Origin of the sequence: Nocardioides xinjiangensis, assembly GCF_017916385.1 — a bacterium.
GTDB lineage: Bacteria > Actinomycetota > Actinomycetes > Propionibacteriales > Nocardioidaceae > Nocardioides > Nocardioides xinjiangensis.
On sequence record NZ_JAFMSW010000001.1, the window covers coordinates 679,566 to 790,861 of the forward strand.

At 72.6% G+C, this 111,296-nt stretch carries 112 protein-coding genes, 1 tRNA gene, 1 other RNA gene, 1 pseudogene and 1 riboswitch (2 of these 116 cut by a window edge); of the genes and pseudogenes, 29 read left to right on the forward strand and 86 right to left on the reverse strand.

The window, feature by feature from the left end; genetic code table 11:
* The 4 genes in view from J3P32_RS03260 to J3P32_RS03275 are tightly spaced (at most 11 nt apart) and all read right to left on the reverse strand, a layout consistent with a single transcriptional unit that may run on beyond the window.
* Nucleotides 1-350, reverse strand: partial view of an energy-coupling factor ABC transporter ATP-binding protein gene (locus tag J3P32_RS03260; RefSeq protein WP_210438415.1) — the 5' portion only. It extends 406 nt beyond the left edge of the window; only the first 350 of its 756 coding nucleotides appear in the window; it begins with the start codon at nt 348-350; the stop codon falls past the left edge of the window.
* Nucleotides 347-1,030, reverse strand: a complete 684-nt coding sequence (gene cbiQ / locus J3P32_RS03265) for a cobalt ECF transporter T component CbiQ (RefSeq protein ID WP_210438416.1) — start codon at nt 1,028-1,030, stop codon at nt 347-349. The genes J3P32_RS03260 and cbiQ overlap by 4 nt, the downstream gene beginning before the upstream one ends.
* Nucleotides 1,031-1,339, reverse strand: a complete 309-nt coding sequence (locus J3P32_RS03270; protein WP_307861571.1) for a PDGLE domain-containing protein — start codon at nt 1,337-1,339, stop codon at nt 1,031-1,033.
* Nucleotides 1,340-1,350: 11 nt separating this feature from the next.
* On the reverse strand, nt 1,351-2,040 hold the full coding sequence (locus J3P32_RS03275; RefSeq protein ID WP_210438417.1) for an energy-coupling factor ABC transporter permease: 690 nt from the start codon (nt 2,038-2,040) through the stop codon (nt 1,351-1,353).
* A gap of 174 nt (nt 2,041-2,214) precedes the next feature.
* Here J3P32_RS03275 and bcp point away from each other — a divergent pair, with 174 nt between their 5' ends.
* The 3 genes from bcp (at nt 2,215) to J3P32_RS03290 (ending at nt 3,735) form a co-directional block, all read left to right on the forward strand.
* The gene (bcp, locus tag J3P32_RS03280; RefSeq protein ID WP_210438418.1) at nt 2,215-2,694 is read left to right on the forward strand and encodes a thioredoxin-dependent thiol peroxidase; all 480 of its coding nucleotides are present in this window, start codon (nt 2,215-2,217) and stop codon (nt 2,692-2,694) included.
* Nucleotides 2,695-2,716: 22 nt separating this feature from the next.
* Nucleotides 2,717-2,790 (forward strand) — tRNA-Leu (locus J3P32_RS03285).
* Between the two features lie 72 nt (nt 2,791-2,862).
* Nucleotides 2,863-3,735, forward strand: a complete 873-nt coding sequence (locus J3P32_RS03290; RefSeq protein ID WP_210438419.1) for a bile acid:sodium symporter family protein — start codon at nt 2,863-2,865, stop codon at nt 3,733-3,735.
* A gap of 13 nt (nt 3,736-3,748) precedes the next feature.
* On the opposite strand, the gene rdgB is transcribed toward J3P32_RS03290, so the two are convergent.
* Together rdgB and rph are read right to left on the reverse strand one after the other, a co-directional pair.
* Nucleotides 3,749-4,372: an RdgB/HAM1 family non-canonical purine NTP pyrophosphatase gene (gene rdgB, locus J3P32_RS03295; RefSeq protein WP_210438420.1), complete on the reverse strand. Its 624-nt coding sequence runs from the start codon at nt 4,370-4,372 to the stop codon at nt 3,749-3,751.
* On the reverse strand, nt 4,369-5,118 hold the full coding sequence (gene rph / locus J3P32_RS03300) for a ribonuclease PH (RefSeq protein WP_210438421.1): 750 nt from the start codon (nt 5,116-5,118) through the stop codon (nt 4,369-4,371). The genes rdgB and rph overlap by 4 nt, the downstream gene beginning before the upstream one ends.
* A gap of 232 nt (nt 5,119-5,350) precedes the next feature.
* Between rph and J3P32_RS03305 the strand changes: the two genes are divergently transcribed.
* Together J3P32_RS03305 and J3P32_RS03310 are read left to right on the forward strand one after the other, a co-directional pair.
* The gene (locus tag J3P32_RS03305) at nt 5,351-6,523 is read left to right on the forward strand and encodes a sensor histidine kinase (protein ID WP_210438422.1); all 1,173 of its coding nucleotides are present in this window, start codon (nt 5,351-5,353) and stop codon (nt 6,521-6,523) included.
* The gene (locus tag J3P32_RS03310; RefSeq protein WP_210438423.1) at nt 6,520-7,170 is read left to right on the forward strand and encodes a response regulator; all 651 of its coding nucleotides are present in this window, start codon (nt 6,520-6,522) and stop codon (nt 7,168-7,170) included. Before J3P32_RS03305 ends, J3P32_RS03310 begins: the two co-directional genes overlap by 4 nt.
* On the opposite strand, the gene J3P32_RS03315 is transcribed toward J3P32_RS03310, so the two are convergent.
* Together J3P32_RS03315 and murI are read right to left on the reverse strand one after the other, a co-directional pair.
* Nucleotides 7,167-7,922: an MBL fold metallo-hydrolase gene (locus tag J3P32_RS03315; RefSeq protein ID WP_210438424.1), complete on the reverse strand. Its 756-nt coding sequence runs from the start codon at nt 7,920-7,922 to the stop codon at nt 7,167-7,169. The genes J3P32_RS03310 and J3P32_RS03315 overlap by 4 nt on opposite strands.
* Complete coding sequence (gene murI, locus J3P32_RS03320) at nt 7,919-8,743, reverse strand: glutamate racemase (RefSeq protein WP_210438425.1); 825 nt, start codon at nt 8,741-8,743, stop codon at nt 7,919-7,921. The genes J3P32_RS03315 and murI overlap by 4 nt, the downstream gene beginning before the upstream one ends.
* A 91-nt stretch (nt 8,744-8,834) precedes the next feature.
* On the opposite strand from murI, the gene J3P32_RS03325 reads away from it, so the two are divergent.
* A complete protein-coding gene (locus J3P32_RS03325; protein WP_210438426.1) occupies nt 8,835-9,893 on the forward strand; it encodes an alkaline phosphatase family protein in 1,059 nt (352 codons plus the stop codon).
* Here the strand turns inward: J3P32_RS03325 and J3P32_RS17640 are convergent.
* The 4 genes from J3P32_RS17640 to J3P32_RS03345 all read right to left on the reverse strand — a co-directional run bounded on the left by J3P32_RS17640 (nt 9,880) and on the right by J3P32_RS03345 (nt 12,486).
* Nucleotides 9,880-10,578, reverse strand: coding sequence for a DUF3152 domain-containing protein (locus tag J3P32_RS17640; protein ID WP_210438427.1), 699 nt, complete (start codon nt 10,576-10,578; stop codon nt 9,880-9,882). The genes J3P32_RS03325 and J3P32_RS17640 overlap by 14 nt on opposite strands.
* Before the next feature lie 63 nt (nt 10,579-10,641).
* Nucleotides 10,642-11,589, reverse strand: a complete 948-nt coding sequence (locus tag J3P32_RS03335) for a PLP-dependent cysteine synthase family protein (protein ID WP_210438428.1) — start codon at nt 11,587-11,589, stop codon at nt 10,642-10,644.
* A 133-nt stretch (nt 11,590-11,722) separates the two neighbouring features.
* On the reverse strand, nt 11,723-12,010 hold the full coding sequence (locus J3P32_RS03340) for a MoaD/ThiS family protein (protein WP_210438429.1): 288 nt from the start codon (nt 12,008-12,010) through the stop codon (nt 11,723-11,725).
* Nucleotides 12,010-12,486: a Mov34/MPN/PAD-1 family protein gene (locus tag J3P32_RS03345; RefSeq protein ID WP_210438430.1), complete on the reverse strand. Its 477-nt coding sequence runs from the start codon at nt 12,484-12,486 to the stop codon at nt 12,010-12,012. The genes J3P32_RS03340 and J3P32_RS03345 overlap by 1 nt, the downstream gene beginning before the upstream one ends.
* A gap of 93 nt (nt 12,487-12,579) precedes the next feature.
* On the opposite strand from J3P32_RS03345, the gene J3P32_RS03350 reads away from it, so the two are divergent.
* Complete coding sequence (locus tag J3P32_RS03350; protein ID WP_210438431.1) at nt 12,580-13,833, forward strand: MFS transporter; 1,254 nt, start codon at nt 12,580-12,582, stop codon at nt 13,831-13,833.
* Nucleotides 13,834-13,835: 2 nt separating this feature from the next.
* Here the strand turns inward: J3P32_RS03350 and J3P32_RS03355 are convergent, their stop codons facing one another.
* From J3P32_RS03355 to clpS, 3 genes are read right to left on the reverse strand one after another with little or no spacing between them, the layout of a single operon-like run.
* The gene (locus tag J3P32_RS03355; RefSeq protein ID WP_210438432.1) at nt 13,836-15,059 is read right to left on the reverse strand and encodes a DUF429 domain-containing protein; all 1,224 of its coding nucleotides are present in this window, start codon (nt 15,057-15,059) and stop codon (nt 13,836-13,838) included.
* Between the two features lie 18 nt (nt 15,060-15,077).
* A complete protein-coding gene (locus tag J3P32_RS03360) occupies nt 15,078-15,668 on the reverse strand; it encodes a DUF2017 domain-containing protein (RefSeq protein ID WP_210438433.1) in 591 nt (196 codons plus the stop codon).
* A 1-nt stretch (nt 15,669) separates the two neighbouring features.
* Nucleotides 15,670-15,972: an ATP-dependent Clp protease adapter ClpS gene (gene clpS, locus J3P32_RS03365; RefSeq protein WP_210438434.1), complete on the reverse strand. Its 303-nt coding sequence runs from the start codon at nt 15,970-15,972 to the stop codon at nt 15,670-15,672.
* An 18-nt stretch (nt 15,973-15,990) separates the two neighbouring features.
* On the opposite strand from clpS, the gene J3P32_RS03370 reads away from it, so the two are divergent.
* From J3P32_RS03370 to J3P32_RS03385, 4 genes are all read left to right on the forward strand, one after another.
* On the forward strand, nt 15,991-17,280 hold the full coding sequence (locus J3P32_RS03370) for a nicotinate phosphoribosyltransferase (protein ID WP_210438435.1): 1,290 nt from the start codon (nt 15,991-15,993) through the stop codon (nt 17,278-17,280).
* Between the two features lie 86 nt (nt 17,281-17,366).
* Nucleotides 17,367-20,099, forward strand: coding sequence for a helix-turn-helix transcriptional regulator (locus J3P32_RS18080; protein WP_210438436.1), 2,733 nt, complete (start codon nt 17,367-17,369; stop codon nt 20,097-20,099).
* Nucleotides 20,100-20,217: 118 nt separating this feature from the next.
* Entirely contained in the window at nt 20,218-21,396 is a 1,179-nt protein-coding gene (locus tag J3P32_RS03380) for a methyltransferase domain-containing protein (protein ID WP_210438437.1), read from the forward strand.
* 156 nt (nt 21,397-21,552) lie between these two features.
* A complete protein-coding gene (locus tag J3P32_RS03385) occupies nt 21,553-22,128 on the forward strand; it encodes an isochorismatase family protein (protein WP_210438438.1) in 576 nt (191 codons plus the stop codon).
* 10 nt (nt 22,129-22,138) lie between these two features.
* On the opposite strand, the gene J3P32_RS03390 is transcribed toward J3P32_RS03385, so the two are convergent.
* The 3 genes from J3P32_RS03390 to J3P32_RS03400 all read right to left on the reverse strand — a co-directional run bounded on the left by J3P32_RS03390 (nt 22,139) and on the right by J3P32_RS03400 (nt 24,519).
* A complete protein-coding gene (locus tag J3P32_RS03390) occupies nt 22,139-22,675 on the reverse strand; it encodes a DUF1697 domain-containing protein (protein ID WP_210438439.1) in 537 nt (178 codons plus the stop codon).
* Nucleotides 22,676-22,695: 20 nt separating this feature from the next.
* A complete protein-coding gene (locus J3P32_RS03395; protein WP_210438440.1) occupies nt 22,696-23,502 on the reverse strand; it encodes a hypothetical protein in 807 nt (268 codons plus the stop codon).
* A gap of 105 nt (nt 23,503-23,607) precedes the next feature.
* A complete protein-coding gene (locus J3P32_RS03400) occupies nt 23,608-24,519 on the reverse strand; it encodes a LysR family transcriptional regulator ArgP (RefSeq protein WP_210438441.1) in 912 nt (303 codons plus the stop codon).
* 72 nt (nt 24,520-24,591) lie between these two features.
* Here J3P32_RS03400 and J3P32_RS03405 point away from each other — a divergent pair, with 72 nt between their 5' ends.
* The gene (locus J3P32_RS03405) at nt 24,592-25,191 is read left to right on the forward strand and encodes a LysE/ArgO family amino acid transporter (RefSeq protein ID WP_210438442.1); all 600 of its coding nucleotides are present in this window, start codon (nt 24,592-24,594) and stop codon (nt 25,189-25,191) included.
* Here J3P32_RS03405 and J3P32_RS03410 read toward each other — a convergent pair.
* Nucleotides 25,077-26,003, reverse strand: coding sequence for an ASCH domain-containing protein (locus J3P32_RS03410; protein ID WP_210438443.1), 927 nt, complete (start codon nt 26,001-26,003; stop codon nt 25,077-25,079). The two genes, J3P32_RS03405 and J3P32_RS03410, sit on opposite strands and share 115 nt — an antisense overlap.
* Before the next feature lie 230 nt (nt 26,004-26,233).
* Nucleotides 26,234-27,466, reverse strand: a complete 1,233-nt coding sequence (gene hppD / locus J3P32_RS03415) for a 4-hydroxyphenylpyruvate dioxygenase (RefSeq protein ID WP_246849865.1) — start codon at nt 27,464-27,466, stop codon at nt 26,234-26,236.
* Between the two features lie 83 nt (nt 27,467-27,549).
* Here hppD and J3P32_RS03420 point away from each other — a divergent pair, with 83 nt between their 5' ends.
* The gene (locus tag J3P32_RS03420; protein WP_210438444.1) at nt 27,550-28,047 is read left to right on the forward strand and encodes an Lrp/AsnC family transcriptional regulator; all 498 of its coding nucleotides are present in this window, start codon (nt 27,550-27,552) and stop codon (nt 28,045-28,047) included.
* Here the strand turns inward: J3P32_RS03420 and J3P32_RS03425 are convergent.
* The 6 genes from J3P32_RS03425 to J3P32_RS03450 all read right to left on the reverse strand — a co-directional run bounded on the left by J3P32_RS03425 (nt 28,035) and on the right by J3P32_RS03450 (nt 32,927).
* Entirely contained in the window at nt 28,035-28,988 is a 954-nt protein-coding gene (locus J3P32_RS03425; RefSeq protein WP_210438445.1) for a trypsin-like serine protease, read from the reverse strand. The two genes, J3P32_RS03420 and J3P32_RS03425, sit on opposite strands and share 13 nt — an antisense overlap.
* Nucleotides 28,989-29,080: 92 nt before the next feature.
* Complete coding sequence (locus tag J3P32_RS03430; protein WP_210438446.1) at nt 29,081-29,716, reverse strand: IclR family transcriptional regulator; 636 nt, start codon at nt 29,714-29,716, stop codon at nt 29,081-29,083.
* Between the two features lie 18 nt (nt 29,717-29,734).
* On the reverse strand, nt 29,735-31,513 hold the full coding sequence (locus J3P32_RS03435; RefSeq protein WP_210438447.1) for a DEAD/DEAH box helicase: 1,779 nt from the start codon (nt 31,511-31,513) through the stop codon (nt 29,735-29,737).
* Nucleotides 31,510-31,791: a DUF3039 domain-containing protein gene (locus J3P32_RS03440; RefSeq protein ID WP_210438448.1), complete on the reverse strand. Its 282-nt coding sequence runs from the start codon at nt 31,789-31,791 to the stop codon at nt 31,510-31,512. Before J3P32_RS03440 ends, J3P32_RS03435 begins: the two co-directional genes overlap by 4 nt.
* Before the next feature lie 23 nt (nt 31,792-31,814).
* Nucleotides 31,815-32,369: a YqgE/AlgH family protein gene (locus J3P32_RS03445; RefSeq protein ID WP_210438449.1), complete on the reverse strand. Its 555-nt coding sequence runs from the start codon at nt 32,367-32,369 to the stop codon at nt 31,815-31,817.
* A gap of 33 nt (nt 32,370-32,402) precedes the next feature.
* Nucleotides 32,403-32,927 (reverse strand): hypothetical protein, encoded by a 525-nt coding sequence (locus J3P32_RS03450; protein ID WP_210438450.1) that lies wholly within the window; start codon nt 32,925-32,927, stop codon nt 32,403-32,405.
* Between the two features lie 133 nt (nt 32,928-33,060).
* Here J3P32_RS03450 and J3P32_RS03455 point away from each other — a divergent pair, with 133 nt between their 5' ends.
* Nucleotides 33,061-33,702, forward strand: coding sequence for a TetR/AcrR family transcriptional regulator (locus tag J3P32_RS03455; RefSeq protein ID WP_210438451.1), 642 nt, complete (start codon nt 33,061-33,063; stop codon nt 33,700-33,702).
* On the opposite strand, the gene J3P32_RS03460 is transcribed toward J3P32_RS03455, so the two are convergent.
* The 3 genes from J3P32_RS03460 to fabG form a co-directional block, all read right to left on the reverse strand.
* Nucleotides 33,686-34,705 carry a DUF3048 domain-containing protein gene (locus J3P32_RS03460; RefSeq protein WP_210438452.1) on the reverse strand — a complete coding sequence of 340 codons (1,020 nt, stop codon included), beginning with the start codon at nt 34,703-34,705 and terminating at the stop codon, nt 33,686-33,688. The two genes, J3P32_RS03455 and J3P32_RS03460, sit on opposite strands and share 17 nt — an antisense overlap.
* Before the next feature lie 123 nt (nt 34,706-34,828).
* On the reverse strand, nt 34,829-35,389 hold the full coding sequence (locus J3P32_RS03465) for a C40 family peptidase (RefSeq protein ID WP_210438453.1): 561 nt from the start codon (nt 35,387-35,389) through the stop codon (nt 34,829-34,831).
* Between the two features lie 5 nt (nt 35,390-35,394).
* A riboswitch (cyclic di-AMP (ydaO/yuaA leader) is annotated at nt 35,395-35,592 on the reverse strand.
* A 60-nt stretch (nt 35,593-35,652) separates the two neighbouring features.
* Nucleotides 35,653-36,420: a 3-oxoacyl-ACP reductase FabG gene (fabG, locus tag J3P32_RS03470; protein WP_210438454.1), complete on the reverse strand. Its 768-nt coding sequence runs from the start codon at nt 36,418-36,420 to the stop codon at nt 35,653-35,655.
* A 158-nt stretch (nt 36,421-36,578) separates the two neighbouring features.
* On the opposite strand from fabG, the gene J3P32_RS03475 reads away from it, so the two are divergent.
* Nucleotides 36,579-37,631 carry a phosphatase PAP2 family protein gene (locus tag J3P32_RS03475; RefSeq protein WP_210438455.1) on the forward strand — a complete coding sequence of 351 codons (1,053 nt, stop codon included), beginning with the start codon at nt 36,579-36,581 and terminating at the stop codon, nt 37,629-37,631.
* Here the strand turns inward: J3P32_RS03475 and J3P32_RS03480 are convergent.
* A pseudogene (locus J3P32_RS03480) lies at nt 37,628-38,053 on the reverse strand (HIT family protein); the annotation flags it as partial. The gene J3P32_RS03475 and the pseudogene J3P32_RS03480 overlap by 4 nt on opposite strands.
* A gap of 74 nt (nt 38,054-38,127) precedes the next feature.
* Between J3P32_RS03480 and J3P32_RS03485 the strand changes: the two are divergent.
* Entirely contained in the window at nt 38,128-38,748 is a 621-nt protein-coding gene (locus J3P32_RS03485; RefSeq protein ID WP_210438457.1) for an MSMEG_6728 family protein, read from the forward strand.
* A gap of 7 nt (nt 38,749-38,755) precedes the next feature.
* Here J3P32_RS03485 and J3P32_RS03490 read toward each other — a convergent pair whose 3' ends face one another.
* Nucleotides 38,756-39,130 carry a PH domain-containing protein gene (locus J3P32_RS03490; protein WP_210438458.1) on the reverse strand — a complete coding sequence of 125 codons (375 nt, stop codon included), beginning with the start codon at nt 39,128-39,130 and terminating at the stop codon, nt 38,756-38,758.
* 176 nt (nt 39,131-39,306) lie between these two features.
* On the opposite strand from J3P32_RS03490, the gene J3P32_RS03495 reads away from it, so the two are divergent.
* Entirely contained in the window at nt 39,307-40,179 is an 873-nt protein-coding gene (locus J3P32_RS03495; RefSeq protein WP_210438459.1) for a cobalamin-binding protein, read from the forward strand.
* A 7-nt stretch (nt 40,180-40,186) separates the two neighbouring features.
* On the opposite strand, the gene J3P32_RS03500 is transcribed toward J3P32_RS03495, so the two are convergent.
* The 5 genes from J3P32_RS03500 to J3P32_RS03520 form a co-directional block, all read right to left on the reverse strand.
* Nucleotides 40,187-40,678 carry a GNAT family N-acetyltransferase gene (locus J3P32_RS03500; RefSeq protein ID WP_210438460.1) on the reverse strand — a complete coding sequence of 164 codons (492 nt, stop codon included), beginning with the start codon at nt 40,676-40,678 and terminating at the stop codon, nt 40,187-40,189.
* Nucleotides 40,679-41,267: 589 nt separating this feature from the next.
* Nucleotides 41,268-41,675, reverse strand: a complete 408-nt coding sequence (locus J3P32_RS03505; RefSeq protein ID WP_210438461.1) for a nuclear transport factor 2 family protein — start codon at nt 41,673-41,675, stop codon at nt 41,268-41,270.
* Between the two features lie 33 nt (nt 41,676-41,708).
* On the reverse strand, nt 41,709-42,605 hold the full coding sequence (locus J3P32_RS03510; RefSeq protein WP_210438462.1) for an SIR2 family NAD-dependent protein deacylase: 897 nt from the start codon (nt 42,603-42,605) through the stop codon (nt 41,709-41,711).
* The gene (locus J3P32_RS03515; protein ID WP_210438463.1) at nt 42,602-43,426 is read right to left on the reverse strand and encodes a protein-ADP-ribose hydrolase; all 825 of its coding nucleotides are present in this window, start codon (nt 43,424-43,426) and stop codon (nt 42,602-42,604) included. Before J3P32_RS03515 ends, J3P32_RS03510 begins: the two co-directional genes overlap by 4 nt.
* Nucleotides 43,423-43,809: a winged helix-turn-helix transcriptional regulator gene (locus J3P32_RS03520; protein ID WP_210438464.1), complete on the reverse strand. Its 387-nt coding sequence runs from the start codon at nt 43,807-43,809 to the stop codon at nt 43,423-43,425. The genes J3P32_RS03515 and J3P32_RS03520 overlap by 4 nt, the downstream gene beginning before the upstream one ends.
* A 155-nt stretch (nt 43,810-43,964) precedes the next feature.
* Here J3P32_RS03520 and J3P32_RS03525 point away from each other — a divergent pair, with 155 nt between their 5' ends.
* Nucleotides 43,965-44,546 carry a nuclear transport factor 2 family protein gene (locus tag J3P32_RS03525; RefSeq protein WP_210438465.1) on the forward strand — a complete coding sequence of 194 codons (582 nt, stop codon included), beginning with the start codon at nt 43,965-43,967 and terminating at the stop codon, nt 44,544-44,546.
* Nucleotides 44,547-45,236: 690 nt separating this feature from the next.
* Here J3P32_RS03525 and J3P32_RS03530 read toward each other — a convergent pair.
* Nucleotides 45,237-45,644 carry a hypothetical protein gene (locus J3P32_RS03530; RefSeq protein WP_210438466.1) on the reverse strand — a complete coding sequence of 136 codons (408 nt, stop codon included), beginning with the start codon at nt 45,642-45,644 and terminating at the stop codon, nt 45,237-45,239.
* Nucleotides 45,645-45,800: 156 nt separating this feature from the next.
* Between J3P32_RS03530 and J3P32_RS03535 the strand changes: the two genes are divergently transcribed.
* On the forward strand, nt 45,801-46,676 hold the full coding sequence (locus tag J3P32_RS03535) for an abortive infection family protein (RefSeq protein ID WP_210438467.1): 876 nt from the start codon (nt 45,801-45,803) through the stop codon (nt 46,674-46,676).
* A 21-nt stretch (nt 46,677-46,697) separates the two neighbouring features.
* Here J3P32_RS03535 and J3P32_RS03540 read toward each other — a convergent pair whose 3' ends face one another.
* The 20 genes from J3P32_RS03540 to J3P32_RS03635 form a co-directional block, all read right to left on the reverse strand.
* Nucleotides 46,698-47,123 (reverse strand): hypothetical protein, encoded by a 426-nt coding sequence (locus tag J3P32_RS03540; protein ID WP_210438468.1) that lies wholly within the window; start codon nt 47,121-47,123, stop codon nt 46,698-46,700.
* A complete protein-coding gene (locus tag J3P32_RS03545) occupies nt 47,116-49,197 on the reverse strand; it encodes a hypothetical protein (RefSeq protein ID WP_210438469.1) in 2,082 nt (693 codons plus the stop codon). Before J3P32_RS03545 ends, J3P32_RS03540 begins: the two co-directional genes overlap by 8 nt.
* 11 nt (nt 49,198-49,208) lie before the next feature.
* On the reverse strand, nt 49,209-50,816 hold the full coding sequence (locus J3P32_RS03550) for a hypothetical protein (protein ID WP_210438470.1): 1,608 nt from the start codon (nt 50,814-50,816) through the stop codon (nt 49,209-49,211).
* Nucleotides 50,817-50,902: 86 nt separating this feature from the next.
* Nucleotides 50,903-51,496 (reverse strand): site-specific integrase, encoded by a 594-nt coding sequence (locus J3P32_RS03555; RefSeq protein ID WP_210438471.1) that lies wholly within the window; start codon nt 51,494-51,496, stop codon nt 50,903-50,905.
* On the reverse strand, nt 51,424-52,401 hold the full coding sequence (locus J3P32_RS03560; protein WP_210438472.1) for a hypothetical protein: 978 nt from the start codon (nt 52,399-52,401) through the stop codon (nt 51,424-51,426). The genes J3P32_RS03555 and J3P32_RS03560 overlap by 73 nt, the downstream gene beginning before the upstream one ends.
* Before the next feature lie 97 nt (nt 52,402-52,498).
* Nucleotides 52,499-52,868: a transfer-messenger RNA gene (gene ssrA / locus J3P32_RS03565) on the reverse strand.
* 69 nt (nt 52,869-52,937) lie between these two features.
* Nucleotides 52,938-54,773 (reverse strand): hemolysin family protein, encoded by a 1,836-nt coding sequence (locus tag J3P32_RS03570; RefSeq protein WP_210438473.1) that lies wholly within the window; start codon nt 54,771-54,773, stop codon nt 52,938-52,940.
* 9 nt (nt 54,774-54,782) lie between these two features.
* Complete coding sequence (locus J3P32_RS03575) at nt 54,783-55,700, reverse strand: ROK family protein (protein ID WP_374222505.1); 918 nt, start codon at nt 55,698-55,700, stop codon at nt 54,783-54,785.
* Nucleotides 55,697-57,199: a glycoside hydrolase family 3 N-terminal domain-containing protein gene (locus J3P32_RS03580; RefSeq protein WP_210438475.1), complete on the reverse strand. Its 1,503-nt coding sequence runs from the start codon at nt 57,197-57,199 to the stop codon at nt 55,697-55,699. Before J3P32_RS03580 ends, J3P32_RS03575 begins: the two co-directional genes overlap by 4 nt.
* Nucleotides 57,196-58,035 (reverse strand): carbohydrate ABC transporter permease, encoded by an 840-nt coding sequence (locus J3P32_RS03585; protein WP_210438476.1) that lies wholly within the window; start codon nt 58,033-58,035, stop codon nt 57,196-57,198. The genes J3P32_RS03580 and J3P32_RS03585 overlap by 4 nt, the downstream gene beginning before the upstream one ends.
* Nucleotides 58,035-58,958, reverse strand: a complete 924-nt coding sequence (locus J3P32_RS03590; RefSeq protein WP_210438477.1) for a carbohydrate ABC transporter permease — start codon at nt 58,956-58,958, stop codon at nt 58,035-58,037. Before J3P32_RS03590 ends, J3P32_RS03585 begins: the two co-directional genes overlap by 1 nt.
* A gap of 245 nt (nt 58,959-59,203) precedes the next feature.
* A complete protein-coding gene (locus J3P32_RS03595; RefSeq protein WP_210438478.1) occupies nt 59,204-60,493 on the reverse strand; it encodes an extracellular solute-binding protein in 1,290 nt (429 codons plus the stop codon).
* Between the two features lie 65 nt (nt 60,494-60,558).
* On the reverse strand, nt 60,559-61,692 hold the full coding sequence (locus J3P32_RS03600) for an ROK family transcriptional regulator (RefSeq protein ID WP_210438479.1): 1,134 nt from the start codon (nt 61,690-61,692) through the stop codon (nt 60,559-60,561).
* A 300-nt stretch (nt 61,693-61,992) separates the two neighbouring features.
* On the reverse strand, nt 61,993-62,472 hold the full coding sequence (smpB, locus tag J3P32_RS03605; RefSeq protein ID WP_210438480.1) for an SsrA-binding protein SmpB: 480 nt from the start codon (nt 62,470-62,472) through the stop codon (nt 61,993-61,995).
* Nucleotides 62,473-62,533: 61 nt separating this feature from the next.
* The gene (locus tag J3P32_RS18375; protein ID WP_210438481.1) at nt 62,534-63,799 is read right to left on the reverse strand and encodes a M23 family metallopeptidase; all 1,266 of its coding nucleotides are present in this window, start codon (nt 63,797-63,799) and stop codon (nt 62,534-62,536) included.
* Nucleotides 63,800-63,886: 87 nt separating this feature from the next.
* Nucleotides 63,887-64,795, reverse strand: a complete 909-nt coding sequence (gene ftsX / locus J3P32_RS03615) for a permease-like cell division protein FtsX (RefSeq protein WP_210438482.1) — start codon at nt 64,793-64,795, stop codon at nt 63,887-63,889.
* 66 nt (nt 64,796-64,861) lie between these two features.
* On the reverse strand, nt 64,862-65,551 hold the full coding sequence (gene ftsE / locus J3P32_RS03620) for a cell division ATP-binding protein FtsE (protein ID WP_210438483.1): 690 nt from the start codon (nt 65,549-65,551) through the stop codon (nt 64,862-64,864).
* Between the two features lie 200 nt (nt 65,552-65,751).
* Nucleotides 65,752-66,867 (reverse strand): peptide chain release factor 2, encoded by a 1,116-nt coding sequence (prfB, locus tag J3P32_RS03625; protein ID WP_210438484.1) that lies wholly within the window; start codon nt 66,865-66,867, stop codon nt 65,752-65,754.
* Nucleotides 66,868-66,899: 32 nt separating this feature from the next.
* Nucleotides 66,900-67,157: a hypothetical protein gene (locus J3P32_RS03630; protein ID WP_210438485.1), complete on the reverse strand. Its 258-nt coding sequence runs from the start codon at nt 67,155-67,157 to the stop codon at nt 66,900-66,902.
* A gap of 917 nt (nt 67,158-68,074) precedes the next feature.
* Nucleotides 68,075-68,857 carry an NPCBM/NEW2 domain-containing protein gene (locus J3P32_RS03635; protein WP_210438486.1) on the reverse strand — a complete coding sequence of 261 codons (783 nt, stop codon included), beginning with the start codon at nt 68,855-68,857 and terminating at the stop codon, nt 68,075-68,077.
* 95 nt (nt 68,858-68,952) lie between these two features.
* Between J3P32_RS03635 and J3P32_RS03640 the strand changes: the two genes are divergently transcribed.
* Nucleotides 68,953-71,523 carry an ATP-binding protein gene (locus J3P32_RS03640; RefSeq protein ID WP_210438487.1) on the forward strand — a complete coding sequence of 857 codons (2,571 nt, stop codon included), beginning with the start codon at nt 68,953-68,955 and terminating at the stop codon, nt 71,521-71,523.
* Nucleotides 71,524-71,602: 79 nt separating this feature from the next.
* Nucleotides 71,603-71,854 (forward strand): DUF4242 domain-containing protein, encoded by a 252-nt coding sequence (locus J3P32_RS03645; RefSeq protein WP_210438488.1) that lies wholly within the window; start codon nt 71,603-71,605, stop codon nt 71,852-71,854.
* A 6-nt stretch (nt 71,855-71,860) separates the two neighbouring features.
* Here J3P32_RS03645 and treZ read toward each other — a convergent pair whose 3' ends face one another.
* From treZ to J3P32_RS03710, 13 genes are all read right to left on the reverse strand, one after another.
* Nucleotides 71,861-73,600, reverse strand: coding sequence for a malto-oligosyltrehalose trehalohydrolase (gene treZ, locus J3P32_RS03650; protein ID WP_210438489.1), 1,740 nt, complete (start codon nt 73,598-73,600; stop codon nt 71,861-71,863).
* 1 nt (nt 73,601) lies between these two features.
* On the reverse strand, nt 73,602-75,890 hold the full coding sequence (gene treY / locus J3P32_RS03655) for a malto-oligosyltrehalose synthase (RefSeq protein ID WP_210438490.1): 2,289 nt from the start codon (nt 75,888-75,890) through the stop codon (nt 73,602-73,604).
* Nucleotides 75,887-78,064, reverse strand: coding sequence for a glycogen debranching protein GlgX (gene glgX / locus J3P32_RS03660; protein WP_210438491.1), 2,178 nt, complete (start codon nt 78,062-78,064; stop codon nt 75,887-75,889). Before glgX ends, treY begins: the two co-directional genes overlap by 4 nt.
* 244 nt (nt 78,065-78,308) lie before the next feature.
* Complete coding sequence (locus tag J3P32_RS03665; RefSeq protein ID WP_246849866.1) at nt 78,309-78,770, reverse strand: TadE/TadG family type IV pilus assembly protein; 462 nt, start codon at nt 78,768-78,770, stop codon at nt 78,309-78,311.
* Nucleotides 78,767-79,237, reverse strand: coding sequence for a hypothetical protein (locus tag J3P32_RS03670; protein WP_210438492.1), 471 nt, complete (start codon nt 79,235-79,237; stop codon nt 78,767-78,769). The genes J3P32_RS03665 and J3P32_RS03670 overlap by 4 nt, the downstream gene beginning before the upstream one ends.
* Nucleotides 79,234-79,632 carry a TadE/TadG family type IV pilus assembly protein gene (locus tag J3P32_RS03675; RefSeq protein WP_210438493.1) on the reverse strand — a complete coding sequence of 133 codons (399 nt, stop codon included), beginning with the start codon at nt 79,630-79,632 and terminating at the stop codon, nt 79,234-79,236. Before J3P32_RS03675 ends, J3P32_RS03670 begins: the two co-directional genes overlap by 4 nt.
* Nucleotides 79,633-79,815, reverse strand: a complete 183-nt coding sequence (locus tag J3P32_RS03680) for a hypothetical protein (protein ID WP_210438494.1) — start codon at nt 79,813-79,815, stop codon at nt 79,633-79,635.
* A 54-nt stretch (nt 79,816-79,869) separates the two neighbouring features.
* Nucleotides 79,870-80,811, reverse strand: coding sequence for a type II secretion system F family protein (locus J3P32_RS03685; protein WP_210438495.1), 942 nt, complete (start codon nt 80,809-80,811; stop codon nt 79,870-79,872).
* Nucleotides 80,808-81,659 (reverse strand): type II secretion system F family protein, encoded by an 852-nt coding sequence (locus J3P32_RS03690; protein ID WP_210438496.1) that lies wholly within the window; start codon nt 81,657-81,659, stop codon nt 80,808-80,810. Before J3P32_RS03690 ends, J3P32_RS03685 begins: the two co-directional genes overlap by 4 nt.
* Complete coding sequence (locus J3P32_RS03695; RefSeq protein ID WP_210438497.1) at nt 81,659-82,924, reverse strand: CpaF family protein; 1,266 nt, start codon at nt 82,922-82,924, stop codon at nt 81,659-81,661. Before J3P32_RS03695 ends, J3P32_RS03690 begins: the two co-directional genes overlap by 1 nt.
* Before the next feature lie 83 nt (nt 82,925-83,007).
* Nucleotides 83,008-83,856: an alpha/beta fold hydrolase gene (locus J3P32_RS03700; RefSeq protein WP_210438498.1), complete on the reverse strand. Its 849-nt coding sequence runs from the start codon at nt 83,854-83,856 to the stop codon at nt 83,008-83,010.
* 5 nt (nt 83,857-83,861) lie between these two features.
* Nucleotides 83,862-84,545 carry an NUDIX domain-containing protein gene (locus tag J3P32_RS03705; RefSeq protein ID WP_210438499.1) on the reverse strand — a complete coding sequence of 228 codons (684 nt, stop codon included), beginning with the start codon at nt 84,543-84,545 and terminating at the stop codon, nt 83,862-83,864.
* A complete protein-coding gene (locus J3P32_RS03710) occupies nt 84,542-84,937 on the reverse strand; it encodes a DUF4406 domain-containing protein (protein WP_210438500.1) in 396 nt (131 codons plus the stop codon). The genes J3P32_RS03705 and J3P32_RS03710 overlap by 4 nt, the downstream gene beginning before the upstream one ends.
* 69 nt (nt 84,938-85,006) lie before the next feature.
* Here J3P32_RS03710 and J3P32_RS03715 point away from each other — a divergent pair, with 69 nt between their 5' ends.
* The gene (locus tag J3P32_RS03715) at nt 85,007-85,774 is read left to right on the forward strand and encodes a DeoR/GlpR family DNA-binding transcription regulator (protein ID WP_210438501.1); all 768 of its coding nucleotides are present in this window, start codon (nt 85,007-85,009) and stop codon (nt 85,772-85,774) included.
* A 19-nt stretch (nt 85,775-85,793) separates the two neighbouring features.
* Here J3P32_RS03715 and J3P32_RS03720 read toward each other — a convergent pair whose 3' ends face one another.
* From J3P32_RS03720 to ligD (J3P32_RS03745), 6 genes are all read right to left on the reverse strand, one after another.
* Complete coding sequence (locus tag J3P32_RS03720) at nt 85,794-86,993, reverse strand: NAD(P)/FAD-dependent oxidoreductase (RefSeq protein WP_210438502.1); 1,200 nt, start codon at nt 86,991-86,993, stop codon at nt 85,794-85,796.
* Nucleotides 86,994-87,046: 53 nt separating this feature from the next.
* A complete protein-coding gene (locus tag J3P32_RS03725; RefSeq protein ID WP_210438503.1) occupies nt 87,047-88,216 on the reverse strand; it encodes a HAMP domain-containing protein in 1,170 nt (389 codons plus the stop codon).
* Between the two features lie 28 nt (nt 88,217-88,244).
* Entirely contained in the window at nt 88,245-88,949 is a 705-nt protein-coding gene (locus tag J3P32_RS03730) for a response regulator transcription factor (RefSeq protein ID WP_246849867.1), read from the reverse strand.
* A gap of 10 nt (nt 88,950-88,959) precedes the next feature.
* On the reverse strand, nt 88,960-89,106 hold the full coding sequence (locus J3P32_RS03735; protein WP_210438504.1) for a hypothetical protein: 147 nt from the start codon (nt 89,104-89,106) through the stop codon (nt 88,960-88,962).
* 139 nt (nt 89,107-89,245) lie between these two features.
* Nucleotides 89,246-90,166, reverse strand: coding sequence for a non-homologous end-joining DNA ligase (gene ligD, locus J3P32_RS03740; RefSeq protein ID WP_210438505.1), 921 nt, complete (start codon nt 90,164-90,166; stop codon nt 89,246-89,248).
* The gene (ligD, locus tag J3P32_RS03745) at nt 90,163-91,077 is read right to left on the reverse strand and encodes a non-homologous end-joining DNA ligase (protein WP_210440621.1); all 915 of its coding nucleotides are present in this window, start codon (nt 91,075-91,077) and stop codon (nt 90,163-90,165) included. Before ligD (J3P32_RS03745) ends, ligD (J3P32_RS03740) begins: the two co-directional genes overlap by 4 nt.
* 94 nt (nt 91,078-91,171) lie before the next feature.
* Here ligD (J3P32_RS03745) and ku point away from each other — a divergent pair, with 94 nt between their 5' ends.
* Nucleotides 91,172-92,200, forward strand: coding sequence for a non-homologous end joining protein Ku (gene ku / locus J3P32_RS03750; protein WP_210438506.1), 1,029 nt, complete (start codon nt 91,172-91,174; stop codon nt 92,198-92,200).
* A 317-nt stretch (nt 92,201-92,517) separates the two neighbouring features.
* On the opposite strand, the gene J3P32_RS03755 is transcribed toward ku, so the two are convergent.
* The 4 genes from J3P32_RS03755 to J3P32_RS03770 form a co-directional block, all read right to left on the reverse strand.
* Nucleotides 92,518-93,417, reverse strand: coding sequence for an alpha/beta fold hydrolase (locus J3P32_RS03755; RefSeq protein ID WP_210438507.1), 900 nt, complete (start codon nt 93,415-93,417; stop codon nt 92,518-92,520).
* 20 nt (nt 93,418-93,437) lie between these two features.
* A complete protein-coding gene (locus J3P32_RS03760) occupies nt 93,438-94,886 on the reverse strand; it encodes a carboxyl transferase domain-containing protein (RefSeq protein ID WP_210438508.1) in 1,449 nt (482 codons plus the stop codon).
* 61 nt (nt 94,887-94,947) lie between these two features.
* Nucleotides 94,948-96,132 (reverse strand): CaiB/BaiF CoA transferase family protein, encoded by a 1,185-nt coding sequence (locus J3P32_RS03765; RefSeq protein WP_210438509.1) that lies wholly within the window; start codon nt 96,130-96,132, stop codon nt 94,948-94,950.
* A gap of 4 nt (nt 96,133-96,136) precedes the next feature.
* Complete coding sequence (locus J3P32_RS03770; RefSeq protein ID WP_210438510.1) at nt 96,137-97,456, reverse strand: SLC13 family permease; 1,320 nt, start codon at nt 97,454-97,456, stop codon at nt 96,137-96,139.
* 113 nt (nt 97,457-97,569) lie between these two features.
* Between J3P32_RS03770 and J3P32_RS03775 the strand changes: the two genes are divergently transcribed.
* Complete coding sequence (locus J3P32_RS03775; RefSeq protein ID WP_210438511.1) at nt 97,570-98,274, forward strand: FadR/GntR family transcriptional regulator; 705 nt, start codon at nt 97,570-97,572, stop codon at nt 98,272-98,274.
* Nucleotides 98,271-99,041 (forward strand): sulfite exporter TauE/SafE family protein, encoded by a 771-nt coding sequence (locus J3P32_RS03780; protein ID WP_210438512.1) that lies wholly within the window; start codon nt 98,271-98,273, stop codon nt 99,039-99,041. The genes J3P32_RS03775 and J3P32_RS03780 overlap by 4 nt, the downstream gene beginning before the upstream one ends.
* A 16-nt stretch (nt 99,042-99,057) precedes the next feature.
* Here the strand turns inward: J3P32_RS03780 and J3P32_RS03785 are convergent, their stop codons facing one another.
* Nucleotides 99,058-103,911, reverse strand: a complete 4,854-nt coding sequence (locus J3P32_RS03785) for an NAD-glutamate dehydrogenase (RefSeq protein ID WP_210438513.1) — start codon at nt 103,909-103,911, stop codon at nt 99,058-99,060.
* A 178-nt stretch (nt 103,912-104,089) separates the two neighbouring features.
* Between J3P32_RS03785 and J3P32_RS03790 the strand changes: the two genes are divergently transcribed.
* Both J3P32_RS03790 and J3P32_RS03795 read left to right on the forward strand, forming a co-directional pair.
* Nucleotides 104,090-104,563, forward strand: coding sequence for a DUF2505 domain-containing protein (locus J3P32_RS03790; protein ID WP_210438514.1), 474 nt, complete (start codon nt 104,090-104,092; stop codon nt 104,561-104,563).
* A complete protein-coding gene (locus tag J3P32_RS03795) occupies nt 104,545-105,198 on the forward strand; it encodes a maleylpyruvate isomerase N-terminal domain-containing protein (RefSeq protein WP_210438515.1) in 654 nt (217 codons plus the stop codon). The genes J3P32_RS03790 and J3P32_RS03795 overlap by 19 nt, the downstream gene beginning before the upstream one ends.
* Here J3P32_RS03795 and J3P32_RS03800 read toward each other — a convergent pair.
* The 4 genes from J3P32_RS03800 to J3P32_RS03815 are packed head-to-tail and all read right to left on the reverse strand — an operon-like array spanning nt 105,191 to nt 108,910.
* Complete coding sequence (locus J3P32_RS03800; protein WP_210438516.1) at nt 105,191-105,412, reverse strand: hypothetical protein; 222 nt, start codon at nt 105,410-105,412, stop codon at nt 105,191-105,193. The two genes, J3P32_RS03795 and J3P32_RS03800, sit on opposite strands and share 8 nt — an antisense overlap.
* A 38-nt stretch (nt 105,413-105,450) precedes the next feature.
* Nucleotides 105,451-107,079, reverse strand: coding sequence for an L-glutamate gamma-semialdehyde dehydrogenase (gene pruA / locus J3P32_RS03805; protein ID WP_210438517.1), 1,629 nt, complete (start codon nt 107,077-107,079; stop codon nt 105,451-105,453).
* Between the two features lie 32 nt (nt 107,080-107,111).
* Nucleotides 107,112-107,456, reverse strand: a complete 345-nt coding sequence (locus tag J3P32_RS03810; protein WP_210438518.1) for a DUF6912 family protein — start codon at nt 107,454-107,456, stop codon at nt 107,112-107,114.
* The gene (locus J3P32_RS03815) at nt 107,453-108,910 is read right to left on the reverse strand and encodes a WS/DGAT/MGAT family O-acyltransferase (protein ID WP_210438519.1); all 1,458 of its coding nucleotides are present in this window, start codon (nt 108,908-108,910) and stop codon (nt 107,453-107,455) included. Before J3P32_RS03815 ends, J3P32_RS03810 begins: the two co-directional genes overlap by 4 nt.
* Nucleotides 108,911-109,012: 102 nt before the next feature.
* On the opposite strand from J3P32_RS03815, the gene J3P32_RS03820 reads away from it, so the two are divergent.
* Complete coding sequence (locus J3P32_RS03820) at nt 109,013-109,423, forward strand: hypothetical protein (protein ID WP_210438520.1); 411 nt, start codon at nt 109,013-109,015, stop codon at nt 109,421-109,423.
* A gap of 2 nt (nt 109,424-109,425) precedes the next feature.
* Nucleotides 109,426-110,763: a hypothetical protein gene (locus tag J3P32_RS03825; protein WP_307861572.1), complete on the forward strand. Its 1,338-nt coding sequence runs from the start codon at nt 109,426-109,428 to the stop codon at nt 110,761-110,763.
* Between the two features lie 19 nt (nt 110,764-110,782).
* Here J3P32_RS03825 and J3P32_RS03830 read toward each other — a convergent pair whose 3' ends face one another.
* Nucleotides 110,783-111,296 carry the 3' portion of a calcium-binding protein gene (locus tag J3P32_RS03830; protein ID WP_210438521.1) on the reverse strand. The gene runs 338 nt beyond the window's last position, so 514 of the gene's 852 nt are visible here — the last part of the coding sequence; the start codon falls outside the window, past its right edge; it ends in the stop codon at nt 110,783-110,785.

Consider the following 111,296-nt stretch of genomic DNA (forward strand, 5'->3'; position numbering starts at 1 on the left):
TCGAGCGCGGTGCCGCGCAGGCCGAGGTTCGCCGGCCCGAACGCGACGTCCTGGCGCACCGTGCCGAGGAAGAGCTGGTCGTCGGGGTCCTGGAAGACGATCCCGACGCGCCGCCGGATCTCCTGCAGGTGCCGCTTCGAGACGGGCAGCCCGCTGACGGCGACCGAGCCCTTGCCGGCGGTGAGGATGCCGTTGAGGTGGAGCACCAGCGTGGTCTTGCCCGCGCCGTTGGGCCCGAGGAGCGCGACGCGCTCGCCGCGGTGGACGTGCAGGTCGACCCCGAACAGGGCCTGGTGGCCGTCGGGATAGGCGAAGGCGAGGCCCCGGACGTCCAGGACTGGGGTGCTCACGTCGGCAACTTACCGTCGTACCCCCGCGACAGCATGGCCAGGTGGACCCGCTCGCCGCGCTCGTAGGAGCGGATGAACAGCGCACCGAGCGACCGCGCGAGCACCGGCCAGTGGCGGGGCGAGCGCGGGTCGCAGCCGCGTGAGCGGAGCGCGGTCATCATGCGGCCGAGCTCGGCCGTCACGACCTGCAGGTAGCGGATCATGAACCCCATGATCTGCACGAGCAGGTCAGGCGTGCGCAGCCGCTGCAGGCCGCGCAGCAGGTCCTGCGGGTCGGTGGTGGCGGCCAGCGTGAGCGAGGCCAGCACGCCGATGCTGCCCTTGACCAGCAGCGCGAGGCCGGCGACCAGCCCCGGCTCGGAGACGCTGACCCCGAGCACCTCGGTGCGCGGGCCGTGGGCGATGAACGGCATCAGCACCGCGAACACGACGAACGGGACCTCGACCACCATCCGCGGCAGCAGGTGCCGCAGCGGCACCCGGGACACGGCGACCACGCCCAGCAGGACGGCTGCCTCCAGCGCGAAGACCGGGTAGGCCTCGCGCGGCGTCGCCACCACGACGAGCATGAACCCCAGCAGCGCCAGGACCTTGAGGTGCGCGGGTGCGCGATGGACCGGGCTGTCACCGCGCGGGCGCTCGCCGGGGACGTGGGACCGGTGGGCGTGACCGGTGCCCACTCAGCCCTCGCTGTCGGCGGTCTCGCGGCGGCGGACCAGCCAGAACAACCCGGTGCTGAGGACGAGCATCACCACGACGCCGATCACGCCGGCGAGGCCGCCGCTCAGGCGCGCGTCGTCGACGCCGGAGGTCTGGTAGTCGGCGAGCGGGCTGTCGGCCGTGGCGGAGTCCTCGGCCGAGCCGAGGAACCCGGTCTGCTCGGCGACGTACTCCAGGCCGTCGGGGTGCGAGCTGGCGTAGTAGCTCGCCACGCCTGCCACGAGCAGGCTCACCACCAGGGCCATGACGAAGAACCCGCGAGTGCTCACGCGTGGGGTGCTCACGCGACCTCCACCGTGCGGGTCTCGAGCTCGCGCTCGGAGAGCAGCGGCCGGGCGCCGTGCACGAGGTCGGGGCGGGAGCCCACGACGCTGGCGACGACCAGGCCCGTGACCACGGCCTCGCCGATGCCGATGACGGTGTGCCACCCGAGCATGGCGGCCAGCACCGCGCCGAGGTCCACCGGCACGTTGCCGCCCAGCGCGAAGAGCCCGGTGAACACGAGGGCGGCGACGGGGACGCTGAGCAGCGCACCGACGGCCGCTGCGGGCGCGACCACGGCGAGCCGCGACGGCAGCACGCGGCGCAGCAGCGCGAACACGGCCCAGCCGACGGCCACGGTGACGATGCCGATCAGCGTGATGTTGGTCCCGAGGGCGGTGATGCCGCCGTCGGCCATCAGCAGCGCCTGCACCCCGAGCACGACCGAGAGGCAGAGCACCGCCGTCCACGGTCCCGCCAGGACCGCGGCGAGCGCCCCACCCATCAGGTGACCGCTCGTGCCGGCGCCCACGGGGAAGTTGATCATCTGTGCGGCGAACACGAACGTCGCGACGAGACCCGCCATCGGGGCCGTACGGTCGTCGAGCTCGCGTCGTGCGCCCCGGAGCGCGACCGCCACCGCGGCTGCGGCCACGACGCCGGTCGCCACCGAGGTGGGGGCGTCGAGGAAGCCGTCAGGCACGTGCACGCGGTCACTTCCCTGCTGTGGGCCGGCCCTCCAGGGGGCTGGTTGGATGTCAGGTGGCCGACGCGGATCCCCCGATGCCGCGCCGGCACACCCCCGACCTTATTGCAAAGATCTTGCAACAACCACATCGAGCCCGAATTCCAGCCCGAGATCCCGCCCAGGAGCCCGACCGACATGACCGAGAGCCCGCACCGCCTCGTCCCCGGCGACGCCGCCCCCGAATTCACCCTCACCAGTGACACCGGTGAGCAGGTCTCGCTGGCGGCCCTGCGCGGGCGGAATGTGATCGTCTACTTCTACCCCGCGGCGATGACCCCCGGCTGCACGAAGCAGGCGTGCGACTTCTCCGACTCGCTCGACTCGCTGCGCGCCTCGGGCTACGAGGTGCTCGGGGTGTCGAAGGACGAGCCGGCCAAGCTGGCGAAGTTCCGCGAGCGCGACGCCCTCACCCTCACGCTGCTCTCCGACGGGGACCTCGCGGTCCACAAGGCCTACGGCGCCCACGGCACGAAGAAGCTCTACGGCAAGGAGGTCGAGGGCGTGATCCGCTCGACCTTCGTGATCGACGAGGACGGCGCGGTCCAGCTCGCGCAGTACAACGTCAAGGCGACCGGTCACGTCGCCAAGCTGCGCCGGGACCTCGGCCTCGACTGACGCGTGTGAAGATGTGGCCCGCGCGCTCGTAGCCCAATTGGCAGAGGCACCAGGTTTAGGTCCTGGCCAGTGAGAGTTCGAGTCTCTCCGAGCGCACAGGCACGACCGGCGAGCCGAGTCCGGTCCGATCCCCCTGACGTTGACGCCGCTCACCACTAGGGTCCGCGCATGGATTCCGCGCTGACCACCGTCGGACTGCCCCTCGCCCTGGCGATCATCATGTTCGGCCTCGGGCTCGACCTCACCGTCGGCGACTTCAAGCGAGTCGCTCGCGCACCCCGGGCCGTGGCCGTCGCCCTGGCCTGCCAGGTCGTGCTCCTCCCGGTCGTCTGCTTCGGGCTGGTCGTGCTGTTCGACCTGCCGGCCCTGCTCGGCATCGGCATGCTCCTGCTCGCCGCCTCGCCGGGCGGCACCACGGCCAACCTGTTCAGCCACCTGTTCCGGGGCGACGTCGCGCTCAACATCACCCTGACCGCGATCAACACGGTCATCGCGGTCGTGACGCTGCCGGTGATCACCGGCCTCGCCATCGGGTACTTCGACCGGCAGGACGACGTCTCCATGCCGCTGGTGGAGATCGTCAAGGTCTTCGCGCTGATCCTGCTGCCCGTGGGCCTCGGCATGGTCGTCAACAGGCGGGCGCCCGGCTTCGCGCGACGGATGGACAAGCCGGTGCGCATCGGGTCGGCGGTGATCCTCGCGATCCTGGTGCTCGGGATCCTCATCGACCAGGTCGAGAACGTGGGCGACTACCTCGCGGACGTCGGCCTGATCACCGCGCTGTTCTGCGCGATCAGCCTCGTGGTGGGCTACGTCGTGCCGAAGGCCCTCGGGGTGACCGGCCCGCAGGCCATCGCCTCGTCGATGGAGGTCGGCGTGCACAACGCGACCCTGGCGATCTTCGTGGCGGTCGAGGTGCTCGACGAGGTCGAGATCTCGGTGCCGGCCGCGGTCTACTCGCTCTGGATGTTCCTCTTCGCGGCGCTCTGGGGCGCGTGGGTGAGCAAGCGGGTCGACACCCGGGAGTCGGTGACGGCCTGAGGAGCCGGCGGCCTCAGGACAGGTCGGCGGCGACGTAGGGCGCCAGCTCGCGCAGGGCCCGGCCGCGGTGGGAGATCCGGTCCTTCTCGCCGGGCTCGAGCTCGGCGGCGGTGAGACCCGCGGCGTCGTGCTCGACCGGGACGAAGACGACGTCGTAGCCGAAGCCGCCGCTCCCCCGCTGCTCCCGCACGATGCGTCCGTCCATGCGGCCCTCGACGACGCGCTCGCCGCCGTCCGGCATCACCCATGCGACCGCGCAGGCGAAGTGGGCGCCGCGGCGCTCGTCGGGCACGTCGTGCAGCTGCGCGAGGAGGAGCTCGTTGTTCCGCTCGTCGGCCGCCCGCTTGTCACCGTGCGGCGAGCCCGACCACCGTGCGGAGAGCACGCCCGGCATCCCGTTGAGGGCGTCGACGCACAGCCCGCTGTCGTCGGCCACGGAGGGCAGCCCGGTGGCCGCGACCCCCGCCCTGGCCTTGAGCAGCGCGTTGCCCGCGAAGGTCGGCTGGTCCTCGACCGGCTCGACGTAGCCGTCGACGTCGGCGATGCCGAGCACCTCCACGTCGGGGACGTGAGCGGCGAGGATGCGCTGCATCTCGGCGATCTTCTTCGCGTTGGCTGAGGCCAAGAAGATCCTCATCGCGCCAGCGCCTCCTGCTGCAGGCGCGTGAGGTCCGCGCACCCCTTCTCGGCCAGCACGAGCAGCGCGTCGAGCTCGGCCCGGTCGAAGGCGGCGCCCTCGGCGGTGCCCTGCACCTCGACGAACTTCCCCTCGCCGGTCATCACCACGTTCATGTCGGTCTCGGCGCGCACGTCCTCGACGTAGGGCAGGTCCAGCCGCGGCACGCCGTCGACGATGCCGACGCTCACGGCGGCGACCGACCCGGTGAGCGGCTCGCCCGCGAGCGCACCGGTGGCCCGCAGGTGGGCGACCGCGTCGACGAGGGCGACGTACGCCCCGGTGATGGCGGCGGTGCGGGTGCCGCCATCGGCCTGCAGGACGTCGCAGTCGAGGACGATCGTGTTCTCGCCCAGCGCCCGGTAGTCGATGACCGCGCGCAGCGAGCGGCCGATGAGGCGGGAGATCTCGTGCGTGCGGCCTCCGATACGGCCCTTGACCGACTCGCGGTCGGAGCGGGTGTTGGTCGCCGCGGGCAGCATCGCGTACTCGGCGGTGACCCAGCCGAGGCCGGATCCCTTGCGCCAGCGGGGCACGCCCTCCGAGGCCGAGGCGGCGCACAGCACCTTGGTGCCGCCGAACTCCACGAGCACCGACCCTGCGGCGTGGTCGAGCCAGTGGCGGGTGATCGTGATGGGTCGCAGCTCGTCGTCGGCACGGCCGTCTGCGCGCGGAGCCGGCGTGGGCTCGGAGGGTCCGGAGGTCATGGCACGACCCTAGACGCGGCTGAGCCGGGTCCGGTCACCCCCGTGTGTCACCGGACCCGGCTCGAGGCCCCGTCCCCTGCGGGACCGACCTGCTGCGCGCGGCCCCACGCCGCGCAGCTCCCTCCGCGCGGTGGTGACACCAGAGTGCGGTCCGCCGCCCGGTCGGGGCATCAACCCGTGGGCGCTGCCGGTGCAGACCAAAGTAGGAGTGGCGCTCGCTACCCTGAGCGCCGTGGACACGCGTCGGGCGCACCCGGAGGGCCACCCGGGCCAGCCCGAGCTGACCTGGGTGTCGCACGCGTGGCGCTACGCCGTGTGCCTCCTGTTCTCGGCGCTGGTGTGGTCGAACGTCGCGGCCGTCGAGTGGCGCGACGTCCGCGGCTTCTTCGTCGTCGAGCTCGCCCTCGGGGCCGCCTCGTTCGTGCTGGTGCACTTCCGCAGGCGGGCCCCGGTGCGCATCGCGCTCCTCGTCGCGGGAGTGAGCGCCTTCTCGGGGCTGGCCTCCGGGCCGGCGACGCTGGCGGCGGTGTCCGTGGCGACCCGCCGGCAGTTCCGCGAGGTCGTGCTCGTCGGGGTGGTGAACTTCCTCGCCGCGCAGACCTGGACCACGATCGCGCCGATCCAGGGCGACGACTACCTGATCACCACCCTGGTCAACCTCGCGGTGAACGCCGGGATCATGGGATGGGGGCTCTACATCGGCTCCCGCCGGGAGCTGCTCTGGAGCCTGCGCAGCCGCGCCGAGCGCGCCGAGCTCGAGCAGGAGCTGCGGCTGTCCCAGGCCCGCACCGTCGAGCGCACCCGGATCGCAGGCGAGATGCACGACGTGCTGGCGCACCGGATCACGCAGGTGTCGATGCAGGCCGGTGCGCTCGCCTTCCGCGACGACCTCGACGGCGACCGGTTGCGCGAGGGGCTCGGGCAGATCCAGCGGCAGGCCAACGACGCGCTCCACGAGCTGCGCGACGTCCTCGGCGTGCTCCGGGAGGACGACCCGAGCCCGCCGACCGCGCGGCCCCAGCCGACGTACGACGACATCGCGGCGCTCGTCGACGAGGCGAGGACGCTCGGCCTCGACGTCGACTACACCGACACCGTGGACACCGCCACGCCGGTGCCGGCGGCCACCGGCCGGACGGTCTACCGCATCGTGCAGGAGGGCATCACCAACGCCCGCAAGCACGCGCCGGGCGCGCGGGTCACCATCCGGTCCACGGGTGACCCGGGGTCCGGCATCACCGTCGTGGTGAGCAACCCGCTGGGCGAGCGGCGCAGCGCCGCACCGGGCGCCGGGCTCGGGCTGGTGGGCCTGCGCGAGCGGGCCGAGCTGCGGGGCGGCCGGCTGCACCAGCGCGCGGAGGGGTCGTCGTTCGTGCTCGAGGCTTGGTTACCGTGGTCGGCGTGATCCGCGTGCTGCTCGTAGACGACGACCCGCTGGTCCGCTCGGCGCTGTCCCTCATGCTCGGCGGACAGTCCGACATCGAGGTGGTGGGTGAGGCCCCCAACGGCGAGGCCGGCCTGGCGCTGGTGGACGACACGGAGCCCGACGTCGTGCTCATGGACATCCGGATGCCGGTGATGGACGGCCTCGAGGCGACCCGGCTGCTGCACTCGCGGCCCGCGCCGCCGGCCGTGGTCGTGCTCACCACCTTCGACGCCGACGACCACGTCCTGCGCGCCGTGGCGTCGGGTGCCGACGGCTTCCTGCTGAAGGACACCCCGCCCGGCGACATCGTGAGCGCCATCCGCACGGTGGCCGCCGGCGACGCGATGCTCTCCCCCTCCGCGACCCGGAGCCTGGTCTCCCGCCTGCGCGACACCGCGCCGACCGACCGCTCCACCACGGCCGCGGACCGGCTGGCCGTCCTGACCGAGCGCGAGCTCGAGGTCGCGGTGTGCGTCGGGCGAGGACTCAGCAACTCCGAGATCGCCTCGGAGCTCTACCTCTCGATCCCCACCGTGAAGTCACACGTCTCGAGGCTGCTCACCAAGCTCGAGAGCACCAACCGCGTGCAGGTCGCGATGATCGTCCACGACGCGGGCCTGGTCTAGATCTCGTACGTCGCCCCGGCGCGGGCGAGCTCGACCCGGCCCGCCCACTCGGCGCGCGCCTCGGCCTCGGCGTCGGCCGCGTCGTGCCACGGCGGCACGTGGGTCAGCACGAGCCGGTCCACCCCCGCCTTCGCGGCCGTGCGTCCGCAGTCGGCGCCGGTCATGTGGAGGTCGGGCGGGTTGTCGTCCGTGCTCCGGAAGGACGCCTCCGCGAGCAGGAGGTCCGCGCCGGACGCGACCTCGTCCAGGGTGGGGCAGGGGCCGGTGTCGCCGGAGTAGACGAGGGTGCGGCCGCCGGACGTGACCTTCAGCGCGTAGGCGGCGACGGGGTGCACCACCGCGTGCGCCTCGACCCGGAACGGGCCGAGGTCGACCGGGCCGGCGTGCTCGCGGAAGTCGAACTCCTCGGTCATCCCGGGCTCGGAGGGGAGGTCGTAGGCCCGCGCCATCCGCTCGGCGGTCCCGGCCGGTCCCCAGACCGGGATCGGCGGCTGGGCGCCGGTCGGGTGGTACTTGCGCATCACGTAGTAGCCGCAGAGGTCGAGGCAGTGGTCGGCGTGGAGGTGGCTCAGGAACACCGCGTCGATGGCGAGCGGGTCCGCGTGGCGGTGCAGCTGCCCGAGCGCGCCGTTGCCGAGGTCGAGCAGGATCCGCCAGGTCCGGCCCTCGTGCTCCTCCTCGAGCAGGTAGCAGCTCGCCGGCGACTCGGGCCCGGGGTAGGACCCCGAGCACCCGACGATGGTGAGCCTCATCGCAGGCCTCCCGCGAACTGGCTGGCGCCCAGGAGCTCCGAGCCCAGGAAGCGGCGGCCGATGGTGGCGAAGTCCTCCGGGCTGCCGGTGGTGGCGAAGGTGTAGTCGGCCTCGCCGCCGGCGCGCATCAGGCCGGTCCGGGCGAGCATCTTGTAGACATCCTTGGCGCACTCCTCCGCGGAGCTGACGAGCGTGACCTCGTCACCCATGACGTACGAGATGACGCCGGTCAGCAGCGGGTAGTGGGTGCAGCCGAGGATCAGGGTGTCCACGCCGGCGGCGGCCAGCGGGTCGAGGTACTCGTGGGCGGCGGCCAGCAGCTCGTCGCCGCCGGTGACGCCCTGCTCGACGAAGTCGACGAACCGGGGGCACGCCCGGATGTGCAGGTCGAGGTCCGGTGCGGCGGCGAAGGCGTCGTCGTAGGCCATCGAGCCGGCCGTGGCGCGCGTGCAGATCACGCCGACCCTGCGGTTGCGGGTGGCCGCGGCGGCGCGGCGCGCGGCCGGCAGGATCACCTCGACGACCGGGACGTCGTAGCGCTCGCGCGCGTCGCGCAGCATCGCGGCGCTGGCGGAGTTGCAGGCGATCACGAGCGCCTTGACCCCTTGCGCGTAGAGGTGGTCGAGGCACTCGAGGGCGTACTCGCGCACCTCGCCGATCGGCTTCTGGCCGTAGGGCTGGCGCGCGGTGTCGCCGAGGTAGACGACCGACTCGTGCGGCAGCTGGTCGATCACCGAGCGGGCGACGGTCAGCCCGCCGAACCCCGAGTCGAAGATGCCGATGGGGGCGTCGGCGGTCGGTGCGGGCTGGGCGGTCGGCACAGGAAGCAGGCTAGGCGCTCCCCGGTCGCCGGTCACGCCGTCGGGGGCGTCGGCCCGGTCACACCCGGGGTGCTCGGGTTATCGTCGGGCAGTGACCCTGCGCAACGTGCTCGTCTCGCTCCTGGTCGGCTCGGGCCTCGTCCTCGCCGGCACCCAGGCGCCCGCACTCGTCCCCGACAGCTCGGTGGAGGGAGCGGTCGACGGCCGCACCGCCCCGGGCACGGCCGCCAGGGCGGCAGCCGATGCCGAGTCCGTGCTCGCCATCTCCATCGACGGCATGAGCGTGCCCGCCGTCCGCCGGCTCGGCAGGAAGCAGCTGCCGCACCTCCACCGCTTCATGCGGGCCGGCGCCTCCACGCTCAACGCGCGCACCGAGCACGAGATGACGGTGACCCTGCCCAACCACACCGGCATGGTCACCGGTCGTCGCATCGAGGCCGCCACGGGCGGCCACGGGGTCACCTGGAACGACGACCGGCCCGTGCCGAGCACGGTGCAGGCCGCGGCCGGGCACGACGTGGCCTCGGTCTTCTCGGTCGTCGACGCCGCAGGCGGATCGGCTGCGCTGTTCGCCTCGAAGACGAAGTTCGGCCTGTGGCAGCGGTCGTGGCCCGACGCCATCGACCGCACCACGATCGACCTGGACAACGCCGCGCTGGTGACCGCGCTGGTCGACGACCTCGAGACGGACCGAGACTTCCGCTTCCTCCACCTCTCCCTGCCCGACAACGCCGGCCACAGGAGCGGCTGGATGTCGCGGCCCTACCTCGCCGCGGTGCGGAGGTCCGACGCGCTCGTCGGTCGTGTGGTGCGGGCCGTCAACGCCGACCCGGCCCGCCGGGCCGGCACCACGATCCTGCTGACGAGCGACCACGGCGGGCACGGGCCCTCGCACGACAAAGCCACGCTGCTCGACAACTACCGCGTCGTCTTCATGGCACGCGGCTCCGCCGTGGACCGCGGGGTCGACCTCTACGCCATCAATCCCAGCTACAAGGACCCCGGCACCCGGCGCACCCGCTACGGCATGCGCCGTCCCCCGGTCCGCAACGGCATGATCGCCAACCTCGCGCTCGACCTCCTCGACCTCCCCGCCGTGGAGGGCAGCGAGTTCGACGCCGAGATGGACCTGCGGCTCACCGCCCCCTGACGGCAGCCGCCTCGCGTTCCAGCGGCCACGGGTTGAACCGGCACCCGCCGGTGCCCTTCGACTGCTGCATCATCACCGGCGCCCGGCGGCCGCCGCGACACGACGCGTGCCCGAGGCCGAGCCAGTGCCCGGTCTCGTGGTTGACCACCATGTGGCGGTAGTCGCGCCGCGACCGACCCGCAGCGTTCCACGCCGGCGACGCGCGCAGCCACCGCAGCTGGTTGATGACCACGTGCCGGCCCACCCGGCACGACCACCGCGTCGAGCAGCCCGCCGAGAACGACGGCAGCGTCCCCGGCGCCGCGAGCACGAGCGTGAAGTGCCCGCCGCGGCGCACCCGACGGAGCTCCACGCCGCCCGACCTCCAGCCGCGCGGGTCGTCGAACGTCTCCTGCGCCTGCCGCCGGAACACCTTCATCGACGCGCCGATGCGTCCCCGCGTGGTGACGGAGTAGGTGACGCGGCGCCGGACCGGGACGACGTCCTCCCCGGCGACGGACCGGTCGCCCCTCGTCGTACGCCGGTGCTCGCTCGCGTCGAGGTGACCCGGTGCCGCGTGGTGCCCGTGGCCGGGGCGCTCCCCGCCGGCGTGGGCCGGGCCGGCGAGCAGGGTGAGGAGGAGCGAGGCGAGGAGGAGCGGCGCGAGGACGAGTGGGGCGAGGACGACGCGCACGACTGTGCTCACCCGTCGAGCGTAGACCGGAGGGGGCGCACGTGGGAGCCGGTTGCCCGACCGCCGACGGCTCGCTCAGGCCCAGAGCTGTCCGTCGAGACGGTCCTCGGCGTCGTCGACCGTGCCCTCGTAGGCGCCGGTCGAGAGGTACTTCCAGCCGCCGTCGCACACCACGAAGGCGATGTCGGCGCGCTCGCCGGCCTTCTGCGCCTTGGCGGCCTGGCCGAGCGCGGCGTGCAGGATCGCGCCGGTCGAGATGCCGGCGAAGATGCCCTCGAGCTCGAGCAGCTCGCGCACGCGGCGCACGGCGTCGCGCGGGCCCACGCTGAAGCGTGAGTCGATCAGCGAGGCGTCGTAGAGCTCGGGGACGAACCCCTCGTCGAGGTTGCGCAGGCCGTAGACGAGCTCGCCGTAGCGCGGCTCGGCGGCCACGATGCGGACGTCGGGCTTGGCGGCGCGGAAGAAGCGGGAGACGCCCATGAGGGTCCCGGTCGTGCCGAGCCCGGCGACGAAGTGGGTGATCTCGGGGAGGTCGGCGAGCAGCTCGGGACCGGTGCCCTCCTCGTGGGCGAGGGCGTTGGCGTCGTTGCCGTACTGGTAGAGCATCACCCAGTCGGGGTGCTCCCCCGCGATCTGCTTCGCGACGCGCACGGCCTCGTTCGAGCCGCCGGCGGCCGGGGAGGAGACGATCTCCGCGCCCCACATCCGCAGCAGTTGCCGCCGCTCCTCGGAGGTGTTCTCCGGCATCACGCAGACGATGCGGTAGCCCTTGAGCTTGGCGGCCATCGCCAGCGAGATGCCGGTGTTGCCGCTGGTGGGCTCGAGGATCGTGCAGCCGGGGCGGAGCGTGCCGTCCTTCTCTGCCTGCTCGATCATCCGCAGGGCCGGACGGTCCTTGATCGAGCCGGTGGGGTTGCGGTCCTCGAGCTTGGCCCAGATCCGGACGTCGGGGCTCGGCGAGAGCCGTGGCAGGCCGACGAGGGGCGTGCCGCCGACCGACTCCAGCAGGCTGTCGAAGCGCATGCCGCAAGCATGACATCCGCCCCTCGGTGGAGGCCGCCGGCCGCCGGTTGCCCGATGCGCGAGACGACGCGAGCCGGGGGTCGGAGGCGTGCTCATGCCCCCGGCTGACGCCGGGGGACCCGGACCGGCCGGCTCAGCAGCCGCCGGCGACGGCGGGGAGCACCACGACCTGGTCGCCGTCGGAGAGCTCGGCGTCGAGCCCGCCGATGAAGCGGACGTCCTCGTCGTTGATGTAGACGTTGACGAACCGCCGTAGGTCGACCGAGCCGGCCTTCTCCTCGACCAGGCGGTCCTTGATGCCGGGGTGGTTGCCCTCGAGGTCGTCGATGAGCTCGGCCAGCTTGCCGCCCGTGCCCTCGACGGCCTTGGCGCCGTCGGTGTACGTGCGGAGGATGGTGGGGATCCGGACCTCGATGGCCATCAGGTGGTGCTCGCTTCCTGGGATGTCTCTGGGGGTGTTCCTGCAGTGGGCGTGACCGTGATGTCCTCCTCGGTCACGACGCCGTCGATGATTCTGTAGGACCTGAACTCCACGGGGCCGTCACTATTCCCCTCCTCGTCGAAGCTGTTCCGGGTGCTCACCAGCACGTAGTGCGCGTTCGGCTCGCTGGCGAGGCCGATGTCGGTGCGGCTGGGGTAGGCCTCGGTCGCGGTGTGGGAGTGGTAGATCACCACCGGCTCCTCGTCGCGGGCGTCCATGTCCTTGTAGAGGGCGAGCAGCTCGCTGGAGTCGAACTCGTAGAAGGTCGGGCTGCCCGCCGCGTTGACCATGGGGATGAAGCGCTCGGGCCGGTCGCTGCCCTCGGGGCCGGCGACGACGCCGCACGCCTCGTCGGGGTGGTCGCGCTTGGCGTGCGCCACGATGGCGTCGTAGGTCTCCTGGGCGATGGTCAGCACGTCCCCGAGCGTAGGCGGCGCCCGGAGTTGACCTCGCCGCGTCTCACGACGTATATCTTGACGTCAAGATAGTCGGGTGCGCGAGGGGTTCGGATGACGGTCGGAGATGTCCAGGCACCCCTCACGCGCCGGGGGCTCCCCCTCGACCCGGACCTCCGGGTGCTGGCCCTGGGCTCCTTCGCCAACCGCTTCGGCTCCGGAGCCGTCATCACGACGAGCGCCATCTACTTCACCCGCCACGTGGGCTTCACCGCCGCGGAGGTCGGCCTGGCCTTCGCCCTCGCCGGCATCGTCGCGCTCGTGGTGCAGGTGCCGGCCGGCCAGCTCGGCGACACGCTCGGGCCGCGGCGGGTGCTGACCGCCGCCATGGTCGGGGCCGCGCTCGTCGCGCCCCTGCCCGCCTTCGCGCGGGCGCCCTGGTCGCTGGCGCTGCTCCTGGCGCTGCTGACCCTCTTCGAGCGATCCGCCGGCGCGGTGCAGCAGGGTGTGATCGCCCAGCTGGCCACCGGCGGCCGCGGCGTGCTGTTCAAGGCCTACCTGCGTGCGGTCACCAACTCCGCCATCGGCCTCGGCTCGGTGTTCGGCGGCGCCGCGCTCGTCGTCGACGAGGAGTGGGCCTACGTCTCGGTGTTCTTCCTCAACGCCGCGTTCACCGGCCTCGCGGCGTGGAACAGCACCCGCCTGCCCGACCTGCCGGCGTACGTCCGCACCGAGGGCGAGCCGCGCCTGGCCGTGCTCCGCGACGTGCCCTTCGTGGTGATCACCCTCATCACCGGCGTGTTCTCCCTGCACTTCACGATCATGGAGCTCGGCATGGCTCTCTACATCGTCGAGCGCACCGAAGCGCCCAAGGTGATGGTCGCGATCCTGCTGGTGGTCAACACCATCGCCGTCACCTTCTTCCAGGTCCGCCTCTCGCGTCGTGCCGACTCCGTGGCGACCGGGGCTCGCGCGCTGCTGACCGGCTCGCTGTTCATCGCCGCAGGCTTCGCCGTGGTGGCCTTCGCCGACCGCGGCGACGCCACCACCGCGGTGCTGCTGCTCGTCGTCGGCTCGCTGGTGCACGTCGTCGGGGAGATGATCGGCTCGGGCGGCCAGTGGGGGCTCCAGATGGGTCTGGCGCCGCACGAGCGGCAGGGGCAGTACCAGGGCTTCGCCGGACTCGGCTTCAGCCTCACCTCGGTCATCGGTCCACCGATGGTCGCCTACTTCTGCGTCGACCTCGGCGAGGTGGGCTGGCTGCTGCTGGCCGGGCTGATGGTGGTGACCGGCCTCGCCGCGATCCCGGCGTCACGCTGGGCGCTGGCCTCGCGGGCCCGCTACGGGGTGACCACCCACTCGGGCTGACCTCAGGCGCGGATCGCGGCCGGGATGCCGTCGGAGAAGACCTCCGGCTCGGCCGGGAAGGCCTCCGAGAGGCCACGGGCGTGCCGCACCGCCGTCCACGCCGCCGCGCACGCGTCGAGCAGGTCGTCCTCGCCGAACCCGGACCCGCGGAACCACGGGGGTGCCGCGATGCCGTGGGCGGCCAGCACCTCGCGTCGCGCCCGTACGCCGTCGGCGTCCTTCTTGCGCGCCTGCACGGGACCGCCGGCCATCCGGGCGAAGCTCACCTCCGGGTGCACCTCGATCACCTGGGTGCCGGGCTCCGAGCGGACCCACGCGTCGACCTCCAGCACCTTCCGGCGCAGCGCGTACGCCTGGGCGCTGACGCTGGTGCGGCCGTCGGTCGCGGCGAGGTTGGCCGTCCGCGCCTCCTCGTAGGTCGGCGCCTCGAGCGCAGCCCGCACCGGTGTGGAGAACACCGACGACGCCCGCCCGGCCAGGACCCGGCGCGCCTCGGCGTCGGCCCGCCGGCCCCCGGCGTCGGGCAGCCCGATCGGGATGTCGATCGCCACGACGGGCACGTCGTACCTCTCGCGCACGAGCTCGACGAGCTCGACGACGGTGGCGGCGACGAACACCGAGGCGCGGAGCCCGGTGTCGAGGACGACGCCCACCCATCCGGTGGCGCACGCGTCGACGCCGAGCACCGGTGCGGGGGGCGCGACGAGCGCCGGCGACCCGGCCCCGTCTGCGGCCCCCGCGGTCTCCTGTCCCGCCGGCGCGACGAACCGGGCCTCGCGCTCGTCGCTGGTGGCAGCCGCGATCCGGGCCAGCATCACCTCGGTCATGGGCGGCAGCGCGGCGAGCGGCCACCAGCGGACGTCGCTCGACTCGTCGTCCGCCACGTGCGCCTCCCCCTCGAGCCAGGTGCAGGCGAAGGTGAGGTCGAGGTAGCTCGCCCGGTCGCCGTTCACGTGGACGATCCCGCCGTGCGCGCCGGTCGAGGCCAGGCGGTCGACCCGGATCCGGACGCCGGTCTCCTCCATCGCCTCGCGGGCCGCCGCGACGGCCGGCTCCTCGCCGGGCTCGGGGATCCCGGTGACCGGCGTCCAGTGGCCGTTGTCGGCCCGCCGGACCAGCAGGACGTCGTCCCCGCGGCGCACGACCGCGGTGACCCCGGGCAGCCACAGCGGGTCGTGGCCGATCTTCTCGCGGATCGCGAGGACGAAGTCGGGGACCGGGCTCACGAGGGGCTCACGAGGGGCTCACGAGGACAGCGCCTCGACGAGCGTCTCCTGCAGGTAGCCGACCCACTCGTAGATGTCGTGCGCCTGCGCGCGCGGGTCGTCGTCGGGGAGCGAGTGCCAGTAGTGCTCGTCGCCGGCCTCCACGCCGAGCCGTGTCGCGAGGGCGAGCCGGATGTCGGTGAACGCCCTCATCCAGGACTCGGCGTCGTCACGGGTCAGCTCGACGTCGATCACCAGGCCGTCCTCGGTGAGCTCGGGCGGGAGGCCGGCGTCCTCGAGCGTGTCGATGATCAGCGCGGAGACCGCCGCCTTGCCGTCGCGCAGGGCTCCCTCGGTGAAGCGGCGGAAGTCGGCGGCCGCCTCCTCGTCGTCGAGGTACGCCGTCGGGAACAACCGCGCCAGCACCGGGTCCTCGGGGGCCGTGGTCGCGCCGGAGAACTCGGCGGTCATCGCCTCGAACGGGTCGCCGGACGGGGTCGCCGGCTCGGCCCGCTCGTTGCGGAGCAGCTCGACGAGCTGCGAGGCCAGGGAGCGCAGGAGGTCGGCCTCGAAGCCGGTGAACGTCGCGATGACGCGGTCCGACCTCCGGTGGTGCTCGAAACCGCTCACCTCAGGCCTTCTCCATCGTCGCCCAGAGGCCGTACTCGTGCATCGCCTGCACGTCGCGCTCCATCTCCTCGCGGGTGCCCGTCGAGACGACGGACCTGCCCTCGGTGTGCACCTCGAGCATCAGCTTCTCCGCCTTGGCCTTGTCGTAGCCGAAGTACTTCTGGAAGACGTAGGACACGTAGGACATGAGGTTCACCGGATCGTCCCAGACCAGGGTCACCCACGGCTTGGCCAGGTAGGTGATCTCGTCGGGAGTCACGGTCGGCTCGACCTCTACGGGACTGGCGGCTGACACGAGGCCCATCGTGGCACAGTACGGGTCGTGACGACTTCGGCGGCGCTGTTGACCGACCACTACGAGCTCACCATGGTCCAGGCCGCCCGGCAGTCCGGCACGGCTGACCGGCGCGCGGTCTTCGAGCTGTTCCCCAGGCGGCTGCCGGGCGGTCGCCGCTACGGCGTGGTGGCCGGCGTCGGGAGGGCCCTCGACGCCGTCGAGGACTTCCGCTTCGATGCCGCCTCGCTGGCCGTGCTCGAGGGCCTGGTGGACCCGGGCATGCTCGAGTGGCTGGCGTCCTACCGCTTCTCGGGGGACATCCACGGGTACGCCGAGGGCGAGGCCTTCTTCCCCCACTCCCCCCTGCTCGTGGTCGAGGGCACCTTCGCCGAGGCGGTGCTCCTCGAGACGGTGCTGCTGTCGATCTACAACCACGACTCCGCGATCGCCTCCGCCGCGTCGCGCATGACGCTCGCGGCGGGCGCCCGGCCCTGCATCGAGATGGGCTCGCGACGCACGCACGAGGAGGCCGCGGTCGCCGCGGCGCGGGCAGCGTACGTCGCCGGCTTCGAGGCCACCAGCAACCTCGCCGCACGCGCCCGCCACGGCGTCCCCTCGACGGGCACCTCCGCGCACTCCTTCACGCTGCTGCACGACGCCGAGGCCGACGCGTTCCGCGCCCAGGTGCAGACGCTGGGCGTCGGCACCACCCTGCTCGTGGACACCTACGACGTGACGGAGGCCGTGCGGCTCGCGGTCGAGGTGGCCGGCACCGGCCTCGGCGCCGTGCGGCTGGACTCCGGCGACCTCGGCGAGGTGGCGCGCGAGGTCCGCGCCCAGCTCGACTCCCTCGGCGCGACCGGCACCCGGATCGTGGTGACCAGCGACCTCGACGAGCACGCGATCGCCGCCCTGGCCGCCGCCCCGGTGGACGCCTACGGCGTCGGCACCCAGCTCGTCACCGGGTCCGGCCACCCCACCTGCGGCTTCGTCTACAAGCTGGTCGCGCGCGAGGGCGACGACGGCCGGATGGTGTCGGTGGCGAAGAAGTCGACGGACAAGCGCTCGATCGGCGGCCGCAAGTACGCCCTGCGCCGCCGCAGCGCGTCGGGCGTGGCCGAGGCGGAGGTCGTCGGCATCGGCGCGGACCCGGCCGACGACGGTGACGACCGCCCGCTGCTGATGCCGCTCGTGCGCGACGGCGAGGTCGTCGGCAGGACGACGCTGGAGCAGGCGCGCACCCGGCACCGCACCTCCCTCGCGGAGCTGCCGCGCGCGGTCACCCAGATGTCGGCCGGCGAGCCGGTGATCCCGACCGTCTTCGAGGGAGGCTGACCCGAGCGTCGGTCCGCACCGGCGGTCCGGATCGCCCGTCCGGGTCGGCGGGTGCTCCGCGGGCCGCCAGGTGCCATCATGCCGAGATGGGTCTCGTCGCGCGCGAGCCGGAGCTCGCGGTGATCGCCGACGTGCTCGACCGCGCGCCGGCCGACGTCCGCGCCCTCGTGCTCGTCGGCGAGCCGGGCGTCGGCAAGACCAGCCTGTGGGAGGTCGGCCTGGCCCACGGCAGCGCGCGCGGCATGCGGGTGCTCGTGGCGCGGGCCTCGGCGTCCGAGACCGGCCTGCCGTTCGCCGGGCTGATCGACCTCCTGGACGAGGTGTCCGGCGCGGACCTCGACGACGTGCCGCCGCCCCAGAGGCACGCGCTCGAGGTGGCTCTCTACCGCGCCGACCCCGGGGAGCACCCTCCGACCGACCAGGTGGTGTCGCTGGCCCTGCTGTCGACGCTCCGCTCGCTGGCGCGTCGCGAGCACGTGCTGGTCGCGGTGGACGACCTGCAGTGGCTGGACCCGCCCTCGCAGCTCGCCCTGGCGTACGCCTCGCGCCGCCTGCCGGACCACGCGACCCTGCTGCTCGCCCGGCGACCGGGCGCCGCGACGCCCGTCGAGCAGGCGCTGCCCGACGAGCGCCTCGGCAGCCTCACCGTCGGAGCGCTGAGCCTGGGCGGCACGAGGCAGCTGCTCGCCGCGAGGCTGGGCCTCCGGCTGCCGCACCACCTGCTCCGCCGCGTCTACGACACCACGCTCGGCAACCCGCTCTTCGCCCTCGAGGTCGGACGCCTGCTGTCGGGGCGGGACCCCGAGCTCGTCGGCGACGACCTGCCCGTCCCGGACGCCGTCGAGGACCTCCTCGGCCTGCGGGTCGCCGACCTGCACCCGGCCGCACGCCGGGTGCTGCTGGCGCTGGCCCTCGCCGCGGACCTCCGGACCGCCCAGGTGGCCGCCCTGGCGGGCGCCGACGCCGTCGAGGAGGCCGTGCGGGCGCACGTCGTCCAGGCGCAGGGCGACCGGATCCGTCCGACGCACCCCCTCCTCGCCGAGGCGGCGCGGCGCGCGGCCTCCGCGGACGACGTACGACGCCTGCACGCCGACCTGGCGGCCATCGTGTCCGACGACCAGCGACAGGTGCTGCACCTGGCCCTCGCCGCGACCGGGCCGGACCGCCGGCTGGCCGCACGGCTCGACGCGGCGGTCCGCGGGGCGACCGCCCGCGGGTCGATCCGCCTCGCCGCCGACCTCGCCGGGCACGCGCTGCGGCTCACGCCCGTCGGCGAGCCCGACGCCGCGCGCGTCATGGTGCTGGCCAAGCTCCTGCAGATGGCCGGGGACAAGCACCGGCTCACCGAGCTCCTCGCCCCCCGCGCCGCGTCGCTGCCCGACCGCGCCGACCGGGTGCGCGCGCACGTGCTGCTCACCGGCGGCGTGGTGCACGGCAACGACGACATCCTCCGCCACCTCCAGCAGGCGCTGGACGAGGCCGGCGACGACAGCGGCCTGCGGCTGCGCGTGCTGTGCCACCTCGCCGAGAACGAGGCCGTCATCGAGGTGCGCAACGTCGAGGTCGCCGACCGGAAGGCAGCCGAGGCCGTCGCGGCGTCCGCCGCCGGGTCGGCCGGCGACCAGCGGCTCGCCCTATACACCCGCGTGTGGACCTCCGCCCTCCGCGGCCGGCCGCTCGACGGGCTCCTCGAGCGCTACGAGGCGCTCGCCAGCGGCTCCACCTACCTCGCCCGCACCCCGGGCCGGGTGGCCGGCCAGCAGCACGTGTGGCGCGGCGAGCCCGGCCCGGCGCGCGCACGGTTCGAGGCCTTCCGGTCGCTCGCCGCCGAGCGCGGCGAGCCGTCCCCGTACGCACTCGCCCGGCTGCACCTGTGCGAGCTGGAGCTGCGCGTGGGCCGGCTCGACGCCGCCGAGGAGCTGCTCGACGAGTGGGCCGCCTCGCTCGACAGCAGCCTGCTCCACTGGCCCATGTACGAGCGGTGCCGCAGCCTGCTGGCCGCCGGGCGGGGCGACGCGGCCCGGGCCCGCGAGTGGGGCGGCCGCGCGGTCGCGCAGGCGGAGGAGATGGGGGTCCGGTGGGACTGGCTCGAGGCCACGCGCGCCCTCGGCGTCGCCGCCCTGCTCGACCACCGGCCCGAGGAGGCCGTCCGGCACCTGCGCACGGTCTGGGCGCACACCCGCCGCGAGGGCGTGCTCGACCCCGGCGCGTTCCCCGCGGCCCCCGACCTCGTCGAGGCGCTCGTCGAGGTCGGCGACCCTGCGGGCGCGCGCGAGGTCGTCGACGTGCTGGCCGAGGCGGCCGACGTGCAGGACCACCCGTGGGCGCGGCTGGCGAGCGGGCGCGGTCGAGCCGCGGTCGCGCTCGCCTCGGGCTGGTCCGACGACGTGGCCGCCGACCTCGCCGGCGTCGCCGCGTCGTACGCCCGGCTCGGGCTGGCGGCCGACGCCGCCCGCACCTGGCTCCTGCTCGGGCGCGCCCAGCGCCGGTCGCGCAAGTGGGGCGCGGCCCGGGAGTCCCTGGGGTGCGCCGTCGGGCTCTACGAGCAGATGGCCGCCCCGGGCTGGGCCGCGGCTGCGCGCGCCGAGCTCGAGCGGGTCGGAGCCCGTCGCCCCGGCGGCGGCCGGCTCACCGCGACCGAGCGACGCGTGGCCGACCTCGCCGCCGACGGCCTGTCGAACAAGGAGATCGCGCGCGTCCTGGTGGTGACGGTGAGCACCGTGGAGTTCCACCTGCGCAACACCTACAGCAAGCTCGGCATCCGGTCGCGGATGGAGCTCGCGCAGGGCCTGGCAGCGGTCGACGAACCGGCACCCTGACAGCCGCCCGACAGCCCCCGGGCCTCCGGCCGCCACCGTCAACTGGGGTTGTCCTCGGGCCAATTCCTCGGGTCCTCCGCGGTTTCGGCGGCCGGGGTGAGCGAGCACCGTGGTGGTCATGGCCGAGTACCTCGTCGAGCTGTACGTCGCTCAGGGAGACCACACCGCCGCCCGGCGCCAGGCCGCGTCCGCGGAGCGGGCCGGCACCGACCTCGCCCGCGAGGGTCGGGCGGTGCGCTACCTGCGGTCGATCTTCGTCCCCGAGGACGAGACGTGCTTCCTGCTCTACGAGGCGGACTCGGCCGACCTGGTCACCGAGGCGGTGGCCCGGGCCGGCTTGCGGCTCGAGCACGTCTCGGCGGCCACCACGTCCGTCGCCGGCGCACAGGAGTCGCCGGACGGCACCACGAAAGGAACCCGCATGACGAGCACCACCAGCACCACCACCAGCACCAGCACGACCAGCACCACCCCGACCGGCACGACCGGCGCCCCCGACCTCGCCGAGCTGCGCGACAAGCAGCAGAAGGTCTGGAGCAGCGGCGACTACAACAAGATCGCCGCCCTCACGGTGCCGGTCTCGGAGCACCTCGTCGACCACGTCGGGGTGTCACCCGGGGACCGCGTCCTCGACGTCGCCACCGGGACCGGTCACGTCGCCCTCGCCGCCGCCCGGCGCTCGGCGGAGGCGGTGGGGATCGACTACGTCCCCGCGCTGCTCGACATCGCCCGGCGCCGCGCCGCCGCCGAGGACCTGGCGGTCGAGCTCACCGAGGCCGACGCCGAGCACCTGCCCTACGACGACGCCTCCTTCGACGTCGTCCTGTCCGCCATCGGCGTCATGTTCGCCGCCGACCACGAGGCCGCAGGCCGCGAGCTGGTCCGCGTCACCCGCCCCGGTGGACGCATCGGCCTGGCGAGCTGGACACCGGAGGGCTTCGTCGGCGGCATGCTCCGCACGGTCGGCGCACACGTCTCACCGCCGCCCGGGGCGCAGCCCGCCACCAGGTGGGGGACCGAGGAGGTCGTCGGCGGCCTGCTGGGCGACGGCGTGACCGACGTGCGGTCGGTGACGGCCACGGTGCGCCAGCGCTTCGCCGACGCGGCGGCGTTCGCCGACCTGTTCCTCACCTACTACGGTCCGACGTTCTCCGCGGCCGGCCGGCTGGACGAGGAGGGGCGCGCCGCGCTCCGTGCCGACCTGGTCGCGCTGGCCGAGTCCCACGACCGCGGCGAGGGGAGCCGCGGCCTGGTGTGCGACTGGGAGTACCGCATCGTCACGGCGACCCGCCGCTGACGACGTGGACGGGGATGCCCCCGGCGTCGCACCGACCCGGCCCTCGGGGCCGCGGTCACGAGCAGCCCGCTCGCCGCGAGGCGGGAGGGCTGCTCCCACCGGGGTCCTCGCTCGGCGCCGGTGCGCCCCGCCGTCGCTCCCGGCTAGTCTCGGGACATGGCACGAGCGCTGATCGTGGTCGACGTCCAGAACGACTTCTGCGAGGGCGGGTCGCTCCCGGTCTCCGGCGGCGCCCGCGTCGCCGCCGACGTCAACGACCTCCTGCACCGCTGGCACTCCGGGGCGACCGACGCGCCCGCCTACGACGTCGTGGTCGCCACCAAGGACCACCACGTCGACCCGGGCGCCCACTGGTCGGCCAAGCCGGACTTCGCCGAGTCCTGGCCGGTGCACTGCAAGGTCGGCACGGAGGGCGCCGCGTTCCACCCGAACCTCGACCCGCAGCCCTTCGACGAGGTGTTCTACAAGGGTGAGCACCAGGCGGCGTACTCCGGCTTCGAGGGGCGTACGTCCGGCGGCGAGGCGCTGGCCGACTGGCTGCGTGCGCGCGGGGTGGAGGACGTCGACGTCTGCGGGATCGCCACCGACCACTGCGTCCGCGCGACGGCCCTCGACAGCGCCGGGGAGGGCTTCGTGACCCGCGTGCTCACCGCGCTCTGCGCGGGGGTCGCGGAGGAGACCACGGCCGCGGCGCTGACCGACCTCGCCGGCGCGGGCGTGGAGCTCGCCTGAGGACCCCGGCTCAGCACCACTTCCCGGTGACGGTGCGCAGCACCTTGACCGTGCGCGCGGTGCCCTTGCCCAGGGCCGCGAACTGCTTGGACGACAGCACCTTCGAGGTGTGGATGTCGCCGTCGAGCAGGACGTAGGCGGCCCGCCCGTCGACGACGACCGTCTCGCCCTCGTGCTCGAGCGCGTGGACGGCCTCGACGGCCGCCGCGCTCGGGGCCGCGGAGTAGAGGGTGACGTAGTGCTGGCCCGCCGGGTCGTGCTCGGCGTGCAGCTCCTCGGCCCGGGCGGTGACGGCGGCCAGCTCGTCGGTGGTGAGGACGACCGTGTCCACCTCGAACCCGGCGGCGTCGGCGTACGCCTCCTCCAGCGCCGCCTGGACCTCGGCGACCGAGCCGGCCGGGTGGGTCAGGCGCACGTTGCCGGTGTTGATGTAGGTCTCCACGTCGGTCCCGCCGGCCGCCTCGGTCGCCGCCTTGATGGCGTCCTTGGGGAACTTCCGCTTTGCGCCGAGGTTGATGGCGCGGAGGAAGGCGACGTAGGTGGGCATGGGGAGGAACGTAGGCGCGCTCAGCCCCGCTTGCACTGGCTGGGCGGCGTCACCGCGGGATCGAAGACGAACTTGGGCGGGACGATGGCCGCCTCGTTCTGCGACTCCTTCATCGTCATCGCCCACCAGCCCGCCTTGCGGGTCTGGATGGCGGCGAGCTCGGCCCGGGGAACCTGGGACCACATGGTGAGCACGTCGACGCCGACCTCGAGCAGGTGGCCGTGCGGGGTCACCACCGCCCTGGCCTCGACGCCGTTCAGCGCCGGAGGCACGGTCGGGAACAGGCCGCGCGGCATCCCGGTGAGCACGGCCTTGGCGGGCACGCCCACCGCCACGCCCTCGCCCGCGACGCGGACCGCCCGCGCCGCCGTCACCGGCCAGGTCGGGTCGAGGTCGGTCGGCAGCCCCCAGCTGCGAGCCGGGTCGTCGGTGATGTCGGCCCAGCACTCCGCGGCGTTGGGGCCCCACGCCTCGCTGTTGAAGTAGGTGCGCCCCGCGACGACGAGGTAGTCCACCTGCTGGAGGTTGCCGTCGATCGCGGAGTCCATCGAGAGCTCGCTGTACCCCGTGGAGGGGCTGAAGCGGCCGTCGAGGTCGAAGATGCGCTTGCCACCGTTGTCGGGGTTCTTGGTGAGCAGCTGGCCGTGCCACTCCACGAGGCCCATCTTCTCGACCTGGGCCACGAGGGCGTCGAGCCGCTCGTCCTCCATGACGACGTGCTCGTCCTGGGTGGAGGCGGCCGTGCCGGAGCCGCCGCAGCCGACGAGGGCGAGCAGGAGACCAGCGCTGAGGGCGGAGAACCAGGGTGCGTTGCGACGTCGTGCCACAGGTGCCTCGATAGGGTCGTGACGAGCTCCGTGCTCGATCTCGCGGGCAGCCTAGGGTCGGCCTCGGGCGCCTGTCCGGGGAATCGGGGATCTCGTCGGCACCCCTCAGCCCGCCATCCAGCGCCGCGCGGCGCCGACCACGGCGTCGGTGAGGTCCCCGACCAGCGACGACCCGAGCCGCCAGTGCTGCCAGTACAGCGGCACCTCCGGACGGCGCCCGGGGACCAGCTCGACGAGGTCGCCGCGCGCCAGCTCGTCGACGACGTCCGACTCCGGGAGCAGCCCCCACCCCATCCCCACGCGGATCGCGCGGTCGAACTCGCGCACCGACGGCACGTACGTCACCGGCGGCGTGAGGTGGCGCCGCGTGACGCGACGGACGAAGTCGTGCTGGAGGGAGTCGTTGCGGTCGAAGGCCACGAGCGGCGCCTCGGCTAGGGTGGCCGACCCGACCCCGTCGGCGAAGTGCTCGGCGTGGAAGTCGCGCGTGGCGACCGCGGCGTACCTCAGCCGGCCGAGCCGCACGACCCGGCAGCCGGGCACCGGCTTCGGCTCGCCGGTGATCGCGGCCACCACCTCGCCGCGCCGCAACCGCTCCGCCGTGCGGGTGTGGTCCTCGCGCACGACCTCGAAGACCACGCGGTGACGCGACTGCACCTCGGCCAGCGCGTCGACGAACCAGCCGTAGAGCGCGTCGGCATTGACCGCGATGGGCAGCGAGGCGTAGGACGTGCCGCCGCTGTCGTCCTCCTCGACGAGCTCGGCGACCGCCTCCCGCTCCAGCAGCTCGGTCTGCGTGGCGAGCCGGACCAGGACGAGGCCCGCCTCCGTGGGCTCGAGCGGCTTGACCCGGTGGAGCAGGACGCGTCCGACCCGCGTCTCGAGGGCCTTGATGCGCTGGCTCACGGCGGAGGGCGTGACGTGCAGCTCGCGGGCGGCCGCCTCGAAGGTGCCGAGCCGCACCGCGACCGCCAGTGTGCGCAGCGCCACGGGATCGAGCTGGGTGAGGTCTCTCATACTCAGAGATCCTAATGATTCCTCAGAATCCTTCGCTGGATTACAGATCGAACGCGATCTAGCGTGATCTGCATGATCCAGGTCGCACTCACCGGTCTCGTCACCGGGCTCGCCCTCATCGTCGCCATCGGCGCGCAGAACGCGTTCCTCCTGCGCCAGGGGATCCGCGGCGAGCAGGTGCTGCCCATCGTGCTGACGTGCCTGGTCTCCGACGTGGTCGCCATCACCGCCGGCGTCGCAGGACTCGGCGTCGTGCTCGAGCGGTGGCCCGCGGCGCTGCCCGTCGCCCAGCTGCTCGGCGGGCTGTACCTGATCGCCTTCGGCGTGCACGCCGCGATGCGGGCGTGGCGGCCGGGCGCGCTCGAGGCCGGCGAGGGCACGGCCCTCACCCCGGGCCGGGCCGTGCTCGTGACGCTGGCACTGACCTGGCTGAACCCGCACTTCTACCTCGACGCCGTGCTGATGCTCGGCACGGTCGCCAACAGCTTCGGCCCCGACCGCTGGTGGTTCCTCGCCGGCACGCTGGCCGCGAGCCTCGCGTGGTTCTTCGGCCTCGGCTACGGCGCCCGGCTGCTGCGCGGCCTGTTCGCCCGCCCGCACGCGTGGCGCGTGCTGGACTCGGCCATCGCCGTCGTGATGGGCACGCTCGGCGTGGGGCTCATCGCCCACTGAGCGCCCCGGCGGGCGCTACTCCCCCGCGTAGGCGAGGCCGCGCTCGGCCATCGCCTCGCCCAGCCGGGTGAGGGCGATCGGGCCGACGCCGTGCATGGCGGCGAATGGTCGGCGGAGTACGACGTCAGGTCCTCGAGGGTGCTCACCCCCGCCTCGCGGAGCGCGCGGGTGGCCGGCGCGCCGATGGTGCGCGGCAGCGGGGTCCCGTCCTGCCGCGGCGCCCGGTCGCGAGGCGCCGGCAGCCCGGCGTCGACGACGGCCTCGCCGCGCGGCGAGAGCAGGTAGCCGATGGCGAGGGACTCGGTGAGCCCCAGCTCCTTGAGCTTGCGGACGTCCTTCTTGAAGTCGGCCGTCTCCCGACCCGCACGCGCGGCCAGGTCGGGTGCGCGGACCGTCGGGTTCAGGTCGATCAGGTCGAGCGTCTCGCGCGTCCACGGTCCGTGCGGGGACGCCGCGTCGAGCCGGTCGAGGCGTGCGTTGATGGCCGCGATCTCGTCGGCGTCCGGCACGGACTCGCGCAGCGCCTCGCGCGGGTCGGGACCGGCGTACGTCAGCCCGATCCGCCACGCGGGCTCGGACGAGCGGGCCGCGAGCGCCTCCTTGAGCGCCGTGAGCGAGGGGGCGCCGGCCCGGCGGGCGTCCTCCGCGCGCAGGCCGGACACGCTGACCTGCTCGAGCGAGGTCACCTCGACGACGCCGACCGCGGTGCGCATCCGGGTGCCGACCACGACGCGCGGCCTGGCCCACCGGCGGAACGCGAGGTCGATGGTGCCGGCCTTGATCGCTGCGAGCTCGGCCGGGCGGATCATCATGGCCCCAGCCTGCCAGAGCGCGACCGAGCGGTGAGTGAGGCAGGTTCTGCGGCCGCAGAACGTGCCTCACGCACCGCTGGTGCCATGGACGCGGGGTGAGGTCCGGCAATCCCCCGCTCAAGCGGGGGATTGCGAACATCCAGGGGTCTGCACGCCACCGGAAGTTCGCAGAACCCTCGGCAAGTCGGCCCGACGGAGGCCGGGGAGCCGCCCCGGACACCCGGCGTACGTCAGAGGTTCCCGCGCTTCTCCTGCTCGCGCTCGATCGCCTCGAAGAGCGCCTTGAAGTTGCCCTTGCCGAAGCCGAGCGAGCCGTGGCGCTCGATCAGCTCGAAGAACACCGTCGGCCGGTCGCCCAGGGGCTTGGTGAAGATCTGGAGCAGGTAGCCGTCCTCGTCACGGTCGACGAGGATGCCGCGCTTCTGCAGCTCCTCGATGGGCACGCGCACCTCGCCGATGCGGGCGCGCAGCTCGGGGTCGGAGTAGTAGGAGTCCGGGGTGTTGAGGAACTCCACGCCGTTCGCGCGCAGCGCATCGACGGTGGCGATGATGTCGCCGGTGGCGAGCGCGAGGTGCTGGGCGCCGGGACCGCGGTAGAACTCCAGGTACTCGTCGATCTGCGACTTCTTCTTCGCCACCGCCGGCTCGTTGAGCGGGAACTTCACCCGGTGGTTGCCGTTGGCGACGACCTTCGACATGAGGGCGGAGTAGTCGGTGGCGATGTCGTCGCCGATGAACTCGGCCATGTTCACGAAGCCCATGACCCGGTTGTAGAAGCCGACCCACTCGTCCATCCGGCCCAGCTCGACGTTGCCGACGATGTGGTCGAGGGCCTGGAACAGCCGCTTGGGCTGACCCTCGCGCTTCTGCCAGCGCGGCTCGACGGCCACGTAGCCGGGCAGGTACGGGCCGGCGTACGTCACGCCGTCGACCGTGCGCTGCACGAGCGTGTGCCGGGTCTCGCCGTACGTCGCGATCGCGGCGATGCGGACCGAGCCGCGCTCGTCGCTGACGGTCTCCGGCTCGCGGAGCACCGTCGCGCCGGCCCTCCGGGCCTGGGCGATGCACTGGTCGACGTCGGGGACCTCGAGCGCGATGTCGACGACGCCGTCGCCGTGCCGGGCGTGGTGGGCGATCAGGTCGCTGTCGGGCGACACGGCGCCGCTGACGACGAACTTGATCGAGCCGGACTTCAGCACGAACGACTTGTGGTCGCGGTTGCCGTTCTCCGGACCCGAGTAGGCGATGAGGTCCATGCCCCACGCCGAGGCGTAGTAGTGGGCCGCCTGCGTCGCGTTGCCGACCACGAAGCAGATGGCGTCCCACCCCGTCACCGGGAACGGGTCGGCGTCGGCGTCGTACTCCACGAGCCCGACGAGCTGCCGCAGCTGCTCGAGGGACAGGTCGGCCTTCATCTCGTCCACGGTCAGGGCGCCACCGGTCGAGGCGATGTCAGTCGTCATGCGGCTCAGCCTCCCAACGCCCGGGCAAGGTGTGCAACAGTACGACGAAACGTTGGGCAGATTGCACAACAGGAGGGCTGGTCATGGACGAGATCGACGGCAAGGTGATCGACCTGTTCGCCAGCGAGCCCAGGCTCGGCGTGCTGGAGGCGAGCCGCCGGCTCGGCATCGCCCGCGGGACGGTGCAGGCCCGCCTCGACAAGCTCGCCGCGGCCGGGGTGATCACCGGCTGGGGTCCCGACCTCTCACCGGAGGCGATCGGCTTTCCGGTGACCGCCTTCCTCACCCTCGAGATCCGGCAGGGCTCGGCCCAGCGCGGCGGGCACGACGCCGTCGCCGCGCACCTCGAGGCGATCCCCGAGGTGCTCGAGGCCTACACGATCACCGGCGCGGGCGACATGTGGGCGAGGGTCGTCGCCCGTTCCAACGCCGACCTCCAGCGGGTGATCGACCTGGTGCTGACCGACCCGGGCATCGACCGCTCCACCACCGTCATCGCGCTGGCGACGCAGATCCCCTACCGGGTGGTGCCCCTGGCGCGGGCCGCCGTGCGGCCCGCGCCGGAGCGTCAGGACCCGTAGGCGCCCGCCGGGTCGGCGAGGAACGCGAGGTCGTCGGGCTGGTCGATGCGATAGCTGCCGCTGGCGTTGCAGTTGTAGTTCATCCCGAACGACGTCACGGCGACGATGATGTTCTCGTCGGCGATCTCCGGGGTGGTGATGTCGAACGTCGGTCCGCCGGAGTCACCGAAGCAGGTGCCGCCGGTCGTCCCGCCGCCGCGGTGGGAGAACATCACCGCGATGTCGCGGTAGCCGTAGGCCCCGCGGAGGCTGACCAGCTTGCGGTCGGCCTTGCGCCGGGTGTCCCCGCCGAACGAGAACTTCGGCCCGCTGTCCTCGAGCCCGTAGCCGACGCTCTCGAACAGCCCGCGCTGCCGGTCGCTGCCGGCATAGCGGTCGAGGTAGTCCTCCTCCGGGAGGGACCCGTACTCGGGCAGCACGATCGGCTCGCTGAGCTCCACGACGCCGAGGTCGTGCAGGAGGAACGCCGCGTCGACGTACTCCGGGTGGGTGTACGTCGCGCTCGCCTCGTGCCACGTGGGACTGGCGTCGAGCGCGGCCGACCAGTCGGCGTACCGCTCGGCGTTGCGGTCGGGCACGTAGCCCGCGCTCGGGTCGAGGATCGAGTAGTCGGGCGCCTCCTCCACCGAGAACCAGACGTCGGTGCCGCCCTGCAGCGGGTCCGCCGGGGCCTCGCCTTCCACGCCGACGGCGTACGTGCAGTGTCCTGCGGTCACGACCGTGTCGGCGTCGATGAGGGTGCCGGTGCAGTTGAACCAGCCGCCCGGGTCGTCGAACCGCGGGTCGACGGCGTCCGGGACGTAGAACAGCAGCTGGCCGACGTAGGGGTGCTCCCCTGCGTCGGGGGCGCCGCCGACGATGGCGGAGGCGGGCAGCGCGGGGGCCAGGAGTGCGGCGGTCGCGAGGCCGGCGACCGCGAGCCGACCGATACGGACAGTCATGCGGGTGCTCCTTGCTGACGGGGGGTTGGTCCTCCTCAGTCAGCGCGCCCGGGCACCGGCACGTCAATCCCCCGTGGGGGTGGACCGCCGACTCACCGGAGCCGGTCGGCGACGGCCGCCGCCGCGGCGATCACCTGCGGCGCGACCACCTCCTCGTCGATCGCCCCGTCGAGCGTCACGATCCCCACGCTCGCCCGCAGGCCGTCGACGCCGCGCACCGGGGCGGCCAGCCCGCGGGCACCGGACTGCAGCTCGCCGCTCGTGACGGCGTACGCCGTGTCCTCCACCTCGCGCAGGCCGATCGCCTTGCCGGCAGCGCCCTGCGTGAGCGGGTGACGCGCCCCGACCCGGTAGGACACGTGGAAGTCGGTCCACGTCGGCTCGACGACCGCCAGCGCCAGCGCCTCGTCGCCGTCGGCGACCGTGAGGTGCGCCGTCGAGCCGAGGGCCTCGGCCAGCTGGCGCAGCACCGGCATCGCGAGGTCGCGCAGCAGCGGCTGGACGCCGCTGGCCAGGTGCAGCACGCCGAGCCCGACGAAGAGCCGGGACCGGGCGTCGCGGCGGACCAGCCCGTGCTGCTCCAGCGTGCTGATCAACCGGTACACGACCGTGCGGTTCACCTCGAGGCGGTGCGACAGCTCGGTGACGGTCAGGCCCTCCGGGCTCTCCGCGAGCACCCGCAGCACCCGCAGGCCCCGGTCGAGCGTCTGCGAGGTCTCGGCGGGCACCGGACCAATCTAGGGCGCTCAGCCCGACTGGCGCACCGCCCACTCGCGGATCCGGTTGATCCGCTCGTGCAGCTGCTCGGCGCTGGCCACGGCGGCGGGCGGGCCGCCGCACTCCTTGCGCAGCGCGTTGTGGGTGACCCCGTGGGCCTGACCGGTGCGGTGGTGCCAGGCCGCGACCAGTCCGTTGAGCTCGCGGCGCAGGACGCCGAGCTGCTGGTGGGTGCTCAGCTGCTCCACGGAGTCGACGACGCGGTCGCCGCCCCCGTCGGAGCGCTGCTTGCGCGCCCGCTCGCTCTGGCGGGAGTGCAGCAGCTCGCGCACCTGGTCGGGCTCGAGCAGGCCCGGGATGCCGAGGAAGTCCATCTCCTCCTCCGACCCCACGTGCACCTCACCGGAGTGGCCGAACTGCGCGCCCTCGTAGAGCACGTGGTCGAACGACGCCGTCGAGCCGAGCGCCTCCCACGACATCTCGAGCTCGTCGGAGGCCGACTCCCCTTGCTGCGCCTGGGCGAGCAGCTCGTCCTCGGCGGCGAAGATGTCGTCCTCGTCCCTGACCCGGCGGCCCAGCACGTGGTCGCGCTGCGCCTCCATGTCGGAGGCGAACTCGAGCAGGTGCGGCACGGACGGCAGGAACACCGACGCGGTCTCGCCACGCGACCGCGCCCGGACGAAGCGGCCGACGGCCTGCGCGAAGAAGAGTGGCGTCGACACGGTCGTGGCCCACACGCCGACCGCGAGGCGTGGCACGTCGACGCCCTCGGAGACCATCCGCACGGCGACCATCCAGCGGTCGTCGGAGGCGGTGAACTTCTCGATCTTCTTCGAGGAGCCCTTCTCGTCGGAGAGCACGACCGTCGGCGCCTCGCCGGTGATCTTCCTGAGCAGCGCCGCGTAGGCACGCGCGGAGTCCTGGTCGCCGGCGATCACCAGCCCGCCGGCGTCGGGCACGTGACGGCGTACCTCCGACAGGCGCTTGTCCGCGGCCTCCAGCACCGCCGGGATCCACGACCCCCGCGGGTCGAGCGCCGTGCGCAGCGCCTGGGCGTGCATGTCCTTGGCGAGCGGCTCGCCCAGCCGGGCCACCACCTCGTCGCCCGCGCGGGTGCGCCACTGCATCTCGCCGGAGTAGGCCATGAAGAGCACCGGGCGCACGACGTGGTCGGCGAGGGCATGGGCGTACCCGTAGGTGTAGTCGGCGGCGGACACGGGGACGCCGTCCTCGCCCGGCGCGTAGCTGACGAACGGGATCGGGTTGATGTCGGAGCGGAACGGCGTGCCGGTGAGCGCGAGCCGCCGGGTCGCCGGGTCGAACGCCTCGCGCACGCCCTCGCCCCACGACAGCGCGTCGCCGGCGTGGTGGATCTCGTCGAGGATCACCAGCGTCTTGAACCGCTCGGTGCGGATCCGCATCGCCAGCGGGTTGACCGCGACGCCGGCGTAGGTCACCGCGATGCCGACGTAGTCGTCCGACGTCTTGCCCTTGCCGGCCGAGTAGGTGGGGTCGATCGGGATGCCCGCGCGGGCGGCGGCCTCGGCCCACTGCGTCTTGAGGTGCTCGGTCGGGGCGACGACGGTGATCCGGTCGACGACGCGGCGACCGAGCAGGTCGGCCGCGACCGTGAGGGCGAAGGTCGTCTTGCCTGCGCCCGGCGTGGCCACTGCCAGGAAGTCGCGGGGCTGGCGCGACCGGTAGAGGTCCACCGCCGCCTGCTGCCACGCGCGCAGGGAGGGCGCGGTGCCCCAGGCGGCCCGGTCGGGCCACGCGGGGGGCAGCGGCGCCTCGGGGCGCCCCGTCACGCGTCGGAGCCCGAGCCGTCGGAGCCGGAGCCCTCCCCCGGCTTCATCGACTCCCAGATCTCCTTGCACTCCGGGCACACCGGGTACTTCTCGGGCGCGCGCGAGGGCACCCACACCTTGCCGCACAGGGCGATGACGGGCGTGCCCATCACCATCGCCTCGGTCAGCTTGTCCTTCGGCACGTAGTGCGAGAACCGCTCGTGGTCACCCTCGTCGGTGGGCACCGTCTGACGCTCTTCGACGGTCTGCGTGCCGGGCGAGAATCCGATGGTGCTCATGATGGACAAGCCTAACGCTGGAGTCAGTTCAGGTCGGGATCGACGGGCCTGTTGACGTGCCAGGCGAGCATGCCGGGCTGGCGTCGCATGACATCGCGCCACAGGCTGTCGGGATCGCCGCGGAACGCGTCGGCGGCCTCGCTGCTGACGACGTACCAGCTGCCCTCCTCGACCTCCCCGGCGAGCTGGCCGGCGCCCCACCCGGCGTAGCCGGCGAAGACCCGCATCGCCGCGAGGGACCCGTCCACGAGCTCCGTCGGGGTGTCGAGGTCGACCATGCCCAGCACGCTGGTCACCGGACGCCACCCGACGGGCGGCTCGTCCGGGTCGCGCAGCCGGGCCACGGCCAGGGCGCCGTCGGTGCCGACCGGTCCGCCGCGGAAGAGCACCTCCGGCTCCACGACGACGTCGCGCCACGGCTCGAGGACGTCGGCCACGAGGACCTGCGTGGGACGGTTGAGCACCACGCCGAGGGCTCCCTCGTCGTTCACGTCGAGCAGCAGCACGACCGTCTCGGCGAAGTTGGGGTCCTGCAGCGCCGGTGTCGCCACCAGCAGCATCCCCGAAGCCAGCTGCATGCCTCCACTATGGCAGGCCCGCGGGTACGCCGCTCAGGCCGCGAGCACCGCCTTCAGCCGCTGCACCAGCGACGGCGCCGGAGGCTGCCGCGGCACGGCACCCGGGACGTACGACGCGCGGGCGGCGGACTCGATCGCCCGACCCGCGCGGCGGGCGGCGTCGCCGGGCGCGCTGGCACGTCCGGCCATGAGGGCGAGCAGCTCGTGCTCCTTGCCCGCGGCGATCGCGGTCGTGCGGGCCATCTCGGGACTGCTCGGGTGCGCGACGTGGTGGTCGATGACGGCGCGGACGCCGGGCATGTCCTCGGCGGCCCGCCGCCACGCGACGGCGACGGCCCGGGGGAGGTCGAGGGGCTGGTCGGCGAGCTCGCGCTCGATCCGGCCGGCGAGGCGGGTGTGCCAGCGCAGCTGCAGGGCTCCGAGCAGCGTGACGTCGTCACCGAAGGTCTCGGCGACGCCGGCCACGTCCATCGGCAGGCGGCGGTCGAGGCGGCTGTCGGCGGTGCGGATCACCTCGCGCAGCACGTCCGCGCGGCGGTGGTGGGACGTCCAGGTCATGGCGGTCTCCTTCTGTACATACCGACGGTACGTACTTTCAGTATGCCGCAGCCGCGCCGCTCCGCACAGTCCTCCACGCGTGAGGCCGGTCACCTAGGCTGCGCCCCATGACCGTCGACGGAGCACGCCCGTGATGGCCCGCCGCCAGCGCTGGCCGGACTCGACCAAGCGCGCGCTGGTCGACGTGGCCGAGCGGCTCTTCACCGAGCACGGCTACTCCGCGACGTCCCTCGACGCCATCGTCGCGGGTGCCGACGTCACCAAGGGCGCGCTCTACCACCACTTCAGCGGCAAGCAGGCGATCTTCGAGGCCGCCTTCGAGCGCGTGGAGTCGCGCGCCACGGCCGGGATCGCCCGGGCCACCGAGGGGCACCGAGACCCGTGGTTGAAGGCGCAGGCGGGGCTGCGTGCCTTCCTCGGGGCCGTGCAGGAGCCGGGCTACCGGCAGATCGTGATCTCCGACGGGCCGTCGGTGCTGGGCCACGAGCGCTACCGCGAGCGCGAGGAGCGCTCCACCTACGCGATCGTCGACGAGATCGTGCGGTCCGCGCTGGGCGGCGGAGACTGGGACCTCGACGACGCCATGCTCGACACGTTCACGCGCATCTTCTTCGGCGCGATGTCCGCCGCCGGCGGCGCCGTCGCCGTCAGCGAGGACCCGGCAGCGGCCGCGCTGCGGGTCGAGGCCGCCATCGGCTTCGTCCTCGCCGGCCTCCAGCGGTTGCTGGAGGAGGGAGTCGGCTCGCCCGACCCGGGTGCTACTTCGCGAACGTGACGTTGCCGTTGACGGCCGGCACCAGCTCGACCCAGACGTGCCCGGCGGGCACGGCCAGGTCGCCGTCCTTGGTCGAGAGCTCGAGCGCACCCTTCAGCCCGTCCTTGCTCCAGGTGCCGCGCACGACGCGCCCACCGTGGAACAGCAGCGCGGCGCCCCTGCCCTCGAACTTCGTCTCGGGCACGGGGTAGCCGGCGGGGTCGCGGTACCCGGCGTCGCCGACCTTGACCCGCAGCACGAGCACGGAGTCGGCGGGGAACTGGTCGCCCTGCGCGGCGTAGGAGTCGGTGTTGACGTACCCCCCGCCCTGGAACTGCCAGCTGGTGGAGTGGGCGCCGAAGTCGGCGGTGAGGCTGCGCGCCTTGGCGCCCCGGGGCAGGTCGGCGGCGGTGCCCCACGGCAGGTACGGCGGCGGCTCCTCGTCGGCCTCGAGGCGCTTGGCGATGTCACCGAGCCGGGCGAACAGGTTGTAGGGCGCCGAGCGCGAGGTCTCGCGGTAGACGCCCGCGTCGCCCTCGGTGATCCAGGGGATCCCGGCGCCCTTGATGCGCTTGATGGTGATCGGGGCGGCGCCGCTGGTCACGACCGTCGCCCCCTCGGGCACGATGCCGATGTCGCTGGCGCGCATGGAGCGGACCGGACCGATGTCGGCGGGCACCTTGGAGTAGTAGAACGCCGCCAGGCGGGTGTAGCCGCCCTCGACGAGCTCCTCCACGACCAGGTCGGCCGACCCGAGGCCCACCTGCGGGGCGCTGGAGGAGGTGTTGTCGACCTTGGTGACGATCACGGGGTGCTCGGGGGCGTCGCCCTTGCGCTCGAGCCCGGTCAACGGCCAGTACGTCGGCTCCGGCGCCTCCGTGGTCTCCGACGTGGTCGGCTCGGGGGACCCGGAGGCGCTCGGCTCCTCGGCGTCGCCTCCGCTGCAGCCGGCGAGGAGCAGCGAGGCCGCGACCAGCGCGGCGGCGACTGCCCGGGACGAGGAGGGGCGAAGGGGGTGACGCACGGGAACTCCGATCGAGCGGGAACAGCAGGGGGATGTGCCTCGAGTGTGGCGGCGCGCCCTCCCCGATGGGAGAAGGCGCGCCACAGGGTAGATCAGCAGGCTCTGCCTACCAGCTTCGGCCGATCACCCACGCCGGAGCGTTCCGCCGAACCACTGGGAGGTCCACGGGACGGCCACCCGCACCCGCTGCCCGGAGCCCGGGGAGTGCACCATGACCGCGTGGCCGCGCTCCCAGCGCAGGAACACCGCGGCGTGGTAGACGCCGCCGCTGCCGTGGAAGAACATCAGGTCGCCCGCGCGCATGTCCTTCTTCGCCACGCGCCGCGTGAAGCCGGCCTGGGCCGCCGACGTGCGGGGCACGGGGAAGCCGGCGCGACGGTAGCTGTAGTAGACGAGCCCGGAGCAGTCGAACCGGTTCGGCCCGGTGGCGCCGTAGCCGTACCAGTCGCCGCGCTGGCGCAGCGCGGTGTCGCGGGCGCCGAGGACGCGGGCGGCGACGCGGCGACTGGCGGCGCGGCGGTCGGTGGTCGTCGAGGACGTCCGCTCCGAGGTCCGCTCCGACGTCGTCGGGGAGGACTGGGAGCCGGCGGCGGTGGCGGGCAGCGCCGTCAGGGTCGAGGCGGTGAGGCCCAGTCCGGCGAGGGCGAGCGCGCAGGCTCGCGCCGTGCGAGAGGTCGCAGGCATGAGTGTGTGTTCCTTTCCCACGCCTGTGAGGTGAGCTGTCGGGTTGGGGCTGGAAGGTGCCCCGCCGCCTGCACGGCGACTTCACCCCGAGCCGGCGCGTGCAGTGCTGCACGAACCGGCAGTGGAACCTGTGGGTCCCCCACTCCTGCCCTCGAAGATGTCGGGGGTCGCCCCGGGCGGGCAGGACTCGGCGTTGTCCCGGGGCGGGTGGTGCTGATCGTCGAGCACCGTAGGCACATCACCGCGCCGGGATCAAACCGCGGTCAGCCGAGCTTGCGTCCTCCGTCCACGTAGAGCGTCTGGCCTGTGATGAACGACGCTTCGTCGCTGCACAGGAACGCCGCCGCGGCGGCGATGTCCTCCGGCTGGCCCACCCGGCGGACGGGGGTCGCCTCGGCGTTGAGGCGCTGCAGCTCCTCGGGCTCCATCTTGAGCCGGCGCGCGGTCGCGTCGGTCATCTCGGTGGCGATGAAGCCGGGGGCGATCGCGTTGGCGGTGATGCCGAAGGGGCCGAGCTCGATGCCGAGGGTGCGGGTCAGCCCCTGGATGCCCATCTTGGCGGCGGAGTAGTTGGCCTGGCCGCGGTTGCCGAGCGCGGAGACGCTGGAGAGGTTGAGGATCTTGCCGTACCTCTGCTCCACGAACCGCGACTGCGCCGCCTTGGTCATGTTGAACACGCCCTTGAGGTGCACGCCCATGACCAGGTCCCAGTCCTCCTCGGTCATCTTGAAGAGCAGGTTGTCGCGGGTGATGCCGGCGTTGTTGACCAGCACGTGGATGCCGCCCAGCTCCTCGACCACGCGCTGGACGGCGGCCTCGGCCGCGGCGGCGTCGACGACGTCGCACGCGACGCCGATCGCCCGCGCACCCTCGACCAGCTCGAGCCGGCCCGCAGCCTCCTGTGCCGCCGCCTCGTCGAGGTCGAGGACGGCGATCGACGCGCCCTCGCTGGCCAGGCGCTGGGCGATGCCGAAGCCGATGCCTCGCGCTGCTCCGGTGATGGCGGCGACGCGCCGGTCGAAACGACCCATGTCGGTGACTCCTCAGGCTCGGTGCTGGTCCTCCCGGGAGACTAGTGGTCGCTGCTCCGCCCGCGCGCCGCGGTCGTGCGGGTGCGAGGACTCCCCCGACTTGTGGAGATCCGGTGCAGGGGGTGGGCCGCGGCGCGGCGCGTCGCTAGCGTGCCGACATGGGACGGGGGGACTTCCGTGCCGCGGCCGTGGTGGCCGCGGTGATGGCCGTGGCGACGGTGCTGGTCGCGACGGCGTACGACCTGCCGGTGCGCGACCCGGACGGGGTCTCCGTGCCGACGTGGGTGCGGCTGCCGGTCATCGTCGCGGCGGCCGTCCTGCTCGACGTCGTGCCGCGCTGGGTGCTCGCCGCCCGCGGTGCCGCGCACGCGGACGCGTGGGCTGCGCTGCGGTTCGTGCTGCGTGACCGGTGGCACGGAGCCCAGGTGCGGTTCACCCTGAGCGGGCTCGCCGCCTGGTACGTCGCCTACGTCGCCTTCCGCAACCTCAAGGGCTACCTGCCGTTCGTCGACGACCGGCTCTGGGACACCGAGCTGGCGAGGGCGGACCGCCTGCTGTGGCTCGGGCACGACCCGGCGGACGTGCTGCACCAGGTGCTCGGCACCGGCTGGGCGGCATGGCTCATGTCGGGCGTCTACGTGCTGTGGATCGGCCTGGTGCCGGCGACGCTGGCGGTCGCGCTCGTGTGGACCCGGCGCTCGCTCGCGGGGGCGTTCTACGTCACGGCCGTCTCGTTCAACTGGCTGCTCGGCGTGGTCGTCTACTACCTCGTCCCGTCGCTCGGGCCGGTGTACTCCCGACCCGGCGAGTTCGCCGACCTCTCCCCCACCTTCAACACCCGGGTCCAGGAGTGGTTGCTCCAGGACCGGGTCGACGTGCTGGCGGGCCCCTGGGACACCCGCTCCGTCCAGACCATCGCCGCCTTCGCCTCCCTCCACGTGGCGATCACCGTCACCGCGTGCCTGGTGGCCGAGGTGCTGCGGCTGCCGTCGTGGGTGCGGGCGGGCAGCTGGGTCTTCGCCGTGCTCACCTCGGTGTCCACCGTCTACCTGGGCTGGCACTTCTTCGTCGACGTCCTGGGCGGGGCGGTCATCGGCGCGGCCGCGGTGGTGCTCGCCGCGCGGGCGACCGGCCACCCGCTGCGTCGACGCGCGGAGGCAGGTCCGGGCCCCGCCGTCGCGCACGACCGCGCCGGCGCCGGGCACCCCTAGCCGTCGAGCGCGTCACGCAGCCGCTCGGCGTAGGTCTCCGCCTCGCCCTCGGCGTACCTCGTGCGCGGCCAGAAGAAGCCGCGCAGGCCGTCGCCCTTGGTCCGCGGCACCACGTGGAGGTGCAGGTGCGGCACGGACTGGCTGACGGTGTTGTTCATGGCCACGAACGACCCCTGCGCGCCGAGCCCGTCCTTGACCGCGGTGGCCAGCCGCTGGGCGGCCGCCAGGAAGCCGTCTCGCAGCCCGGCCGGCAGGTCGGGCAACGTCTCGACGTGGGTGCGCGGCACGAGCAAGGCGTGGCCCTTGAAGACCGGCCGGGTGTCGAGGAAGGCGACCAGGTCGTCGGTCTCCAGGACGACGTGGCCGGGCAGGTCACCGGCGACGATCCGGCAGAACACGCATCCGTCCATGCGGTCAGTGTGCCGCGTGCTCCGCCGCGCCGTGACCCGTCGTCGGGGTGGGGCGCCGCGCGTCGGGGGTGCCTACCCTCGAGGGAGTGCAGACGTTCCTCCCCTACCCCGACTTCGAGGCGTCGGCGCGCGCGCTGGACCAGAAGCGGCTCGGCAAGCAGCGCGTCGAGACCATCCAGGTCGTGCGCGCGCTGACCGTGGCCGACTACGGCTGGCGCAACCACCCGGCGGCGCTGATGTGGCGCGGCTACGAGGAGGCGCTCGGGCGTTACGGCTTCGCGTGCTGCGAGGTGTGGCTCGAGCTCGGGTTCGGCGACACGTGCGCGGCGACCATCGGCGCGGACCTGCGGGCCGCCGGTGTCACCGAGGTCCGGACGCAGGCCGAGCTCGCCGACGCGGGCGCGCTGCCACCGTGGCTCGGAGACCCGGGCCTGCACCGCAGCCACCAGTCCGCGCTCGTGCGCAAGGACCCGGAGTTCTACCGGCCCCGCTTCCCCGACGTGCCCGACGACCTGCCCTACCTGTGGCCGGTCCGCTCCCCCGCCGTCGTCGAGGCGGAGCGCAAGCGTGCGGAGAACGCCGTGCGCCGCGCCGAGCGCGCGGCCGAGCGGATGCTCCAGGAGGCCGAGCGGGCACGCAAGCGGCGCAGCCGGGCGGCGAAGAAGGCCTGGGAGACGCGGCGTCGCAACGCGCGCGAAGGCGGCTAGGACTCGGTCAGCCGGCGTTCAGCACGGCCCAGGCGATCAGCTTGTCGAGGCGACGGATGTCGACCTTCTTGTCCAGCTTGATCTTGATGTGGCCCGCCCGGGTCCACATCTCGAGCTCTGCGTTGAAGTCGAGCAGCTTCCCTGCGTTCTCCGACGACCACATGTCGATCCGGCTGTACGGCAGCGAGTAGACCTCGACCTTCTTGCCGGTCAGGCCCTGCGCGTCCCTCACGATGAGCCGCTTCGTGGTGAAGATCGCCGAGTCGCGGAAGGTCTTGTACGCCGCGACGGCCTGCTCGCCGTCGACGAGCAGGTCGTTGACGTCGGCCGGCACCGGGATCTCCTGGACGAGCGTCCACGACGTGATGGCTGCTGTTTCCATGGCGGCAGCGTCTCAGGACGAACGCCTTCGCGAGGCCGATTCGCCCGTCCGAAAGTTTGAACTGTGTCCGCGCTGTCCGCGCACGTCGCCGAGCCGCGGCGCGCGACCTCGTGCTTGAGGACCAGCGCGCGCGCAACCCGACTCGCTGGAACGTGTTCGACGTCTAGGGTCGGGGCGTGCGCATCGTCTCGCTGATCCCGTCGGCCACCGAGATCCTCTTCGCCGTGGGCGCGGGCGACGACGTGGTCGGGGTGACCTTCGAATGCGACCACCCGCCGGCGGCACGGGAGCGACGCGTGGTGTCGACGTCGGCGATGCCGGAGGGGCTGGCACCGCGCGAGATCGACGACTTCGTGGCCGCTGCGCTCGCCGCGGGCGAGGACCTCTACCGCCTCGACGCCGACGCGCTGGCCGAGCTCGACGCCGACCTCGTCGTCACCCAGGACCTGTGCGCCGTCTGCGCGGTCGACGTCGGCACGGTCGGCGAGGCCCTGGACTTCCTCGGCTGCCGCGCCGAGGTGGCGACCGTCGACCCGCACACGCTGGACGACGTGCTCGCCTCCGTCCGCGAGATCGGCCGGCTCACCGGCCACGACGACGCGGCCGAGGGCCTCGTCGCCTCGCTCGAGCAGCGCCTGGCCACCGTCGCCGAGCGGGTCGCGGGGCGCGCCCGCCCGCGCGTGCTGGTGCTGGAGTGGACGGACCCGCCGTTCGCTCCCGGCCACTGGATCCCGGAGATGGTCGCCCGGGCCGGCGGCGAGCCCACCCTGGGCGTCGCCGGGGCGAGGTCGATCCGCACCACGTGGGAGGACGCCGTCGCGTCGGGGCCGGACGTCGTCGTCTGCGCTCCGTGCGGCTACGACATCGAGGGCAGTGCCGAGCTGGCCGCGGGTGTGCGCGGCCACTTCCCCGGTGTGCCGGTGTGGGCCGTCGACGCCGACGGGCTGTTCGCGCGGCCCGGGCCGCGGCTGGTCGACGGGGTCGAGGCGCTGGCCGGGATCCTGCACCCCGAGGCAGCGCCGACGTCCGAGCACTGCCGGCGCGTCTGAGCGGCAGCTACGCCGTCTCGGGGCGCACCAGGACCACGAACTCCCGGCCGTCCCGGGCGGCCGCGAACGAGCCGGTGCGGGCGAACCCGAGGCGCTCGACGGTGCGCAGGGCGCGAACGTTGAAGCTCGCCACGGTGACGCGGAACGCGGGCGGGGCGAACCGGGCGCGACCGAAGGCCAGCCCTGCCGCGATCACCGGCCGGCCGAGCCCCTGGCCGGTGAGCTCGGGGCGCAGGCCGCCGCCGGTGTCCAGGGCGGAGTCGTCGTAGTCGCCGCCCGGCACCTGCCCGTCCCGGCCGAACGAGCGGAAGCCGATCAGCCGCCCGGCGGCCATGACCGCGAAGAACCCGGCGCCGGGGTGCAGCAGCTGCTCGGGGTCGGCCCCGGCGATGTCGTAGACGTCGTAGGGCGGCTCGTAGCGCCAGGTGACCATGTCCTCGGCGTGCTCGCGGGTCAGCGGCGCGACGGTGATCGAGGCCGGGTCGATCTGAGGGGGCACCACCGCAGGGTGCCACGACCCGTGCGGTGGCCGCTCGGGAGCGCACGCGCTGGCTCGACCGGGCACCTCGGCATGCGGCAGCCGCAACGACGACGAGGCGAGGCGGCCCGCAGCATCTGCCGGCCACCTCGCCTCGTGACGAGTGGAGCTAACTGTGACATTGGGGTGTCTTCCGGTACTCCGTGTCTCCCAAGGTGCGCAGCGCCGCTACGTGGCAGTGTCTTCCTAGTTGGGGTGTCCCCGGCTGTCCACCGGGAGACACTGGACGTGGGTTTGGGCACCCAGCAGGCACCTACGGTGAGAACTCGTCGCCCGCGTGATCGCCGTCGGTCGAGCAAGCGCCGAGAACGCCATGGTGGACTTTCAGTAACGCTCGCGGGGCGACGCGGGCGCGAACATCCGGATCTGCCGATCTGCGGACGGCATCGCCAGTGACGCTCAGTCTCGGCGGGATCCTCCTATGAGCGGTTTGCGTTGTGCCTCCAGCGGTGGACGCGAGCCTTGAGGCCCGTCCAGGCATTCTGGCGCCAAGTGCGACCGGGTTCGCGGGTCCACTCGCAGAGGCAAGGCAGTTGGCTGGGCTCGGACATCAGAACATCCCGTTGGGGTTGTTGGGGTGCTCGGGCAGGGGTTGGAGCACGTCCCAGTGTTCGACGACCTTGCCGTTGTCGTCGAGGCGGAAGATGTCGATGCCTGCGTATTCGAGGTCGCCGGGCCAGGTCTGGTGGCAGTGGAGGATGACGTGGTTGCCTTCGGCGAAGGAGCGGACGAACTCGACGTGCTTGCCGGGGTACTCGGCTGCCATGCGGTTGAAGTAGTCGATGAATGCCTGCTTGCCGTCGCCCACGTGGGGGTTGTGCTGGATGTAGTCGTCCCCGGCGTACTTCTCGATGGCTTCGGCGGGTCGGTTCTGGTTGAACATGAGGTCGTAGAAGGCCTTCACGTTCTCCTTGTTCCTGTCCAGTGTGGTGGTGGCGCTGGCGCCGAGGGCTGTCATGGCCGTCCTTCAGGCTCGTGGGTTGCTTGTAGGTCAGTGGTTGGTACGGGTGAGGTGGCTGATGGAGGCCTGTGCGTCTCCGGAGAGAGAGAACGCACGGTCAGTGAGGTCGCCTGGCACGTCGGGGTGGTCGCGGTTGATCCGGATGAGGGTGGCGTGGGGCAGTGCGCGGGTGATCTGCTCGATGGGCCAGCGGATGACGCCGGGGGTGTTGTAGCCGGAGCCGATGTCGAGGACGGCGACCTTGGCGGAGGTGTCCTGGGCGTTGCGCAGCCAAGCCTGCAGGTCTCGCCCGGTTGGGGCGAAGTGGTCGGCGATGTAGAAGCGTCCGGCGTTGACGTTGAGGTACACCTCGCCGCCGCAGTTGGGGCAGGTGGGTACGGCGTCTTCGTCGATCTGCCCGGTCTGCGGGTCGAGGGTGGCGTGGGCGCGTTCCAGGATGGGGCGGGCATCCCACACCTCGCGGGTACACGGGGAGTGGCACTGGTAGAGGGCGTAGTCGCCTTGCGGGGTGAAGACCAGGTCGGGGTCGAAGCCGTTGCGGGCGAACAGGCCGTCGACGTTGGAGGACATGACGAAGTGGTCGCGTTCGCCGACCGCGGTGCGGAGTTGCTGATAGATCGCCGACGGTTCGTTGCCGAGGCGGATGTCGCGGACGTGGACGGCCCAGAAGCCCCATTGGTGGCGCGGAGGGAGGGGGTAGCCGATGAGTTCGTAGCGGGCGTTGAACCCAGCCTTCTTGAGCCACGGGAACAGGTCGGCGAACCGGTCGCGGTCGGTGTAGTCGTACCCGGCTGCAGCCGACAGTCCAGCCCCGGCGCCAATGAAGACGCGCTCGGCGTCCGCGAGCGCGGCGGCCGCGGCGTCCAGGTTCTGCGACCCGCGCACCGAGTCGTAATGATGGGCGTGGGTGTGGGAGGTGTGGGTCACGGGAGTCGGCCTTCGAGAGTGGTGCGGTACACGGCGGTGTCGTGGTCGGAGAAGGTGTTGAAGATGACCTGCATCTCGGACTCTGGATGCGCGGTGAGCCACCGGGTCACGGTGTCGACGGCGACGACGGTCGCGGCTTCAATGGGGTAGGCGAAGACGCCGGTCGAAATGGAGCAGAACGCCACCGAGGCGATGTCGCCGTGGCTGTCGGCGGTGTCGAGGCAGGAGCGGTAGCACGAGGCGAGGGCTTCGGCGTCGGCAGCGGATGGTTCACCATCCGCCACGATGGGGCCGACGGTGTGCAGTACGTGCCGGGCTGGCAGGTGGTAGCCGCCCGTGAGGGTGGCGGCACCGGTGGGTTCGAGGTGACACTGCGCGGCCATGTGGGCGGCGCATTCCTCGCGTAGCCGGGGTCCGGCGACGGCATGGATCGCGTTGTCGATACACGCATGGCCCGGGGCGAAGCAGCCGAGCATCCGGTTGTTGGCAGCGTTGACGATCGCATCGGCACGAAGGGCGGTGATGTCGCCCTGCCACAGCGACATCCGCGACCCGACACCCGCCAAACGCAGACGCGGCAAGTCGGCGGTGTCGGTGACCAGGCGTTGGGCGTTCTCCCACGCCAACACGCCATCAAGGAGCCTCGCGAGGCCGTCGGGCAACGGGCCAGGCGGCCGAACGGTCAACACGTCGGCCAGCGCGACCCTTCGCTGACGCGCTGTCGCGCCGACGGTCTCTGCAGCAGCCTCGGGCGCGAGGTGGTCGAGCAGGTCCACGACAGCGCGGTCCACTTGCCGTTGGGTCAACTCGGTGACGCTCACGCGTCTGCTCCGACGGTCGTCGCGTCGTAGGTTGCGCGAGCCGCGAGCACGCCACTCATGTGCTCCCTGGCCCACTCCTCAAGAGCGGCCAGCGGCTCACACAGGGAGCGTCCCGCCGCGGTGAGTTCGTACTCCACGCGTGGGGGCACCACCGGGTAAACAGTGCGCTTGACCAGACCGTCGCGCTCCAGCCCGCGCAGGGTCTGGGTGAGCATCTTCTGCGAGATGCCGTCCACGCGCTCGGTGATCGCCTTAAACCGGTGCGGCCCGTCGGACAGCGCTCCAATGATCAGCACGGTCCAGCGATCGCCGATGCGGTCCAGCAGTCGCCTGCTGGGGCAGTTGCGGTCGTAGGGATTCCACTGCGAGGTGTCGAGGCTCATGGCTCACTCACTCATCCGGTAGTCAGGCACTTTCGGGTGCCTTATTTCTTTCCGTGCGTCAGTCACCAACAGTAAGTGCTGTGACTTCATTCCGCCATCCCGACCACCAGACAAACCCGAGCCAGATCGCTCCCACCACCCGAAGGAACCGTCCAATGACCGCCGCCTCTCGCTCCATCGCCCGCCCACGCACCGCTCTGTCCACCCTCGCCGCGACCGCCGTCGGCGCAGTCGCTGCCGGAGCGCTCGCCCTGCCGACGGTCACTGCTGCAGCCCCCGCGGCGGACGCTGCTACCTCGGCCAGCCGTACGGCCACATCGCCCGTCCCTGCTGGCAACAAGGGCCTCACCCAGCATGAGAAGGCCAACCGCCGCGCCGCCGTCCGGCTGCTCGTCGGCGCGTTCACCAAGCACGACCCCGACACCTACGCGCGCCGCTACATCGACGCCAACACCTACATCCAGCACAACCCGCTGTTCGACAACGGCCGCGACGCCTTCATCGCCGGGGTCACCGCCTACTTGGAACAGTTCCCCGACTACACGCTGCGCGTCCGCCGCACCGTCACGCAGGGCAACTACGTCGTCGTCCACGCCCTCGCCAAGGTCAACGCCTCGGACCGCGGCACCGTCGAGATCGACGTCTTCCGCTTCAACAAGGCCGGAAAGATCGTCGAACACTGGGACGCACTCCAGCCTGTAGCCGAGACCTCCGTCAACGGCAATCCGCAGGTCTGATCGACAGCCACCTCGGAGCGGGCCGCAGCCTCATGCGTGCGGCCCGCTCCAACGATTGGTTCAGCGGGGTGGAACGTCCGGATCTGCCCGCGATGCGTTCGTGGGTCCGAGCCTAGAGGGGCGGCCCGTCGCTCACTCGGTCTCGTCGGCCCGCGTAGTCGCTGCTGAACCGTCCGGCACCGACCCTACCCAAGCGTCAGTGTGCCGGTCCATACTCGATGTGGTGGGTCGGTGCGCGAATGGCAGGCGCACCGCACCACCACAAGCAGCAAGGGCCGGTGACAGGGCCCTCGACGCAGCCGGTTCCGTCCGGAGCACAGTGGTAGGTGAGCCGGACAACCAAGTGGCCCGAGTCGTTGTTGCAGGCGGCTCGGGCCACTGGCACGAACGGCCCGGCTGTCGGACCACGCTCCGAACCGCTGTCTCTGAGTCCCGCGGGGTTTCCTGGGGCGATTCCGCCGTAGGCGGAAGATGAGACAGCAGGACTTCACCGCCGAGCCAGCAGTCGCAGGCCGCATTTGCCATCGGCAAGTGGACACGCCTGAGGCGCCGGACGCCGCGACTCGTCGCGCCGCCATCATCGCCACGGCAGGCAGCGCCGGGGACGTCTTCGGGCCGGGCTACTTGCGGACGCTACGGGCGGACTGGCCCGACTGAGCCACTCGGAGGCGGCCTCAACTCGCAGACAGGTCAGCCCGCCGGGGTTGCCCACTCCCGCCGTACGGCGTGGGCGACGCGAGCAAGGTCGTCGGGCGCGGCACCCGAACGGGCAGCCTCCAGCGGGGTCTGTCCATCGAGTTCGGGAGCCGGTGTGTGGATCAGTACTGCGACAGCCCACGGATCGAACCCCTGCAGTTCGTGAAACACCGCAGCCAGTCCGGGTCGCACCTCGACCCGCCCGCTGGGAAGGCGGTGGAACTGCCACACGGGGTAGACCACCTGGCCGTCAGTTGTGGCAAGGCCAAGAAGGGCGCCTCCGACCTCCCCACGCGCCCGCCGATCGCTGGAGAGTCCCAACGCGGCGCTCACCCGCGACCACGACCAGAACGGGCCGACAAGGTCAGCCAGTTCGTTGCGATCGCGCGACACCGAGGGCATGACGACATCGTGTGGGTCTCCCCCAGTGCTGGTCAATGTGCGGCGATTGCAGATTCCCGACACTCACATGGCTCTCGATGGGCACGGCGAAGCCGATGCCGCGCGCGCGGCCTACCGTTAGCGAGCAGGACAGTCGATGGCCGCTAGCGTCGGGCCGTGGCCCGCTTCACTCCCAAGGTTCTCCGCCTCCTCTCGGCCTACGTGACTGACGTCGCGATCCGTGAGATCGACGCCCTCTTCGGGGACAACGACATCCGGCTGGGGCCGGAGCAACCGGATCCCGACGACCAGAGCGTGCGCAGGGAGCGCATGCGCCGCTACTTGGCGACGCTGGATCTCGCCAGTCCCACTGACCGGGCGAAGTTGGTCGCCGTCTACACCGACGCCATGCAAGACATCGGCGAGCGTTCCAAGCACGGGGGCGACTACTACGACCTCATGCCACTGAAGACCAGGTGGCTCAACACCCTTGCTGACGCCGGGTTCGAGGTTGATCCATGGACGTTCGTCGTCACGGACCCCTCGCACGCAGCGGCTCCGGTCTCGTTCTCAGCCGACGCCCTCGCAGCACTCGCCGATCCGGCGGTGATTCACGACCACTTGGGCCGCTTGGGTGACACGGTTGAGTCGGACCCTCGGCTGGCGGTGAGCACAGCCAAGGCCCTGATCGAGTCCACCGCAAAGTGCGTCCTGTCGGCTCGCGACGTGGCATACACGAAGTCGGACGATGTGACCCAGTTGGTCGCTCGGTCGCAGGAAGCGCTCGGGCTCGCTGCCAAGGGGGCGAGTGGGGAGGATCAATCGCTTCGACGGGTGCTGGGTTCGCTCGTCACGCTGGCGCAGAACGTCACCGAGATCCGCAACAAGGTGGGCGTGGACCACGGGGCCGAGAGCGTGCCGACCTGGGTCCGCCCGCGTCACGCACGGCTCGTGGTCGGCGCCGCGCAGGTCTGGTGCCAACTGATGCTCGAAACCCTCGGCGACCCCGACGCCCCGTGGCGCACCAGCAGCCCCAACGGCGAACGTTCCTGAGCGAGAGCGCGCGATCGGTTCCTAGTCGCCTTGCTGGTCGCGGCGGATGCGGGTCACGACCTCCCGTTCAGGCCGCACGTCATGCTCATCAAGTGACCGAGCAAACAGGGCGATCGCGAAGCGATCAAGTTGCTTCTCCAGGTCGCGGTTCTTCTGTCGGAGTTCGACGATGGTCTGACGGTCGGCGCGTACGGCGGCTTCGTTGAGGCTGTCACCGCGCGTGAGGTTGGCGGTGAGGCGGGCGAACCGTTCGTTTAGCCGATAGGGGCTGTTCTCGGTCTTGTCCTGTGCGAACGCGCGGGCGACGGCGTCGTGGCTTCTGCCGGTGATGTGTTCGATCTGGCGCTTGGTGCGGGGCGCGTTGGGGTCGTTCTCGATGGCGACGAGGGCGTCGGCGACGGCTTGCATGACGGTGTCGGTGACGCGCTTGCGTGTGGGGCTAGGCATCGTGTGGCTCCTCGTCGAGGTCGTCGTACAGATCGTCGGGGTCGGTATCGGCCTCTGTGAGGTCTCGGCGGATGCGTGCGAGGTTGGCGCGGTCGCGGCGCATCCGTTCGATGAGGTCGGGGTGTCCGCGGTCCTCGTCGAGGTAGGCGTCGATCCTGTCGAGCGCATCTACGACGACGCCAAGGTGGACGGGTCGCGCGAGGGCGTTGGTGCAGTCGAGGCCGACGCAAACGTGGTCGCCGAGTTGCGGGCGGTCGGTGCCGCAGCCGCTGGTGGCGGGGTTCCACATGCAGTCGTTGGCGAGCCCCAGGTGGAGGCGGTCGGCGAGCGTGGCTGCGAGTCGATCGGCGCGGTCCGGGTCGGCGATGACTTGGGCGCGGAACTGGGTGATGTGGTGGGCGGCCGGTCCAGCGATAGGAGTGTCGCCGCTGATGAGCGCGGCTGCGTCGTTGTGCAGAACGCGTTTGCGGTCCGCGTCCATGTGGCGGACGGCTTGTTGCTGGCCGTCGCTCATGTAGCCACTGGTCATCCGCCAAGCGGCGTGGCCGAGTTGGATGCCGAGACCCAGTTCTGCGCCGGGGTGCGTTGTGGCGTAGACGCTGAAGGAGCGTCGCAGGCTCGTGGCGTGAATGGCCAGACCGCGCGGAAGGGGGATTGGAGCGAGTCCTGGGCCTCGCCCCCTTCCGGGGCGCCGGGTTGGGTCGTCGTTGACGAAGTCGAGGAGCCGGGCGATGTCTCGGGTCGGGACGTAGGTCCCTGCGTTGTCCGTGTCGCGTGCGAAGAGATGGGTGTCGTGTTCACTGAGGGCGCTGAGAACCTCCACGGTCCGGATCACGGGCCGCGGAGCCCACCACTCGCGGCCCACGCCGTCGGGGTTCTTGTTGCCCTTGTGCTGGATGCTGCGCAGGGCAGGCAGGCCGTCCTTGGTGGTGGCGGTCTCGCGGGTCAGTTCTTGTAGTTCGCCGTCTCTCATGCCAGTCAGGCTGGTGATCAGAACGTAGCAGGCGCCCCGCAGCACTGCCACGAGGTACTCGGTCTCTCCGAGTCCCAGTTCCTCGACCCACAGGCTGCTGGTGCCGTCGGCATGCTCGACTTCGACGGTGGGGGTGTAGAGCCCGCCGAAGACAGTCCGATCTGGGTCACTTGCTGCCTGCTCGATCAACGCCACAGCCTCGGGCATGAACTGGTGGTGCGACCGTTTCAAGACGGTCGCGTTGATGCCGAGCAGTCGCTGCAACAGCGTCGTGTTTGGCTCTCCGCGCCCATCCTTCTTGCGGCCGTGCCCGGTGTGAAGGGGTAGGGCACCGCCTTGCTCCGACCAGTCGCTCAGCGCAAGGAATGCGTTGTTGCCAGAGGGGCCACGTGGCTCCTTGGGGATGCTTGATCGGACTCCCGCAGCAGCGATGATGTCGACGCTGAACCGGTCGACGATGACCCATGATGCGGCCACAAGGGGCGCCCACGTCTCCCATGGGAGCGGAGGCGTGGAGTTCTCGTCGTTGCGGGTCTCACCAGCGATCTCGGTGGCGCTGCGACCGCCCCATGGATAGAACGGCAGGGGGTCCGATATGAGGCCGCTGCATTCTCGGAGCATGCGAAGCGCGCTGATGTGCTGCCGGATGGTGCTTGCGGCCAGCCCGACACCTTCCTTGCGGTGTTCACCGCTGCGCAGGTCGTCGAGGAACTGATCGGCGTGCTCTTGGGTCCAGTCGCTGAAGCGGACCAGTCCATGGGCTTCGGACCACCTGACGATGGTCGCGAGGTGATGAAAGTGGTTAGCGATAGTCGCTGGCGGTGCGCCGTCTCCGCGACGGATCACGCCCGCTTCTACGACCTCGTCACGGTCTGGGGCAGCGAGCGCCATGAGGATGTTCTTCACCGTCGTTCGGTGGTGGGCGGGGACGCCGGTGAACCGGATGTAGCGCTCGCCCATGCTGATGCGTGTCTTGGCTTCGTTGAGGTCCCATGGCGAGTCGCCATAGACGGGGCTGCCCGGCAGGTGGGGCCACACGGGCATGGCGTCCTCGAACGGGTTTGACCAAGGCTGGTTTGCCGAACCGGCGGCGTTCGGCATCGATCGGAGGCTCATCGGGCGCCTCGCTCCTGCGGGCCACGCATGTCGTTGAGGACGCCGGGGTCGATCGGGGTCAGGTCGGCTCGCTGGCGTGCTTCCTCGATTTGCTCCGGGGTGAAGGCGGGCAGGATGACCTCGGTGATGGTGTCGTAGATGGGCTTCCAGTGATGGAGCCACGTCTCGGGGTTGGCAGCCTTGTCCGGGTGCGCGAGGTCCTGGATCGCGATGGCTGCCGGGAGGTGGTGTCGGGTGATGAGAGCGTTCGGGCAGCCAAAGCAGGTGCCGGTCATGGACTTGGTGCAGACGCTTCCGTCAGCCTCGTAGGGGCTGCTGAGAGGGTCTCGACAGCCCGCCTGAGGGCCGTCGAGTCGTCCGGCCACCAGAGCCTGGGCCATGGCCTTGTCGAGTCCTGGTGCCGTTGCTCCGGCACGAAGTGCGTCCTCGGCCTCGGGTGTGACGATCGTGGGACCGGTGAGTGCGCGTTCGAAGAGGTCGTTGACGCCTTCGACGAGGACGCGTCCCGCTTCGGCGCGCAGCACGGGGCTGTTGGTGTAGGAGCCGAAGAAGGTTTCGGCGGAGTGGCGTCGACCCTTGGATAGGTACGAGCGGGGGTCGGCGAGTGCTTCTCGCGTCGTCACGGTCTTGCGCAGTCGGGCCCAGTAGTTCGGGCCGGTGAAGGACACTCCGTTCCTCTCGGCCACCGACGCCAGTCGGTACTCAGCGCGGTTCCACGGTGGCTGCCTCACGGTGCCGCCAGCGTCGCGCATGAGGATGAGGGACGGGTTGCCTGACTCTGCGCGCGCGGATGCGTTGAGCATGATGGTCCAGCGCATCGCTTTGAAGGGTGCTGTGTCGCGGCGTGCGTAGACCTCGTCGTAGACCTCGCCTCCGGCACGGTTCTTGGTGTAGCGGACGCGGATGCGTTCGATGTGGTCGTGTTCCGCGAGATGGGCGAGTCGCTCGCTAGGAGCCATCAGTGTGAGTGCTGCTTCGACTTCGGGTGTGGTGGTCGCTTCGATGTCGTCGATCGTTAGCGCACGTAGTACCTCGGGTGGTTCGCCGGTGGACAGGCTGAGGAGGACGTGGGTCGCCGTGTGGACGTCGATGTCCGAGATGCCTCGGTCTGGTTGCGCCAGCGCGCTGCGGACCTTGAGGTAGGCCCAGCGTCGCCACTCGCGTGCCTCTTCCTTGCTGAGCGCCGGGAGGCCCTCGTTGCGGTGGTGCCACAGCCGGGGCTGGCGTTCCAACCGCTCACGTACGGCTTCGTGCAGGGTGCCGGGGTGGTCGTCCTCGTAGCGACGCAGGAGTGCGAAGAGGTAGAGGACCTTGCGGTAGTTGGTGTCTGACTGTGCCTCGCGGTGACGGGCGAGCATGTTGAGTTCCCACAGGTCGATGTGGGCTCGCCGCAGGTCACTGAGCGCGAACCGGCGCTTCTCGTCATCGCTGAGCGGCAGTTGCCCGACTGACGACAGGAACTCGCGCAGGCCGTTGGCGAGTTGGGATTCGAAGCGCCCGAACTCGGTGAGCACCTGCAGCCATGTTCGACCCAACTCGGTCGCGATGGCCGGTGTCTCGAACGTCGCGGGGTCGATGGTGTGGCTCTTGCTCTCTCCGTACACGACCCACTCGTAGGTGAACGGGCCGTCTGAGGAAGCGGTCGAGCCTGCGCTCCGCGGCGGCACCGCGGGTGTCGAGTAGGAGCCCCTCATGCTGTGGCCTCGTTCGGCTGGTCGTCTTCGAAGTCGTCCCAGTCGTCGTCGATGGTGCTGGGGTTGGGGCCTGGGTCGTCGGCGGTGTGGCCGATGAGTTCGGCGGCGGTGGTGGCGAGCGCGGTAGGGAGGTCCTCGGTCCAGGTTTCGGCGGCGTGGAGGTAGTGCATGGTGGTCTGCACGCTGGCGTGGCCGAGGAGTTGCTTGACGGTGAGGACGGGGTTGGCGAGGAGGAAGTAGGGGTCGCCTGCGCGTTCGCGTCCTTCCTTCATGAGGGCGGCGAGCATCCGGACGGCGTAGGAGTGGCGCATGGTGTGTGGGGTGACGTGCACGTGGCGCGGCGGTTGGTCGCGGTGGGCTGCGTGTTGGACGCGGACGCGTCCGTCGGCGAACAGGCGGTTCCAGCGCTCGATGCCGGGCGGGATGCCTCGGCGGGACACGAGCAGGGTCAGTGGGTCGATGGTGCCGTCGTCGAGGATGCGAACGGCCTTGGCTCGCTGCTCGTTCGTGAAGCGGATCAGGGGGATGCGTTTGGAACCCATCGCGACGTACTGACGGCCACGCCGCTCGACCACGTCGTCGACGACCAAGAGGGCGCCGTCCGCACCTTCGAGCGGAGGTTGCGCTGTGCTGTGGCGACGACCGTGGCTCGTTCGGTCTGACGGTAGAGGTCGACGGCGTGCGCGACCTGCGGCGTGATGTAGATCGAGCGGACGACGTTCTTCTTGCCGAGCCGATCGAAGACGTGGATGGACTCAGGTCCCATCGTTTGCGGGGCAGGGACCTCCACGTTCAGGAGGAGAGCGCACTCCTCGCGACGCAGCCCGGTGGTGGCGAGAAGGAGTCCGTACACGTAGTCCCTTTCGGGATACCCCGGCGCTCCTTGAGCCGGTGAGCCGTCGCCTCGCATGCCGACGTCGAGGAAGTGTCTCGTCTGAGGGGCGCTGAGGAACCTCGCCTGCCGTTCGCGGCGGCCCGCGGACACGAGGGTGTTGCGGTTGCTCCTGCCCCATCGCGGGATGGGATCGCGGTCCATCCAGCCGACCGTGGTGGCGTAGTAGAAGAACGACGAGTAGCAGCCCATCTCGGTGGAGAGGGTGGAGTCCTTCACCTCGTGCTGACGTGCGTCGCGGTAGGCGACGAGGTCCTCGGTCGTGGCTGCGGTGAGATCGACGCGCTCGTCCTGATGGCAGGCGCGGACGAATCGGAGCAGCCTCGCGAGGTGGTAGGCGTGGAACTTGCGGAGGCTGTCGAGTTCGTAGGCTCGTTGCTGCCAGGCCGTGAGCAGGTACAGGTTGAGGTGTCGGCATGACGAGGCCGAGCCGTCGTCGTCAATGATGAAGGGGAAGCCGTCGGGCACACGGTGCCGGTCGAGAGCGTCGATCACGTCTGCCCAGGCGAGTGTGCCGTCGCCAGAGGGATCACTCAGAACTTCATCCCCGTGTAGTCCACGTTGGACCTCTACCACCCGCAACAGGCTGCCTTCCTCGTTCACCGGGTCTCCCGGTGGACAGCCGGGGACACCCCCAACTAGGAAGACACTGCTACGTATCGGCAGATAGATTACAGGGATGAAGTTGTCTGAGTGTTATTAGTGGAGCTGCGGGGAATCGAACCCCGGTCCTCGAGCGCCGAACCAGGTCTTCTCCGGGTGCAGTCTGCGATGTCGCTTTTCTCGGCCCCGGCGCTCGCACAGACACGTCGCCGACAGGCTCAGTCAGGAAAGAGTCCCGGCCACCCCTCCTGACAGGAGGTGACCAGCAAGTCTCCTAGATGAGGCCTGGGTCCGGGACGGAGACGGATGCCCGGTCAGACCCTTCGATCACTGCTCAGGCAGCGAGAGCGAAGTCGTTGCGCTCAGAATTGGCAACTATGGTTTCCAGCGATCGTTTACGAGTTGGCGCTGGCTTCTCGACCCGCTTCCCCTGGAACTAACGTCCCAAGTCGAAACCGATCAGCCCCTCTTGTGTTGTCAAGCAGGCCGGAGCCTGCGACTCCAGTCTACCGGCCTCAACCGACGGCGGGCGAGCGCTATTCCGCCGTGCGCAGCGGATCCGCCTGCCAGGCGCCGTCGTCAAGGCGCCACAGCTGGTCGCCAGCACCGGCCGCCAGGCCCTCGGACGGGGCCGACTGGTCGAAGTCCATCCCGGCGGCGGTGACGGCCTCGCCGTGCCTGCGCCACGCCCGGGCGTGCTCCCGCTCGATCGCCGCCCGCTGCTCGGCCGTCGCGTCGGACGGCAGGACCATGCCCTCGCCCGGCGGCTCCGGTGCGGTCGGCTCGACGGAGCCGTCGGGGGCGATGACGAACAGGCGCTCGTTGGTCATCCGGTGCCCCGCGCGGACCAGGAGCGAGCCGTCGTCGCGCCAGCGGAACCGCACCGACCAGCCATCCCCCTTGACGTGACCGTCGCGACGGCCGGCGACGGCGTCGTCGGGCAGGAAGAGGCCCCAGCGGGCGAAGTAGCGGGCGAAGGCGTCCTGCTGGGCGCTCGTGCGGCCCTCGCCGGGGTCCGCGCTCCCACCGTCGGACGCCCCGTCCGCGGATCCGTCCCCCGGGCCGTCGCCCGACCCGCCCTGGCCAGCCGGCCCGTCAGCCGGACCGGTGACGAGCGGCGGGTGCAGCCGCACGCGCGTGATCCGGTGGCCGTCGACCTCGACCACCTCGAGCGGCCGGTCGCCGAGGAGCACCACGTCGCCCACCTCGCCCATCCGCGCGAGGCGGTGCAGGACGTAGCCGGCGACGGTCTCGAAGGGTCCGTCCGCGAGCTCCACACCGGTGCGCTCGGCGAACTCCTCGATGGTGAGACCGGCGTCCAGCGTCGTCGGGTCGGCGGCAGCGGCGACCTCGGCGTCGGTGTCGTACTCGTCGTGGATCTCCCCGACCAGCTCCTCCATGAGGTCCTCGAGCGTGACGATGCCGTCGGTGCCGCCGTACTCGTCGACGACGAGCGCGATGTGCGCACCCAGGCTGCGGAGGTGGTCGATCGAGGGCAGCACGCGGTTGGTGCGCGGCAGCACCGGCAGGTCGCGGGCGAGCTCGGCGACGGTGGTGGAGCGGTCGTCGGCGCGGCCGAGCACGTCGCGCAGGTGCAGGTAGCCGAGCACCTCGTCGAACGACTCGCCGGTGACCGGGTAGCGGGTGTAGGGCTGCTCGACGATCACCGAGACCGCCTCGGCGAGGGTGAGGTCGCCGGCGAGGAACACCACGTCGCCCCGCGGCTTCATCACCTCGCTCAGCGACCGGTCGCCGGCCTCGAAGACCTCGTCGACGAGCCTGCGCTCGCCCTCGGGGATGTCCTCGTGGCCCGAGATCATCATCCGCAGCTCCTCCTCGTCGACCTCGTCGCCGGCCGCGTCGGGGTTGCCGCCGAGCACGCGCACCAGCAGGTTGGTGGACAGCGACAGGAGCCAGATCACCGGCGTCATCACCGTGGCGAACCTGCCCAGCGGCGGCGCGAACAGCTTGGAGACGCCGACCGAGCGCTGGAGCGCGAGCCGCTTGGGCACGAGCTCGCCGAGCACGAGCGAGAGGTAGGACACGACCAGGGTCGTCACGACCAGCGACACGGTGTCGGGGGCCGGCACGCCGAGCCCCTCGAACGCCGGCGCGAAGGAGGGCGCGAGCGTGGAGGCGCCGAACGCGGCGGAGAAGAAGCCGGCCACCGTGACGCCGATCTGCACCGCGGAGAGGAACCGGTTGGGGTCGCGGGCCAGGGACGCGACGGCGTGCCCGCGCCCGCCCTCGGTGTCCAGCCGCTCCACCTGGCCGGCGCGCAGCGACACCAGCGCGATCTCGGTCGCCGCGAACACACCGCCCACCAGGATGAACGCGAGGACGAGGAGGACGTCGATCCACGTGCCGGCCACGACGTCAACCTATCGGGCGGCCACCAAGGCGGCGCCGACCGCGGCGACCGGGTAGTGCTGGGGGACCATGCTCACTCGGTCGGCCAGCCCCAGCGAGGCGAGGAACGGCGACCCCTCCCCCAAAGCGCGCAGCTGCCGCACCACCTCCACCCGCAGCGGCTCGCCGACCTCGCTGACACCGCCGCCCAGGACGATGCACTGGGGATCGATGGCGAGGCCGAGGGCGCGGACCGCGCTCGCCACGCCCCAGCAGAAGTGGTCGCGCACCTCGACGGCGTGGACGTCGCCGCCTGCCGCGGCGGCGAACAGGGCGGCGGCGGGTGGCCCGTCCGGCGTCGGCCAGGCCCGCGCCAGGGCGCGTCCGGACGCGACGGTCTCCAGGCATCCGGTCTGGCCGCAGCCACAGGCCGCACCGGCCGGGTCGACCGGCAGGTGGCCGATCTCGCCGGCGGCACCGTGCTCACCGCGCCGGAGCCGGCCGTCGACGACCAGGCCGGCCGCCAGACCGGTGCCGACGCTCAGGTAGACCACGTCGTCCGCGGCGACCAGCGCGCAGGCGGCCAGCGCCGCGGCGTTGACGTCGTTCTCCAGCACGACCGGGACGCCGAGCCGCTGCTGCAGCAGGTCGCGCAGCGGCAGGTCGTCGCCGTCGACGCCCAGGTTGACCGCGTGCCGCAGCATCCCGCGGCCCACGTCGACCAGCCCCGGCACGCCGACGCCGACCGGGCAGCGCAGCGGCTCGCCCAGCTCGCGGCCGAGCTCGGCGAAGACCTGCTCGGCGGTGGCGAGCACGCCTTCGGCGCCGGAGCCGGTCGACGAGCGCACCTGGGCCAGCACCGCGCCGTCCGCGCCGACCACGACGCCGTCGGTCTTGGTGCCGCCGATGTCGAGCCCGATCGTCCGCGCGTCCGCCCGTGCGGCACTCACCGCGTCCATCCCGCCTCTCGCAACCGCTCGACCACCGCGGCGACGCCCGGAGCGGACGAGCCACGGGTGCAGATCCTCGCAAGCCCGACGTCGTACGTCGCCGGCCAGCCCCACTCCACGACCACCGCGGGCCTGCCCGAGCGGGCCAGCGAGCGCAGGAAGGCCAGCACCTCGGGCCGCCGGTGCGCGTCGCGGACCTGCACGACGAGCGGCGCGTGCGCAGGTACGCCGTCGGGCAGGCCGTCGTCGAGCGCCTGCGGGTCCAGCCGGTGGTCCGGCGCGATCCCCCACGCCACGTCGCCCACAGCGATGTTCGCGACGGTCTCGACGCTCAGCACCGAGGCGCCGGCGAGGTCGGGCAGGTCGCCGTCGACCTGCAGGGCCGACCGCGCGGCGACGGCCTGGCGCGGGGCGTCCGGCGGCTCCGGGGTCGACCCGGGCGCCCGCACGCCGACGGCGGCGACGCGGGCGGCTGCGTCCTCGAGGCGATCGCGCCCGAGTCGTCCCTGCCCCACGGCTGCGACGACCGCGTCGCGGACCTCGATGACGAGCGAGGCCGGCTTGTCCGGACCGATGCAGAGCAGGTCGCAGCCGGCGGCGAGGGCCTGCACGGACGCCTCCGCGATGCCCAGCTCGGCCGAGGCCCCCGCCATGTCGAGCGCGTCGCTGACGATGACGCCGTCGAAGTCGAGGACCTCGCGCAGCATGCTCAGCACCACCGGGCTGAGGGTGGCGGGCCGCTCGCGGTCGAGCGCCGCGACGACGATGTGCGAGGTCATCACCGCAGCGACGCCGGCCTCGACCACGGCGTCGAAGGGCACCAGCTCGCGCCGCGCGAGGGTGTCGGCGTCGACGTCGATGCGCGGCAGCGCGAGGTGGCTGTCGGTCGCGGTGTCGCCGTGGCCGGGGAAGTGCTTGGCGCAGGCCGCGACCCCCGTCGACTGCAGGCCGCGGGTCCAGGCCGCCGCGTGGGCGGCGACCTGCTCGGGGTCTGCGCCGAAGCTCCGCGTGCCGATGACGGGGTTGTCGGGGTCGCTGTTGACGTCGGCGTCCGGCGCGAGGTCGAGGTTCACGCCGACTGCGGCGAGCTCGTGGCCCACCCAGCGCCCAACGGCCTCGGTGAGGCCGAGGTCGCCGGCGCCGCCGAGCGCCGCCGCGCCCAGGACCGGGCTCGGCTCGCGCGTGTGGAGACGGCTGACGTCGCCGCCCTCCTCGTCGACGGCGATCACCGCCACCGGGTTGGCCGCGCGGATCGCGGCGCTCAGCGCCGCCAACGCGGCGGGGCCGTCGGCGGTGTTGCTGCCGAAGTAGCAGATGCCACCGAGACCCTGCTCCAGCAGCTCGCGGTAGTCGGCGGGGAGCGTCGTGCCCTCGAAGCCCGGCAGCAGCACCCGGAGCGCGAGCGAGCGCACCTCGTCCGCCGGGTCCCCGGCCGAGTCGGGCTCCTCGCGTCGTCCGTATGCGCGCACGGCACCGGCGGGCGGCTGGGCCGAGGTCATCCCTTCACCGCCCCGGCGGTGAGGCCGCTGGCCATGCGGCCCTGGACGACGAGGAAGAAGATGATGACGGGCACCGCGATCAGGGTGGAGCCGGCCATGATGCCGCCCCAGTCGGTGCCGCGGTTGACGTCGGTGAAGGTGGAGAGCCAGAGCGGCAGTGTGCGCTGGTCCTCGCGGGTCATCACCACCAGCGCCAGGGTGAACTCGTTCCAGGCCTGGATGAACCCGAAGACGCCCGTCGCGACCAGCCCCGGCGCGAGCAGCGGGAAGGTGACGCGGAAGAACGCCTGGACGCGGGTGCAGCCGTCCATCATCGCGGCCTCCTCCAGCTCGTAGGGGACGCCCTCGACGAAGCCGCGCAGCGTCCAGATCGTGAAGGGCAGCACGCCGGCGACGTAGACGATGGTGAGGCCGGCGACGGTGTTGAGCAGCTCCATCGTCTCCAGCATCTTGTACTGGGAGATGAACAGGCCCTCGGCCGGGATCATCTGGATGACGAGCAGGGTGACGATGAAGGACATCCGGCCGCGGAAGCGGAACCTCGAGACCGCGACCGCCGCCACGAACGCGAAGCCGAGCGCCACGACGAGCGTCAGGCCGGTCACCATCAGGCTCGTCCTCAGGGCGGCGACGAACTGGCCTCCGTCGAAGACCGTGCGGAAGTTGTCGAGGTCGCCGCCGAACGGCACCCAGGTGGGCACCCGGTTGCGGATCTCGTTGCGGTCGAGGAAGGAGCTGTTGACCATCCAGTAGACCGGGAAGACAGCGAGGACGAAGGCGACCAGGCCGACGCCGTTGGCGAGCCACCTCGTCGGGCGGGGGGTCGGACGGGCCATCAGGCGGCGCTCCTCTCCTGGCGCAGCATGGCGCGGACGTACGGGGCGGTGAGCACCACGGTGAGCGCGAGCATGAACACCGCGACCGCCGCGGAGGTGCCGAAGTCGCCGCCGCCGATGCCGAGCCGGTAGATGTAGGTGCCGAGCAGGTTGGTGGCGCTGGCGCTGCCGCCGGCCTCCTGCAGGATGAAGATCTGCGTGAACACGCGCAGGTCCCAGATGATCTGCAGCAGCCCGACGACGAGCAGCACGGGCCGGATGCTCGGCAGGACCACGTGCCGCAGCCGCTGGGCGGGCGAGGCGCCGTCGATCTCGGCGGCCTCGACGAGCTCCTCGGACAGCTGGGTGAGCGCGGCGTACACGGTGAACGCCACGAACGGCACGCTCATCCACACCACGACGACGGTGGCCACGAAGAAGAACGACAACGGGTGCAGCAGCCAGCCGTGGCCCTCGAAGTCGCCTCCCAGGGCTGTCAGCACGTGGTTCACGACGCCGTACTGGGTGTCGAAGAGCCACTGCCACACGGTCAGCGACGCGACCACCGGCATCGCCCAGGCGAGCAGCAGGCCGGTCTGGGTGAGGAGGCGGACGGGGGTGGACATGGCGCGCATGACGAGCGCGAGGCCGACGCTAATCAGCATGGTGACGACGGCGTTGACCAGGCAGAACACCACGGTGCGGGCGGTCACCCGCCACAGGTAGCCGTCGGTGAGCAGCTCGCGGTAGTTGGCGAGGCCGACCCACTCCGGCGGCCGGCCGAACTGCTGCGCCAGGCCGAACTCCTGGAAGGAGAGCACCAGCTGGCGCACGAGCGGGTAGCCCAGGGCGAGGCAGAGGGCCAGGACGGCCGGGGTGACGAGCAGGTAGGGCAGCGCGCTGGCACGCGGGCGCGGGGTCCGGCCGCCCGTCCCTCGTCCCATCGCGCCTCCCGTCGTGGGTCGCGGTGCTCGTCCCGGTGTCCGTCCCACGGAGCCTGCCACCGAGTGTGCCGCCGTGGCTGCCGCGGGACCTGTCACGGCTCCTGCGGTCCGTCCTGCCATCGGTCCTCCCATCGGTCCTCGCGTCGGTCCTGGCGTCGGTGCTGCTGAGTTCTCCGTCGGCCGGGCCGGGCAGGCCTCGGCGGGGGGCGGCGACCGGTGCCGCCCCCGCCGAGCCGATCGGTGGCTCAGCCGTTCAGCTGGCCGCTCATCTGCTCGTCGGCCTCGGCGGCGAGCTCGGCCACGTCGCCGCCCTGGGCGATCGCGCTGAAGAGGTCCTCGAGGACGCGGGAGCCCTCCACGTTGGCCCAGCCCGGCGCGGCCGGCGTGAGCTTGGCGTTGGACGCGGCCTCGATCGTGGCGGCGGCGTACTCGTCGTCCCCGAGCAGCGAGGCCAGCGAGTCCTTGGCCGGCGTCAGGCCGGCCTCGGCCAGGATCGTCTGGTACTCGTCGCTGAGCATCAGGGCGACCGCCTCCTGGGCGAGGTCCTGGTTGGGCGACTTCGCCGCGATGGCGATGTCCGAGCCGCCGAGCAGCACCGGGGCGGGCTCGCCGTCGCTCCCCGGGAGGGCGAAGACGCCCATCTGCTTGGCGAACGTGTCCGGGCAGCCGGTCTCGGGGTCCTCGATGAGGCCCTTGACCCAGCCGGGTGTCGACATCATGCCGACCTCACCGGCGCAGAACGGCGTCCACGGGTCGGCCTCGTTGCCGTCCTTGGGTGCACCCGAGGCCTCCATGAAGAGCCGCTGGGCGGTCTCCAGGCCGGCGACGGACTCGGCCGAGCTGAGGGCCGGTTCCCACTGGCCGCCGTCCTCGGTGGCCAGGTCGCCGCCGGCGTCCCAGATGAACGTCGCACCGTTGCGCCAGTCCTGGCCGGGGAACCAGAAGCCGGAGAAGGTGGCCGGCTTGGGGTTGGCCTCCTTCAGGGCGATCGCGGTGTCGACGAACTCCTCCATCGTCGTCGGCACCTCGAGGCCGGCCTTCTGGAGCAGGTCCTTGCGGTAGAAGATGTACTTCGAGCCCGCGTAGTAGGGCACGGCGTACGTCTTGCCGTCGACGGTGGCCCCCTCGACGAAGCCGGGGAGCAGGTCGTCGCCGCCGAGGTCGTCGAGCTGGTCGGTGAGGTCGGTGAACGCGCCGGCCGAGGTGAAGGTCGGGGCCTGGGTGTTGCCGATCTCGACGACGTCGGGCGTCTCGGACTCGCTGGACAGCGCGGTGGTGAGCTTCTCCACCAGGCCGTCCCACTCCTGCTGCTCGATGGTCAGCGTGGAGCCGGGGTTCTCCTCCTCGAAGGTCTCCTTCAACCAGTCGCGGGCCTCCTGCGGGGTGTCGGTGCCGTTGAGCCAGACGCGAATGTCGGCCGACTCGGGGCCGCCGTCCTCGCCCGACGAACCGCCGTCGTCGCCGCCGCACGCGGCGAGCGTGGTCAGCGCGAGCGCGGCGACCGCCGCACCTGTCAAGGACTTCCTGATGCGCACCACAGTGTTCCTCTCGATGATGTACCGCTGGTGGCGATAGGGGTGGGGGTTGCTGGCCGGGTCGCTCACGAGACGCCCAGTTCTCCGGCAAGCACGAGTACGGCCGCTCCCACGACCACGACGTCCTCGCCGAGCTTGGAGGTGCGGACCGCCAGGCCCGTGGAGCTGATGGGCATCGTCCGCTCGCGGATGGTGCGGTCGGCTGCGTCGAGCAGCGGGCCGTCGAGCAGCTCCGCGGGGCCGCTCAGCACGATCTCGTGCAGGTTGAGCGCGGCGACGATCGGCGCCAGCACCTCACCGAGCCGGGTGCCCACGGCGGCGAGCTCGGCCGGCCCGTCGGCGCCGGGTGCGGCGACCCGGCGCCGCAGGCGCGGCGCGGACAGGATCGTCTCGAGGCACCCGGTGCGCGAGCAGGCGCAGCGCTGCCCGTCGGGGTCGACGGCGACGTGCCCGATCTCGCCCGCGGCGCCGAGGTGGCCGTGCAGCAGGGAGCCGCCGAGCACGAAGCCGGCGCCGACACCGGTGCCGACCCGCAGGACCATCAGGCCGCCGTCGCCGGACTCGCCGAAGGTGTGCTCCCCGAGGACGGCGGTGTTGGCGTCGTTGGCGACGAGGACGGGAAGGTCGAAGGCCTCCGCGAGCCGGGCCGCGAGCGGCGTGTCGGTCCACGCCAGGTTGGGGGCGTCGATGACGGTGCCGGCGGTGTCGACGACGCCGGGGCTCCCGACCCCGATGCCGAGCACCGGCCTCTCGGCCATCGCCCTCAGCTCGGAGACCAGGCGCTGCACCAGCTCGACCGCCTCCTCCCCCTGCGCGCCGTCCACGTGCACCTCGTGGCGCGCCTGGACGCTGCCGGCGAGGTTGACCACGGCACCGGACATCCGGTCGGTCTCCGACAGGTCGAGCCCGATGATGTGGTGGGAGTCGACTGCGAGCCCGACGAGCGTGGGCGGCTTCCCGACCCGGCTCTCCGCCGGGGCGCCGAGCTCGGTGACGAGCCCGTCGGCGAGCATCTCGCCCACCAGGTCGGAGACCGTGACGCGGGTCAGCCCGCTGGCCCGGGCGAGGTCAGCGCGGCTGGCGGGGCCGTCGCGGAAGAGCTGCTGCAGCAGCAGCGCACGGTGGTGCCGGCGGGCGTCCTCCTGCAGGAGCTTGCCCCGCGGTCGCAGTGGGCGGCCCACCGGTGTGTGCTTCGTCACATTAGTTAGTTCAGCGCACTTACTTATCGCTGTCAAACAGTGCTGGCACTGGTCCAGCGCACCCCGCGCCTCGCGGCTAACGCCTCGCGGAGCGCGGGGCGCCGAGCGCGCGGGGTGCGAGCACGCGCCGCCGCGCGGCCCGTGGGTCGTCAGTGCCGGACGGGACCGCAGGCTCCGCCGGGCGCGTCCGGAGGGCCCTCGCGGGGCGGCGCTCCCGCGGAGGGGCTCGACGAGCCGGCCGCGGTCAGCGCGACGCCGGGACGGCGAGCGGGAGGAGGAGCACGGCGGCGTCCGCCGTGATCAGTCCCGGTGGCCCTTGAGGCGACGCTGGACGGCCTCGACCTTCTCGCGGTCGGCCTGCCGCTCGGCGAGCGTGTGCCGCTTGTCGTAGGCCTTCTTGCCCTTGGCCAGGGCGATCTCGACCTTGGCTCGGCCGTCCTTGAAGTAGAGCGAGAGCGGCACGATCGTGTAGCCCTTGTCGGTGATCTTGCGCTCGATCTTGTCGATCTCCGAGCGGTTCAGCAGCAGCTTGCGGCGCCGGCGGGCCGAGTGGTTGGTCCAGGTGCCCTGGCTGTACTCCGGGATGTGCACGCCGAGGAGCCACGCCTCGCCGTTGTCGATCTCCGCGAAGCCGTCGACCAGCGAGGCGCGACCCTGGCGCAGCGACTTCACCTCGGTGCCCATGAGGACCAGCCCGGCCTCCCAGGTGTCCTCGATGTGGTAGTCGTGGCGCGCCTTCTTGTTCTGCGCGACCATCTTCTGGCCCTGTTCCTTCGCCATCGGGCCATCCTCTCAGGCAGGCCCAGCGACCCGCACGGCGGTTTCGGGCGGTGCCGGGTGGTCAGAGGAAGTTCATCGGGTCGACCGCGGTGCCGTTGGCCATGACCGTGAAGTGCAGGTGGCAGCCGGTGCTCCAGCCCGTGCTGCCCTCGAAGCCGATGACCTGCCCCTCGGCGACGCGGTCGCCGACGCCCACGTTGTAGCTGCTGGCGTGGTTGTAGATCGTCGCGAGGCCGCGGCCGGCCAGCAGGCCGTGGTCGATGACGAGCCGGTTGCCGTAGACGCCGCTGTAGTACGACGACACGACCCTGCCGGACGCCGCGGCGCGGAGCGGGGTGCCGCACCCGCCACCGAAGTCGACACCGTCGTGCAGGCCCCAGTAGTGGTAGATGGGGTGGGTGCGGTAGCCGAACGGGGACGTGACGTAGCCGTCGACCGGGGAGGCGAGCACGCCGGTGGACGGGCCGCTCGCCGCGCCGCCGCGCGCCTGGGCCCGCTGCCGGCGGAGCGCCGCCAGCGCGCGCTTGCGGAGCATCTCCTCGATCTGCTGCTGCTCCCTCTCGAGCTTGCGGAGCTTGGCGAGGTCCTTCGCCCGGGCGTCGCGAGCGCCGGCGCGGGCGTCGCGGCGCTCGACGACGAGGGAGACCACGGAGTCCTTGGCCGCCTGCTGCTCGGCCTCGAGCTGCTGCATCAGCGTGAGGTGCTCCGCGGCGGCAGCGCGCTTCGCGGCCACGGCGTCCCGGGCCTCGGTGACCTGGTCCTCCCGCACCTGCAGGAGCACCTCCGAGGCCTTCAGCTCGTCGTACTCGCGGGCCTCCTGCCCGACGACGACGTCGCGCACGCCCTCGCGCCGGGTGAGCTCTTCGGTCGAGTCGGCGTCGAGGAGCGAGGAGAAGGCCAGCAGCTCGGGGTCGCCCTCGGAGTACATGTCGGCGACGGTGCGGGCCACCTTCTCGCGTTGGGCGTCGCGGTCGACCCGACCCTGGGCGAGGGCGGCCTCCGCCTCGACGAGCGCCTGCTCGGCGGCGACGAGCTGGGCCTGCATCTCGGCGTCGCGCTCCTGCGCCACCTCGACCTTGCCGCGTGCGGTCGCCAGCCGGGTCTTCGCGACGGCGAGCTGTTCCTGCGCCGCCGCGAGACGCGCGGCGGCCTTGCGCAGCTGGGCGCTGGACTCGTCGAGGTCCTGGTGCGCGCCCTTGAGCTGGCGCTGGACCTCGTCCTTCTTGTCCTTGAGGTCGTCGGCATGTGCTGCGGACACGCCCAGCGCCATGACCACGACCAGGGCTGCGGCCATGCGGCGGTGAGCGGCACGGGGGAAGGTACGCACCGGGGAGCCTTTGCGTTGGGGAAGCGGGGAAGGTCGCCTCCCCCGTCGGCACGACCGGGGAGACGGCTAGACGCTAACCTCCGCGACTCAGACTTTGAGGTATTTGCGCGTCAGCACGAGTGTCGGGAGCAGGGTCAGCACCGGACCGAGGATCCCGACGGCCGCTGCGGCCACCCAGAACTCGTCCCAGCCGATCCACGGCACGAAGCGCAGGTTGGACGCGAGGTCGCCGATCGCGAAGTGCAGGAACGCCGCCAGCGCCCCTCCCGCGAGCGCCACGCTGACGAGCGCGGTGACCAGCGCCTCGAGGAGGAACGGCAGCGCGATGTAGAGCGTGGAGGCGCCGACGAGGCGCATGATGCCGATCTCCTTGCGGCGCGCGAAGGCGGCGAGGCGGATCGTGTTGGCCACCAGCAGCAACGCGGCCAGGACCAGCAGCCCCGCGGTGCCGAGCGCGTACGTGCGCATCTTGGTGATCGTGGTCAGGATCGGTCCCACCTGCTCGCGCAGGTCGCGGACCCGCGAGACCCCGTCGAGGCCCTGCACCGCGCTGCTGATGCCCTCGTACTGCTCGGGGTCCTCGAGCGTGATCCAGATCGTCTGCGGCATGTCCTCGGCCGTCAGTGCCGGGTTGTCGCCGGAGAACAGCTCCGCGCCGTAGAGCTCCTTGGCCTTCTCGAGCGCGACCTCGCCCGACTCGAAGCGGTAGTCCGCGACCTCGGGGTTCTCCGCGACGACGGCCTCGATCTCGGCCTTCTGCGCCTCGGTCACCGGGTTGGGGCACACCGGGTTGGAGTCGTTGAGGCGGCACAGGTAGACGGTGATCTGCAGCTGGTTGCCGAAGTGCTCGGCAGCCCGCGTGGCCTGCTGCTGGAAGAGCAGGCCGATGCCCACCAGCGTCAGCGAGACGACGAGGGTGAGGATCACCGCCAGGTGCATCGTGAGGTTGCGTCGCAGGCCCTGGCCGAGCTCGGAGTAGACGTAGCGCAGCTGCATGGAGGTGAGGTCTCGATTCGTTCGGGTGCGGGTCCGGGTCGGGGCGGTCGGGGCCGCCGGCCGGGATCAGTTCTGGTGGCCGTAGACGCCCTGCGCCTGGTCGCGCACGACGTGGCCGTTCTCGAGCTCAATGACGCGCTTGCGCATCTGGTCGACGATGCCGGCGTCGTGCGTGGCCATCACGACCGTCGTACCGGTGCGGTTGATGCGGTCGAGGAGCTTCATGATGCCGACCGAGGTGGTCGGGTCGAGGTTGCCGGTGGGCTCGTCGGCGATGAGGATCATCGGCCGGTTGACGAACGCGCGCGCCACCGCGACGCGCTGCTGCTCGCCACCGGAGAGCTCGTCGGGCATCCGGTCGCCCTTGCCGCTGAGGCCCACGAGCTCGAGCGTCTCGGGGACGACGTCCTTGATCTCCTTGCGCGACTTGCCGATGACCTGGAGCGCGAAGGCGACGTTCTCCGTCACCGTCTTGTTGGGCAGCAGGCGGAAGTCCTGGAAGACGGTGCCGATGTCGCGGCGCAGCCGGGGCACCTTCCAGCCGGCGAGCCGGTTGATCTCCTTGCCGGCGACGTAGACGCGGCCCTGCGTGGGGCGGTACTCGCGCAGCACGAGGCGCAGGAAGGTCGACTTGCCCGACCCCGAGGACCCCACGAGGAAGACGAACTCCCCCTTCTCGACGTCGACGGAGACGTTGTCGAGCGCCGGGTGGGGGTGGCCGGGATAGGTCTTGGTGACCTTCTCGAAGCGAATCACGGCGTCGAGGCTACGTGAGGGGTGGAGGTGATCGGCGAATCCCGGTCCGGCCGCGGGATGTGAGGTGCCTGACCCTCCGGCGCAGGCACCGTGCGGGCAGTTCGAGCCGGGTGCCGCCGCGTCCACGCTCGACCGGCGAGCAGGAGCGACCCGACTGCCTGATCGTGCTGCGCTCAGCCGGGCACCTCGACGACCGTGGGTCAGGCGTCGACCTTCTCCGCGCCCCGTCGCCAGCGGATGCCGGCCTCCATGAAGTCGTCGAGGTCGCCGTCGAAGACCGCGCTGGGGTTGCCGGACTCGTGACCGGTGCGCAGGTCCTTGACGATCTGGTACGGGTTGAGGACGTAGTTGCGCATCTGGTCGCCCCAGCTGGCGGCGACGTCGCCCTTGAGGTCCTTCTTGAGCGCGGCCTCCTCGGCCTTCTTCTGCGCGAGCAGCTTGGCCTTGAGCACCACCATGGCCGACGCCTTGTTCTGCAGCTGGGACTTCTCGTTCTGGCACGACACGACGATGCCGGTGGGGATGTGCGTCAGCCGCACCGCGGAGTCGGTGGTGTTGACCGACTGGCCGCCGGGGCCGCCGGAGCGGAAGACGTCGACCCGGATGTCGTTCTCGTCGACCTCGATCTCGTCGGTCTGCTCGAGCACGGGGACCACCTCGACGGCCGCGAACGACGTCTGGCGGCGGCCCTGGTTGTCGAAGGGGCTGATCCGCACGAGGCGGTGGGTGCCGGCCTCGACCGAGAGGGTGCCGTAGGCGTAGGGCGCGTGGATGGCGAACTCGGCGGACTTGATGCCCGCCTCCTCGGCGTAAGAGACGTCGTAGACCTCGACGCCGTACTTGTGCTGCTCGGCCCAGCGCGTGTACATCCGCATGAGCATCTCGGCGAAGTCGGCGGCGTCGACGCCACCGGCGCCCGAGCGGATCGTCACGATCGCCTCGCGCTCGTCGTACTCCCCCGACAGCAGGGTGCGGATCTCGAGCGATTCGACGGCCTTCTTGATGCGGCCCAGCTCGGCCTCGGAGTCGGCGAGCGTGTCGGCGTCGCCCTCCTCCTGCGCCATCTCGACCATCAGCGCGAGGTCCTCGACGCGGGTCTGCAGGCCGGTGTAGCGGTCGAGCTCGCCCTGCAGGGCGGAGAGCCGGCCGGTGACGCGGGTGGCGTTCTCCTGGTCGTCCCAGAGGTCCGGGGCGGCGACCTGCTCCCCCAGCTCGGCGATCTCGGCGCGCATCCGGTCGAGGTCGAGGACCTGGCCGATGGTCTTCATGGTCGCCTGGAGCTGCTTGATCTCTACGTCGAAGTCGATGCCTGCCACAAGGAGCAACAGTACGGCGTCGGGCGCGGAGGTCAGAACTGCAGGACGACCCGGCCGTCGCCGCCTCGGCCGGCCGTGCCGGCGCCCCTGCCGCCGTTGCCCTCGGCGACGGGGCCGGCGACGTTGGACACCGGTGCGGCCGTCGCGCCGCGCGTGTAGCTCGACCCGGCACCTCCGGCGCCTCCCGCATCGACGTTGGCGACGAGCTGACCGCCGAGGAGGACCGAGTTGGTACGGGTGCCTCCGGCGCCGCCGCCGGCGTACCCACCGCCGCCGCCCCCAGCGCCCACCCGCCCTCGTGGCACCCCAGACCCTCCATTGCCGCCGCCGTTCAGACCCTGACCGTTGACGCCGCCCGACGCACCTGGGGCGCCCTCCACCAGCAGACCACCCCCTGCTCCGCCTGTCCCCGGCGTGGTGGGGCCCCCGGGAGAGCCCACCGCTCCGCCGCCCCCACCTGCGCCGACCGCGCCGAACGGGTAGCTAGCCCCCGCGGCACCGCCGTTGCCTGCTGGGGCGACCGATGACCCGCCGGTCCCGGCGTCCTGCGAGCTCGGGGTTCCGTCGGCGCCAAGCCCGCCCTTTCCGCCACCACCGCCTGCCACCACGATCGGGGCGGCGCCGAGTAGGAGCGCAGTACCTCCTCCGCCTCCACCGGCCGCGAGGACGGAACCTCGACCGCCGGCACCGCCGCGGCCGTAACCGGTGCCGCCCGCCCCGGCCGAGGCCGCCGTGCCGGTGCCCTCGCCGCCTCCTCCACCGACGATGACAGTGAGGGTGACTCCCGACGCGTTAGTCGGCAGCGTGAAGGTGCCCGTGACGCGTCCGCCGTCGCCTCCCGAGTAGGCAGCACTACCGCCGCCCCCGCCCCCGACGACTTCGAACTGGACCGAGCGGTATCCGGCCGGGATCGTCACGGCGTACGAGCCGCGAGTCGTGTACGTGTGGGTGAAGCTCGCCGCGAACGCGGGCGCCGCGGTGGCCACCGAGATCGCCGGGACGCTCCAGGCCACGCCGCGGCTGAACGACCGCCGGGTCACACCGCGCTGCCCGCGCTCCTCGTGGCGCTGGTGTTCCATGTCTGTGTGCTTCCCGACGACGACCTGTTGACAACGTGAAGATATCAACAGGCTGTTGACGACGCGGGCGGATCCGGGAGCCTGTATCCCGGATCACGCCCGCGCCGGTGCGACCCCGGCCCGCGCGATCAGCGCGTGCAGAGCACCTCCGGGGTGGCGACCGCGACCGTGCCGGCCGGGGTCTCGCTCCTGGTGGCGTCGATCCTGAGGCGGAAGACGCCGGTCAGGTCGACGGTCTCGCCGGCGAAGACGGTGCCGACCGCGAGGGCGTGGTCGACGAGGACCGCGCCGTCGCCGGTGACCTTGACGGTTCCGGTCGCGCCGGTGACGGACTCGTCGGTGAGGGCGTAAGTCGCCCGCATCTCGGTGCACTTGCGGCCCAGCGTGTACTCGATCGAGGACGCGGCACCGAGCGTGGCGGTCGCGATGCTGTGGCCGTAGAACTCGGCACCGATGTTCACACCGGTCGGGACGTTGACGTTGGTCGCGACGGGCTGGCGGTCGACCAGCCTCTGCCAGCTGTACACCTCGACGGTGAGCGTCTTGCTGAAGCCTTTGGCGATGCCCTTCGAGGCCGGCTTGAGGACGCGGTACTCCCGGGTGCCGGGAGTCGAGGGGTCGTCCTGGAGCTTGTAGGTGCCGTTGCGCTTGATGGTCGCGGTGCCGCTGGGCCTCCACTTCCTCTTGCCGTCCACGCGCTGCTGCAGGACCACCTTCTGGCCGGCAGCCTTCGGCGTGACCCTGCCGCGCACCTTGAGGACGTCCTCCTTGCCGATCGCCACGGTCTTGTTGATCGACGCGGTGACGGTGTAGGCGTCGGCCTGGGCGGGCGCGGCGTGGACGGGCGCGCCGAGCGCGCACGCGCCGGCGGCGATGCCGGCGACTGCGGTCCACACGGTGGTGCGGTTCATGTGAGTTCCCCTCGTTCGGTCGGCCCGGGCGGGCCGTTGCGCGAGGGAGACGCGGGCGGACCCGGAGAAGTTGTCGCGGGTCTAGCATGCGGGGCATGGCGCTCCTCGAGCGCGACGAGCAGCTGCGCGCCGCGACCGGATACCTCGACGAGGCAGCGACCGGCCACGGTCGCCTGGTCTTCGTCGGAGGCGAGGCCGGCGTGGGCAAGACCACCTTCGTCGAGGCGCTCGCGGCGCGCGCCGACGCGCACGTGGGCTACGGCTGGTGCGACGGCTCCGCGACCCCACCACCGCTGGGGCCCCTGGTCGACCTGCTGCCCGACCTGCCGGACGGCACGTGGCCCGAGGACGCCACTCGGTCGCAGGTCTTCACCAACGTGCTCGCGGCGCTGCGCGACCCGCCGGACGGCACGCCGTACCTCCTCGTCGTCGAGGACGCCCACTGGGCCGACGAGGCGACGCTCGACCTGGTCCGCCACCTCGCTCGCCGCATCCACGGCTGCCGCGCGCTGGTCGTGGTGAGCTACCGGCCCGAGGACACCGTCGTCGGCGACGGGTTGCGGGTGCTGCTCGGCGACACCGCGTCGGCGACCGGCACCCGACGCATCGACCTGTCGCCGCTCACCTCCGACGGCGTGGCCAAGCTCGCGGCCGAGCACGGCGCCGTCGTCGGCGCCGCCGAGCTGCACGCGGTCACCGGCGGCAACCCGTTCTTCGTCACCGAGGCGCTGGCCGCCTCCGGCGGCCTCCCGCCCACCGTGCGCGACGCCGTGCTGGCGCGGGTGGCGCGGCTCGACGAGGCGGGACAGCGCGCGCTCGAGCTGGTGGCGCTCGCCGGCTCGCGGGCCGAGGCGGACCTCGTGGCCGACCTCCTGCCCGCCGGGCTCGCCGCGCTCGACGAGCCGTTGGCCCGCGGCCTGCTGCGCCGATCCGGCGGTGACGTGCTGTTCCGGCACGAGCTCGCGCGGCTCGCCGTCGTCGACGAGGTCCCCGCCGGCCGCGCGGTGCACCTGCACCGGCGCCTGCTCGCGGCGCTGGTCGGGCGCGGGGCCGATCCGGCGCGGCTCGCGCACCACGCCGAGGCGGCCGGGGACCGGGCCGCCGTGCTGGAGCACGCGCGGGCCGCCGCAGCAGCCGCCGCCACCCTCGGCGCGCACCGCGAGGCGTCGCGGCAGTACGAGCGTGCGCTGGCGCACGCGAGCGACCTGCCCCCGGCCGACCGGGCCCAGCTGCTCTGGGACCTCGGCTACGAGTACTACCTGACCAGCCGCATCGAGGAGTCCATCGAGACCGTCGCCCTGGCGCGGTCGCTCTGGGACGAGCTCGGCGACTCCGTGCGGGTGGGCGACGCCTGGCGGTGCGGGTCGCGGCTGCACTGGTTCGCGGGCCGCAACGACGAGGCCCGGGCGTACGCCGCCCGGGCCGTCGATCTGCTGGACCGCACCGGCACGGTCGAGGAGGCGATGGCACTCAGCAACCGCACGCAGCTCTCCATGCTGTCCACGCACCTCGCCAGCACGCGCGAGTGGGGCGGGCGCACCCTCGCCGCCCTCGACGCGCTGCCCCCGGGCACCGGCTCCGAGGAGGTGCGGGTCCACGCGCTCAACAACCTCGGCACAATCGAGGTCACGGCCGGTGAGCTCCACGCCGGGCAGCAGATGCTGCAGGAGTCGCTCGACGGCGCCCGCTCGGCGAACCTGCAGGAGCACGCCGCCCGCGCCTACTGCAACCTCGGCTCCACCGCTGTGGTCCAGCGGCGCCATGCCGATGCCCGCCGCTGGCTCGAGGAGGGCATCGTCTACTGCACCGACCGCGACCTCGACTCCTGGACCAGCTACCTGCTCGCCCTGCGCTCGCGGCTGCACCTCGACCGGTGGGAGGAGGCCGAGGCGCGGGCCGACGCCGCGGCGGTGATGCGTGGCGGCGCGAGCGCGGTCGGCTACCTGGAGCCGCTGCTGGTGACGGCGCTGCTCGACGTGCGCACCGGCGCGGGCGACGGGAGCGAGTCGTTCGCGCGCGCGGTCGAGATGTCGGAGGGCATGCAGGAGGCGCAGCGGGTGGGACCGACGGCGGCTGCCCGCAGCGAGGCGGCCTGGATCGCCGGCGACCGCGAGGCCGCGGAGCGCATCGCCGAGGAGGCGTGGCCCCACGTGCGCGACGTGGACTGCCCGTGGCACCGCGGCCAGGTGGCGACCTGGCTGCCCGCCGACGTGGACGCCGGGCTCCCGCTGTCGCCGCCGTACGTCCTCGAGCGCGCGGGTCGCTGGGCCGAGGCCGCGGCGTGCTGGGAGCGTCTGGAGTCGCCCTTCGAGCAGGGGCTCGCGCTGGCGCGCAGCGGCGAGGCCGAGCTGCTCGCCGACGCCGTGCGCATCTTCGACCGGCTCGGCGCGACAGCGGCGGGTGCTCGTGCCCGCGCGATGCTGCAGGCGCTCGGGGCCGCGGTGCCGCGGGCGACGCGGGCGAGCGCACACCCCCACGGGCTGACGCCGCGTGAGCAGGAGGTGCTCCGGCTCGTCGTCCGCGGGCTGGGCGACGCCGCGATCGCGGAGACGCTGGTGATCTCGAGGCGCACGGCGGAGCACCACGTGGCCTCGATCCTCGCCAAGGTCGGCGTCCGTAGCCGCAGGGAGCTGGAGATGGGTGGCGGCGACGGCTCATCTGGGTAGTGACTACCGATGAGCCGGGGGGGCTGGGTGTCGTCCACTCGAGGTGTCAGCACGACACCAACGAGGAAGGAACACCGAGATGCCGCTCTACATGGACGTCCACTCGCTCGGCGACGGAGTCACGATGGACGACGTCGCCAAGGCGCACCAGGCCGACCTGGCCACCCAGGGAGCCCACGACGTGAGCTACCAGCGCTACTGGGTCGACGAGGAGAAGGGGCAGATCTTCTGCCTCGTCGAGGCTCCCTCCGCGGAGGCCGCCAACACGGTGCACCGCGAGGCCCACGGCCTCGTCGCGGACCGCATCTTCCAGGTGCAGGAAGGCGTCTGAGCCCGGTCAGCGCAGCAGCGCGCCGGCGTGCGGCGGCACGGTCAGCGTGTCGCCGCGCACGTCGACGCCCGACGGCGTCTCGAACAGCACCTCGCTCGCGTCGACCGCGACGCTGGCCTCGGTCTCCCCGGTGTTGACGACCACCAGAAGGTCACCGCGCCGCATGGTGAACAGGCGGCCGTCGACGGTGCACGACACCGACCCGAACGCCGGGTCGGTGAGCTGGGGCAGCTCGCGCCGCAGCCGCGCCAGCCGGCGGTAGCAGTCGAGGACCACGGCGTGCCGGCCCTCGGTGAGCTCGTCCCAGTCGAGCCGGGAGCGGTGGAAGGTCTCCGGGTCCTGGGGGTCGAGCACGTCGGCGGGGTCCCAGCCCATCTTGGCGAACTCCTCGATGCGCCCCTCGGCGGTGGCCGTGCCGAGCTCGGGCTCGGGGTGGGAGGTGAAGAAAGCGAACGGCGTCGAGGCCGCCCACTCCTCCCCCATGAACAGCATCGGGGTGAACGGCCCTGCCAGCGTCAGCAGGGCGGCGCAGGCGAGCTGGTCGTCGTCGAGGTGCTCGGCGAGCCGGTCGCCGCGGGCGCGGTTGCCGACCTGGTCGTGGTTCTGGTTGGCCACGACCAGGCGCCACGTCGGCATGTGCTCGGTGTCCACTGGCTTGCCGTGGTCGCGCTCGCGGAACGACGAGTACGTCCCGTCGTGGAAGAAGCCCTTCTCGCACACCTTCGCCAGCGCCTCGAGCGGCTCGAAGTCGGCGTAGTAGCCCGTGGTCTCCCGGCTCAGCGCGACGTGGACGGCGTGGTGGAAGTCGTCGCTCCACTGGGCGTCGAGGCCGTAGCCGCCCGCCTCGCGCGGGCGGACGAGCAGCGTGTCGTTGAGGTCGGACTCCGCAATCAGCGTCAGCGGGCGCCCGAGGTGCGCGGACAGCGCCGCGGTCTCGATCGCCATCTGCTCGAGCAGGTGCACCTCGGAGGTGTCGGCCAGCGCGTGCACGGCGTCCAGCCGCAGTGCGTCGACGTGGTAGTCCTCGAACCACATGCGGATGTTGTCGAGGATGTAGCGGCGCACCTCGGCCGACCCCTCGGCGTCGAGGTTGACCATGTCGCCCCAGGTGTTGCGCCCGTCCTTGAGGTAGGGCCCGAACAGCGGGAGGTAGTTGCCCGAGGGTCCGAGGTGGTTGTAGACCACGTCCTGGACGACGCCGAGCCCCTTGGCGTGGCAGGCGTCGACGAAGCGCTTGTAGGCGTCGGGGCCGCCGTAGCCCTCGTGGACCGCGAACCAGCCGACGCCGTCGTAGCCCCAGTTGTGGGTGCCGTTGAAGGCGTTCACCGGCATCAGCTCGACGAGGTCCACGCCGATGTCGAGGAGGTGGTCGAGCCGGTCGATCGCCGAGTCGAGCGTGCCGTCGGGCGTGAACGTGCCGACGTGCAGCTCGTAGACCACCGAGCCGGCGAGCTGGCGTCCAGTCCAGGCCGCGTCGCCCCACTCGTACGTCGTCACGTCGCGCCGCGACAGGCCGTGCACGCCGTCGGGCTGCCGGCGCGAGCGGGGGTCGGGGCGCGGGTCGGGGTCGTCGTCGACGAGGTAGCCGTAGTCGACGGCGGCGTCGCGGTCGGGCACCGGCTCGGTGGGCGTCCACCAGCCGTCGTCGCCGCGGGTCATCTCGACCACCTCGCCCGCCAGGGCCAGCCGCAGCCGCTCTGGCCGGGGCGCCCACACGTCGAAGGGTCCGCGGGTCGTGGCAGTCATGTCAGTCCTTCTTCACGAGCAGGGCGACGGGGTGGACGGCGAGCAGGTCGGCCAGCCTGCCGTCGGTGTCGAGCCCGGTGAGCACGTCGTGCCAGCGCCCCTCGGGCAGGTCGAGCGTGGTGTCGTCCCAGCCACCGGTCGTGGCCAGCCCGACCGGGAGCCGCGTGGCGACGGTGATGGCGCCCCCGCGGTCGAACGCGAGCACGTGCCCTGCCGCGGTGCCCGACGCGGACACCGGCGTGTACCCCGTGAACAGCTCGGGCCGCTCGCGGCGCAGGGTCAGCGCGGTGCACGTGACGTGCAGCTTGTCGACCGCGTCGTCCTCGTCGTCGCCGGCGAGGACCGCGGCGCGGTGGTCGAAGTCGACGGGCCGGCGGTTGTCCGGGTCGACGAGCGAGGTCTCCCACAGCTCGCTGCCTTGGTAGACGTCGGGCACGCCGGGCATGGTGATCGCGACGAGCTTGGCCGACAGCGAGTTCGAGCGGCCCGGGGCGTCCACGCGGGCGGCGAGGTCGGCCAGCACGGCGCGCACCTCCTCGGAGTCGAAGATCGCGTCGATGGCGGCGTGCACCTGGGCCTCGTACGCCTCGTCGGGCTCGGTCCACGTCGTCCGGTCGCCCGCCTCGCGCATCGCCTTCTCGGCGTAGCCGTGCAGGCGGTCGGGCAGGTCGGGCAGGTGGTCGGGCGTCCAGGCGCCGAGCACCGCCTGCCAGAGCAGCGAGCCGAAGGCGGGGTCCGGCACGGGCGCGAGCCGCAGCAGCTCGTCGAGGGCCCGCTCCCAGTGGCCCGGCTCCTCGGACAGCACGGTGATGCGCGCGCGGACGTCCTCGCCGCGCTTGGTGTCGTGGGTGGACAGCGTGACCATGGCGTCCGGCCAGTCGCGCTGCCGCTCCGCCATCGCCTCGTGGAACTCCTCCACGCCGATCGAGAAGACCGACGGGTCGCCACCGACCTCGTTCAGCGAGGTGAGCCGCGACCAGCGGTAGAAGGAGCAGTCCTCCACGCCCTTGGCCATCACCATGCCCGACGTCTGCTGGAAGCGCCGCGCGGGCTGGCTCCACTCGTCGTGGAGGACCGGCTCGAGCAGGTCGAAGGTGGCGGCGAGGTCGGGGCGCTCCTCCCGAGCCCGGGCGAACGCCTGCTCGAGGTGCTCACGGCCCTCCGGGAGGTACGACCGGTAGACCGGGAAGCAGGCCAGGAGCTCGGCGAGGGCGTCGGCCACCGCGTCGTCGTCGGCTCCCTCGACGACCCGCGCCACCTCGCGGGTGATGCGCAGGACCTCGGCGTGCAGGATGCCGTCGGCGACGGCGCGCTTGTTGTCGTGGACCATCCGGTGCCAGTCCACCGACGTCCCGCGCAGCCGGTCCTCGAGGGCCGTCAGCGGCGCCTCGCCTGCCGGGTCGGTGAGGACGCGGTCGATGAAGGCGAGGGCGTCGTAGCCCGTCGTGCCCTCGGTCGCCCAGTCGGTCGGCAGGTGCTCGCCCGGCTCGAGGATCTTCTCCACCAGGACGTAGGCGCCACCGGTGAGCGCGGCGAGGTCGTCGAGGTAGCGCTTGGGGTCGCGAAGGCCGTCGGGATGGTCCACCCGCAGCCCGTCGACGAGCCCCTCGTCGAACCAGCGCTTGATCTCGACGTGCGTCTCGGCGAAGACCTCCGGGTCCTCGACCCGGACGGCGGCGAGCGTGTTGACGGCGAAGAAGCGGCGGTAGTTGAGCTCCTCGTCGGCGGTGCGCCAGTTGACCAGCTCGTAGTGCTGCTCCTCCAGCGTCGAGGTGCCGGGCGCCATCGGGAAGCGCTGGTCGTGGTAGCGCACGACGTCGCCCTCGATGCGGATTGAGCCCTCGTCGTCGTCACCGACGACCGGGATCCGGATGCGTCCGTCGCCGGCCGCCCAGTCGACGTCGAAGGCGCTCGCGTGCTCGGACTCGCGGCCCAGCCGCAGCACGTCCCACCACCACGGGTCCTCCGACGGGGTCGCGACACCCACGTGGTTGGGCACGATGTCGACGAGCACGCCGAGCCCGAGGCGCCGCGCCTCCTTCGACAGCGCGTCCAGGCCCTCGGCGCCGCCGCGCTCGGGGTCGACGTGGTCGAAGGCCACGACGTCGTACCCGTGCGTGCTGCCCGGCTCGGAGGCCAGCAGCGGCGAGAGGTACACCCAGTCGACCCCGAGGTCGCGCAGGTACGGCAGGACGCGCGCGGCGTCGTACAGCGTGAAGTCCTGGCTGACCTGGAGGCGGTAGGTGTTGTGCGGCTTGGGCTTGTCGGACCGGGCGTCGGGTCGGGTCACGGCGCTTCTGTTCCCGCGGGGCTGGTCAGGGATGCGGCCACGGAGCGGTCGGTCTCCTCGGGCTCGGGCTCGACGTGCTGGCGCAGCACGAGGGTGGACCGCTCCCCCATCGGCAGCGTCGTGCCCGCGGCGCAGCGGCCGCGGTCGTCGGCGACGCCGCCGGTGTCGATGAGCACGTCCCACGCCTCGGCGAACTCGGCGGGCGGCAGGGTCACCTCGCACTCGCCGTCGGCGTTGAACCACAGCAGGAAGTGGTCGTCGCGGATCGGGTTGCCGCGGGAGTCGCGGGTGCCGATCGCGTCGCCGTTGAGGTACATGCCGAGCGACTTCAGCCCCGACTCCCAGTCGCCGTCCTCCATCGCCCGGCCGTCGGGGTGCAGCCAGACGATGTCGTCGAGGCCGTTCTCGTCGGCCTGGCCGGTGAAGAACTGGCGGCGGCGGAAGGTGCGGTGCTCGCGGCGCAGCCGGGACACGGCGGCGACGAACTCGATGAGCCCCTGGTCCGCCTCGTCCCAGTGGACCCAGGTCAGCTCGTTGTCCTGGGCGTAGCCGTTGTTGTTGCCGTTCTGCGTGCGGCCGAGCTCGTCGCCGTGCAGCAGCATCGGCACGCCCTGGCTGAGCAGCAGCGTGGCGATGAAGTTGCGCTGCTCGCGCGAGCGCAGCGCGTTGATGTGCGGGTCGTCCGTGGGGCCCTCGACGCCGTGGTTCCACGAGCGGTTGTGGCTCTCGCCGTCGTTGTTGTCCTCGCCGTTGGCCTCGTTGTGCTTCTCGTTGTAGGAGACGAGGTCGCGCAGCGTGAAGCCGTCGTGGGCGGTGACGAAGTTGATGCTCGCGAAGGGGCGGCGTCCGGAGTTCTCGTAGAGGTCGGACGACCCGGCCACGCGGGACGCGAACTCGCCCAGCGCCGGCTCGCCGCGCCAGAAGTCGCGGACGGTGTCGCGGTAGGCGCCGTTCCACTCGGTCCACTGCGGCGGGAAGCCGCCGACCTGGTAGCCGCCGGGACCGACGTCCCAGGGCTCGGCGATCAGCTTGACCTGGCTCACCACCGGGTCCTGCTGCACGAGCTCGAAGAACGTGGCGAGGCGGTCGACCTCGTAGAACTCGCGGGCCAGCGTGGAGGCGAGGTCGAAGCGGAAGCCGTCGACGTGCATCTCGGTGACCCAGTAGCGCAGCGAGTCCATGATCAGCTGCAGCGAGTGCGGGTGCCGGACGTTGAGGGAGTTCCCGGTGCCGGTGTAGTCCATGTAGTACTGCTGGTCGTCCTCGACGAGGCGGTAGTAGGCCGCGTTGTCGATGCCCTTCATGCTCAGCGTCGGCCCGAGGTGGTTGCCCTCGGCGGTGTGGTTGTAGACCACGTCGAGGATGACCTCGATGCCGGCGGCGTGCAGCGACTTGACCATCGCCTTGAACTCCTGGACCTGCTGGCCCAGCCCGCGCGTGGAGGCGTACGACTCCTGCGGCGCGAAGAAGCCGATCGTGTTGTAGCCCCAGTAGTTGCGCAGGCCCTTCTGCACGAGCGCGTCGTCCTGGACGAACTGGTGCACCGGCATCAGCTCGATCGCGCTCACGCCGAGGCGGGTCAGGTGCTCGATGACGGCCGGGTGGGCGATGCCGGCGTACGTCCCGCGCAGCTCCTCCGGGACCTCGGGGTGCAGCTGGGTGAGGCCCTTGACGTGCGCCTCGTAGATGAGCGTGTCGTGGTACGGCGTGCGCGGGCGGCTTTCGCCCTCCCAGTCGAAGAACGGGTTGACGACCACGCCCAGCATCACGTGGTCGAGCGAGTCGTCGTCGTTGGTCTTCTCCGGCTCGTCGAAGTCATAGGAGAACACCGACGGGTCCCACTCGTACTCCCCGACCGTCGCCTTGGCGTAGGGGTCGAGCAGCAGCTTGTTGGGGTTGCAGCGCAGGCCCTGCGCGGGGTCCCACGGACCGTGCACGCGGTAGCCGTAGCGCTGGCCGGGCTGCACGCCCGGCAGGTAGGCGTGCCACACGAACGCGTCGACCTCGGTCAGCTCGACGCGGGTCTCGACGCGCTTGCCGTCCTGGTCGGGGTCCTCGTCGATGAGGCACAGCTCCACGCGTTCGGCGACCTCGCTGAAGAGCGCGAAGTTCGTGCCGGTGCCGTCGTAGGTGGCTCCCAGGGGATAGGCCGATCCGGGCCAGGTCTCCGTCATGCCCCGAACGTACCCGCGACCGGCCGGTAGGCAGCAGACGGACCATCCGGCGGGGTGGGGTCGGTGGCGACCGTCACCGGGCGCTCCCCGGGGCCCGGGCCTGCGTCATACGAAGCGGGGCCTATGGGTGCGGGTCCGCATGACGCTCGGGCCGCCGGCGCGCCAGCGTCACACGAAGCGGGGCCTATGGGTGCGGGTTCGTATGACGCTCGCGCGCCCGGCGGGGCGGCGGGGGCGGCCGCGCTCAGTCGGCGACGACGGTCACGGCGGCGGTGCTGCTCGCGCCGACGACGGGGTTGCCCGGCGAGCCGGGAATCGTCAGCGGGAGGTCGAGCGGCGCACGCAGCAGCACCGTGACCGAGCGGCCGACCGGGTCGACCCGGACCGCGACGTGGATGCCGGGGTACTTCGTGGCGGCGTCCGCGCGGGCGAGGTACTCGCGCACTGCGACCTCGACCGCCGCCTCCTGCTGGGTCAGCCGCACCCCGTCGAGGCCCTGCTCGTAGACACCCGCCGAGCCGAGGTCGGCGCCGTACAGCGCCGCGCCGTCGGCGAGGTTGTCGAGCCCCTGCCGCTGGAGGTACGCCGCCGACGCGTCGATGACGACGACGATCGCCATCAGCAGGATGCCGGCGAATCCGATGATCAGCAGCGTGACCTGCCCGCACTCGTCGCGTCTGCCGCCCCGAACCGCAGGCCGGATCAACGCCCACGCCCCTCGCCGTCGGGCGGCGCGCTCTCGACGTACTGCCCGATCGGCACCGTGTGCGTCGCGTCGAGCGAGAAGCTCGCAGCGCCCTTGCCGAGGATGTCGGGGAAGAGCGGCAGGTCGACCGCGGAGTCGACGCGCACGGTGATCACCGACGTCCCGACGTGGCAGCTGTCCCCGGGTGTCTGGCAGCTGACCGTGACCGTCGCGCGCTGGCCGGGCGTGCCCTGGTCGGCGAGGACCTGCCGTACGACGGCCTCCGCCCGCGCCTCGCCGGTGGCGTCGTCGGGCGCGAGCGCGTACGCGCGGCCGGCTGCGCGGGCAGCGGCGCTCGTGGCGAACGCGCCCTGCTGCACCTCGAAGACCGAGATCACGATCCACACCAGCGGCACCAGCAGGATGATCGCCAGCCAGCTGAACTCCACGAGGGCCGAGCCGCGGTCGTCGCGGAGGCGCCGCCTCATGGCTGCACCGTGTCGTGCTCGGCGACGGCGTGGCCGGTCACCCGGACGCGGACGCCGGTGCCGAGACCGAGGACGCCGACGTCGGCCTCCACCACCGCCTCGTAGCCGGGCGCGCCGCCGAGGAGGGCCGGCCGGACCGTGACCGACCGCACGAAGTCCTGCGACAGCGCGCCGTCGACGAGCTCGTGCACCTTCGCCTGACCGGCCGGCGCAGAGGACCCGGCGACCGCGGCGTGCCGCGCCCCCTCGGCGGCCGCCGAGGCGAGGGTGTTGCGCACGTGGAGCACGAGGGCGAGCTGGAGGATGCCGAGCACCAGCGGCAGCAGGACCAGCAGGACGAGGACGAAGTCGACGACCGCCGCCCCGCGCTCCCCGGCGCGAGCGCCGGGAGCCACCTAGCCGCTGACCATCGAGAACGCCCGCGCGAGAAGGGCGCGGAGCTCGTCGCGGACGAACGGCGTGAGCGCCGCGACGACGATCGCGGTCATCAGCGTGACGAGCACCCAGCCCGGCACGTCGCCGCGCTCGTCGCGCGGACGGTCGAGGAGGAGCAGGAGTCCCGAGACGGCTTGCTGCATGTGAGGTGTCCTTTCGGTGTCGGACCGGTCATGGGCCGGGCGTCGAGGCGGCGATCACGGAGTGGTGAGGCGCAGGCCGAGCACGCCCGGGTAGAAGGCGAACAGGATGGTCACCGGCAGCACGAAGAAGACGACGGGCGCCATCATCGCGATCTCCTTGCGTGCCGCCGTCTCGATGAGGAGCCGTCGCCCGGCCTCCCGCACGTCAGCGGCCTGGGCGTGGAGGACGTCGGCCAACGGGGTGCCGCGCTCCATCGCGACGGTGATCCCGGTTGCGAAGCGCGCCACGATCGGGAGCCCTGTCGAGCGGGCGAGCGTCTCGAAGGCGGCCGCCACCGGCTCGCCGGTGCGGATCCGGGCGAGCACCTGGGCGAGGTCCTCGGAGAGCGCGCCGTGGCTGCGGCGCACGACACGGTCGAGCGCGGAGACCGGGCTCTCGCCGGCCGCGACGGAGAGCGCCAGGAGCTCGGCGACGGTCGGGAACTCGGTGAGGACCTGCCGTTCGCGGTCCCTGACCTGCGTGCTGAGCCGGTTGTCGCGCAGCAGGATTCCGCCGACGAACCCGAGGACGCAGAGCACCGCGCCGGACCCGACGTCGCCCGCACCGCCGAGGGCGCGCAGGAGCACGATCGCCGCCGTGACGCCGAACCCGATGAGGCCCCACACGACCTGCTCGGTGCGGAAGTCCTGGACGCTCCGGTCGAGTCCCGCCCGCTGGAGCCGCCGGCGGACCGACGAGCTGCCGCCCAGCACCCGCTCGACGACGTCGGCGGCCGAGCGCAGGACGGGTCCGAAGATCCCGGCCGCGGCCGAGGCCGGCGACGACGCGGTCGGTCGGAGCGCCGGCTGCTGGTCGCGCTGGGGCAGGTCGCGCAGGTAGGGCAGGACCCGGACGGACAGCTGCGGGCGGCGCAGGGCGACGATCCGGAGCGCCACGACCAGCACCCCGAGCGCTGCCACGCCCCCGAGGACGCCGCCCCAGACCGCCGTGCTCACGACAGGATCCGCTTCTCGACGGGGAGCCGGCCGATGCGCATCATGGCGGCGTAGGCGAGGACGCAGACGGCGAACCCGATGCCCAGCACGAGGACTCCGCCCGGCGTGGCGTACTGCCGGATCGCGGTGGTCTGGAACGACATCAGCAGCAGCACGATCCACGGCGCCGACACGGCCAGCCGGGCGCCGTTGACCGTCCATGCCTGCCGGGACTCCAGCTCGGACCGCGTCCGGGCGTCGTCGCGCAGGAAGCCGGAGAGGTTGCGCAGCAGCCGGCCGAGGTCGCCACCTCCGACCTCCCGCGCGAGGCGGAGGCCCTCGACGACCCGGTCGCCGACGGGGTCGGCGAGGCGCTCCTTGAGGCGGTCGAGGCACTCACCGAAGCGGCCGGTGACCTGGTAGTCCAGGGCGAACTGAGCGAAGTCGGCACGCAGCGCCTCCGGGCCCGTCGTGCCGAGCGCCGCGACGGCGTCGGGCAGCGACAGCCCGGCGCGTACGGCGCTGGCGAGGTTGTCGACCGCCTCGGGCCACACCTCCGCGAAGTCGCGCAGCCGCCGTGCGGCGCGCTGGCGCAGCACCGCGATCGGCAGGTAGGCGGCCATCGCGGCGAAGACGCAGGCGATGGGCACCGTCCGCGACACCGCCTGGACGACCGCGAAGGCGATGGCGAACAGCACGGCGCAGAGCGACACCACGCTCGTGGTCGTGACGTCGGAGAGCCCCGCGCGGCCCAGCAGCCGGCTCAGTGCCGTCGAGGGCGGCCCCGTCCGCCGCGACCGCGGCAGGGCGAAGGCCGACCAGACGAGCAGCAACCCGACACCCACCCCGAGGCCCACCAGCGCGCCCATCAGCGGCCGCCCTCGGACGCGAGCATCTCGTGGACGTCGATGCCGACCCGCTCGTAGCGCTCCGCCCTGGCCGGCACCCCACCGGCCCGACGCAGCTCGTGGCCGTCGCGGACGAAGATCGGCTCGACCTCGATGACGTCCGCCTCGACCCGGCCCGGCACCGCCACGATCTCGTTGACGCGGCGCACGCCGTCGGCGCCCAGGCCGAGGTGCACCACGAGGTCGACGCTGCTCGCGACCGTCGGCACGACGAAGCGGGCCGAGATGTTGTCGCCGGCCAGGAGCGGGAGCGTGCACATCTTGACCAGCGCCTCACGCGCGCTGTTGGCGTGGAGGGTGCACATGCCCGGCAGGCCCGAGTTGAGCGCGAGCAGCAGGTCGAGGCACTCCGCCGCGCGGACCTCCCCCACCAGGACGCGGCTCGGGCGCATGCGCAGCGCCTCCTTGACCAGGTCGCGCAGCACGATCGCGCCGGTCTGCTCCAGACCTGCCTGGCGGGTCTGCATGGCGACCCAGTCCGGGTGGTTGAAGCGGAGCTCGAAGACCTCCTCGGCGCTCACCACGCGCTCGCCACCGGGCACCGCCGCGGCCAGGCAGTTGAGCAGCGTGGTCTTGCCGGCCTGCGTGCCGCCCGCCACGAGGATGTTGAGGCCAGCGCGCACCGACGCCTCGAGGAAGCGGGCCGCCTGCGGCGTCAGGCTGCCCAGCGCGACGAGGTCGGAGAGCCGGTGCGCGCGCAGCAGGAACTTGCGGATGTTGACGGCGGTGAAGCCGCGGGCGATGCCCTCCAGCACCACGTGGAGGCGATGGCCCTCGGGGAGCATCGCGTCGACGAACGGCGTGCTGATGTCGAGCCGGCGGCCGCTGGACTTGAGCATCCGCTCGACGAGCTCGTCCACCTGGGCGGCATCGAGGCGGAGGTTGGTCAGCTCGTGCCGACCGCGGCGGGCGATGAAGACGCGGCTGGGGTCGTTGATCCAGATCTCCTCGACCTCGGGGTCGTCGAGGAAGGGTTGGAGCGGGCCGAAGCCCGAGACCCGGGCGACCAGCTGACCGACCATCGCGGCGTCGTCGGCGACCGGGGCGACCGCGCCGGTGAGGCTGAGCCGGTCGTGGTCGGCGACGACGTCCTCGGCGATGCGGCGGACGACGACGGCCTGACGCTGCGGGTCCACCCCCTCGCGGCGCACCCGGTCGCGCACCTGGGCGTCGAGGCGCTCGACGAGGTCGTCGGCGTGCAGCCGCTCGACGCGATGAACTGCCATGGTGCCCTGCTTCCCGAGTGTGCTCCGTCACGCTACCCAGCGTCGGCGGCCGGAAAACAGGGCCAGGGCGAAGGTTGTGGATCTCAGGCGATCGACTCGCGCACGGCTCGGGCCACCTGCTCGGGGTCCTGCAGCTGCAGGCCGTGCCCCACGCCGACGAGGCGGCGTACACGCAGGTGCGGCACGTGCTCACGCAGGTGGGCGACGTCGTCATCGGTGACCAGCCCGCCCGCTGCGGGGTCGGCCCGCAGGAGCACCACGGGCACGTCGATCGCCTCGAGCAGGTCGTCGGTCAACCGCTCGTAGGTCTCGTCGAAGCGCAGGAGGACGGCGTCGAGGAAGTCGCCGTCGTGGTGACCCAGGGACGTCACCATCTCCGCGACGTAGGGGTGGTCGGGCCCGAACAGGTCGCGGATGGTCGGCGCGCCGGGACCGGGGGCGACCGGCAGGTCGAGGAAGTGGCGGGTCCGCTCGTCGGGGGACAGGGACGCGTCCGTCAGCTCGCGCCAGGCCCGGTTCATGGCCGCGGTGTCCTCCTGGTGCGCCCGCATCCGGTCCCGCGACATGGGGGCGTCGCCCAGCAGCAGGCCGCGCACGAGGTCGGGGCGGTCGGCGGCCAGCACGGCGGCGACGTGCGCGCCGTGGGAGTGGCCGAACACCCACGCGGGCCCGGCGCCGTCGGCGTCGAGCACCGCGGCAGCGGCCGCGGCCGAGTCCTGGAGCCGGTACCGGCCCGGCGTGGGCGGGGACCCGCCGTGCCCGGGCAGGTCGGGCCGGACCATCCGAGCGTCCTCGGTGAGCAGGGCCGACATGGCGTCGAACCATTGCCGCCGTCCGGACCCGCCGTGGAGCAGCAGGAGCGGCACGGGGCCCGTGCCCACCACGTCGAGGTCGACGTCGACGTCGACGTGCAGGGCCTGGTCGTCGGTCATCACGATCACCTCGTCGCTGGGTCGCGGGGGGCGAACGGGCCGCTGGTGACGGCCCACTGCAGCAGGAGCACGGTCTTGGCGTCCGTGATCCCGGCGCCGATGCTACGCAGGGCGTCGTCCACGTCGAGCTCGACCAGCTCGATGTCCTCGCCCTCCTCGGCCACGCCGTGGCGACGGTGCTCCACGTCGAGGCCGCGGTAGGGCGCGGCGAAGAAGTGCAGCCGCTCGGTCACCGACCCCGGGCTCATGAAGAGGTCGAAGAGGTGCGTCACCGGGCCGATGTCGAGCCCGGTCTCCTCCGCGGTCTCCCGGCGGATCGCGGTCTCGGGGTCCTGCTCGTCGAGCAGGCCGGCGGGCGCCTCCACGAGCATCCCGTCGGGGTGGTCGTTGACGTAGGCGGGATAGCGGAACTGGCGCGTGAGCAGCACCCGCCGGCGCTCGGCGTCGTGGAGGAGGATCGTCGCCCCGTTGCCGCGGTCGTAGGTCTCGCGGCGCTCGGTGACCCACGAGCCGTCCGGGCGGCGGCGGTCGTACGTCGTCGCCCGCAGGACGTACCAGTCGCACGACAGCAGCTCCACCTCGCGCACCCGGACGTCGGGGTTGCGGTCGAGGTCGAGCCCGGTGAGGTGCAGCCCGGTGCGCCCGCGACCGTCGGGTGTGTCGACGCCCCTGGCGGTGGTCGCGGTCACCGCGCGCCCACGGCCCGGTCGCGCGGCTGCACGCCCGGGACGTCCTCGAGGCGGTGCCACACGGGCAGCCCGCGCTCGCGGGCCAGCGCGACGTCCTGATCGGCACCGGACGAGGCGCCGGGCAGGCGCAGCACGCCGTCGCAGCGCTGCAGCAGGCGCGCCGCCGTCGGGTAGAGGTAGCGCTCGGACACCTCGTCGCCGACCCGGGTCGACCCCGCCTCGCGGGCGACGGGCAGCGACACCCACTCCGCCACCATCGGCAGGTGGCCGGCGTCGAAGAGCGGACGCGTCGCCTCCTCGAGGCGGCGCAGGTTGGCGTCGACCAGCGCGGGGTCGTCGCCGGTGCCGGAGCGGTACGGCCCGGCGACGAGGATCATCATCGGTTCAGTCATGGGTCCGACAGTATCGTGCACTTTCGTGCACGCCTACGCTTTTTCGTGCAGTGCTCGTAGGATCGGGCCGTGCTCACCGCCCACCGCAAGCAGGTCATCCTCGACGTCCTCCGCAGCGACGGCCGCGTGGTCGCCAAGGACCTCGCGGCACAGTGGGGCGTCTCGGAGGACACGGTGCGTCGCGACCTGCGCGACCTCGCGGCCGACGGGCTCCTCCAGCGGGTGCACGGCGGCGCGCTGCCGGCGTCGCCCGCGGTCGCGGACTTCGCCGCGCGGTCGGCGATCGGCGGTGCGGCGAAGGCGGAGGTGGCCGACCTCGCCGCCGGCCTCGTCCGGGCCGGGCAGACGATCGCCATCGACGGCGGCACCACCGCGCAGGCCGTCGCCGCCCGGCTGCCCGCCGACCTGCGCGCCACCGTGCTGACCCACAGCCCGACGGTCGCGGTCGAGCTGGCGAGCCACCCGGGCGTCGAGGTGGTGATCGTGGGCGGGCGGCTGTTCAAGCACTCGGTGGTCGCCGCCGGCGCAGCGGCCCACGAGGCCATCGGCCGCCTGAGCGCCGACGTCTTCTTCCTCGGCGTCACCGGCGTCCACCCGGTCACCGGCCTGACGACGGGCGACGTGGACGAGGCGGCGATCAAGCGGGCCTGGGTGGGGCGGTCGGCGGAGACCTACGTGCTCGGCAGCGGCGAGAAGATCGGCACCGCCTCCCCGTTCGAGGTGGTCCCCCTGGCCGCGGTCACCGCCGTCCTCACTGACTCCGGTGCACCCGCGACCGAGGTCGCGGCGCTCCGCAAGGCCGGGGTCGACGTACGCCAGCCGGCGCCGGCGCGCTGACCCGCCCTGGGACCCGCTCTCAGACCCGGCCGCGCAGGATCCGCCGCCAGTAGACCTGGGGCAGCGCGTAGCGGTCCACCCACCACGTGAGCGCCCGCGGCCGGACGAGGTCGACGAACGGCACGCTGGGCTGCGGCCGACCCTCGCGGTCGACCTCGACGAGCATCAGCCGGCGGCGGGACGTGGTGATCGGCATGACTGTGTAGCCGTCGTACTCCTGCATCGGCCCGCCGGAGCGGGCTGCGCCGATATTCGCGGCGAGGACCGCGACCTGCTTGCGCAGCGCACCCCCGGACGGCCGGGTCCGCACGTCGGCGACGTCACCCAGCGACCAGACGGCCCCTAACCGTCGGTGCCGCAGGGTCAGCGGGTCGATGTCGACCAGGCCGGCCGGGTGCGCGCCCGCCAGCCCGCCGTCGACCACCCAGCGCGGCGCACGGTAGTGCGGCACGACGTGGGCGAACGCGACGTCCCCGAGCACCCGCTCCCCCGCCGGCGTGCGGAGGGTGACGCCGTGATCGCCCATCGCGGCGACCCGCGCCTCGCGGTGCACCTCGACGCCGTACGCCGCCAGCGTGCCCTCGAGCCGCGCGTCGGGTCCCGGCAGCCCGAGCGGCGCCGGGCCCGGGAGCACGAGGTGCACCTCGAGGCCCGCGAGGACGCCGGCGCGGCCCCAGTGGTCGCACGCCATGAGCAGCGGCTTGAGCGCGGTCGCCCCGCACGGCGCCGGCTCGGGCGGGACGGTGAAGACCACGCGACCCGAGCGCAGCCCACGCAGGGCCGGCCACACGGCGGCGGCGGTGCCGTCGTCGAAGGTCGACGCGGCCCACCCGGCGGCGTACGCCTCGCGCAGCCCGGGCGTGGCGTCCCAGTCCTCGTCGAGGCCGGGGCACACCACGAGCGTCGTCGCGCCGATGCGACGACCGGACGCGGTGAGCACGGACGGGCCGCCGGGATCGACGGAGACGACCTCGTCGCGGACCGCGGTGCAGCCGTCGGGAAGGACGCGCTCCGCCGGCCGCTCGAGCGCTGACATGGTGGTCTCCCCGCCGCCGACGTAGTTGAGCAGCGGCCGGTAGCGGTGGACGGACCGCGACTCGATGACGGCCACGTCGCGCACGCCGTCGCGCAGCAGCCTCGCGGCCAGCGAGATGCCGGCGTTGCCCCCGCCGACGACGACCACGTCGTGGTGCGCTGCCCGACCCCGGTCTCCGGTCACCGCGCCCTCCAGTCTCGTACGCCGTCCCGGCGACCGTAGCGCGGCGGTCCGCCTCAGCGCCGCGGCAGGAGGATCTCCAGGCCGTCGCCGACCACGTCGCCGTGCCAGCGGCCGCCCAGCACCTCGGTGACCGCCTCGCCGGCGCGGGCTGCCGGCCTGTCGGCGGGGGCGCCGGTGCGCACGCCGCGGGAGGCGACGCGCAGCCGGACGTGTCCCTGCTCCGCCTCGAGGTGCAGCGAGACCGCCCCGGCCCCGTGCGTCTCGACGTCGCCGAGCACGCTGTCGAGCACCTGCTCCACGGGGCCGTGGGTCACCGGCAGGTCGACGCCGTCGCCCAGCGAGAGGTGCACGTCGCGTCCCGACGGCAGCCGCCGGCCCCAGCGCTCGACGGTCAGGTTCGCGAGGTCGCGGAGGGTGATCGTCCTGCCCGGCACGTAGGGCCGGCTGCGCTCGGCGTCGACGACCTCGGCGACGGTGTGTTGCAGCCGCGCCACGTCGGCCAGGCACCGCACGACGGTGCGGCGCACCTCCTCGTTGACGTCGTCGCGCAGCAGGATCTCCTCGAGCTCCAGCCGCAGACCGGTGAGCGGGGTGCGCAGGGCGTGCGACGTGCGCTGCACCGACTCGTCGATCCGGCTGAACTGCTCCTGCAGGCTGCGCGCACTCGCCCGCAGCGCCGCGCCGAGCGCCGCGACCTCCGGCACCCGCGAGGGCGGCGGGTCGATGTCGAAGCGGCCGCGGCCGAGCGCCTCCGCGCTCGAGGCCAGCTCCCTGATGGGGCGCGAGAAGCCGCGGGCGACGAGCGTGGCGAGCACGGCCGCCGCCACGGCGGCGGCGCCCATCAGCGCCAGGAGGGCCCGCGAGACGCCCTCGGCGAGCGCGCGCACGTGGGAGTCCCCGTGCATGACGGTCACCGTCGTGTCGCCCACGGTCCGCTCCACGACGACCGGCGTGTCGAGGTCCTCGGCCGAGAACGTCGCCCCGTCGACGGCGAGGGCGGGCTCGCCGACCCTCGTCACCGCCAACCGCATGTCGGCGGAGACCCACAGTGCCAGGTCGGCCTCGGTGACGCGGCGACCCCGGGCGCGCTGCGCTTCGACCACCGCCGCGGCCTGGCGCGCGAGGTCGGAGAACGCCTCGCACTCGCCGTCGCGCACCGCGTCGGCCAGCAGGGCGCGGCCCGCCAGCAGTGCAGTGGCGACGATCAGGAGCGAGAGGCCCACGAGGGTGACGGTGAGCCGCTCGCGCACGTCAGGTGCCGGTCTCCAGGCGGAAGCCGACGCCGCGGATGGCGACCACGCGCTCACCGGCCTCCGCGGCCTCGAGCTTGTGGCGCAGGCGCCCGATGGTGACGTCGAGGGTCTTCGTCGAGCCGTACCAGTTCTGGTCCCAGACCTCGGTCATCAGCGTCTCGCGCGGGACGACCTTGTCGTGGTGGGTCGCGAGGACGGCCAGCACGTCGAACTCCTTGGCCGTCAGGGCGATCTCCTTCTCGCCGAGGTGCACCCGGCGCGACCCCGCGTCGATCCGCAGGCCGGAGGCGGTCGTGACGGCGGTGTCGTCCTGCGCCGCGGCGTTGCCGCTGCGGCGCAGGAGCGCACGGACGCGGGCGAGCAGCTCGGCGAGCCCGAAGGGCTTCGCGAGGTAGTCGTCGGCGCCGACGTCGAGGCCGACCACGCGGTCGAGCTCGCCGGCACGGGCGGTCACCATGATGATCCCGCCCAGGTAGCCGCCGGAGCGCATCTGCCGACACACGTCGATGCCGTCCATGTCGGGCAGGCCGAGGTCGAGGATGACGACCGCCGGACCCTCGTCGACGACGAACGACACGGCCTCGGCGCCACCCGAGACGCGGTTGACCTCGTAGCCCTCACGCTCCAGGGTGCGCATCAGTGGGACGGCGATGTCCTCCTCGTCCTCAACCACCAGCACGTCGTGCACCATGCGGTCGAGCATAGAGGCAGGCTCAGCGGTTCGTGGATCGAATCCCCGAGTCGCTCGCAGGGGTGATGACCGTCTGGGCGGGCGAGGCGGGCGCCTGCTCGCCGGGTCCGAGCACGACGCCACCGGCAGCCAGGATCACCGCGACGGGGATCAACAGGATGCGGGACATGCAAGGAAGCATGCGGTCCGGCCATCCACGCCAGATCCTCAGAGTGGTCACACCTAGGAAATAGTTCGGACAGGACCGGGTGCACCCGGGCGCGAGCGGGCGTGAGCCTGCGGGCGTACGGCGGGCGTACGGCGAGGGGTCAGGCGTCGAAGACGTCGCCGAGCTCGGCGACCCGCTCGAGCACCTGGTCCATCGTGAGCTGCTCGAGGGCGAGGTCGTCCTCCGCGCCCGCCTCCACCTCGTCCCAGGTCAGGGGCGTCGCCGCCGTCGGGCGCTCGCGACCGCGCAGCGAGTAGGGCGAGATCGTGGTCTTCGAGCCGGAGTTCTGCGACCAGTCGAGGAACACCTTGCCCGGGCGCTTGGCCTTCGTCATCACGCTCGTCACGCGATCCGGGTGCCGCTCCATGAGCGTCTCGGCGACCTCCTTCGCCAGCGCGGTCGTCCCGTCGCTGTCGAGGCTCTCGCGGCCGGTGGCGGGCAGCGGGGCGTACAGGTGCAGGCCCTTGCTGCCGCTCGTCACCGGCGAGCAGGTCAGGTCGCGCTCGGCCAGCGCGTCGCGCACGAGCAGCGCCACCTGGGCGCACTCGTGGAGGCCGGCGGGCTCACCGGGGTCGAGGTCGATGACGAGCCGGTCCGGGTTGCGCGGTACGCCGTCGCCGTCGACCGTCCACTGGTGGACGTGCAGCTCGAGGGCGGCGAGGTTGGCCAGCCACGTGAGGGTGGCGAGGTCGTCGCAGATCGGGAACCGCAGCGTGCCGTCGCCCTTGCCGCTGCGGGAGCCGGTCGTGGGCACCTCCGCCGTACGTACCCAGGACGGCGTCCCCGGCGGCGCGTTCTTCTCGAAGAAGCTCGACCCCTCCACGCCGTGCGGCCACCGGATCCGGGTGACGGCACGGTCGGCGAGGTGCGGCAGCAGCACCGGCGAGACCTGGGCGTAGTAGTGGAGCACCTCGCCCTTGGTCGTGCCGGTGCGCGGGTAGAGCACCTTGTCGAGGTTGCTGATCGTCAGCGTGCGCCCACCCACGTCGACCTGCACCTCCGTGCCGGCGGCGGGGCTCACGACAGGTCCTCCGGCGACAGGTCGTCGCGCACGCCCTGGAACGACGGCTGCCGCAGGCGGTCGTAGCCCGACCCGTGGGTGTCGATGTCGACCACGACGCGCGGCTCGACCCAGAACGTGCCCCTAGCGTCGACCCGCGGCACCTCGTCGGCGAACGGGTTCGTCGAGCTCCCCAGCGGGGCGAGCAGCGCCGCCAGGCGGGCGCTCGTGGCGCCGGCGATGCCGCTGCCCACCCGGCCGCGGTAGAGCAGCCCGTCGGCGGTCGGCTCGCCGACGAGCAGCGACGCCAGCCGGTCTGTCGTACCGACCTGGGGGCGCCAGCCGCCGACCACGAACGACCCCCGGTGCCGGTGCGCGAGCTTGCGCCAGTCGTCGCTGCGGACGTCGAAGCGGTAGCGCGAGCCGCGACGCTTGCTCACCACGCCCTCGAGGCCCTGCTGCAGGGTCGCGTCGAACAGCATGTCCCCGTCGTCGTACGCCGCCGGGACCTGCCACTTCGAGGTCGCGAGCGGCAGCTCCTCGAGGAGGGCGCGGCGCTCCTCGAGGGGGCGGGCGGTGAGGTCCTCGCCGTCGAGGCGGAGCAGGTCGAAGACCATGAGGGTGGCCGGCACCGACGTGACCAGGCGAGCGACCTCTCGCGCGTTGCGCACGTGCATGCGGTGCTGGAGCACGCGGAAGTCCGGGACGCCGCGCTCGTTGAGCGCGATGACCTCGCCGTCGACGAGCAGGTCCCGCCCGCCCAGGGGCGCATCGCTGAGGTCGGGCCACGCGAGGGTGACGTCGTTGTCGTTGCGGCTCGTCATCCGGACCGCGCCGTCACGGACGTCGACGAGCACCCGGACGCCGTCCCACTTGACCTCGTGCAGCCACTGCGCGCCGGTCGGCACGCGGTCGGTCTTGGTGGCGAGCATGGGACGCACGGGACCAGTGTGGCACCTGGCGTGCCCGCCGGACGGCACCCTCCGAGGGGAGACGGGGGTCCGCGGTGACGGCTATCGTCGGGCCATGCGAGCGATCTGGAAGGGCGCGGTCTCCTTCGGCCTGGTGAGCGTGCCGGTCAAGCTGTACGCCGCCACGGAGAGCCACGACGTCTCCTTCCGGCAGGTGCACGCCAAGGACGGCGGCCGGATCAAGTACCAGCGGGTGTGCTCCCTCGACGGCGAGGAGGTGGCGTACGCCGACATCGCGAAGGGGTACGAGACCGAGGACGGCGAGATGGTGATCCTCACCGACGACGACCTGGCCGAGCTGCCGTCGACGTCGTCGCGCGAGATCGCGGTGGAGAAGTTCGTGCCGCGCGAGCAGATCGACCCGATGCTCTTCGAGAAGTCCTACTACCTCGAGCCCGAGGGCCAGGGCGCCAAGCCGTACGCCCTGCTGCGCCAGGCGCTCAAGGACGCCGACCGGATGGCCGTGGTCACCGTCGCGCTGCGCCAGCGCACCACGATCGCCGTGCTCCGGGTGCGTGAGACGGAGGCCGGCGAGGTCATCGTGCTGCAGACGATGATGTGGCCCGACGAGGTGCGCGTGCCCGACTTCAAGGTCGAGGTCGACGACGCCAAGCCGCAAGAGGTCAAGATGGCCCACATGCTCGTCGAGACGCTGGCCGGCGACTTCGACGCGACCGAGTTCGAGGACGACTACGCCGAGGCCGTCGAGGCGCTGGTGAGGTCGAAGATCGAGGGCGGCGAGGTCAAACGCACCGAGACCTCCACCAAGACCTCCGGCGAGGTCGTCGACCTGCTCGCGGCGCTGCAGAAGTCGGTGGCCGCCGCGAAGTCGGCCCGCGGCGAGGACGACTCCGACTCTGGGTCCGACTCGGGCTCCGACTCGGGCTCCGACTCGGGCTTTGACTCAGGCTCCGACGAGTCGGACGACGACGACGAGAAGCCGGCGAGGAAGACGGCCGCGAAGAAGTCGACGGCGAAGAAGTCCTCCACCGCCAAGAAGACCGCCGCGAAGAAGACAGCGGCCAAGAAGTCGACCGCGAAGAAGACCGCTGCCAAGAAGACGGCCGCCAAGAAGGCCAGCTGACCGCTCCGCTGCGCCGCTTCCGGCGGGAGCCGGCCGGGCCGGCCGGCCGGGCGGTGCGTGGCGCAGGTTCTGCGCCACCGAAAAGCTGCCTCCCGCACCGCTCCCCCGCGCGCCGGCCGGCCAGCGGTGCGTGGCGCAGGTTCTGCGCCACCGAAAAGCTGCCTCCCGCACCGCTCCCCCGCGCGCCGCCCGGCCGGCGGTGCGTGGCGCAGGTTCTGCGCCGCGAAAAGCTGCCTCACGCACCGCTCGGGGAGGCGCAGGCTCGGCGAGGGGGAGGCGGGAAGGCGAGGAGGCGGAGCAGCAAGCGTCCGCGCCGGTCAGAGGCCGGCCAGCTCCCGCAGGTCGGCGAGGATGTCGTCCATCCGCGCGGCGAGGGAGAGATGGCCCTCGTCGTCGAAGAGGTGCGCCCGGGCGCCGGGGACCGCAGCGGCGAGCCACCGGCCGTGGTCGAAGGGCACCATCTTGTCGTGCGCGCCCTGCCACACCGCGACGGGCACGCTGATCGAGGCGAGGTCGAAGCCCCAGGGGCGCACCACCTGGAGCGCGTCCTCCACCATGCCGTCCGGTCCCTGCGCCATCGCGCGCCGGAAGGAGGCGGCCACGACCTCGGCGAGCTCCCCGGTGAGGGCGCCGGCGTCGACCTCGTCGACGAGCCCGCCGAACGCCTCCACGATGTCGGCTCCGGTCACCACGCCGAGCTCGGCGGCCTGCTCGGCGGCGATCGGTCGGTACGCCTCGCGGCCGGCGTCGGCGGCCTCGAAGTCGCGGACGTTCTCCGGGCCCATGCCCGCCATCCAGTCGAGTCCCGCGGCATCGCGCGGGGCGACGCCGGCGAGGCTGGTCGCGGCGCGGCACCGACCCGGCAGCAGGGCCGCGCACGCGAGCGCGCGCGGACCGCCACCGGACCAGCCGAGCGTGGCGAACTGGTCCATCCCGAGGTGGTCGAGCAGCGCCGCGGTGTCGTCGACGTCGGCCGCGAGCGGCACCGGCCCGCCATCGGGCGCCGGCCGGGCCGTGGAGGCGCCGTAGCCGGGACGGGAGTACGTCACCACGCGGAGCCCGGCGCGCTCGGCGGCGTCCCACACGAGGGGGTCGACCACCGCGGCGCTGGGCGTGCCGGAGTGGTAGACCAGCGGGAAGCCGTCGTCGGCACCGCCGACGAGGTGCTCCAGGGCGCGGCCGTCGGGCAGGGTCAGCAGCTGCGCTCCGGAGGTCATGCCGGATCCTCGCACACGCGCTACGACGCGCGGGCGACCGTCGCGCGACCGCTGAGCTCGCGCAGCCGGGCGCCCACCTCGGCGGCCACGGCGACGGCGAGGTCGGCGGGGGTGTCCGCGTCGTGCTCGGGCACGACCACCTCCACGGTCCCGTCGGCGAGCAGGTCGGCGGCCGTCACGCCCTGGGCCGCCGCCATCTCGGCCGCGTGCGCGGTGTCGCCGTGGACGATGACGCTGGCGCCCTCCGGCGGCAGCGGCGAGAGCCACGCGTGCGAGGCGGCCACGACGGAGCGGGCGGGCAGCAGGGCGAGCGCCCCTCCCCCGCAACCCTGGCCGAGGATCACCGACACGGTCGGCACCGTCATCGTGGTCAGCGTCCCGATGCACCGGGCGATCTCGCCGGCGATCGCACGCTCCTCGGCTTGCGGGGACAGCTCGGCTCCGGGCGTGTCGATCACGGTGACGAGAGGCAGGCCCAGCTCCTCGGCCAGCCGCATGCCCCGACGTGCCTCGCGCAGGGCGCCGGGCCCGAGCGGGTGGCCCGGTCCCTGCCGGCTGCGGTCCTGGCCGACCAGGACGCACGGCAGGCCGTCGAGCCGGGTGAGCGCCACCAGGACCGACGAGTCGCGCTCGCCCTCGTCGGTGCCCCGGAGGCGGACGGTGCCGGTGCACGCGTGCTCGAGCAGGTCGCGCACGCCGGCCCGGCCGGGCTCGCGCGTGCGGGTGATGGCGTCCCACGCGACGGGCGCGGGCACCGGCGACGTCGTACGCCGCGGCAGCCGCGGCGCCGTGGGCGGGTCGACGACCACGCCGAGCGCGAGGTCCACCAGCTCGGGCAGCAGCTCGGCGGGGACGACCCCGTCGATGACCCCCGAGGCGGCGAGGTGCTCGGCGACCTGCACGCCGGGCCGGAACGGCCGGCCGTTGAGCGCCTCGAAGACCTTCGGCCCGAGGAAGCCCACCAGCGCGCCCGGTTCGGCGACGGTGACGTGGCCGAGCGAGCCCCACGAGGCGTACACGCCGCCCGTGGTCGGGTGCCGCAGGTGGACGAGGTAGGCCAGGCCGGCCGCCCGGTGCGCCATCAGGGCCCGGGAGATCTCGACCATCCGGACGAAGGCCGGCGTGCCCTCCTGCATGCGGGTGCCGCCCGACGAGGTGCTCGCCAGGACCGGGAGCCCCTCGGCCGTCGCGCGCCGCACGGCGCTGACGATGCGGTCGGCGGCGTCGCGGCCGATGGAGCCGCCCAGGAAGCCGAACTCGTTGACGACCACGGCCACCGGGCGACCGCGGACCAGGCCGCGGCCGGTGAGCACCGACTCGTCGGTCCCGGCCCGTGCCTCAGCGGCGGCGAGCTCCGCGCGGTAGGCCTCATCGTGGCGGGAGCGGTCGATCGGCTCGTCCCAGGACGTGAAGGTGCCCTCGTCGAGCACCAGGTCGAGCAGCTCGCGCGCGGACCACCTGCGCGTCACGGGGTCCTCGCGGCGTCGTCCGGGGCAGCGCTGTGGGGACGGGCAACGCCGTGCGGTGTGCTCACGAGCCGCCTCCGCCGATCCACGTGCGGATCTCGTCGGCGTGCTGGTCGAGCAGGGGCGGTGCGACGTGGTCGCGCCGGGTGACCTCGGTGCCGTCGGCGTCGAAGAAGCGCAGCGGCGGGCCGGGGAGGGTGATCTCCCCCAGGGTCGGGTGCTCGACGTCGACCAGCAGGCCCTGGCTGGCGACCTGGTCCCACTGGTAGACCTCGTCGAGGGTGCGCACCTTGCCGGCGGGCACGCCGACCTCGGCGAGCCTCGCCAGCAGCGGCTCGGCGTCCCAGTCGGCGAACGCCCGCTCCACGATCTCGATCACCTGCTCGCGCCGGGCGACGCGCTCGCCGTTGGTGGCGAACCCGTCGGCTGCCGGGTCGAGCCCGAAGCCCTCGCAGAACCGCTTCCACAGGCCCTCGCTGCCGAGGGCGATCTGCACGGCGCCGTCGCGGCAGCGGAACAGGCCGTAGGGCGCGATGGACGGGTGGTGGTTGCCCTGGGCGCGCCCCACCTCGCCGGCCACGGTCCACCGGGTGCCCTGGAAGGCGTGCACCCCGACGACCGACGCCAGCAGCGACGTGCGCACGACGGTGCCCGTGCCGGTGCGCTCGCGCTCGTGCAGCGCGGCGAGCACGCCGTACGCGCCGTACATGCCCGACAGCAGGTCCGCGATGGGTACGCCGACGCGCTGGGGGTCGTCGGGCCCGGAGCCGGTGAGCGACATCAGGCCCGCCTCGCCCTGCGCGATCTGGTCGTAGCCGGCCCGGCCGCCCTCCGGTCCGTCGTGGCCGAAGCCGGTGATCGAGAGGACCACCAGCCGCGGGTTGCGGCGCATCAGCTCCTCGACGCCCAGGCCGAGGCGCTCCAGGACGCCGGTGCGGAAGTTCTCCACCAGCACGTCGGCGCGCTCGACGAGCCCGACGAGGACCTCCTTGTCGGCGTCGTCCTTGAGGTCGAGGGCGATGGACTCCTTGTTGCGGTTGGTGCAGAGGAAGTACGTCGACTGGCGGGCGTCGTCGTCGCCGACGAAGGGGGGTCCCCAGCCGCGGGTGTCGTCGCCGCTGCCGGGTGCCTCCACCTTGACCACCCGGGCGCCGAGGTCGCCGAGCATCTGGGTGGCGTGCGGGCCGGCGAGGGCGCGGGTGAGGTCGACGACGAGGAGGTCGGCGAGCGGTCCGGTCTTCTCGGTCACGGGGTCACCATCCGGGCAGGACGAGGGCTGCCCACACGAGCAGCGGGCCGACGAGGGTCACGATCACGGCGTAGGTCAGGATCTGCTTGTAGTAGACGGGCTCCTCGATGGTGTCCGGCTTGTTGGCCAGCATGAGGGCGCCGTTGGTGGAGAACGGGCTGACGTCGACGATCGTGGAGGCGACCGCGAGGGCGGCCACGAACATGGCGGCGTTGATCCCGCCGTCGGCGATCAGCGGGACGGCGATCGGGATGATCACCGGCAGCAGCGCCGTCGAGGAGGCGAACGCCGACACGACGCCGCCGACGTAGCAGAGGACCAGGGCGCCGACCGCCGCGGCGCCGAGACCGGCCGCCCAGCTGCCGACGAACTCCGGCGAGCCGGCGGTGGTGAGGATCGTGGCGTAGGTGCTGACACCGGCGACGAGCAGGACCGTGGGCCACGCGACCTGCTTGACCGCGTCCTTGTGCTCGTGGGGGGCGAGCATCGCCAGGATGACCGCGGCGGTGATGGCGACGAACCCGATGTTCTTGTCGAAGGCGAGGGCGACGACGGCCACGCCGACGAAGGCCAGCAGGGTGAGCACCTGGTCGCGGCGCACGCCCTGGGCCTGGGTGCCGACGGGCGCAGTCGCGCCCATCCCCCGGGCGGACACGGTCCGGCCGCCGCGGTGCAGGTCGTCGTCGAGCGTGTCGTCGTCGTCGGGGTCGATGCGCAGCGACATGAGCTTGCGACCGCCGAGCGCGACGAACAGCACCGCGGCCATCACGGTGTTGACGACGAGGCTGGCCAGGAAGACGGTGATCTCGCTCGAGGGCAGCCCGGCGTCCTCCATCACCGAGTTGGTGATCACGCCGTAGATGCTGATCGGCGAGAAGCCGCCGGCCTGGGCGCCGTGGACGACGAACATGCCCATCATCAGCGGGCTGATGCCGTAGCGGCCCGCGAAGCCGAGGGCGATCGGGCCGATGATCGCGCAGGCCGCCGGGCTGACGGCGCCGATGCCGGTCAGCACCGCGGTCACCGCGAACATCACCCACGGGATCAGGGCCACCCGGCCGCCGACGCCCTTGACCGCGGTGCGCACGATCAGGTCGACCGTGCCGTTGTTGCGCGCGATCGCGAACAGGTAGGTGACACCGATGAGCGTCAGGATGAGGTCACCGCTGACGCCGGCCAGGATCTCCTTCTCGTCGAGGTCGAGGGCGTACATGCCCACGAACCACGCGGCGACGTACGCCAGCGCCCCCATGTTGATCGGCAGCACCGTGCCGACCACGAACAACGCGACCAGCGCGATGATCGCCACCCATTCCGGACCCATGTCCACCTCCGAGTCGTGTGCCGCACGGGAGGCCGGGGGTGGCCCTCGTCACAGTGCTGGCTCAGTGGCCTAGCCAATAGCACAATGAGCCACGAGTCAATACGCTGGAGGACATGTCGGCCTCGCCCTTCCCCGCCCGGTTGCTGCGCACCCGCCTCTACGAGCAGGTCGCCGAGCAGATCTCGGCGTGGATCGGCGACAACGGCCTCGGCGCCGGCGACAAGCTGCCTCCCGAGCGCGAGCTCGCCCAGCGACTCGGCGTCAGCCGCGCCACGCTGAGCCAGGCCCTGGTGGCGCTGGAGGTCGTCGGGGTGGTGGAGGTGCGCCACGGCGACGGCACGATCGTCACGTCCAGGCACCAGAAGTCCACCCGCATCGTCGAGGCGATCCGCAGCCACGCCGACCGGCTGCCCGAGATCATCGAGACCCGCGACGCGCTCGAGACCAAGATCGCCTCGCTTGCTGCGGTGCGCCGCACCGAGGAGGACCTCGCCCGCATCGACGAGGCGCTCGCCGCCATGGCCGCCGACATCGAGGCCGGGGGCCGCGGCGTCGAGGGCGACGAGCGCTTCCACGGCGCCGTCACGGCCGCCTCGCACTCGCTGCTGCTCGCCCGGCTGATGGACGAGATCGGCGACCTCGTCAAGGAGACGCGGCTCGAGTCGCTGGGCCAGCCGGGTCGTCCGCAGGACTCCCTCGCCGGGCACCGCGCGATCGCCGAGGCGATCCGTGCCGGCGACCCGGCGGCCGCGGCGCAGGCCATGCACGCCCACGTCGAGATGGTGAGCGACGTGGCCCTCCTCCGCGAGCAGCCGTGACCGCAGCCGAGGCGCTCCTGGTCGTGGCGACCGGGCTCGGCGCCGGCGTGCTGTCCTCCACCGTGGGCGTCGCGTCCCTGCTCAGCTTCCCGGTGCTCGTGGGGCTCGGGCTGCCGCCCGTCGTCGCCAACGTGTCGAACACCCTGGGACTGATCCCGGGCGGGCTCGGCGGCGTGGTCGGCTACCGCCGGGAGGTGCGCGAGGCGGGGCGCGTGGCGTACGTGATCGCCGCCGTGTGCGCCGTCGGGGCCGTCGCCGGCGCCGCTCTGCTGCTCGGGCTGCCCCCGGGTGTCTTCGAGGCGGTCGTCCCCTACCTCATCCTCTTCACCTGCCTGCTCGTCGGCATCCAGCCGCGGGTGGCCGGGTGGCTGCGCGCGCGGCACGAGCGCCGGCACGGCGAGGAGCTCGCGGAGCGGCGGCACATGTCCCCCGCGACGACGGCGTTCGCCACGGTGACGGGTGTCTACGGCGGGTACTTCGGTGCCGGCGCCGGCGTCATGATGGTCGCGGTCCTCGGCCTCGGCACCGAGCTCGAGCTCCGCGTCGTCAACGGCCTGAAGACGCTGTCGCTGATGGTCGGCAACATCGTCGCGGGCGTGGTCTTCGTGCTCGTGGCCGACCCGCGGTGGGACGTCGCGGCGCTGCTCGCCGCCGGCTCCCTCGTCGGCGGCTACGTCGGCGCGCGCGTGGGGCGCAGGCTCCCCGACGCGGTCTTCCGCTGGGCCGTGGTGGCGGCGGGGGTCGTCGCCGCTGTCCTGCTGTTCTGACCCGCGCCCGGCACCGTCAGGACAGCAGGCCGCGGACCACCCGCAGGCCGACGGACAGCCGGGCCAGCTCGGCGGTCCCCTCGCGGCAGATCTCCTCCAGGGTGGCGGCCGAGCGGCCGACCAGCTCCTCGTCGGAGTTCTCCCACTCCGCGACCCGGGCGGGCGCACTGTCGTCGGCACTCGTGGACAGCAGCACCTGGGCGGTCAGCTGCTGGTGCACGCCGTAGAGGTCGTCACGCACCGCCGCCCGCGCCATCGTCTGCCACCGGTCGTCGCGCGGCAGGGCGAAGATCCGCTCCACCAGCGCCGGCAGGCCGAGCCGCTCGCCCAGCGCGAAGTGCACGCGCGCCACCTCCACGGGGTCGAGGTCGAGCCGGTCGGCGGTCTCGACGATGCCGAGCAGCGCGTAGGCCGGGGCCAGCACGGCCACCCGCGAGGCGAGGTCCGCCGGCACGCCGTGGTCGGTGAGCCGCTTCTCACGCGCCCGGTAGTCGTCGAGCTCACGCCCGCTCATGATGCCGGGCAGCTCGGCCATCACCGCCTGGACGCGACCGCGGAAGAAGTCCACGGTGGCGACCGAGTCCAGGGGTGGACGCCGGTTGGTGACCAGCCACCGCGACGCACGCTCCACCAAGGTGCGCATCTCGATGCGCATCCGGGTCTGGCGCTCGGCGGGCACCCGGTTGTCCAGCGCGGCGATCTCCTCCCGCAGCGGCAGCGAGCCGAAGATCTCGCGTGCGACGAAGTTCGCGCGGGTGAGGTCGGCGGCGCTGGCGCCCGTCTCCCCCTGCAGCCGCGGCCAGAAGGTCATGCCGGCGCCGTTGACGAGGTCGTTGACGACCTGGGTCACGATGATCTCGCGCCGGAGCGGGTGGTCCTCCATGGCCGCCTCGAGGTCCGGCTTCATCCGGCTCGGGAAGTAGGCCAGCAGGTCCTCGCGCAGGTAGGGGTCGTCGGGCAGGTCGGAGCCGATGAGCTCGTCGGCCAGCACGATCTTGGTCCAGGCCAGCAGCACCGACAGCTCGGGTGCCGACAGCGCCTGCCTGCGGTCGAGGCGGCGCTTGACCTGGCGGGTGCTCGGCAGCCCCTCGAGCTCGCGGTTGAGCACGCCGCGACGCTCCAGCGCGCGCATCCAGTCCTCGTGCACGTGCAGCAGCGACGGGGCGTGCGCCTCGGCGTTGGCGAGCGCGAGGTTCTGCTCGTAGTTGTCGCGCAGCACGAGGTGGGCGACCTCGTCGGTCATCTCGGCGAGCAGCTCGTTGCGTGCGGCCTCGTCCATGCCGCCCGCCCGGACGACCCGGTCGAGCAGGATCTTGATGTTCACCTCGTGGTCGGAGGTGTCCACCCCGGCGGAGTTGTCGATGAAGTCGGTGTTGATCCGCCCGCCGTCGCCGTTGACGCCGAAGCGGGCGTACTCGACCCGGCCGAGCTGGGTGAAGCCGAGGTTGCCGCCCTCGCCGACGCAGCGCGCCCGCAGGTCCTCGCCGTTCACCCGGATCGCGTCGTTGGCCTTGTCGCCGGCATCGGCGTCGGTCTCCTCCGAGGCCTTGACGTAGGTGCCGATGCCGCCGTTCCACAGCAGGTCGACGGGTGCGAGCAGGATCGCCTTCATCAGCTCGGCGGGGGTCAGCGCGGTGACGTCCGACGACAGCCCCAGCGCCTCGCGGGCCTGGGCCGACACCGGGATCGACTTCGCCGAGCGCGACCAGACGCCGCCGCCCTCGGAGATCAGCGCGGGGTCGTAGTCCTTCCAGCTCGACCTCGGCAGCTCGAACAGGCGCCGGCGCTCGGCGTACGACGACGCGGCGTCCGGCGTGGGGTCGATGAAGATGTCGCGGTGGTCGAAGGCGGCGACGAGGCGGGTGTGCTCCGAGCACAGCATGCCGTTGCCGAACACGTCGCCGGACATGTCGCCGATGCCCACGGCCGTGAAGTCCTCGGCCTGGCAGTCGACGCCCATCTCGCGGAAGTGCCGCTGGACCGAGACCCACGCGCCCTTGGCGGTGATGCCCATGGCCTTGTGGTCGTAGCCGACCGAGCCGCCGGAGGCGAACGCGTCGCCGAGCCAGAAGCCGTAGTCGCGGGCCACGCCGTTGGCGATGTCGGAGAAGGTGGCGGTGCCCTTGTCGGCGGCGACCACGAGGTAGGAGTCGTCGCCGTCGTGGCGCACCACGCCCCGCGGCGGGACGGTGACGCCGTCGACCAGGTTGTCGGTGATGTCGAGCAGTCCGCAGATGAACGTCTTGTAGCAGGCCACGCCCTCGGCCAGCCACGCGTCGCGGTCCGCGGGGTCGGGCAGCTGCTTGCAGAAGAACGCGCCCTTCGCGCCCACCGGCACGATCACCGTGTTCTTCACCATCTGCGCCTTGACCAGGCCCAGCACCTCGGTGCGGAAGTCGTCGCGGCGGTCCGACCAGCGCAGGCCACCGCGGGCGACCGCGCCGAAGCGCAGGTGCGAGCCCTCGACCCGTGGGCTGTGGACGAAGATCTCGAAGCGGGGTCGCGGCTGCGGCAGGTCGGGGATCGCCGACGGCTCGAGCTTGAACGAGATGTAGGGGTGCACCTCGCCCGACTCGGTGCGCTGGAAGAAGTTCGTGCGCAGCGTCGCCCTGACGAGGGTCCGGTACGACCGCAGGATGCGGTCGTGGTCGAGGCTGACCACGTCGTCGAGGGCCTTGGCCAGCCGCTCCTCGATCGCCTCCACCTTGGCCACCCGGGCCTCCGCGTCGTGCGCGAGCGCGCGGTCGCCGCGACCGGGGTCGAAGCGCGACTCGAAGAGCTCGACGAGCAGGCGCGTGATGTCGACGTTGCTGCGCAGCGCCTCCTCGATGTAGTCGAGGGCGAAGGGCGAGTTGCCCTGCTTGAGGTACTTGGCGTACGCCCGCAGCACGGTCGCCTGGCGCCACGTGAGCCCGGCGTTGAGGACCAGCTGGTTGAAGCCGTCGATCTCGTTGACGCCGTCCCACACCGCCCGCAGCGCCTCGGCGAAGAGCGTGCGCTCGTGCGGCCGCAGGACGCGGCCGTGACGCAGGCCGAACTCGTAGATGTACGACGGGCGCGACAGGCCGGACAGCTCGTAGGGGCGCTCGTCGACCACCTCGACGCCCATCGAGGTCAGCATCGGCAGCACGGTGCTCAGCGACAGCGGCTCCCCGACCCGGAACACCTTGAGCCGCGACTCCCCACGACGGTAGGAGCCGCTCTGCTGGTCCTGGTCGAACAGCGCGAGGTCGATCCCCTCCTCGCCCTGGATCGCCTCGATGCGGCCGAGGTCGGCCGACCCGCGCCGCGGGTCGTAGTCCTCCTTGTAGGCCTCCGGGAACGCGTCGGCCCAGGTGCGCGCCAGCTGCGACCCGCGGTCGACGCCGTAGTCGGCCACCACGGCCGCCATGAAGTCGTCGCGCCAGGAGCGCGACGCCTCCATCAGCCGCCGCTCCAGGTCGGCGACGTCGATCTCGGGGATCTGCTGGGCCTTGGGCGGGTGCACGACGAAGTGCACCCGTGCCGTCGTCGACTCGTTGACCCGTGCGGTGAACTCCACGTGCTCGCCGCCGAGCTGCTCGCGCAGGATGTCGGAGAACCGCTCGCGCACGGCCGTGCTGTAGCGGTCGCGCGGCAGGTAGACCAGGACCGAGACGTAGCGGCCGTAGGTGTCGCGGCGCACGAACGCGCGCAGCTTGCGCCGCTCGCGGGCGCTCATCACGTCCTGCGCAACGGGGGCGAGCTCGTCGGGCGAGGTGTGGAAGAGCTCGTCGCGCGGATAGTTCTCCAGCGTGTCCATGAGCGCCTTGCCGGCGTGGCTGCGCGGGTCGAAGCCGGCGTGCCGCATGACCTCGGCGACCTTCTCGCGCAGCACCGGGATCCGCGTGACCGACTCGGTGTAGGCGGCGCTGGAGAACAGGCCGAGGAAGCGGCGCTCGCCGGTGACCTCGCCGTCGGGCCCGAACGTCTTCACGCCGACGTAGTCGAGGTACGCCGGCCGGTGCACCGTGGCGCGCGAGTTGGCCTTCGCCAGCACGAGCAGCTTCTTCTCGCGGGCCTTGGCCTTCACCAGCGGCGGCAGCTTCGCGAAGGAGGTCGAGAGGTCCTGGTCGTGGCGCAGGATGCCCAGGCCCGAGCCCGGCACGGCGCGCAGGCCGCACTCGTCGGGGGCGCCCTCCTCGGTCTCCAGCAGGTACTCGCGGTAGCCGAGGAAGGTGAAGTGGTCGTCGGCCAGCCACGTCAGGAACTCGCGGCCCTGGCGCAGCTCGTCGGCCGACAGCGGCGGCGGGTCGGCGTCGAGGTCGGCGACCACGGCCAGGGCCTGGGCGTGCATCTTCTGCCAGTCCTCGACCGACTCGCGGACGTCGCGCAGCACCCGCTGCAGTCCCTCGGTGATCTCGGCCGCCTCGTCCTCGTCGGTGCGGTCGATCTCGAGGTGCATCCAGGACTCGGTGCCCGCCTGCTCCCCGGCCTGCGGCTCGTGGGCGTGCACGTGCTGCAGCTCGCCGGTGATGGTGCGCTCGACCTCGAACTGGGGGTGGAAGACGGCGTGCACGTTGTGCCCCTGCCGGTTCAGCTCCATGGTCACCGAGTCCACGAGGAACGGCATGTCGTCGGTGACGACCTCGACCACCGAGCGGCCCGACGCCGACCAGCCCGCGTCGGCCATCGTGGGCGTCACCACCCGCACCGCCGCGGTGCCCTGCGGGCGGGTGGCGGCGAGCTCGTGGTGGGAGGCGACGGCGCCGAGCAGGTCCTCCGGGGTCCGCTCCGCGACCTCCTCCGGGGCGACGTGCCGGTAGTAGGCGTGCAGCAGGTCGGCCCACTCCGGGCGTACCGCCGTCGCCGCGTCGAGCTGCTGGTTCTTCGTCTCCTCAGGCGTCGCCACGCTCCGACCCTAGAACCCGCTCTGTGACGCCCACAACACGGGTGGGCGGCCCCGGCCGTCCCCGGCACCGACGCCGTCCGGGAGGCCCGGTCCTCGCCCTGGCGGGGGCGCTCCGACATGATGACGACACCGGTCGCGGGATCCCGCCGACTGCCGCCAGCACCGGAAGGACCCCAGGATGGGCAAGCGCGTGGTCAAGGACCTCACCTACGACGCCCCGCTCGAGGAGGTCGCGGCGATGCTCACCGACCCGGCCTTCCGCGAGCAGGTCCTCGACCGGATGAAGGTCGTGCGGGGCGAGGTCACCGTGGAGGCCGGCGTCGTCACCATCGACCAGGTGCAGTCCGCCGCCGGTCTGCCGTCCTTCGCCACCAAGCTCGTCGGCGACGAGATCCGCATCGTGCAGGTCGAGGCGTGGCGCACCCCCGGGCACGCCGACGTCGAGGTCACCATCCCCGGCAAGCCGGGCGAGATGACCGGCACCGCGGCGCTGACCGAGTCCGGCGGCCGGACCACCGAGCGGATCGAGCTGGAGATCACCGTCCGCATCCCGCTGATCGGCGGGAAGATCGAGGGCCTGGTCGCCGACATGCTCGGCAAGGCGCTCGAGAAGGAGCACGAGACGGGTGTGGAGTGGCTCGCGCGCCGATGAGCCTGGTGCGCGAGGCGTACGACGCGCTCGCCTCCGTGGTCGGCGGCCTGGCCGACGACCGGGCGTGGGAGCCCACCGGCTGCACCGGCTGGGCGGTCCGCGACCTGGTCTGGCACCTCCGCGCGGACGCCGTCCGCGGCCTGGTGGCCGCGCACACGCCGGCAGGGCGCCCGGCCGACTGCGACGCGGTGACCTACTGGGGCGCCTGGGGAAGCGACCCCGCCGCCGACGAGCGGAGCCGGCGGATGACCCGCGTCGAGGCGGGTCTGCACGACTTCGCCTCCCTGCGGGAGGGCTACCTCGAGGCCGCCGCGGCGGCGGTCGCGGCGCTGACCGCGCTGCCGGACGGCGCCGTGCTCGCGACCCAGGGCCGTGCGATCAGCGCCGCGGACCTCGCGAGCACCCTGGCCGTGGAGGCCACGCTCCACCACGCCGACCTGGTCGCGCACCTCGTGGCGGCGGGTCCCACCGCCGCCGGCCTGGCGGAGTCGCGGCGCGTGGTGGAGGGACTGCTCGGCCGCTCGTTCGACGGCTGGGCCGACGCGCGGGTCGCCCTGGTCGGCACGGGCCGCGCCGAGCCGACGGCGGCCGAGCGCGACGACCTCCGCGACGCGCGGCTGCCCGTCTTCAGCTGAGCGGCTCGCGCCCCTCGGCCGTCGGCTCCGCGGCGTCCGCTGCCCCGGCGGACTCCGGGCCACCTGCCGCGCCGTCGTCCGCGCCGTCTGCGCGGACGTCCTCCCCACGGCGCCGCCAGATGACCAGGCCGAGCACCGCGAAGGGGCCGAACGCCAGCAGCAGCGTCAGGATCTGCTCGTAGGGGTGCAGCGCACCGAGGTGGAGGAGGATCATCGGGACCATCCTCCCCCACCCCTCTGCCGTCCCGGGCGTCAGCCCTGGTGGGGGTAGAGGTGCTCGGTCGGCGGGACGAAGTTCTCCTTGATCGAGCGCGGCGAGGTCCAGCGCAGCAGGTTGACCGCGGCGCCGGCCTTGTCGTTGGTGCCCGACGCGCGGCCGCCGCCGAAGGGCTGCTGGCCGACGACGGCACCGGTGGGCTTGTCGTTGATGTAGAAGTTGCCGGCGGCGAACCGCAGGGTCTCGCGCGCCCACGCGATGGCCGCACGGTCCTGGGCGATGATCGCGCCGGTGAGGGCGTACGGCGCGAACGACTCCATCTGCGCGACGACGGACTCGAACCGGTCGTCCTCGAAGACGGACACCGCGAGGATCGGTCCGAAGTACTCCTCGGAGAACATCTGGTCGGTCGGGTCGCTCGACTCGATGATCGTGGGGCGCACGAAGTACCCCACGGAGTCGTCGGTCTGGCCGCCGGCGAGGAGCGTGAGGTGGTCGGTGCCCTCGACGCGGGCGATCGCCGACTGATGCTTGGCGAAGGCCCGGTCGTCGATGACCGCGCCCATGAAGTTGGACAGGTCGGTGACGTCGCCCATCGTCAGCGCCTCGGTGTCGGCGATGAGCTGGTCCTTGATCCTGGCCCACACCGAGCGCGGGACGTAGGCCCGCGAGGCGGCCGAGCACTTCTGGCCCTGGTACTCGAACGCACCGCGGATCATCGCCGTGCGCAGCACGTCGGGGTCGGCCGAGGGGTGGGCGACGATGAAGTCCTTGCCGCCGGTCTCGCCCACGATCCGCGGGTAGGCGCGGTAGCCGCTGATGTTCTCCCCCACCGTGCGCCACAGGTGCTGGAACGTCGGGGTGGAGCCGGTGAAGTGGATGCCGGCGAGGTCGGGGTGGGCGAGGGCCACCTTCGACACGTCCAGTCCGTCGCCGGGCAGCATGTTGATGACGCCGGGCGGCATGCCGGCCTCCTCGAGCAGCTCCATCGTCAGCGACGCGGCCAGCTGCTGCGTCGGGGACGGCTTCCAGATGACCGTGTTGCCCATGAGCGCCGGGGCGGTGGGCAGGTTGCCCGCGATCGCGGTGAAGTTGAACGGCGTGATCGCGTAGACGAAGCCCTCGAGCGGCCGGTGGTCGGTGCGGTTCCACAGCCCGGGGCTGTTGGCGATCGGCTGGTCGGTGAGGATCTGCTTGGCGTAGTGGACGTTGAACCGCCAGAAGTCGATCAGCTCGCAGGCGGCGTCGATCTCGGCCTGGACGGCGGTCTTGGACTGCCCGAGCATCGTTGCGGCGTTGAGCCGCTGGCGCCAGGGTCCGGCCAGCAGGTCGGCGGCCTTGAGGATGACCGCGCACCTCTCGTCGAAGGGCATGGCCTGCCACACGGGGGCGGCCTCGGCCGCGGCCCGGACGGCGTCCTCCGCGTCCTGGGTGGTCGCGCTGCGCAGCGTCCCGAGGACGTGCTGGTGGTCGTGGGGCTGGACGACCCGCACCTCGGCGCCGCCGCCGTCGCGGCGCTCGCCTCCGATGACGGCCGGGAAGGTGCGCTGCTCGCCCTCGATGCGGGCGAGCTCGGTGACCAGCGCCTCGCGCTCCGGGGTGCCGGGTGCGTAGGTGAGGTTCGGCTCGTTGGTGGGAGCCGGAGGGAAGGTGATCGCGTCCATGCGGCTGATCGTGTCAGACCGCCTCACGCGCCTCAAAGGGAGGCGATGAGGTCGCCGACCTCCTGCGTCGCCCACCACGCGAGGTCGTCGTCGGGATCGGCGTCGTCGTCGGTGTCGACGTGCACCGCGACCACGTCGCGCCACGCTGCCGCCGCGTCGGCGGCCGCGGTCTCGACGACCACGACGACCCGTCGCCGCCGGCCGTCGGGGAGGGCGGACACCAGCTCGGCCGAGGCGTCGGCGGCGGTCATGAGTGCGGCGTACTCCGTCTCCTCGCCGTCGTCGGCGGCGAGGACCGCGCCCTCGAGCCGGGGGCCGTCGTCCGCCCAGTCCTCGGCCAGCCGCTCCAGCGTCGTCGGGACGTAGCGCCGGGTCACGTGCCGCCCGCCTTGCCGGGGCCCGCGCCGTTGCGCCCGCGGGGCGCCCGCGGCCGGGAGTCCGACGCGGAGTCCTTCAGCTCCTCCAGCGCCTCGAGCACGCACTGGCCCAGGACGTCGGCGTCCGGCACCGCGTCGCGGTCGGCGGTGATGCCGTAGAACACCGATCCGTCGTAGGAGGTGACCCCGATCGCGAGCGGGTGGTCCGGGAGCAGCGGGTGCACGGGGTAGGACTCCAGCATCCGGGCGCCGTCGGCGTAGAGCGGGAACTGCGGGCCGGGGACGTTGGTGATCGAGACGTGGAAGCCGCGCCTGAGCTCCGCGGTGGCGAGGCGTGCCCCGAGGGCGTGGAACGTCGTCGGCGCGAAGCCGGCGATCCCGGCGAGGCGCCGGGCCGAGACGTTGCGACCGTTGTCGCGGTGGGCCTTGAGGTCGTAGCTCACCTGGTGCAGCCGGACGACCGGGCTCGGCTCGCTGATCGGCAGCTGGACGAGGTGGCCGGTGACCTGGCTGCCGAGCGAGGTCGCCTCGAGCTCGTCGTCGATGACCGACATCGGGACGATGGCCTTGATGGTCCGCAAGCCGCCCAGCGACTCCGCTCGCGTCATCAGCCAGCCGCGCAGGCCGCCCGCGAGGGTGGCGAGGATGACGTCGTTGACGGTGCCGCCGTGCACCTCGCGGATGGCGCGGTAGTCGGAGAGCCCGGTGCGCACGGTCACGAAGCGGCGCTGCTGGGAGAGCCGGCGCTGCACCGGGGTGGAGTGCACCGGACCGCGCCCGGCCAGCGCGTTGGCCACCTCGGCGACGCGGGCGCCGGACGCCGTCGCCGCCCGGCCGAGCGACTCGGCGTTCGCGCGCGTGGTCATCCACAGGGTGCGCGGGCTCTCGAGGGTGTCGGTGACCGCGTTGAGCGCGGCCGCCACCGGCCCGGCCGTGCGCCGCGGGCGCCAGTCGTCGTCGCCACCCAGCGTCGAGCGGTCCGGCGAGGTGTCCAGCAGCACCTGGCCGATGTCGACGGTCTCGCGGCCGTCGACGAGGATCTGGTGGCTCTTGGTGAGCAGCGCGACGCGTCCGTGCTCGAGACCCTCGACGAAGTAGCACTCCCACAGCGGCCGGCTGCGGTCCAGCGGCCGGGAGGCGATGCGGGCGACGAGCTCGCGCAGCTGGTCCATCGACCCGGGGCGCGGGAGGGCGGAGCGGCGTACGTGGTAGCCGAGGTCGAAGTTCTCGTCGTCGACCCACGCCGGGTTGGCGAGTCGGCCCGGCACTTGCTGGAGGCGCTGGCGGTAGCGCGGGACGAACGCGATGCGGTCGGCGATGAGCTGGACCAGCCGGTCGTGGTCGAAGCCGGACTCTCCCGGGTCGAAGATCTCGACGGTGGCGTTGTGCATCGGCGTCGTGGGGGACTCGGCGGCCAGGATGGCCAGGTCCCGCGGCCGGAGCCGCTCGTTCATGGGTCGCCCCTTCCTGGAGCCGGGTCGTCGATCCTTTGTCCCGCATGGGATTCTGGCAGAGGCCCGGGCAGGGCCCGCAGCACCAGTCGAAGGAGAAACCCTGTGTCCGGTCGCGGTCGTCCGCGCCTCGCGCCCCTCGTCGCCCCCCTCGTCCTCCTCACCCTCCTCGCGGCGGGCCTCGCCGCCTGCGGCGGCGACAGCGGCGGGGACACCGCGCCGGCCGGGAACGGCTCGGCCCGGTCCGACGGCGACACCGTGGCCGTCACCGTCACCCGCGAGGGCGACACCTTCACTCCCAACGGCGAGCGTGTCGAGCTCGCGACGGGCCAGGCCCTGGTGCTCACCGTCGAGGCGGACGAGGCCGGCGAGCTGCACGTGCACAGCACCCCCGAGCAGGAGATCGCCTACGACGAGGGCACCTCCGAGCACGAGATCACGATCGACCGACCCGGCGTGGTCGAGGTGGAGAGCCACGACCCCGACGTGATCCTGCTCCAGCTCGAAGTGCGGTGAGCGTGGGCCGGCTTGACGTGGGCGGCTCGATCTCCGCCCACGGCCTGGGTGGTGCCAAGGACCTGCCGATCCCGGCGGAGCTCGCGATCGCCGGTGCGGTCGCGGCCCTGGTCATCTCCTTCACGGTCCTCGCCGTGGCGTGGCGCGAGCCGCGCTACGACCCCGCCACCAGCGGCCGTCCGGCTCCCGCCTGGCTCGACCGGTTCGCGTCGTCGCGGGCGCTCGCCGTCACGGCGCGGGTGCTCGGCATGGCGTTCTTCCTCTACGTCGCCGCGGCCGCCGTCTTCGGCAAGGACAGCCTGATCAACCCGTTCCTCGGCACGTTCTACGTGCTGCTGTGGGTCGGGCTCGTGCCGGCGTCGCTGCTCCTCGGGCCGGTGTTCCGGGCGATCAGTCCCGTGCGCACGATCAGCATGCTGTTCGCGCGGATCTCCGGGGTGCCGGAGGGCGAGGGCCTGTACGCCTACCCCGCCCGCTTGGGCTACTGGCCCGCGGCCGCCGGGCTGTTCGCCTTCGTCTGGCTGGAGCTGGTCTACCCGGCCTCGACCGACCTGGGTCCGGTGCGACTGTGGTGCGCGGCGTACCTGGGCATCATGCTCATCGGCTCCGCCGTGTGGGGCACGACCTTCCTCGAGCGCGCGGACCCGTTCGAGGTCTACTCCTCGCTCGTCGCCAGGCTCTCGATCTGGGGACGTCGCGACGGCGTGCTGGTGCTGCGCAGCCCGCTGGCCAACCTCGACACCGTCGTGCCTCGTCCGGGACTGGTCGCGGTCGTGGGCGTGCTCTTCGGCAGCACCGCCTTCGACTCCTTCCGGGAGTCGACGCCGTGGCTCAAGCTGGTGCAGTCGCTGTCCACCAGCCGGGTGCTGCCCGACACGGTCGCCCTCGTCGTCTTCTCCGCCGGGGTCGCCCTCGTGCTCGCCGTCGCGACGATGGCCACCGGGGTCACCAGCGACACCCCGAGACGGGCACTGCCCGACCTCTTCGCCCACTCGGTCGTGCCCATCATCGTCGGCTACGTGGTCGCCCACTACCTCAGCTACTTCGTCGAGTACGGCCAGACGACGGTGATCCAGCTCAGCGACCCGTTCAGCCGCGGCGACGACTACCTCGGAACCGCCGACCTGCAGGTCAGCTACTGGCTGTCCTCGCACCCGACCTTCCTGGCGGTGACCAAGGTGCTGGCCGTGGCGCTCGGCCACGTCGTCGGCGTCGTCGCCGCGCACGACCGGGCGATCAAGCTGCTGCCGAGGCGGCACCAGCTCACCGGTCAGCTGCCGATACTGGTGGCCATGGTGGGGTTCACCGTCGGCGGGCTGTACCTGCTGTTCGCGGCGTGACCGCTCCTGGGCGACGCTCCTAGGCGACCGGGCCGTACGGCCAACCGGCCGGGGGCACGTCCGTGACCGTGACGATCTCGCACGAGCCCCGGTAGTCGATGACGTCGGCGGGGTCGCGGCGACCCACGAAGACGACGCGGTCAGCGGTGCCGCTGTCGTGCTGGGTCGGGTCGTCGCAGTGGATCTTGTCCTGCTGGCCGTCCGGCAGCACGTAGATCGTGTCGTTGCCCTGCTCGCCGAAGACCCGGTCGGCGCCGGGGCCGAGGAAGACGACGTCGTCTCCCTCGTCGCCCTTCACCTTGAGGTCGTCGCCCTCACCGTCGATGAGCAGGTCGTTGCCCGGGCCGCCCTGGATCGCGCCGTCGTTGCCCGGACCACCGTCGATCCAGTCGTTGCCGTCGTTGCCGATGTGCTTGTCGACGCCGTCGCCGCCGAGGAGCCGGTCGTCGCCCTCACCGCCGCCGACGGTGTCGTTGCCGCCCTCTCCCTGGACGACGTCGTTGCCGGCGCCGGCGGTGAGCTTGTCGCTGCCG

Excerpts from the sequence above, each read along its gene's own strand:
- bcp (WP_210438418.1), top strand. The coding sequence starts at position 2,215 with ATGACCGAGAGCCCGCACCGCCTCGTCCCCGGCGACGCCGCCCCCGAA.
- J3P32_RS03290 (WP_210438419.1), top strand. The coding sequence starts at position 2,863 with ATGGATTCCGCGCTGACCACCGTCGGACTGCCCCTCGCCCTGGCGATC.
- rdgB (WP_210438420.1), bottom strand. The coding sequence starts at position 4,372 with ATGAGGATCTTCTTGGCCTCAGCCAACGCGAAGAAGATCGCCGAGATG.
- rph (WP_210438421.1), bottom strand. The coding sequence starts at position 5,118 with ATGACCTCCGGACCCTCCGAGCCCACGCCGGCTCCGCGCGCAGACGGC.
- J3P32_RS03315 (WP_210438424.1), bottom strand. The coding sequence starts at position 7,922 with ATGAGGCTCACCATCGTCGGGTGCTCGGGGTCCTACCCCGGGCCCGAG.
- J3P32_RS03335 (WP_210438428.1), bottom strand. The coding sequence starts at position 11,589 with ATGCGCTTCGACAGCCTGCTGGAGTCGGTCGGCGGCACGCCCCTCGTC.
- J3P32_RS03340 (WP_210438429.1), bottom strand. The coding sequence starts at position 12,010 with ATGGCCATCGAGGTCCGGATCCCCACCATCCTCCGCACGTACACCGAC.
- J3P32_RS03350 (WP_210438431.1), top strand. The coding sequence starts at position 12,580 with ATGACGGTCGGAGATGTCCAGGCACCCCTCACGCGCCGGGGGCTCCCC.
- clpS (WP_210438434.1), bottom strand. The coding sequence starts at position 15,972 with ATGGGCCTCGTGTCAGCCGCCAGTCCCGTAGAGGTCGAGCCGACCGTG.
- J3P32_RS18080 (WP_210438436.1), top strand. The coding sequence starts at position 17,367 with ATGGGTCTCGTCGCGCGCGAGCCGGAGCTCGCGGTGATCGCCGACGTG.
- J3P32_RS03380 (WP_210438437.1), top strand. The coding sequence starts at position 20,218 with ATGGCCGAGTACCTCGTCGAGCTGTACGTCGCTCAGGGAGACCACACC.
- J3P32_RS03385 (WP_210438438.1), top strand. The coding sequence starts at position 21,553 with ATGGCACGAGCGCTGATCGTGGTCGACGTCCAGAACGACTTCTGCGAG.
- J3P32_RS03390 (WP_210438439.1), bottom strand. The coding sequence starts at position 22,675 with ATGCCCACCTACGTCGCCTTCCTCCGCGCCATCAACCTCGGCGCAAAG.
- J3P32_RS03400 (WP_210438441.1), bottom strand. The coding sequence starts at position 24,519 with ATGAGAGACCTCACCCAGCTCGATCCCGTGGCGCTGCGCACACTGGCG.
- J3P32_RS03405 (WP_210438442.1), top strand. The coding sequence starts at position 24,592 with ATGATCCAGGTCGCACTCACCGGTCTCGTCACCGGGCTCGCCCTCATC.
- J3P32_RS03410 (WP_210438443.1), bottom strand. The coding sequence starts at position 26,003 with ATGATGATCCGCCCGGCCGAGCTCGCAGCGATCAAGGCCGGCACCATC.
- hppD (WP_246849865.1), bottom strand. The coding sequence starts at position 27,466 with ATGACGACTGACATCGCCTCGACCGGTGGCGCCCTGACCGTGGACGAG.
- J3P32_RS03420 (WP_210438444.1), top strand. The coding sequence starts at position 27,550 with ATGGACGAGATCGACGGCAAGGTGATCGACCTGTTCGCCAGCGAGCCC.
- J3P32_RS03425 (WP_210438445.1), bottom strand. The coding sequence starts at position 28,988 with ATGACTGTCCGTATCGGTCGGCTCGCGGTCGCCGGCCTCGCGACCGCC.
- J3P32_RS03440 (WP_210438448.1), bottom strand. The coding sequence starts at position 31,791 with ATGAGCACCATCGGATTCTCGCCCGGCACGCAGACCGTCGAAGAGCGT.
- J3P32_RS03445 (WP_210438449.1), bottom strand. The coding sequence starts at position 32,369 with ATGCAGCTGGCTTCGGGGATGCTGCTGGTGGCGACACCGGCGCTGCAG.
- J3P32_RS03450 (WP_210438450.1), bottom strand. The coding sequence starts at position 32,927 with ATGACCTGGACGTCCCACCACCGCCGCGCGGACGTGCTGCGCGAGGTG.
- J3P32_RS03455 (WP_210438451.1), top strand. The coding sequence starts at position 33,061 with ATGGCCCGCCGCCAGCGCTGGCCGGACTCGACCAAGCGCGCGCTGGTC.
- J3P32_RS03465 (WP_210438453.1), bottom strand. The coding sequence starts at position 35,389 with ATGCCTGCGACCTCTCGCACGGCGCGAGCCTGCGCGCTCGCCCTCGCC.
- fabG (WP_210438454.1), bottom strand. The coding sequence starts at position 36,420 with ATGGGTCGTTTCGACCGGCGCGTCGCCGCCATCACCGGAGCAGCGCGA.
- J3P32_RS03475 (WP_210438455.1), top strand. The coding sequence starts at position 36,579 with ATGGGACGGGGGGACTTCCGTGCCGCGGCCGTGGTGGCCGCGGTGATG.
- J3P32_RS03490 (WP_210438458.1), bottom strand. The coding sequence starts at position 39,130 with ATGGAAACAGCAGCCATCACGTCGTGGACGCTCGTCCAGGAGATCCCG.
- J3P32_RS03505 (WP_210438461.1), bottom strand. The coding sequence starts at position 41,675 with ATGACAGCCCTCGGCGCCAGCGCCACCACCACACTGGACAGGAACAAG.
- J3P32_RS03520 (WP_210438464.1), bottom strand. The coding sequence starts at position 43,809 with ATGAGCCTCGACACCTCGCAGTGGAATCCCTACGACCGCAACTGCCCC.
- J3P32_RS03525 (WP_210438465.1), top strand. The coding sequence starts at position 43,965 with ATGACCGCCGCCTCTCGCTCCATCGCCCGCCCACGCACCGCTCTGTCC.
- J3P32_RS03530 (WP_210438466.1), bottom strand. The coding sequence starts at position 45,644 with ATGCCCTCGGTGTCGCGCGATCGCAACGAACTGGCTGACCTTGTCGGC.
- J3P32_RS03540 (WP_210438468.1), bottom strand. The coding sequence starts at position 47,123 with ATGCCTAGCCCCACACGCAAGCGCGTCACCGACACCGTCATGCAAGCC.
- J3P32_RS03545 (WP_210438469.1), bottom strand. The coding sequence starts at position 49,197 with ATGCCGAACGCCGCCGGTTCGGCAAACCAGCCTTGGTCAAACCCGTTC.
- J3P32_RS03580 (WP_210438475.1), bottom strand. The coding sequence starts at position 57,199 with ATGACCTCGGCCCAGCCGCCCGCCGGTGCCGTGCGCGCATACGGACGA.
- J3P32_RS03585 (WP_210438476.1), bottom strand. The coding sequence starts at position 58,035 with ATGGCCCGTCCGACCCCCCGCCCGACGAGGTGGCTCGCCAACGGCGTC.
- J3P32_RS03590 (WP_210438477.1), bottom strand. The coding sequence starts at position 58,958 with ATGGGACGAGGGACGGGCGGCCGGACCCCGCGCCCGCGTGCCAGCGCG.
- smpB (WP_210438480.1), bottom strand. The coding sequence starts at position 62,472 with ATGGCGAAGGAACAGGGCCAGAAGATGGTCGCGCAGAACAAGAAGGCG.
- ftsX (WP_210438482.1), bottom strand. The coding sequence starts at position 64,795 with ATGCAGCTGCGCTACGTCTACTCCGAGCTCGGCCAGGGCCTGCGACGC.
- J3P32_RS03635 (WP_210438486.1), bottom strand. The coding sequence starts at position 68,857 with ATGAACCGCACCACCGTGTGGACCGCAGTCGCCGGCATCGCCGCCGGC.
- J3P32_RS03640 (WP_210438487.1), top strand. The coding sequence starts at position 68,953 with ATGGCGCTCCTCGAGCGCGACGAGCAGCTGCGCGCCGCGACCGGATAC.
- J3P32_RS03645 (WP_210438488.1), top strand. The coding sequence starts at position 71,603 with ATGCCGCTCTACATGGACGTCCACTCGCTCGGCGACGGAGTCACGATG.
- treZ (WP_210438489.1), bottom strand. The coding sequence starts at position 73,600 with ATGACTGCCACGACCCGCGGACCCTTCGACGTGTGGGCGCCCCGGCCA.
- glgX (WP_210438491.1), bottom strand. The coding sequence starts at position 78,064 with ATGACGGAGACCTGGCCCGGATCGGCCTATCCCCTGGGAGCCACCTAC.
- J3P32_RS03670 (WP_210438492.1), bottom strand. The coding sequence starts at position 79,237 with ATGAGGCGGCGCCTCCGCGACGACCGCGGCTCGGCCCTCGTGGAGTTC.
- J3P32_RS03680 (WP_210438494.1), bottom strand. The coding sequence starts at position 79,815 with ATGCAGCAAGCCGTCTCGGGACTCCTGCTCCTCCTCGACCGTCCGCGC.
- J3P32_RS03690 (WP_210438496.1), bottom strand. The coding sequence starts at position 81,659 with ATGGGCGCGCTGGTGGGCCTCGGGGTGGGTGTCGGGTTGCTGCTCGTC.
- J3P32_RS03695 (WP_210438497.1), bottom strand. The coding sequence starts at position 82,924 with ATGGCAGTTCATCGCGTCGAGCGGCTGCACGCCGACGACCTCGTCGAG.
- J3P32_RS03700 (WP_210438498.1), bottom strand. The coding sequence starts at position 83,856 with ATGACCGACGACCAGGCCCTGCACGTCGACGTCGACGTCGACCTCGAC.
- J3P32_RS03710 (WP_210438500.1), bottom strand. The coding sequence starts at position 84,937 with ATGACTGAACCGATGATGATCCTCGTCGCCGGGCCGTACCGCTCCGGC.
- J3P32_RS03730 (WP_246849867.1), bottom strand. The coding sequence starts at position 88,949 with ATGCTCGACCGCATGGTGCACGACGTGCTGGTGGTTGAGGACGAGGAG.
- J3P32_RS03735 (WP_210438504.1), bottom strand. The coding sequence starts at position 89,106 with ATGTCCCGCATCCTGTTGATCCCCGTCGCGGTGATCCTGGCTGCCGGT.
- ligD (WP_210440621.1), bottom strand. The coding sequence starts at position 91,077 with ATGCTCGCCACCAAGACCGACCGCGTGCCGACCGGCGCGCAGTGGCTG.
- ku (WP_210438506.1), top strand. The coding sequence starts at position 91,172 with ATGCGAGCGATCTGGAAGGGCGCGGTCTCCTTCGGCCTGGTGAGCGTG.
- J3P32_RS03755 (WP_210438507.1), bottom strand. The coding sequence starts at position 93,417 with ATGACCTCCGGAGCGCAGCTGCTGACCCTGCCCGACGGCCGCGCCCTG.
- J3P32_RS03770 (WP_210438510.1), bottom strand. The coding sequence starts at position 97,456 with ATGGGTCCGGAATGGGTGGCGATCATCGCGCTGGTCGCGTTGTTCGTG.
- J3P32_RS03775 (WP_210438511.1), top strand. The coding sequence starts at position 97,570 with ATGTCGGCCTCGCCCTTCCCCGCCCGGTTGCTGCGCACCCGCCTCTAC.
- J3P32_RS03790 (WP_210438514.1), top strand. The coding sequence starts at position 104,090 with ATGGGCAAGCGCGTGGTCAAGGACCTCACCTACGACGCCCCGCTCGAG.
- J3P32_RS03800 (WP_210438516.1), bottom strand. The coding sequence starts at position 105,412 with ATGATCCTCCTCCACCTCGGTGCGCTGCACCCCTACGAGCAGATCCTG.
- pruA (WP_210438517.1), bottom strand. The coding sequence starts at position 107,079 with ATGGACGCGATCACCTTCCCTCCGGCTCCCACCAACGAGCCGAACCTC.
- J3P32_RS03815 (WP_210438519.1), bottom strand. The coding sequence starts at position 108,910 with ATGAACGAGCGGCTCCGGCCGCGGGACCTGGCCATCCTGGCCGCCGAG.